The sequence below is a fragment of the Pseudomonas sp. GW822-FHT06B12 genome (assembly GCF_058799675.1).
In genome coordinates this window covers 225,986-339,132 of sequence record NZ_JBXALR010000001.1, presented here as the reverse complement: position 1 = coordinate 339,132, position 113,147 = coordinate 225,986, and the positions used below count along the sequence as shown (strand labels likewise).

Sequence of the window (113,147 nt, the reverse complement as noted above, 5' to 3'; positions counted from 1 at the left end):
GCGCATTGCCGTTGGAGAAAGGCGTGCTGCTGGTGATGGCACGCTTCAACCAGATTTTGCAGATCGACCCCGCTGCCCGCACGGCGCGGGTTCAGCCGGGGGTGCGCAATCTGGCGATTTCCCAGGCCGCAGCGCCGTTTGGCCTGTATTACGCACCAGACCCGTCCTCGCAGATCGCCTGCTCGATTGGCGGCAATGTCGCGGAAAACGCCGGTGGCGTGCACTGCCTGAAATACGGCCTGACCGTCCACAATGTGCTGAAACTGGAAGTGCTGACGATTGAAGGCGAACACCTGACCTTGGGCTCGGACGCGCTGGACTCAGCGGGTTTTGACCTGTTGGCGCTGTTCAACGGCTCCGAGGGATTGCTGGGCATCATCACCGAAGTCACGGTCAAACTGCTGCCCAAACCGCAGGTGGCCAAGGTGCTGCTGGCGAGTTTCGACTCCGTGGAAAAAGCCGGAGGCGCCGTGGCGGATATCATTGCCGCCGGGATCATCCCCGCAGGTCTGGAGATGATGGACAACCTGGCCTTGCGCGCCGCCGAAGACTTCGTTCACGCCGGTTACCCGGTGAATGCGGAGGCGATTCTGCTGTGCGAACTCGATGGTGTCGAAGCCGATGTGCGCGACGACTGCCTGCGGGTTCGCGCCGTGCTGGAACGGGCCGGCGCCAGTGAAGTTCGCCAGGCCCGCGACGAGGCGGAACGGGTGAAGTTCTGGGCCGGACGCAAAGCTGCGTTCCCGGCGATCGGGCGCTTGTCGCCGGACTATTACTGCATGGACGGCACCATCCCGCGCTGCGAGTTGCCAGCAGTGCTCAAAGGCATCGCTGAGCTCGCGAGTGAATACGGTTTGCGGGTGGCCAACGTGTTTCACGCCGGCGACGGCAACATGCACCCGCTGATCCTGTTCGACGCCAACCAGCCCGGCGAACTGGAACGCACCGAAGCCCTCGGCGGCAAAATCCTCGAACTCTGCGTCAAGGTTGGCGGCAGCATCACCGGCGAGCATGGTGTCGGCCGGGAGAAAATCAATCAGATGTGCGCGCAGTTCAATAGCGACGAGCTGACGGTTTTCCACGCGGTAAAAGTCGCCTTCGACGCCAAAGGCCTGCTCAATCCCGGCAAGAACATTCCCACCCTGCACCGCTGCGCCGAGTTCGGCGCCATGCATGTCCATAACGGGCAACTGCCCTTCCCCGATCTGGAGCGTTTCTGATGCGTGCCGAACAGGACCGGGACGCCAGTGCGGAGTTACTGGAACAGATCAACCAGGCCCGGGAGAATGCGACGCCGTTGCGCATTCAAGGCGCCAGCAGCAAAGCCTTCCTCGGTCGAGAAGTCGCTGGCGAAGTGCTCGATACCCGCATCCATCGCGGCATCGTCAGTTATGACCCGACCGAACTGGTCATCACTGCCCGCTGCGGTACACCGCTGAGGGAATTGCTGGCAGCGCTGGATGCGGCCGGGCAAATGCTCCCCTGTGAACCGCCCTCCTTCGGTGAAGACGCCACCGTCGGCGGCATGATCGCTTCGGGGTTATCAGGTCCGCGTCGCCCGTGGGCCGGCTCGGTGCGCGATTTCGTCCTCGGTACACGGCTGATCACCGGCAACGGCAAGCCGCTGCGTTTTGGCGGTGAGGTGATGAAAAACGTTGCTGGCTATGACCTTTCACGGTTGTTGACCGGCAGCTTCGGTTGCCTCGGCGTGATCACCGAAGTCTCGCTCAAGGTCCTGCCCAAACCGCGCCAATGCCTGAGCATCAGCCTGGAACTCGACAGCGCCCGGGCCTTGAGCAAACTCGCCGAGTGGGGCCAGCAACCGCTGCCCATCAGCGCGGCGAGCCATGACGGGGAGCAATTGCACCTGCGGCTGGAGGGTGGCGAAGGTTCGGTCAGCGCCGCCCATCAGCGCCTCGGTGGCGAGGTGCTGGACGCTCAATACTGGGAGGCGTTGAATGAACAACAACTGGCATTTTTCGATGAAGGCTTGCCGCTGTGGCGTCTGTCATTGCCCAACAACCTCGGCCCGCTGACGCTGCCCGGCGAACAACTGATTGATTGGGCCGGCGCGCAACGCTGGTTGAAATCCGAGGCGCCGAACATTCAGTCGCTGGCCGCTGATCTGGGCGGCCATGCGACGTGCTACAGCCACGGTGTCAGTGACAGCCCGTTCCAGCCGTTGGCGCCGGCGTTGCTGCGTTACCACCAGCAGCTCAAGGCTCAACTCGACCCTCAGGGGTTGTTCAACCCTGGCCGGATGTACGCGGAGTTCTGAAGCATGCAGACCACCCTCAGCGAACAGGCCAAACGCCTGCCCCGCGCGGCAGAGGCCGAAAGCATTCTGCGCACCTGCGTGCATTGCGGGTTCTGCAACGCCACCTGCCCGACCTATCAGTTGCTCGGCGATGAACTGGACGGCCCGCGTGGACGCATCTACCTGATCAAGCAAGTCCTCGAAGGCCACCCCGCCACCGCCCAGACCCAATTGCACCTGGATCGCTGCCTGTCGTGCCGCGCCTGCGAAACCACCTGCCCGTCCGGGGTCGACTATCACAACCTGCTGGACATCGGCCGCGCCGTCGTCGATCAGGCAGTGCCGCGCTCGGCGAGTCAGCGCGTGTTGCGCCAGGGCTTGCGGGCGATGGCACCGAATCCCGGACTGTTCAAAGCCTTGTTGCAAATCGGTGCAACCTTCCGGCCGCTGATGCCGCGCGATCTCGAAGCCAAACTGCCGCACGACGTGCCGCCAGCGGGAGAATGGCCAACCACGGTGCATGCGCGAAAAGTGCTGATGCTCGAAGGCTGTGTACAGCCGGGTTTATCGCCAAACACCAACGCCGCCGCAGCGCGGGTGCTGGATCGACTGGGGATCAGCGTCAGCACCGTTAGCCAGGTCGGATGCTGCGGGGCGTTGGACTATCACCTCGACGCTCAGGAACACGGCCTGAATCGCGCCCGCCAGAACATCGACGCCTGGTGGCCAGCGCTGGAAAACGGCGCCGAAGCCATCGTGCAAACCGCCAGCGGCTGCGGTGCGTTCATCAAGGATTACGGGCATTTGCTCAAGACCGATCCAGCCTACGCGACCAAGGCCGAACGGGTCAGCGAGATGAGCAAAGACCTGGTGGAGATCCTGCGCAACGAACCGTTGGAGCGAGTGTGTGCGGCCACCGAACGACGAATCGCCTTTCACTGCCCGTGCACCTTGCAGCACGCGCTAAAACTCGGCGGTGCAGTCGAAGAACTACTGACCCGACTGGGATTCAATCTCACCAGCGTGCCTGACAGCCATCTGTGTTGCGGCTCCGCCGGGACTTACTCATTGACCCAACCGGCGCTCGCCCGGCAACTGCGCGACAACAAGCTCAACGCTCTGGAAAGCGGCCGGCCGGAGCTGATCGTCACCGCCAATATCGGTTGTCAGAGCCACCTCGCCAGCGCTGGACGGACGCAGGTCAGGCACTGGATCGAGCTGGTGGATCAGATGTTGCGCTGAACGCAGCAGTCGTTTGCAGAATGAAGTTCAGAAGAAACTTCGTTTGTCAGCGTCGCCCGTGCCGAACAGAATCGGCCTACTCCACTGTCACTGCGCCGGGATTCGTGTTTATGAGCAACCAGAACTTCGTCAGCCCAGACCTGATCCGCCAACGCTTCTCGCGGGCGATGTCAGACATGTACCGCGAAGAAGTGCCGCTGTACGGCGCCTTGATGGAACTGGTGGCGCAGACCAACACCCAGGTGCTCGACAGCGATCCCGCCATTGCCCGGCAGTTACGCAGTACCGGCGAAATCGAGCGTCTGGACCTGGAACGCCACGGGGCGATCCGCGTCGGCACCGCGCAAGAGCTGGCGACCCTCTGCCGTTTGTTCGCGGTGATGGGCATGCGGCCGGTCGGCTATTACGACCTGACGCCGGCCGGGGTGCCGGTGCATTCCACGGCGTTCCGCGCCGTGCATGAAAGCTCATTGCAGGTCAGCCCGTTCCGGGTCTTCACCTCGCTGCTGCGCCTGGAGCTGATTGAAAACCCCGAGCTGCGCGCCTTTGCCGAATCGGTGCTGGCCAAGCGTTCGATTTTCACCGCACAGGCGCTGGCGCTGATCGAGCAGGCCGAACAACACGGCGGACTCGACGAGCAGCAAGCCGAGGACTTCGTCGAGCAAGCACTGGAAACCTTCCGCTGGCACCACCACGCCACCGTCACCGCCGCGCAGTACCAGCAACTCAGCGCCCAGCATCGGTTGATCGCCGACGTGGTCGCCTTCAAAGGCCCGCACATCAACCACCTGACCCCGCGCACCCTGGACATCGACATCGTGCAGGCGAAGATGCCCGAACACGGCATCACCCCAAAAGCGGTGGTCGAAGGCCCGCCGCGCCGCCAGTGCCCGATTCTGCTGCGCCAGACCAGTTTCAAAGCGCTGGATGAACCCATCGCCTTCACCAATCAACAGCAGGCTCTCGGCAGCCACAGCGCCCGCTTCGGTGAAATCGAACAGCGCGGCGCCGCGCTGACGCCTGAAGGTCGCGCGCTCTACGACCGCCTGCTCAACGCCGCCCGCGATGAACTCAAGGACTTCCCCAACGAAGCCAACGCGGCGCGCTACAACAGCCTGATGGAACAGCATTTCAAGGCATTCCCGGACAGCTACAGCGAGATGCGCGAACAAGGCCTGGCCTACTTCCGCTACTTCGTCACCGAGAAAGGCCTGGCGGCCGATAGCGACGAACTCGGGTCAGCGTCGTTGCAAGACCTGATCAACGCCGAGTACATCCGTGCAGTGCCGCTGGTGTACGAAGACTTTCTACCGGTCAGCGCGGCGGGGATCTTCCAGTCGAACCTGGGTGACGCCGCGCAGACCCACTACGGCGAGCATTCGAATCGGCAGGCGTTTGAACAAGCGCTGGGGCGATCGACTATTGATGAACTGGCGTTGTATGCCGATACGCAACGGAGGTCGATTGAGGAGTGCTGTGCAGCGCTTAATGTGCCGCCACTGAGCTGAGCGGCTGGCCCCACCGAACCCCGCACGCCGGCCCTAAGAGTTGCCTAGGGCAGCAGCACCTGCACAGTAAGAAAAGTCGTTGTCGCACTAGACGGCATGAAAACCGCTTGTGGTGCCACTCATATTGCCAGCCATCCAAAGGGCCCTGTGATTAGCCAGTTGAGACGCCCCTTCAAACATTTACTCAGGAAATACTCCGCACAGTGCATTTCCCTGATAACCATGAACGATAGGCCCTAATACCATAAGAGGGCCGCATGCATAAAATGGAGACTCCCAGGATTGTCCAGCGTGAAGCTTGCACACAGGCAACTTTAATGGAATGGGGAGAATGACAGCCCATAGCGTGATACCACACCACTCTCGCGTGGTCAGGTCGCTGTCTGTTTTCTGGTAGGTCAAGGGGATGCGCTCTTTTTCTTGCTCTGGCATTGATACCACTACCCCGACACAACCGGTGAGATAAATGGATATTGCGGTTACGGCCAGTAGGTTTTTTATAGAGCGCTTAGGGAGCATCAGTGGTTTCATCCGTAAATCCATCAGTAAACAAAGACGACAGTCGACAGGCCTTGTCGAATCACGTTGAGACCGCTCGCAAGGCCGTCAGGGCACAAACTAATCACTGAGATAGGCGGATCATCAGCAGAAACAGGGGCTTCGGACATTTCCTGCACGCTGTAGCGGTTTTGGTGAACTTGTGCCGAATGGGCCAGGCGAATAGCCTTCGTCTGTCGCAGCAAAATCAGTGGCAAGGGTGTGGAAGCCCTTCAAAACATCTAGGTGCACAAGCGCCTATAAATTCAAGCTGGCGCTATTCCTTGATTTAGTTTTAGGAACAAGCCAATGAAAAAGATCACCCCCAATCCCCCTGAATCCCCCTGAATCCCCCAGCCGTTTCCGATCCCATCAGCCACATCTTCACCATCGCCCCCGACATCGACACCGAAACCCTGCTGATCCACACCTCCGAAACCCTCGCCTCGCTCAATGCCATGGCCACTGACCTGGCCTTTGAACTCGAAGGCTCGCGCCGCAACGTGGCGTTGGCCATTCAACAGTTGACCGTGCTGGCCGAGTTGATGGTGAACCGAGCGCTGGAGCACCTCGATACGCCTGATTCGACATCTGGCGTTCGCCACTGAGTGTTCATGCTCGTTTATCCAATGGAGGTACAGCCATGGCTCGCTACATGCCCATCACCGGGATCGACAACAACTTTCACTCGCTGGTTATCGACACCGAAGCACCGCTCGACGTGCTGCACGACACTGCTGCCTACCGCATCAGCGCGGTGACGCAGTTGTTGGAGAACCTCGCCCTGCGTGAGGCGCCCCACAATGACAGCGTGGTTTTGCAGGACTTCGCACGGGTATTGGCGATTCCGCTGCGCGATGGTTGTGATTTGTTGGATGTCATCGGGCGACGATTGCAAGCGCAGGTGTCGGTGCCGTAATGAAGAATGGCGACCCTGGGTTTAATGACGATCAGCCAAGGAAATGCATTCTGTAAAACGAAGCAAGTCCAGTGTGGGAAGAGCCGGGCGACGTTCGTCTGCTCGCGATGACGGTTTTACATTCGGCATCAATGGTTACTGTCATACCGCTATCGCGAGCAGACGAACGTCGCCCGGCTCTTCCCACATTTGATCTTTGCTGTTTCGAACCTTGCGTTCGCTTAACTGACTGGCATTAACCTCCCCCTCACTTCGCCGCACTGACAATGATCTTCCCGATCATCTGCGGGTGCAGCGTGCAGTAGTATTCATAGGTCCCCGGCGTATTGAACTGGTAGGAAAACTGGTCGTTGGTGTCGAGCGCTGCCGAATGGAACACCTTGTGGGTTTCCATCAGCGTATGGACCGTTTGATCGTCGTTGACCCAGGTTACGGTGGTGCCCACCGCTATCGTCACTTCCTTGGGACCAAACATGAATTCCTTGATGTCGATTCTGGTCCCTTCCGCCCACGCCGGTATCGAAACCATCAGGCAACCCAAGGCCAGTACCCGCAGTAAATGCTTCATGTCAGCGCCTCCCCTAAACAAGTGTTGAATCGATCAGTGCCAACGGATGATTGCCCTGCGTCGCCTTGACCTCGGTGATTCCCAGGTAGTTGCGCAGTTGATCGGCCGCTACGGTCATCGGCCCCGGTGCTGGCCCGGCACCGGGTGCGGGTTGCGGGTAAGCCGTGCCGCGTGCGGTGTGGAAGGTGATGTTGCCCTCGACCTTCTGGATAACCTGGTGAATGTGGCCATTGAGCACCGTCACCGAACCGTATTTGCGCAGCATCGCGATGGCTTGATCACCGTCTTCGGTGCCCCAGCCCCACGGCTGATAGATTGTCCACAACGGAATGTGGGTGAACACCACAACTGGTGTGCTGGTGCTCACTGCCTTTAAATCATCCTGCAGCCAGGCCAGTTGCTCGGCACCGAGGGTTGCCTCGTGGCCCGCCTGGAAGTTGAAGACATTGACCAGCGCGATGAAATGCACGCCATGGTCATCGAAGCTGTACCAGCCGTTGCCTTTGGTGCCTTTGCCATAGCGTTCGAGGTAGAGCTTGCCGCCACCTTCATCGAGGGTGTCGTGCTCGCCCGGAATGTAGTGCACGGTTGAAGGCAGGCCTTTGAGCATAGACGCGGCAGTATCGAATTCCTCCGGTTTGGAGAGGTGGGTGATGTCCCCGGTGTGGAGGATCAACGAAGGCCTTTTCGGCAGCGCGATAACTTTGTCGATGGCGACCTGCAGGGTCTTCAGCGGTTCGGGATTGGCTTCCTTGTTGAAACCGATGTGCGAGTCGCTGATTTGTACGAAGTGAAAAGTGCTGTCCAGCGCTTTCGGGTCCGATACGGTGCCATCGTCACTCAGGGCAAACGCTCGCGGTATACCGCCACTCAACGCCCAGATAACGCCGGCGCCAGCCCATGCCGAGCATTTGAGCAGGTTCCTGCGGTCGGGGTCCAAGGGGCCGTCTGTACGCTTTTCATATGATGTCGAACGAATGTTCATGGGAACGCCCTCGTAGCGGTCTACATTGATGAACTGACACGATGTACAACCGAGCGGGTCGAGGATTTATTCCAGGCAAAAAAATATTTTTTGTTTCGGGAATAAAACGCAACGCATCCGGGTTATAGGGGGCAAAGGCTGGAGCCACTATGAAGCGATTTGAGGAGCTGTTTGCGCCACATATGGATGCGGCTTATAACCTCGCACGCTGGCTCACCGGCAGTGACAGCGCGGCACATGATGTGGTGCAGGAAAGTGCGCTCAAGGCGTTCAGGTTTCTGCATCGTTTCGCGGACGGCAACGCCAGGGCCTGGTTCCTGACGATCGTACGCAACGAGAGTTACAACTGGCTCAAGGGCTCGACCGGTCATCGTTGGGTCGCCATCGACGATGAGATCTCGCAAGACAATCTTGCCTTGAGCCACAGCCAGACACCGGAACTGCTCGCCATGCAGGCGGAGGACGCCACACGGATTCAGCAGGCACTGCGCGCCCTGCCCCCGGTCTTCCGTGAAATGATCGTCCTCAAGGAGTTGGAAGACATGCCCTACAAGGACATCGCGAAGGTGGTCGACATTCCTCTGGGAACCGTCATGTCCCGACTGGCCCGCGCCCGCGCCATGCTCAAGCTGGAACTACTGAAGTTGCAAGGCCATGAATGAGATCAATTGCACGGTCTGCCACGAATTGATTCATGGCTACCTGGACCATGAACTGGACGCTGCGAGCGCAACGAACGTTGCCGAGCACCTGTCGCAATGCGCCGACTGCCAACGCGTGCATGACGAAGCGCAACGGTTGATCGCCAGCGTCAAGACCTATGCGCCTTATTACGCGGCGCCCGACGCACTGATTCAACAGGTCTTCGCCAATCCCCCGTCACCTACTTCTCCCTGGCGAGCCCTGAGAGACGCCGCACAAAAGTGGCTGGCACCGGCGTTTTCCGCGGTCGCGCTGGCCATGGCACTGGTGTTGTATGTGGCCACGCCTTCGCCTGAGCAACCCTGGCTGGACGAAGCGGTGTCCAACCATGTGCGTTCGCTGATGGCCCAACACTTGAACGATGTCGTGTCCTCCGACCGGCACACGGTCAAGCCATGGTTTACCGGCAAGCTGGACTTTTCGCCGCCGGTGTTCGACTTCTCGGCACAGGGTTTCCCTTTACTCGGCGGGCGACTGGATTACCTGCAACACCAGACAACCGCGGCGCTGTCTTACGGGCGGGCGAAACACATCATCAACGTGTTCATTCTGCCAACGGCAGCAACCGATACGCCTAGGCTTAGTCAGTCCATCCGCGGCTACAACGTGGTCGCCTGGCAAGACCATCACATGCGTTTTATCGTGATATCCGATCTGGAAAAAACCGAGCTGGAAGTCTTCAGCCAGTTGCTTGAGCAGCGTGTTTTTTAACGAGGGGCGTAACTTGAAGGCCATCGGCCCTGAGACGCGCGGTGAAATGTTGTTTATCGCGCTTGGTGAAAGGTGTTCGCCCAGTGTATTGGCCTGGCAATCCATGCACCGGTAAAGAGCCCCGACACTGGGCGAACGGGGGGATTTTAATGCAACGAAAACGATCTGTCCGTTCAAAAATTCTGAATTAATCTGGACATACTGTTTCAGCGCAATGTTTTGAAATGAAAAAAAACGAACCAGTTCGGTCAAATTCACTTCCCCGCTGCACCGAGGGAGCTTAGACGCAGATCAGCACGTGGGCTGAAAACATTCGCACCTAAGGCTCAACACTGCGGCGCACGCCTCAATACCCGGTCATTTCCAGATACCCGTTGCCGGCATCACTGCCGCTCAACTGTACCGGCCCCTCCCAGTAGGGAATGCGCAAATCCATCCAGGCCTTGGGGTTCAATGCGCTGCTGGTGATGTCCAGGCCTTTGCCCGGCACCTTGATCGACCAGCGCGTCGGCAAACTCCGCCCGGCCACCTCGGAAGACGCCAACGGCGTGAGGCTGATCTCGTCCCGCGACAGTTGCACAGCGCTGCCGTCCGGGTTGATCCAGGTGCCGGTCAAGTACGCCGCCCCGTCCTTCTGCCGCACCCGAAACAGCATCAACTGCACGCCACTGTCCAGGTGCAGGGAAAACCAGTCCCAACCGGTCTGGTTGGCCCTCAATGGTTGGCTGCTCCACTCACGGTCGAGCCATGCCGGGCCGCTGACCTGATACGTCGCGCCATCGATTTCCAGGCTGCCGCTGGCCTGGAAGAACGGCTGGCTGTAGTAGTACGACGCCTGGCCCTGGCCCTGTTCGGATTTTTGACTGAAGCCCTGCTCGCCTTGCAGCACCACTGGCCGACTGGAGTTGAGTCGCAGTCGATAGTTGAAGCCTTTGCCACTGGCCTGCACGTGCATTTCTGCCAGCGGGTTCGCCGTATCGGTTTGAGTGCTCAGGCGCCAGTCATCGATCCACGCCGCAAACGGTACATTCTGAACCCCGGCCTGACCGATGCCACCGCGGGCATAACGTTCTGCGGCATGGTGAACGGTCGCCGAGGTCACCGCCGCGTGGCCAAGCCAGATGATCTGGCTGGCCCAGCCGGGCTGCTCGGGCCCGGCCTTCAGGGCATTGCGAAACAGTGTCCACTGCACGCCGAATTCCCGGCCCTGCGGGTCCTTGAGGTTGGCGGTGATGTACCACCATTCGACGCGGTAACCGTCATGCGCACCGTGATCCGCCGGGAAGCTGAATACCCGGCCCGGCGTTACCTGCTTGAACGCCGCCGCGTCGCTGCCCAGTCCGGCGAAGCTCTCGCTGGTTTTCGACGAGTCGTCACAACTGGTCAATGTCAGCAACAGCACGGCCAGCAACAGCGCGCCGACCGCCCGGTTAATCCTCATGGGCAAAGCTCCTCAGCAGATCCGCCGGTTGCGTGCGATAGAGCTTGAACAGCGGCCACGCCGATGCCAGCAACGTCGCCAGCATCGCCAGCCCCATCAGTTGCGCGAGTTGCAACGGGAACACCCGCAACGGCAGACGCCAGCCAAACGCCTGAACGTTGATCACCGTGTCCAGGCACCAGGCCAGCGCCAGCCCCAGAGGCAACGCCACCACCAGCGTGAGCAGCGCCAGCAACCAGGTCTGTCCGAGGTTGAGCAACATCAATTGCCGGCGCGTCACACCCAACGCCCACAAAGGCGCCAACTGCCCGAGACGGCTCTGACTCTGGGTCAGCAAGCTGATGAACAGCGCCACACCAGCCACGCCGAGGGTCAGGCTGTTGAGCGCCGCAGTCGCCGCGAAGGTCCGTTCGAACACCTGCGTCGACCAGCCCTTGAGTCGGGCCTGATCGACGATGCGACTGTCGTCCAGGGCAAAACGCGTCTGTAGCGCCGTCAGCAACAGTGGAATTTGTGCCGGTTCGATCCGCAGGTTGAAACGGCTCGGCGTCAGTTGCGGCCAATATCGCAGCAAATGTTCGGCGTTGACCAACAGATGCCCCTTGGGGTTGCCGTAGTCGGCATAGATCCCGATCAACTGCGGTGACCACGTGCCTTGAGGTGTGGGGATATCCAGGTGGTCACCAAGCCGCAGCTTGAGTCGACGGGCCAGTTGTTCGCTGAGCATCAGCGTGTCGTGCGCCGCCAACTGATCCCAGGGATGCTCGCCCAGCGCTTCAAGCAACGGCCAATGCTCGCGATAAGTCGCATGATCGATCACCCCGTAAAGGTCCGCCGGCCAGCCCTGCAACGACACTGCGACCTGCCAGCTTGGCAGCACCGCGCTGAGCTTTTGTTGCGCCAGCCACTGTTGCAACGCGGTGGCCTGCGCCGGATTCTGCGGATTGATGTAAAGCTCGGCGGTCAGCCGTTGCTCCAACCAGTCACTGAACGTCTGGCGAAAACCTGCGGTCATGCTGCCGGCACCAATGTTGGCCGCCAGCGCCAGGAGCAGCGCCATCAAGGCCAGACTCAGGGCGGGCAATTGCTGACGGCAATCGGCGAGAAACCATTGCCCCAGCACCGAACGACTGCGCCGCAGTACCAGGTTCAGCACAGCATTGAGCAGCACCGGCAAACTCAGCGCCGCACCGAGCAACAGCGCAGCCATCAGCACAAAACCGCTGGCCAGACTGTCTCCCCACGTTAACGCGATCAGGCCAATCACAGCGGCAACAGCCGCGACCCAGCCCTGACGCCGCAACCAGCGTGCGTGAGCCTGATGCCAGGCTTGCGGGTTGGCCAATGCCAGCAGCGGCAGTCGCGCCGCCCGCAGCAAACTATTGGCACCGGCCAGCAGTGCGCCGAGCAGACTCAAACCGAGCCCGCTGAACCACCACAGCGGGCTGAGGCTCAACTGCCCCGCCACTTCCGCGCCGTACAACCCGCGCAGGCTGGCGGCAACGTCCGGCAACAGCAGACTGGCCAACAGGTAACCGCTGGCCACCCCGACCATCCCGCCGAGCAGCGCCAACCCACCCAATTCCAGGCTCAGACAGAGGATCAGCATCCGCGCGCTGACCCCGCAAGCGCGCAGGGTTCTGAATAGCCCGCGGCGTTGCTCCAGCGCCAGGCCGATGGCGGCGTGGACGATGAACAGACCGACCACGAACGACAGAAACCCCAGCGCATCAAGGTTCAGATGAAAGCTTTCGGTAAGCCGCGCCAGATTGTTCTCCTCGCCGCTGCGCTTGAACTGCAACTGACCGGCTAACTCCGTGGGTAGCTGGGGCTCGGTGGCGGCGAAGTCCCTGGGCAACAACAGGCGCGACAGCTGTTCCGGCAAGCCCAACACCTGCTGGGCAAAGCCGATATCCACCAGCAATACACCGGGGGCCATATCGACCTGACTGTGCAACGGCGGCAAGGTCTGCCCGTTGAGGTTTTGCGGTTGATCGCCCTCGCGCAAACCGAGCGCCTGTAACGTTGCCGGGGCAATCCAGGTACGGCCCGGCGGGACGACAAACTCGACCCTCTGCGCCAGGTCCAGGCGTTGTCCGGCCAGCGCCGAGCCGGTCGGCAACGACAACGGCTCGATGCCCATCAGTTGCAAACGCTGGTCTTCATGGCCCTTGAGCTGGATTCGCGCCTGCAACAGCGGCGATACCGGCCAACCGGCCCGACGCAGGTTGACGAACAGCGCCTGTGAAAAGGTCGCGCCATTCGGTGCACTCAGACTGGCCTGGGGTTCGCCGCCAATCAGTTGACTGGCTCGGGCGTAACTTTCTCGCGCCTGACTGTTCAGCGCCTGCACCCCGGTCAACAGGCTGGTGGCCAGCCAGAGCCCGGTCAGCACACTGAAAAACTGCACCGGGTGCTGACGCCAATGGCTGAGCAGCGCTCGCAAGGTTTCACGCAGAACGCCCATCTCAGCGTTGGCCTGCGTCAACCAAACGTCCGCCGTGCAATATCACTTTTTCTGCCAGTCGTGCCGCGACCCGTTGACTGTGCGTGACCATCAACAGACTGGTGGGGCTGTCATCGAGCAGTTCCAGCAATAAGTCGAGCACCTCATCGCTGGTGTGTTCATCGAGACTGCCGGTCGGCTCATCGGCCAACAGCAGACGCGGGCGTGACGCCAACGCTCGCCCCAAGGCAACCCGTTGTTGCTGGCCGCCAGACAACTGCTCCGGATAACGCTGCAGCAAATCCCCCAGCCCCAGCCGCGCCACCAGTTGCGCCTGCCAACGCAGGTCATAGCGCCCGGCCAGACGTGCCTGAAATGCCAGATTGTCCTCGACCTGCAGGCTCCCGATCAGGTTGTACTGCTGAAACACGAGACCAATTTCAGTGCGCCGCCAATTCGCCAGCTGCCCTTCGCTCATCTGCTCGAGACGCTGATCGCCCATGCGGATGCTGCCGCGATCAACCTTGTCGAGCCCGGCAATCAAGTGCAGCAAGGTGCTCTTGCCACTGCCCGACTCACCCATCAGCGCCAGGCTGCTGCCTTGCGTCAGTTGCAAGTCGACACCTTGCAACACCGCCAACGGACCTTGCGGAGTGGCGTAGCTCTTGAACACGCCGTGCACTTCAAGCATGGGAACGCTCGTTCGACAGAAGGTCAGATCAAGGATAGCGGACAGGATGGAACTCCCATGCCTCCCCCTCGCGTAGGAGCTGCCGAAGACTGCGATCTTTCGATCTTCCGGCAATCCGAAAAAGATCGCAGCCTGCGGCAGCTCCTACGGATGCGCTGGTGTTGAGATGCGAGTTAGTGACTGGCCATTTTTTGGCAATAGCAGCACGCACTTAAAGCGCAGGAAATGCCATCTAACGTGCAAAAGCGTCAAAAAACAGATGACTCAAAAATGACACACCTACATCTGTCAACCCTTGTAACTCAAGCCTTACGACCGTTTATCGCTTTCTTTACAGCGTCTGAAACGCCTCAACCACAGGCAGAGCCGCTGTCTGACGGCACTTGATGGCGGATCGCCTAACTCCTGACCATTTTTCAACATGAGGAACATGTCAGTTTGCTGACATGGTTGGTCCACGCTGGGCTATACCCCGACATAGCAGAAAGCTTCTTTCAGCGCTGAAACGGGAACAGATAATGACTGATCGATCAGAGAGGATCTCCTGGATGAGTGGCGTGCTAGTGAGAGTCGATTGGACGTCCAGGCCGAAGTGAGTCTAGGGCTGGAGATTATGTGATCGCGGATTACCGTCGTGGCAAGACGGTTGTGGAGAGCCTGCGAAGCGCCTACTGCTGCAGATAAGCGCTTACAAGATTTTATGAGATTGGCTGTGTCACGGCTGGCGGCTCATATTCCGCATTGACCTCCAATGGGGTGAATTCGATGAAGATGTATTTGAGCAAAATTGGCAAAGACGCCTGGGGCGCGCTCCTTGCAGTCTGTTCTGTTGGCTTGGCGGCCTGCTCCTCGCCGGCTGAGAAGGCCAGCAAGTATTACGAGAAGGGGCTGGCGCTGATGGTTCAGGGCGACTTGCTCAAGGCTCTGGCACTAGGAGAGCTGCCAATGTGGTGCGAATCATCGAAGCTGCGGTGCACCGCTGATGGATCATTCAACGCTGATACGTTAATTAATAATTATATTTTCATTGCCTTTTTATTGTTTGATAGATAAGCGTTTTGGATTCTCAGTTTAATGAGGTCTAATGATGATATTCGAACCCAGCAGTAGCCGCTCCATACTCCAGCGACGAAGCAGTACCAGTAACGCTATTCAGGCCGGTCTCGATTTTGTTGCTGTGATCGGTGTCGCATGGTATTTGATCGATTATCATATCGGCGTTATAACGCAGGCTTATGTCATCATGCTCCTGTTGCTGCTTGGGGCGCTGGCCGTGGTGTACGACCATTATGCTATTTACCGAAGCAATGTTGGATTTACCGTCAAAGCATTTAAGCTTTTAAAGGCCTGGCTTGCCGCTTTTGGCTTTCTCGTTGTCATGGCCTTTCTGACCAGACAAAGTGAACAGTACTCGCGCCTATTGGTTGCGCAGTTATTTATTGTTGGATATTTCGCTCAGTTGCTTTTGCACCTGGCGACACTCGAAGTGCAGAAGAAACTCTTGACCCACCCGAATCAATTGGAAGCCGCTCTTATTATTGGCTCGGGGGAGCTGGCGAGCTTCCTTCACCAGAAAATAAGCAATAATCCCTGGCTGGGTGAACGGGTGGTCGGTTGTGTGTTGATTGAGGCGGGCGATGATCGGGGGAAGCAGGGCTCAGAAAGCACGCAACGTTTGTCGATACTGGGTAATATCTCCGACCTTGATGGGTTAATCGTGCGACATTCCATTCGTACCGTATATTTCGTTACACCTCTGGATGGCTCGGAGGTCATTAAGGATGTTTACTTAAAGCTACTTGATAAGCACATTGCTATTAATTGGGTGCCTGACATTTTTTCACTGCGTTTGATCAATCACAGCGTTCGTGAAATTGCCGGTATTCCCGTGCTGACTTTGTCTGAAACTCCGCTGATGGGGATGCGCCTGTTTCTGAAGAATTTCGAGGACAAAGTCTTGGCTTTTCTCATCTTGCTTCTTGCGGCTCCATTGCTGGTGGCTATAGCGATTGCCATCAAGGTCGATAGCCCTGGACCGGTGTTCTTTCGACAGGAGCGCATGGGGTGGAGTGGAGTTTTTCGTATCTGGAAGTTCAGAAGCATGGTCGTCCATCAACTGGAAGACGGCATCGTCAAGCAGGCAGAAAAGAATGATCCGCGCAAGACCAGGGTTGGAGCCTTTATTCGGCGAACTAGCCTGGATGAGCTACCACAGTTGTTCAACGTTTTGATGGGGGAAATGTCTCTGGTGGGGCCTCGCCCGCATGCTATTCAGCATGATGCACAGTACTCGCATGGCATCGCAGACTACTTTGCGCGTCACAATATCAAGCCAGGCATCACAGGCCTGGCTCAGGTGCGTGGTTTTCGCGGTGAAACGAGAGATATAGAGCAGATGATTCAGCGTGTTGAGTCTGACATTGAGTACATCAACAACTGGTCGCTCTGGCTCGATTTCGTCATTCTTCTGCGAACTCTGTTTGCCTTCACCGGCAAGCGAGCCTATTAGCCAGTCTTGCAAGCGACCCATAAACCACACAAGGCAAGTTAAAAAGAGTGCCGGAAATGAAAGCGTATTTAGCGGTGCCGATCCGAAAACTCATATCTCCCTCAATACGATTTGAGCTAAGAAAAACTGCAGCCTGGCTGCGAGACATACTTGGGCGAGCCTGTTTCTGGCGCTGGGAGATTGTCAGATTCAAGCTGCGCAAAGACAGTCCTTACGACATCCTCTATGTGGGAAGGAGAACACAGCGGGAGATGGCCAAGATTCTCATGGGGGTGGAGTCTCCTGTGGCCGACAGCAAATCGGAATCGGATAAATCGAACCGTACGGTTCTGGTCAGTGAAATGCCAACCTTGGGCGCATTGTATGTGCCTCACTTTCTGAGTGCTATCGTGCCGCTGGGTCGCCCCATTGACGATATCACGGCGGGATACGATAGTAAGTTACGTCGAAACATACGCAAGAACCAGTCGCGCTACCGAATGAAGCAGGCGCTGACGGATGACGAAATTGAAAGAGCCGACAGGGAAATGCTTCAACCCTATGCCATCGCAAGGCATGGCACCGCCGCCTCGCAACTTTCCCCACATGAAGTGTTAAGGATAGCAAAGACTTTCGGCCGGCTCGATCTAATACTGTTGGAAGACGAAATTGTTGCATGCCAACTTGCGTGCGTAATTACTCGGGCCGGAAAGCGCTACTGGAGCATGATACGTGCTGGCTATCCTGAGGCGGTTTTTTCAGATGCCAAAAGGCTGAATGAAGTCAACTCAATCACTACATTTATGGAGCTTGAGTGGGCCATAAACAATGGCTTTGACTATTATGACATCGGTACTTGCCTGGCCCGTCCAGACGACGGACTTCTCGAATGGAAAAGAAGACGTGGCGGTGATGTTGATACGCTGGGTAACCACGCTTATATGTTTGTCCGACTACCCAAGGTGGGTGCAGCCCAACTCCTTTGGCATACACCGTTATTTGCTGTCGAGGGGAAAAAACTGACACTTCATCTTGGCTTGCCGGACGGGCAAAACGATGAGGAAGTGGCGACTCGCTATATTAACATGGGGTTTGGCGGGCTATACAAAATTTATCTCTACTGCGCGAAGAGCCCAAGCGAACTTCTTCTCGACAGGTTACGTAGTCGTTATGCTCATTTGAAGTCCCCGCCCATTGTGGAGAGGATTATATCTACCTGAGCAGCTTTCTGATGTTAAAAATGCAGTTTAGGCGCTTGCGCCATTTACTGTTTTTTGTAGAGGCGGATGAGAGTGAACATGATATGTCGGAATTACGCGTATTAACGAGCAGCCACCGGACAAAATGGAGCCTTGCTGCATACCGGCATATTGTAAGAGCGCGGGTCATGCGAAAGCCGGCGGAAACCCCGCAAAGTGCAGCGGTGAAAACCTGGAATATTGCGCCTGGCGAAACATCAATTTCTCCACCAGCTTTTTTCCTGCCCAATCAACTCGAACGTGTGACAGGATGGGAGGAAGAACGCTTTTTTCCTTACGAACACCCCCGTCGTACAATGGAAGGAATAGGCAGCGTTGATCATGGTCCAACACGGGGCCACCTGCTTAAAGATGTCTGGCTGATAGATGGAACACTCTACAAGGGCAACGCAAAATCCTGCTTATCTCCTAGATCTGGTTGGCTTCCAAAAATCTCCGTGGAAACCGAGATGGAGCGTGGGGCGATTTACTGTACAGCAGGTGGAAACCAATGGTTTGGCTCCTGGCTGATGGAAGACTGTGCAACTTACCCATTAGCCTGCGACGAAGGAGTTCCGGTGACGACCGCGCCATCCACCAGGTTTCCTCTATTTCCCCAGGCCCCCGAATATGAGGACTGGCTTGGCATAACACCGATTCGTTTGCGCAATGCGTTTTTTCGTGAACTCGTGATATTCGATGACCTAAGTCAAAATCGAAATAGGCATTTACGCTTTCGCGCGATGGGTGAAAAATTACTGTCACACGTAAGGTACAGCTCTCACCCCGGAGTTTTCATTCTGCGAGGCGGCAACGGTGAATTGCGACTGTTACACAATGAAATGGAACTCGCTGAACGTCTGCATAACCGCAGAGGTTTTCGCATTCTCGACCCTTCGAAAACCGATGTTCCGACCATCGTAGCGACCTGCGCTGGAGCACAAACCGTGGTGGGGGTCGAGGGGAGTCATCTCGTACATGGTGTCAATGTACTTCAGCCTGGTGGCTCACTGCTGGCTCTGCAGCCCCCGAATCGTTTCATCTGTTATTACAAGTATCTAACGGATCGCGATCACCAGAATTTTGGCTTTGTGGTGGGAACGCCAGAGGGCGATGGCTTTACAATCGACCCCGATGAGGTTGAGCGCACTCTAGACCTATTCCCTTCATGAAGACTTGATCTGAACCACGCTCCTCGTGCCAAGGTCGAGCCCCCACTCCGAGTGATCAAACGCCAATTTGGGTATCAGCAACGCGCCTTGGGTCAAATTTCAATCGACAGGGAGGGTCAGTTTTCCGTAAGCGCTCCATGCATCCGCCCGCGACCGCCCCGTATCACGTTGAGCGGAAAGGCCAAAGGCGGTGCGGGGCGTGTGTTGCATTTGGTCTTTGAGACCGCCCTGTTGCGGGCGATGCTCAAGCCTGAAGCTATTTCATGCAGATAGAATCCGCTTGATTGATGACTGACGTGTTTTCTGTGACGTTATTTTGACGAAATCACACTGCTTTTCTATTTATATTTATCGTGATGACGCACTATTGGCGCGGCAGCGATGTGCCTACTATGCTCAATTTAACTTGATAAAGATTCCTTCGTCCGACAAAAGAATACTCCTCTGCTCAGGGAGGCGATGTTATGCACCCGACACTTTTTATTAATTCCGTTTTGTTATTAATGCTCCTGAGTGGTGCGACTTTTTCTAGTGCTCAGGCGGCCAGTTTGGCCTATGAATCTAGTTGCATGAGCAACTCTGGCGAGGATTTAGGGCCTCAACCAAGCATGCTGATCGAAGAGCGCGCGGGTGGCAACGCCATTGGCTTTCACACCGACTTCTCCGGTGATTCTCACACGCAGAGCATTGCTCCCAAGGGAGTGCTTAACAATGGGGTCAACGCTCTCGGCGAGTGGGTCAGCTTCCTTGGGCCGTGCGCCAATGCTTCTTCATTTAACAGTTTGATTGCGGCGCTTGCCAATGGCCAGTTCAGGGTTGGTCGGCACGTCCAGGGTATAGGTCTGGCTGGGACCGCTAATTCTTATATCAATCAACGGAGTGCGGTACCACTTCCTGCGGCAGCATGGTTATTTTCTTCCGCGTTGTTTGGATTTATCGTGTTTGCCAATCGACGGAAAGTGTAGGTAGTGCTTTCGTACAATGCCTCCCCATGGTCGGATCGCTGTAACCGAACCAGTTCTGCAACAGATGCACGCGCAGCATCGCCATCAACGCAGAGGCCGGACGAACCGCCCTCACCCTTCGGACAATGTATTTCAGGGTTTCCTTAATGTAGGCGCATCTCTGCAGATCAGCGTGCGCAACAAGAACATTGGATTACCAAGCACATAGCGACCGAATAACCGCTTTGGCTCAATCATCAGCCTGAATACCCACTCACAACCGAGACGACGCACCCATTGCGGAGCCCGAACAACCTTGCCACCGAGAAAATCCAGGATCGCTCCGCCGCACACTATCAGGCATGGCACGCCGCTGGCAGCTAGCCTGGCAGCAACGGCTTCTTGCCTGGGCATGCCCATGCCCAGCACAATCAATTCTGGCTGCAGTTGCTGGGCAAGGTTGATGTAGGCATCCACCTCAGCAAAACCATGGTGAGCAGAAACTACATTGATCGCAAATACCGCTTCGCTACGCTGCACCGCATTCGCTAGAAAGGGCTCTGTAGTGCCCCAAAAAGCCACGCGCCGGCCCTTGAACGCGGCCAGTAATTTGGGGATAAAATCCGTGCCATTCATATTTAGCCCTGGCACCAAGCCGAGCCGGCGAAACAGGATAGCCATGCCGGAGCCATCCCGTAGTAACACGTCAGCAGCGGACAGCGCCTTATAGTAATCGGTGTTGCCTGCCACCGAATTCATGGCAAAGGCATTGACGAATCCAAGTACTGTCGCCGCCTCAGGCTTGGATAAAGCATCAATCAATCCTTGCTCATCAACGAGATCACTGACCACCCTGAGTTTCTGGATAATCGTTTGCCAGTTGTGCTGCCAAGCAAAAGCGCGCATTAATTGTCATCTCGCTTCGAACGCACCCACTCAACTTGGCGCTTAAGTAAAAAGCCTAGATACAGGGGTATTTTTTTCACCGCGTAGAACGGCGCATACAACAAGGCTGAAAAAGATATAATCTCGCGACCAAATTGGCTCCATGCCAGCAAGACAGTCACATTCAATAGTGCCACCCCGGCAGAAGCGATTAATGCTGGAGCCAAAGCTCCACACAGCATAAACACCAACCATGACAGACTAAAAACAGCCCCCAACACTAACGTCAATAAGGCCAACGGAGGGACCATTAAATCCAGCGTCATAGCCAGGAGGTTCCAGTTACGCCGGCTGATCGACTCTACAATCAACTTTGGCGCATCACCAAGGATTACCCCGAGATGACCATGCTCCCAGCGCGTACGCTGGGTACTTAAGCCTTCATCACTGCGCGGAAAATAACTGGTCACCAGGGCATCGGGGCAAAACAAAGGCGGCTTGCCGTTGCGGCAGAAATCGAAGCCCATCTTCAAATCTTCGACGATGTGGCCACTGGCTAAATCGATCAAAGCCAGATCTCGCCAGACGAAAGCCATTCCCGTACCCATTAACTGACAGGGCAAACCAAGCCAAGCCCAACCTTGCGGCCGCACCAGATTCTTCACACGCCAGGCAAACTCGGCAAACCGTACTTTTAGCCCGGAACCTGCTGGAGCACGCATTAAATAAAGTGCCTGCGTTGGCCGCCCTGAGTCGATGCAACACATTGCCAAACGCTCAATAGAGCCCTCACCCACCTGGCAATCGGCATCGACAACGATCATGACGTCCGGCGCAACGCTCGCTAAATGACGCACCCCAAAGTCCAGCGCATAACCCTTGCCACACTGCTGATCATTGCTGCGCTCCACCACCTCGGCTCCCGCCGTGCGGGCCAGCGCGGCCGTGTCGTCAGAACAGTTGTCCGCCACCACCAATAAGCGATCGCCCTCTAGCAACTGCGGCCGAATGGTATTTAACGTCGCGACGATCATCGAGGATTCGTTGTGTGCCGGTACCAACACCGCCACCCGCAGCCGCGATCTTTGCGCCGACGAGAGCAACCGCACAGGCAGGCAGGCCAGCAGCACCTGCACAAACAGCACCAACACCGGCAGGACCATGAGCACCAGCAGTGTGTTGAACAGCCAATCAAGTAGGGTGATCATGCTTGCGCCCTAAACAAATTAGCCAACTTGGCCGCTTCGGTATCGATATCGTGTCGCTCCAGCACTCTCTGATAAGCCGCCTCGCCCATCCGCTGCAACACCTCGACGGGTTGCGCTAGGCAGTCCGCCAGCACCGCCACCAACTCATCCACAGCTCCAGCGGGAAACAACCAACCGTTCTCACCCTGGCGCACTAACTCGGGAATGCCCGCCACATAGGTCGTCAGTACTGGCCGGCGCAAGGCCATGGCCTCCATAATTACCACCGGCAAGCCCTCGGCGAAGCTCGGCAACACCAAGGCCCGCGCCGCAAGAATTTCCGCCCGCACCTGCTCACTGCTAATCCAGCCAGTGATTCGCACCTGCGCTTGCAAGCCATGCAGTGCAATCAGGGCTTCGATTTCCGCACGTATTTCCCCATCGCCGGCCAGTACTATCTCGAACACCACGGCTTGCGCTGCCAGGATACGGGCGGCCTCAAGCAACAACAGTTGGCCCTTCTGCTCACACAAGCGACCCACGCAGACCAACCGCGGTACGGACGGCACGGCAACTGCCGGTACATCGTGAAACGCCCGCTCCAGACCACAATGCACCACCTTTACCCTTGCCCAGTGCGCATGAGCTACCCAGCGAAACAGCTGGCTGCGCCCATAAGAGCTGATAGCCGCGACAAAAGCCGCGCGCCGGACTTTCTCGCCCAAATGAATAAACTGCGGTTTGTCGAACTCTTCCGGGCCGTGCACCGTAAAACTGTACGCTGGCCCGCCGAGTGCATTGGCCAGCATCACCACCTCGGTTGAGTTAGTGCCGAAATGCGCATGCACATGCTCGGCGCCGAACGCCTGCAACCAAAACAGCAGGCGGCATGCCTCGGACAAATAGACCAAATGGTACGGCCAGGGCCGATCGGCATGCCGGCCCATACGTAGCGCCAGCCACAACGCCGAAAAAAAGCGTCGCGGCTGGGCGCGCAGTACCTGCAGCACAGGCACTAACAGCTCTTTGACTCCGCCCTGCAGCACATAGAAAGTTTTACTGCGCTCGGACACGTCGTCGGCATCCACCAACTCGGCATCCCAACCACGCAGAGCAATGCGCTGCACCACAAAGCCCTGGCGCTCTAACGCCAAAATCTCGCGACGAATGAAGCTATGGCTGACTTTGGGGTACTGATTGATCAAATAAGCGATACGCATAGGAACCAGCTTAGATGTCGTTGCAGTGAATTATTACTACAGGTACTTTTACAGTAGTACAATTATCAAGAACGTCAACAAGCACCACGGCATTTGTTCCGACCCTTGCATTTTCTCCGAGCAATACCCCACCTGGAACTTTCGTTCCGGCACCTTATATACACGTCGAAACCAATAGTTGAAACAGTGCCGCCCGCCCACTGACCAAGCGTGACTACTGCCGTTTCATGCCGCCAGGCCCGACAGTCAAATATCGACCTAATTAGCGCTTGCGTTAGTTGCACAGCTGCCTATTAACACACTGTCTATCCTTGTAAAAATATCATCTAGAAGCTCATAACGCCTGCGGTACATGGCACGTTTTTTTGAAGGAATACAATCAAGCGCTTTTTTGGACAACACCATGGGGATTTCAAAAAAGTCTTCGCGCTCGGACGGAATCGCTCCATGCTCCAACCATATGACATCATAATTAGCCGCCAGGTCTTGAGCTTTTTCAGCCCCAAAATACGGATGACGATGATGACGATATCCATCCCCTATCGCATAAATTTTTTCAACACCAACACTTCTTGCAATATACTTAATGGCTTCGATCAGAAGACTTCTTGGGCGAAGTCCTTCAAAATCTTTTGTCAGTGCTCTATAAATTTCCAGAGACCTATCACTCTCTACGCCTTTGTGTATCCCTTGAACGGCACCGATAAAAATACACAACTCAACTTCCGTGCGACACAAGGTGAACGCTATTGATGCAATACGCAAATCACCCTGAAACAAATTCAGCACCAGCTCCCCTTCACGCATAAACCATACCGGACGATCTAGAACCAAGGAACAACCCACAGAGCACTCCGACAAGTCACTCAACATCAAGCTGTCATTTCGTCCCAGCAGTAATAGCTGCGGACAGCTTTTTGTGACGACTTCGTAATGCGAGGCCAACACACCAAGTCTATCCTGAGATCTCCAGCATCTACTGATGTACGGCCAATGAACAACACCCACACAATCATCTCCCAACTTCTCAAAACCGGTCTTGCCCAGGGCATTCGACATACGCCACAAAAACAACTTTAGCTCGGACCAGTTTTTTCCAACTAAAATCAGTAATACAAGCTTATTTTTCAATGCCCTAAAGGAATACCCTGCATGTAAAGAAAACACGCTTTTTAGTATCAGCCAATCATTCATAGCCGTCTCACTTGTATTCGATCAACGCCGTCTTGCCGGCGCCAAATCTGTGCAACAGAAACTTGACTTGCCCGAGCATCTCGGGAAATTTGCTCAGCACCAGAAAGAAGGCCTGCAGCCAGTTTTCGCGCGCTGATCTATCGCCCCGGCGAGCCAAGCGCACCACCTGCAGTGGATAGACCAGCAGCAGAAGCAGCCCAAACCATCCCAGCATCAAACTCGCGATCATAGTCGCCAGCGGGACACCCAAGCCCCAGAGCCAGGCCCGGCGCGACTCACGCTGCCAATGTTGCTCCGGTGCGGCCCCATGCAAAAATGCGCCCTCGGCAAAGGCATAGCCACCACGCAGGGTACGCCGCCACCATTGGCCGAAACGGGTCATGGCCGCATCGTGCAAGGTCATTTCGTCAGCCAGGCGCCAGACCTTCCATCCATTCGCACGCAGACGCACACACAACTCAGGCTCTTCACCGGCAATAAGATCCGCTCGAAAACCAGACACTGCGGCGAAGGCGTCAGCCCGTATCAGCGCATCGCCACCACAAGCCTTGGCCTCACCTATCGGGGTATCCCATTCAAGATCACACAATAAGTTGTAAATCGAACGCTGTGGAAAACGTTCACGGCGCCGTCCACAGACCACCGCAACCTCAGGCTGTGCATCAAGAAAGGCCTGCCCCCGGGGCAGCCAGCCACCGACAACCTCGCAATCACCATCGACAAACTGCACATAACGCATCGCCGGCAATAAACGTTGCACGCAGGCAAATCCTTCATTGCGCGCGCGCGCAGCCGTAAAGGGAATCGACATATCCAACTCAACCACCTCGACCCCAAGCCGCCGTGCCATCTGGACTGAACCATCCGTTGATCCAGAGTCGACATAAATAACCTTCTGCGCCGCACCGCCCAGCGAAGCCAGGCAACGCTCAAGCCGTAGGCCTTCATTGCGACCGATAACAACGACACCGATACCAGTAGCCATTGAGTTCACCCAGCGATGTAAAACTGCTCGATATCGTCCACCGGAGGGTTCATAAGCATTCCCTTGCTTCTGCGCGCTGCCTTTTCTTGATAGTCGCAGGCACGCCCACTGCCACCGAGTCGTCCGGTACATCTGTCAGCACCACGGCATTGGCACCAATCACGACGTTGTTACCAATGCGGATATTGCCCAGCACCTTGGCCCCGGCACCGATATCAACGTTGTTACCCATCACCGGGGCAATCGGCTCATCCACATTCTTGAGCCCCACGACCACGCCATTGCGGATGCGGCAATCATCGCCGAACTGAGCATAACCACTGATCACGATTCCGCCGAAATGATCGATGACGAAGTTGCGCCCGATCACCACCTCACACGGCAGCTCGACACCCGTCACGATCTGCACCAATTTGAAGAGCACTTTGTATATAAAGGAGAACAACTTTCGCAAGAATGCTGGGCGCACTCCGTAGCGCCAGCGCCCAAAGCGATAAACCAGCATCACCCAGAACCCCTGAGCAGCCCAATCACCAGCGTATGCACGCAAGTCCGCACGTATATTTTCGAACATAAGTTGACCTACCGTGTTGGTCGGCTAGCAAATTGGGTATCGCGCAGCAACGCCCAAGTATCACGAGCATGCTGCCAACACGCCCCTATGGCGGCCCGGCCGCGGCCTTTCAATAGAGCCTTGAGCGCCAGAATCAGATCCCCCAGGCTCACCAGCAACATATGTGAGGCCAAACCCAGTAGACCGTGGTGCTTGCGAAAGTACAAAAGCTCGCTTTCGATTTGTAACCTGGGTATCTGTCGACTGACCACATTGAGTTTGACAACCGATTTGGCACTTTCACCGCCGATATGCACCACCGAGGTATGCGGGTAATAAACCACCTTCCAACCGGCCTGTTTAACGCGTTTGCAGTGATCGACCTCCTCGTAGTAAAGAAAGTAGCGCGGGTCGAACAAGCCAACCTGATCGATGACTTCACGGCGGATCAAGTAATAGCAGCCGGGCACCCAGTCGCACTCACGGACCGAGGCATGATCCCAGTCCATGTCGTCGACCCTCTTCACCACAGGGAAAAAGCGTTCAAGCCCTGTACGCGAGAGGAAGACATTCAACGGCGTCGGGAAATAGCGACAGGAGGGTTGCAAATCACCCTCTCGCCCAACCAACCGAACGCCGAGGACTCCGCAATCAGGGTGAGCCTCCATGTAATCAAGGGTCTTGCTCAGGGTATCAGCAGCAACAAAGGCATCGGTATTGAGGAGCAACGCGTACTTGCCCTGCAGGTGCTCAACCAATTGATTGTTGGCACGACCAAAGCCAACATTATTTTCATTGGCCAGCAGCAATGCCTCTGGACAAATAGTTGCCAGGCACTCCAGTGAATTATCGGCAGAGGCATTGTCCACCACTAAATAGCGCGTTCGATCCGCACTATTTGACTCGCGCAACGCATTAAACATGGGCTGCAGCAGCGTCGCTGTATTGTAGTTAACCACTAACACATCAAGAGGGGCACTACTCATTAGATTGCCTCCCCAAAAAAGTGCTGAACTCTCATCGTCGGATTACAAAACCATTTATAAATCGACATCATTCAAGCTCCGTTTAAATCAACCGCTCCTCAGGAAAACTCCTCACACACGCGTTATTAAGTGCCGCTTCAAATAATTTTGCAGAGTGCTCCCAAGAACTTGAAGCCACCGTTTGACATGCCATTTCTGAAACCGCACGCCACCCCTGCTCGTCTAAAGTCAATAGCCATTCAACACCACGAGCCAAGGCAACCGTATCATCAATATCGGCCAGTACGCCGTTTTTGAAACAAGATATTGCCTCTAACGGCCAGCCAGTACGCGTTGAAACTACCGGCGTCCTACATGCCATCGCTTCCATCGCCGTCAGATTAAAGCCTTCTTCACTCCGGCTTGCTGCGAGCCAGACATCACATTGTGCATACAAATCACGAATACGATGTTGATCGGGAGAACGATAAAACTCAAGACTCTCTGGAAGCTTAAAAAGACCACTAGGAGGAGCACTTCCAAAGGCTATAACTCGAAGTGTTGAAAATTTTTTCTCGAGCAAAGCAACTACCTGAAGCGCAACATCAACCCCCTTAAATGGCGCTTCATGATACAAAAACCCGATGGTTGGGCAACGCTGTTTTTCCCTCGGCGCGGAAAAAAATTGCTGATGATCGACACTATTCCCGACCAAGCTAACATCAGAGTCGCCATACTCCATGCTCATGACATCAGCCAACCACTTCGAAATGGTTATCTTATGCAAAGGCATCTTATATGTCGCCACAACCCTATCCACCGGGCAATAAGGAAACACCTCATGCCCCTGCACAAAATACACTTTCACACCCTTGGCCTGACCTAGAGAATTCACCCACTCAGCCGTTTCCCACCACGTTGCAATTACAACATCTGCATCTGGAACATCCGAATCCACAATAGGCCGGTATTTTTCTATCACCCGGTGATCAAGACCAAGACCGTCTAAATGAGATGGACTTCTTTCGCTTATCGGCCACCCCTCACCCGTGATGAAACGCTTCATCTTCTTATCCAGCGGAACAGGAGGTGCAGGCGGGGAAACGAGCGTTACATCATGCCCCATTTCAAACAATGCCTTAGCGTAAATTGCAACGACGCGAATTCCACCCGACATGTTCACCACCGGCAACACAAAAGTCACTTTCATTAGATCACCTCCAAAACCGCTGAAAGCCTATTCAAACTCAATGCACTTCCAGCCAAGCAATTTTCCATCAATCAACACATCGTGACGGTCTGTCACCGCATTGGAATCAGCAAGAGACATGGATCGAATCAAAGCCATTTAGCAACGCCCAACACTAACTCTCCACACAAAGCCCCCACTGCCAGCATTGGCAGCACCACCAGTTCACGCTTGAGATCGAACAGCCCCACCTGACAATTGACATAAACAATCAGGATAAGCGTAGGGAACGTATGCAGGGCAACGCCCCAAATCGCATACTTTACCCCGCCAATCGCCAGCAGCAGCGGCAGTAGCACCCATAACGAGACAATGCGAATAATGTTATCCATGGCTTGGTACTTTGTGAGTCCCAAGGCAAGCCAAACTTGATGCGCCACCGTGTAGCGCAATGTGAAAAAAGAAAGTGAAAGAATGGCCATCATGGTGCCGGCAGCGGCATAACGCTCATCGTATAACCCACCAACGATGAGCGGACTGACGGTCAAGAACAGTCCACAGACAAACAGCAAAGCAAGATCGAAAATCAATCTGAAGCGGTAATACAAAACGCGGAGCCGCGCGGTGTCATTACTTCTTGAGGCTTCACTGAAGGCCGGCAGGGCCACGGCCCCGACCAACCTAAGCACTGCGGTTTGAAGAGTGCCCAAAATCAGCACCGCAATGGAGTAGACGCCCAGTTCAGTGGCCGACATGCTGCCGCCGAACCAGATCCGATCACCATACATGGCCAATACTCCCACTGCCGAAGACAACAGTATCCAACGGCCGAAGACGACTAACTCTTCAAGCGCAGAGCGGTCCCACTGTAGACGGTTAGGCGGGCCCTGAAACCATAGATGACCAATAACAGTGCCGACCATGGCCGAGACCAGACCTGCAATCACCAGCGACCAGACAGACCTGGTGAAGTAACCGATGCCCAGCATCACCAGCAGGCCCGCAAGCTGGGACGCAAAGTCGAGGAGCACCACTTTCTTTTGCTGGAAATCGCGAACGGCCAAGTCGAGTTTCGTCGACTGGAACCCAAAGATGATCGCGGTAAAACCGGTAAAGGCCAACACCAGCGGCAACTCCGGTGCGGCATAGGTGGAATTGGCCGACCACAGATTGATGACTTGCGCAAACCAGGTGAAGCCCGCGATTAGAAGTGTCGAAGCAAAAAGGACAACGCCACGCAGGATCTGCACTGTCCAGGCGGTATTGAGAAACACTGGATCGTCGCCACGCGGGCTCTGGATAATGTTCTGGCGCAAACCGACATCGGAAAGCAAGTGCAGAACCACCGAAACGGTGGTGGCGATGATCATTACGCCGAACATTTCCGGCATCAGCAGACGGGCCATTACCAGGTTGCCGCCCAAGCGAATTGCTTGAGAGGCAACAAGCGCACCCAGATTCCATGCCCCAGCAGATATCGCTCGCCTGCGAAGGCTCACCGATGGCGATAAATCAATTGGAGGCATGACATCAACCCCGAACTCAAATGGTACGCACGTTACTATAGCTACAATTGGTCATCTCACTAGCCGTTGCTCACCAATCCATGAGTTCAAGAATCCATGCCTGAGCACTTTCGCGCGTTGATCGTCATTCTAGTTTTAGCTGGCATCGTTTTCGCCCTGGCGCGTCGACCAGCAGTAGACCTGATCCCACACCACGACTTCACTCGTCGCCGCAATCTGTGGTTCGCATTGACGCTATTGGCCTTTGTCTCGCACAGTTTCTGGGTGTACGCGGGCATTGCCGCTGTCATTTTGACCGTCGCACGACAACGCGAACGCAATCCTCTGGCACTGTTTTTCCTTCTGCTGTTTCTCATCCCGCCGGCCCCGGCACAGATTCCCGGCTTCGGCCTGATCAACTATTTTTTTGCACTTAACCATATTCGTCTGCTCGCATTGTGTCTGTTGTTGCCGGCTTTTTTCATGCTACGCGGGCAAGCAAGCACACTGAGCTTCGGACGCAGCTGGCCTGAAAAACTGCTCGCATTGTGTCTGATGTTGCCGGCTTTTTTCATGCTACGCAGGCAAGCAAGCACACTGAGCTTCGGACGCATCTGGCCTGACAAACTGCTAGCGGCCTACCTCTTGCTGACGAGCCTGCTTTACCTGCGTGAGACCACGCTGACCGACACCTTGCGCCAGACGCTCTACCTGTTCATAGACGTTTTTTTGCCTTACTACGTTGCCAGCAGGGCACTGAAGGAACTCAGCGACTTCAAGGATGCCCTGTTGGGATTTGTACTCGCCGCCATGGTGCTGGCGCTTATTGGTCTCGTCGAATTTGCCCGCCATTGGCTGCTGTACAACGCGCTGATTGTTGCCCTGGACATACACTGGGAATTGTCCAGCTACTTGAGTCGTGGTGATTCATTACGCGCCAGCGCCTCCACCGGCCAGGCAATCGCACTGGGTTACGTCATTAGCGTGGCCGTCGGCTTTTACCTGTTCTTGCGCGAGAGCGTACGCAGCCGATTGCAGCAATGCCTCGGCGCGCTCTTGCTGGCTGGCGGTCTGTTTGCATCGCTGTCGCGTGGCCCCTGGATCGGTGCTGCCGTCATGATCACCGTGTTCATCGCCACCGGCCGTAAAGCTGTCAAACGCCTGATGCTTCTGGCAATCGCCGGAGTGCTCGCCCTTCCCCTGCTGACCATCGTGCCTGGCGGGCAAAAACTCCTGGATCTACTACCGTTCATTGGTACGGTAGACGTAGAGAACATCACGTACCGGCAGCGCTTGATTGATAACTCACTGATCGTCATCCAGCGCAACCCTTGGCTGGGCTCTTTCGATTACCGCAACACGCCTGAGATGCAGTCCATGATTCAGGGCGATGGCATCATTGATATTGTGAATACCTACATCGCCCTGGCGCTGGACATCGGCCTGATCGGATTGACGCTATTTGTGGCTTTTTTCGCCGCTGTGCTGCTCGGCATCCGCAGAGCAATGCGTTCGGTCCCCAACAAAGACGATGAGGCGCGCCGACTCGGACGTGCGCTGTTGGCGGTACTGGCCGGGATACTGGTGACCATCTTTACCGTTAGCAGTATCACGGTGATCCCCGTGGTGTATTGGTCGGTGGCCGGACTGGGTGTGGCCTATGCTCAGATGGTGCGCAGGCTCAAGCGCACTGAGACTGCAAGCATTGCGAGCGCCAACCTTCAACCCTGGTAACGCTCATGACCTCTTTTGTTCACCGCGCCCATATGTTGCTAGTGGTTCTCCTTGCTGTTTGCCCGTTTAGCACCTGGGCGTCGGACTGGGTCTCCAGCGTGGATGAGCGCAGCGGTCTGCCAATGCTGGCGCGCGGTGGCAACCCTGTAGTTTCTTCTTCATTCGCCTTCTGGGGGAGCAACTGGGAATGGACGGATTTGCCGACCGCGTTCAAGGTGAACACCCCTTATAGCTACTCCCTTGCAGGCAAGAACAAAAAACTGGATTTCGACGTGACTGCGCAGATTCAGAAGGAAGACGAGCAGAAGTTGACCTGGAACATTGCCCTGGATGCACACAGCATGATGCCGGACGTGATGGGCGGGGGCATCGTCTTCAAGTTCGATCCTGCCCTTTACGATGGAGAAATGGGTGAGCCGGCTTTGCTACCCGACAACCGCGGCTGGTCCTGGGGGAATACACAAAGCCGACGCATCGAGATGCGTTTTGAGCCTGCACTGGCGAGTGTGTACTTTGAACCGGGTGATAAATCTCAGGTGCGTGCTTTTTTTTACAAGAACACGATCAAACCCGGCCGCCAAAATTTCAAAGCCACCTTGAGCATATCTGGCGATGTGGTACTCGGCCCGACCACAACCGAGCGCTTCGGGCTGGCGGACACAAGGAGCTGGCCGAGTGACACGCTCGACTGGAAAACCTCGCCGGTCGATCTGTCCTTTCTTAACGCTCACGAAAAACCTGCAGGCAAGCGCGGCTTCGTCAAAGTATCCGGCGAGCAACTGTTATTCGCAGACAACACCCCAGCGCGCTTCTGGGGCACTAACCTGGCGGCCTATACGCTGTTTCGTACGCCAGACGATGCAATCAAGCTGCAGGCCAAACGTCTGTCGGCACTCGGTTTCAATCTGGTACGACTGCACCACCATGACTCCCCGTGGGTCAGCCCAAACATCTTTCGCGACAGCAACCTCACGCAGGACACTCAGCAACTAAGCCCGGACTCACTGAAAAAAATCGACTGGTGGATCAAGTGCCTCAAAGACGAGGGCATTTATGTATGGCTCGATATGCACGTCGAGCGAGCCTTGACTGCAAACGACAACATCTATGGCTTCGATGAAATGCCAAAGAATGGCAAGAACAACGCCGATCTCAAGGGCTATGCCTATGTAAACATCACCATTCAGCAGGCAATGAAGCGCTTTGCCCAAGCCTATTTGACCCATGTAAACACCTACACCGGACTCGCCTACAAAGACGATCCGGCGATCGCCGCCGTACTGATTACCAACGAAAACGATGTCACCCAGCACTTTGGCAACGCCCTGTTACCAGACAAACGAGTGCCAAAGCACAACCAGATCTACATGGCCGAGGCCAAGGCCTTTGCGAACCAGCACAATCTATCTGCAAGCCAGACCTGGCGCTCCTGGGAGCCAGGCCCCGGCAAGCTGTTCCTTAACGATTTGGAGCGACGTTTCAACGTAGACATGATTCAGCACCTACGTGAATCAGGAGTGAAGGTACCCATCGCCACGACCAGTAGCTGGGGCGGCGACAGCCTAAGCTCCCTACCGGCCCTTACTGCCGGCGACCTGATCGACGTCCATAGCTACGGTGGCCCTGGGCAGCTAGAGAAAAACCCCCTCACCAGCGACGGTTTACTGAACTGGATTGCCGCCGGCAAAGTCATAGGCAAACCCCTGACCGTCACCGAGTGGAACACTGAACCTTTCCCGGCACCTGACCGCCACTCGCTGCCACTCTATATGGCCGGCACCGCCAGCCACCAAGGCTGGGATGCGCTGATGCAATATGCCTACAGCCAGGAGCCGCTAACCGGCGAATGGATAACTGCCGACAACTGGCACGCCTATAACGACCCTGCAATGCTGGCCACCCTGCCCGCCGCCGCCTTGCTTTATCGCCGTGCAGACGTTCGCGAAGCCACAACGACCTATGTCTTCGCGCCGACGCCAAGCACCCTGTTCAACCAACGCATCACACCCGCCAACGCGGCTCTACTGCGCACAGCCATGGAGAAAGGCAAGCTGGAAATCGCCATGCCACAGACGCCGCAATTGCCCTGGTTGCAACAGAGTGCTATCCCCAGCAATGCACAGGTGTTTCATGACCCCAACCAGTCGCTGCTGGACGCCAATGCCAGCGAGTCCACGACAGACACTGGCGAGTTAAAGCGCAACTGGAAACTAGGCATCTACACCATCAATACGCCACGCACCCAAGCAGCAACCGGCTGGATCGGCGGCGAGTCGATCAGCCTTGGCAACATCCAGGTTCAAGTGAAGACCGCTAATGCCAGTGTGGTGGTGCAAAGCCTGGACGACGCGCCTGTCGGCCGATCGCAGGATTTACTGATTTCGCTGGGTACCCGTGCCATCCCCAAAGACAACAGCAAAACACCTTTTTATATCGAGCCCCTCGAGGGCACCCTGACAATCCAGGCGCCGCAAGGCTTGACACTGTTCACCCACGGCATCCCTGGAAAAATGAAGCAGCTACCCGCCACCTATCTTGATGGACGCTATACGATCAAGTTCGACGGCTTGCAGGCGTCGAACTGGTTGTTTTTGAAAAAAGCCGTCACGCCAGCTACAACCTCAGGCAACGCACAGCCAGGCCCTGTCAATACAGCATCATCCAGCGCGCCGGCGAATCAATAGCTAACCTGTCTTTTAACGTAATGATCAGATGGATCGAACTGGCGTACCAATCTGTGCTTGCACAGCAACAGTTTCCAGGAGATCAGGATGAAATTTTTGGTTGTTGGTGGCGCAGGCTATATCGGCTCGCATATGGTTAAGCAACTACTGCGTGCAGGTCACGAACCGGTGGTGGCAGACAATTTTTCAACAGGCCATCGCGGCGCGTTGATGGGCGGGAGATTGGTCGAACTGGACATCGCCGACGCACAAGCTCTGGACGTCTTGTTTGCGGGACAGCACTTTGATGCCGTGTTCCACTTCGCCTCATTTACACAGGTGGGCGAATCCGTCACTGAACCTGCCAAGTATTACCAAAATAACCTGGCTGGAACCCTTACGCTGCTACAAGCCGTGGTTCGTGCCGGGGTTAAAAACTTCATTTTTTCCTCGAGCGCAGCCATCTATGGCGACCCGGTGTATGTACCTATCGACGAAGAGCATCCCAAGGCCGCGATCAACCCTTATGGTCGCAGCAAGTGGATGGTGGAGCAGATGCTTGGAGATTTCGACCGTGCATACGGACTCAAATCAGTCTGCCTGCGCTACTTCAACGCCGCCGGAGCAGACCCTGAAGGACAGTTAGGTGAACGCCGAGAACCGGAAACCCACCTGCTGCCACTGATACTGCAAGCGGCCTCCGGTCGGCGCACAACCATCACCGTCTATGGCCGTGACTACGACACACCTGACGGCACTTGCATTCGCGACTACATCCACGTTGTCGACCTCGTTGCAGCTCATGCACTTGCCGTGAATTATTTACTGGCAGGTGGTGCAAGCACGGCTTTCAACCTCGGAAACGGTCAAGGTTTCTCAGTACAACAAGTAATAGACACTGCACGCGCCGTGACCGGCCAGGATATCTCCGTGAGCGAAGCGCCACGCCGCGTCGGCGATCCGCCACGCCTTGTGGCCGATCCCCGCATGGCCAACACATTACTTGGCTGGCAACCGCAATTTGCCTCACTTGAACAGATAGTGGCGCACGCCTGGAGCTGGGAGCAGAAGTACCCTTGGCACTGAAAGTCGGCGCTGGCGCATAACGCTGAACACCTAAGGGTGACGCTCTAGTAGTAAGAGCGGCTTGGGCGCTCGGCTTTGTTTAGTACCGTGCCAATCAGATTGGCTGTCCCCAGATGATAAAGGCTTTCCTCGATCTCTTTCTTGCTGTTCATGCCGTTGGCGACCACCAGCAGGACGCAGTCGAATTTAGGCAAGACGGTAATAACATCGTCCGAACTCAACAACGGCGGCAAGTCGAAAATCACGATACGCGAGTCGTAGCGCTCGCGCAGATCAGTAATCAAATGGCTCACTGTGGGCGATGACAGCACCTCGGTGGAGAGAGGGATCGGCTCTCGCGTCGGCAGGACTACAAAGCGCGGCAAGGTCGGGTTGACCAGAACCTCTTGCAGTTCCGCTTCATCGTCCAGCAATTCATTGAGCGTTTTCTCCATCGGCAGACCCAGGCAGGCACCCACCATCGGACGACGCAAGTCGAAATCCACCAGTAGCGCCGTCTTGGTGGTGTGATGGGCGATGCTCATTGCCAAGTTGATAGCCAATACAGTCTTGCCTGCCTCCGGAGTTGGCGAGGTGATAGCAAGCGTGCGCCAGCCATTTTCTTCCATGACTTTCAGAACTTGCGTACGCAGCAGATCGAAAGCCCCCCCCATATTCGAATTCTTGTTGTACGCCACAATGCGATTGCGCTCGAGATGATCTGGCCGCAGCGGTACAACTTTGGTTTGCACATAACTCAGCGCATTCAGACTTGCAGACTGCCCGGTCACTGTCATGGCTTTTGGTATTGTCGCGAGACTTGACGAAGGCTGTTGCTCGGAATTCTCGGTATCGGGCTTGATTATTTCCATGGCTATATTCCTTATGCAAACCGGCCCAGAGTTTTAAACATCAGGAGGTCCAGAGGCATGTAGAAGAAGTGCAGGAGCACCAAAAAGAGCACGATCATCACGACTCCACTGACGATCAATCGCGTTCGCCACTGCTTGCGGCGTGCCAATTCCGCTCTAGTGTATATGTAGGGAATCGCAACCAATATGCGTCTACCCAGCACACTGGCCAAGGCTTCAGCTCCGCGCACGCGCTGGTTCAGCATCTCAAGGAGCATCACCAATGCGCCAGCGCCCACCGGAGCGAGAACAAAGCCCATGGCAACCACTTTTTTACGGTTCGGCCGTATCGGCTTTTCAGGCATCAATGGCGATTCCAGAAGTACAAAACGCTCGGCTTTGTTTTCCTGCTCCAGGCTTTCGGAAATTTTCGCACTCATTTCCTTGGTGCGTATTTCCTCGTATTTTTTTTTGGCGTTTTCATAGTCACGCATCAGTGTGACCAAGCCGCGCTCGACTTGCGGCGTCTCAAGAATTTGCGCCTCGTAGTCGGCTATTTTTTTGAGTATTTCCTGCTTTTGATCGGCCAGCGACTTGATACGTGTTTCTGCGGCAGCGATCCGGGCCTGAGCCTTGGCAAGGTCCAGATTGACTGAAGCCGCTGCACCACCAGCACCTTTGGTAGCCTCAAGTGCAGCAATTTTGCGTTTGACGGCACGCACATCGGGGTGGGCTTCGGTATACAGCGACAGTAACCGGGTGTACTCCGCCTTCAGGCTTCCCAGATCTTGCTGTTTATCAACCCCCGCGCCGGGCGATACATGCTTGGTCGCTGCTGCGGAAAGCTCCAACTCATTGAAGCGCAACTCCTCACGGGCAGTTTTGTAGTCACGGTCGACCTCTTTGAGCTCGATTTCGGCGCGTGACAACATATTCATGCGCAACTCCTGATGCTCGGGAAGCGCGTTGCTGTGCGCTTGCTTGAAGTCTGCCAAGCGGTTTTCCAGGGCTTCCAGTTCGACCCTGAGCTTGTCCGCCTCCTGCGTCAGAAACTCTGTTGTTTCACTGGCGCGCTCGGTGCGCTGCTTGATGTTTTCATCCAGAAACAGCGTCACCAGCTCGTTGGCCACTTTGTTGGCAATCTCTGGCTGCCGGTGCTCAAAGGAAAGACGGAAAGCAATCGTCACTTCTCCACGCCCCTTAACGACAGCACTGACCAAGGAGACTGTAATCGCATTGCGCATTTCATCGATTTTCTCGGAAACGCTCAACTGCCTGCTTTGCGAAGCAAAAAGATTGTACTTGTCGATGATCGCTTCCAGATGCTCACGGGTCATCACGCGCTGGCGAATGACTTCGATGCGCTCATCGGCAAAGGTATTGTTGTTCCCCGCCACCAGGTCTGGCGAAATCTGCTGAGACTCGACCAGAATAGTGCCAGATGACTCGTAGATGGGCGGGATAGAGATCGCGACCACTACGCTCAGGCCGAGTATTACCGCGAAACTCAGGATCAACAGCAAGGCATGGTGCTTGATGACAGCAATGTAGTCGTTGACCGACATTTCGTATTCAGAGGTCATATTTATCACCCAGCTGAATTTCAGAAGTTGGGGTGACTATAGGTCAAGGTCAACCCGACGACGTTTGCGGTGGCATCCGGCAAGCCATTTTGCTGGCGTTCTTTGTACATGAAGGATAGGCGCGCCACCCAAAAAGGCGAGAGTTCCCGGCTAAACCAGACACCGACATTGCGCAGGGTATTAGGCGTTAGCCCTTTGGTTTTTTGCCATGAGGCATCAAAACCGGTACGGCTGGTGTCGTCGAGGGCATAACTCCATGTACCGTTCAGGTTATCAACCTCGACAAAACCGCCGTCGCCGCTGGCGACGGTACTACGACTGGCGCCGATACTTGTATCAACACGCTCACCGGTATAGTGCAACGAAAAACCGCCTTGGCCACGGGGGTGGCTGTTCGAGCCAGAGACTTGATTGACACCTGCGTAAAGCGACCCCTTGAAACGCTCGGAGATCTCAAAGTTCAAGCCGGCAGTGGGGGTGTAACTGTTTGAGGAAGACGCCGCAGATCCCTGCTGCGGCTCATAACGCTTCACGCCAAAACGCGTGAATAGCTCCACACGCTCGCTCCATGCGTAGTTCAAGCCTAGGCGGTTCGAAAGCTCGTTATAGTTGGTCAGTGTATTAATGTCGTAAGTGACATGTGTGTAGTCGGTTTCGTTAACCAAGGTAGTTCGCTCACTGAGAGCGGTACTCCAGTTGCCGCCGAACGAGGTTAGCTTTTGCGTACCATCGGTGGTAATCACACCGGTTTCTTGAACCGCCGTGGAGAGCGTTGAGCTCTCGACATACTTCGCCGTGAGTCCAAAACCACCCGTTTCGGTCTCGCGCTGCCACCCTAACTGCACGTTGGGGTCTTCGCGGTCCGAAACGATGGACGTATCAGACGAACGCACCAGATTCATACCAAGACCGAACCGCCACTGATCCCGGTCTGAAGTACCGACAAGCGTGTAATCGGGGGCGATGATCGTACGAGTCACACCCTTCTTGTTTTCCGTAACAAGCACCGGGTTGCTGTCGTACTCGACAGTCGAAGGCACAACGATTGCTGAATGCCAAGTGGCAGCATAGGCCACACCGGAGCACGGCAAGATCAAGATGGCCGTCGCAACTCCGGCCGTTCGCAGCACGGGCAAGATAATCCTTAGTGCTTCGCGCAAGGCTAAGGCACGACCAGCGTATCGCCGGCCTGGAGTTGAATATTGGTGGACATGTCACGCCCGGACATCAAATCGCTGTAATGGACGGGCAGGATCTCTTGTTTGGCCCCATTGCGCCGCACGACCTTGATGTCCTCCTTGTCGGCGAATTTGTCGAGCCCGCCCGACATGCTCAATACTTGCAGCACTGCAGTTGGACCTGACATCTGTACGGTGCCGGGCTTCAGCACCTTACCCTGCACATAGACGAGATTGCCTGCGGTGCTCGTGATGACAACGCTCACGTTCGGATCGGGGATGAACTTCTTAAGCCTGGCAGCGACTTTCTTTTCGACTGCAGTGGCATCAAGCCCCGCAACATCGATTTGTCCGGCCAGCGGGAAGGTAATGCTGCCATCAGGAAGTACGTGCACCTCCTGTTTCAGCTTCTCTTCGCCCCAAACGGAAATCGAAATGATGTCACCCGGACTTAGCAGATAAGCCGCGGCTCTTTCGTCGGCACTGGTAATGCTGGGCCAGACCACCAGCGCGCAAAGCACAGGTAATAACAAACGCAACATAAGGATCCCTCCGACCAAGTAGCATGCACAGAGATTCACATAAAAACGGGGCGAAAACACTCCCCTCCTTTAACGCCAAAGAAACGATCAAACAGCAATCGCCTCGAGCGTCTTGGCGGCCAATTTCCGCCGAAACCAAACATCAGACCGAATACCCCCCGGCAACCATCCCGACGTTGCCCGGTACTTGTTCTTGAGCGTAGACCACGATAGCCGAGAACGCCGAAGCCAGGATGAAGCCGATCACCACGCCGAGGATCGAGAACCAGATCACGGTCTTTCGGCCGACCTCGCCGCCCAAGGGAGGGTACGCGTGGTCGTGCTGGAACTTGACGGGCGTTGCATCAGCTATCGTCTAGGCTTGCTGGAACAGGGTCGGTTCTACGACTACAACCTGGCGTTCCTGCCGCAATATGCCGGTCTGGGCAGCGGCCGTGTGCTGCTTGATGAGTGGATCCGCTGGGGTCTGGACGAGGGCTGGCAGCACATCAAACCGAGGCTGCAACAGTGGTAAGCCAAACGTGCGGCAGCTGTCGCACGTTTGACCCGCTCCCCCGTCGTGACCGGCGTCGATAAAAAATCGCGCCCACTGCACATCTCATGGAGGACGAACATGCCTCGCCAAGTCATAGTCAACGCTGACGATTTCGGTCTCAGCCTGAACGAAAACGCAGTCATCCTGAGGGCCTTCCAGGCCGGGGTGATCAGCTCCGCTACCGTCATGGCCAACATGCCGGCCTTCGCAGCGGCCTGTGAGCTGGCGCAACAGCCACTGCTCAAGGGCCGCGTGGGACTGCACGTCAACCTCACGTACGGCCGGCCCCTCAGCCGGGCGATTCTCGAGTTACCAAACTTTTGCGACACGACTGGCGAGTTCGACCTGAACCTGCCCCGCCACCGCTTGTGGCTCGCCCGTCAGCAACGCGATGCGGTGCTGCAAGAGCTCGAAGCGCAATGGCAACACTGCCTGGACAACGGCCTGCGGCCCAGCCACCTCGACTCCCATCAGCATGTTCACACTATCTGGCCGATCGGTGAGATCGTCGCTCGCTTTGCCGCCCGCCAAGGCGTTCCGGTGCGTCTGGCGCGCAATCTGGGGCACAACCTCAGCCTTCCCAAGCGCGTGTTCAAACACCTGTTCAACCGGCGTTTACGCAGCCTTGCCGGTGCTACAGCGGACTACGTTTGTACCCCGGTGGATGTGCGCAACGCCGCGCCACCGACAGACGGGCTGCTGGAAATCGTCGCCCATCCGACGATGCTCGGTCGCGACTTTGGCGATGCCTATCTGTATCAGGGCGAGTCCTTGAGCAAGTTGCTCGATAACCGTCTGCCAGGCGTCCCGCGCGTGTCGTATAACGTGCTCGCACGCCCACAGCTGGTAGACGCCACGACAACCCTGGATTAAGCGCAACGCAGACAACACGATGCCCGCGACGGGTCACGGGCATTGTGCGAGGGGCTGATGTTTCAGGGTTTCAGAGGCCATTCCTGATCGAGATCCGAAAGGCTTTTGCCGTCGTCCGGATGCTTCCAGGTGGGATCCGGCGGATTCTCTTCCGGGGTCGCCTCGTCTGGCTTTTCATCTTCGGAATCTTCGTATTGCTCATACTTCTTTTCGTTTGCCATAGAGCCCTCCTCCTGAGGTTTGTCTTCAACTTTCAGGATAGAACAAAGCCGCTGCTTCGCTATTGGCCATGGGTAGCAACAGCCGGGAACGCTGTCCGGATCTTGTCGTTTCGACGGACGGTCATTACTCGACATTGATGAAATTTGATGCTTGATTATCGTCACGTTCGGCCAGGCGTCATATTTCAGCAACCTTACTGTCTTATTCTCCCGACACTTCCTTTGGCCTTAGAAGGTGCCGGCCTGATGCTGCGCGCTCTGTTACCGCTGCTGCTCTGCGGTTTGCTTCCTTTATCTGCCACCGCCACTGCGCTGCCAACACCCGAGCGCGGCCCTGCCCTGCGCATTCAAGGCTCCAACACTATCGGTGCGGACCTTGACCCGGCGCTGGCCAAAGGGTTGCTGCTGGAACAAGGGCTGCTGAAGGTCCATAGCGAAGCCTCGGATAAATACAATGAACAGCACATTGTCGGCCAGACGGCCCAAGGTCAGCGGGTGGTCGTGGACATCGCCGCCCATGGGTCCAGCACCGGTTTCGCCGCGCTGAAAAACGCCAGCGCCGATCTGGCAGCATCCTCGCGCCCGATCAAGGACAGCGAGTTGGTCGACCTCGAAGCCCTCGGCGACCTGAAAAGCCCAAACGCCGAACAAGTCATCGCTATCGACGGCCTGGCAATCATCCTGCACCCGCAAAACCCGCTGACTCAACTGAACACCGAACAGCTGGCGCGTGTTTTCAGTGGCGAAGTGAAAACCTGGGAAGAACTCGGCGGCCTCGGCGGGCCTATACATCTCTACGCCCGGGACGACCACTCAGGCACCTATGACACCTTCAAGGAGCTGGTTCTGAGTCATCGCGGAAAAGCGCTGGCCGAGTCGGCAAAACGCTTCGAGTCCAGCGAGCAGCTGTCCGATGCGGTCAGCCAGGACCCGCAAGGTATCGGCTTCATCGGCTTGCCTTACGTGCGCCAGGCCAGGGCAGTGGCGATTGTCGACGGCGACTCGCAGCCGATGCTGCCGCTCGCCAGCCTGATCGCCACCGAGGACTATCCACTGTCGCGTCGGTTGTATTTCTATGTGCCACCCAACGACCAGAATCCCTGGAGCGACGCGTTGGTGAAATTCGCCCAGAGCAGCAAGGGCCAGGAGATTGTCGCCGCCAATGGTTTCATCGCACAGACCGTGCAAGCCATGAACGTCGCACCGAATCCGCACATGCCTGACGGTTACCAGACAATCACCGCTCACGCACAACGACTCACGGTGAATTTTCGCTTCGAAGAAGGCAGCGCCAGCCTGGACAACAAGGCCCGGCAGGACTTGTCGCGCGTGCTCGACTATTTAAGGCAACACGACAAGCTGAACAAACAGGTGACACTGGTCGGCTTCGGCGATGCCAAGACCGATTCGCAGCGGGCCGCCCTGCTATCGAAACTTCGCGCCATGGCGGTACGCCGCGAGCTGGTGAAAAGCGGCGTGGTGTTTCGCGAGATTCGTGGCTTCGGCGCCGAAATGCCGGTAGCAGCTAACAGTGGCGATGAAGGACGGATCAAGAATCGCCGGGTGGAAGTCTGGGTTTATTGAGGCCTTTACAAGCCACTCACGCAGGCTACTCAGGCTTGCGCAACAAATACGTGTCCATGATCCAGCCGTTGGCCAACCGCGCAGCTTTTCTCACCCGTTCGATCTCGTCAGCGACGTCTTTGAGTTTGCCGCAAATGAGGATTTCATCGGGCGTGCCAAGGTAGGCGCCCCAGTAGATCTGCTGCTCCTGATCGGCAACCTGGTGGTAGGAATCTTCTGCGTCGAGCATCACCACCAGACTGTCCGCATCGCTGACCTGGCCTGCAGCCAGTCGGCGGCCGGTGGTGATTTCAATGGAACGCCCAATGCGGTTCAACGGCACCTTGTGCCGCGCCGCCAACGCCTGGACGCTGCTGATGCCGGGGATCACTTCGAAGTCGAAGGTGCAGCGACCCGAATCGAGGATCGCCTGCAAAATCCGCAGAGTGCTGTCGTACAACGCCGGATCGCCCCACACCAGAAACGCCGCACATTCGCCGTCCGCCATCTCCTCGTTGATCAGCCGTTCGAAGGTCTGTTGCTTGTCGCGATTAAGTGTAACGACGCTGGCGTTGTAGTCCACATCGCCGCGCTCCCGCTCGGGGCTGTGAGCCTCGACGAAACGGTAGGCAGGATCAGTGATATAGCGCTCGCAGATTTCCCGCCGCAAGTCGATCAGCTTGTCTTTGCTCTGACCCTTGTCCATCAGAAAGAACACATCGACCCGGTTCAACGCGTTGACCGCCTGCATCGTGATGTATTCGGGATTACCGGCGCCAATGCCGATGATCAGTAGCTGCTTCATGGGTGCTTCACCTCGCTGTGCGCAGTCGTGTCCAACAAACGCAGGCGCCAACGGCCATTGAAACGCAGTTCAGTGGCTGACAGCGGTTCGACGTCAATCAGGTTGAACGCCTCGGGGCCACACTGCATCACCTTCATCAGTGCTGCGCGGATCACAAAAGGATGGGTAATTGCCACGAAATGCCCGGGCGTTGTGCACAGTGCATCCAGCCAGTCGCCCACTCGCAGGCAGAGTTGTGTCACCGACTCGCCACCATGCGGGGCCGAGGCCGGGTCGCCGAGCCAGGTGTGCAACGCCTCTGGTTCGGTCTTTTGTAGATCGTCGATGCGCTGCCCGCGCCAACGCCCGACATCATAGTCGCCGAGCGCCGGCACGATCTGCAGGTCGCTACCAAACAGTTCGGCGGTCTGCCTGATCCGGGTTTCCGGCCCACCCAGCAACTGTGGCGCGCGCTTGAAGCACCCCGCACGACTGCCCTTCGCCGCTTGCCAATCCATTTCCAGCGGCTCATCCATAGGAAAACGCGCCAGTTTTTGTGCGACGGTTCGAGCATGGCAAATCAAGGTCAAGCGGGTTACCGGCACGTGGGATCACTCAGGTTTGCGGGTACGAAAGTGTACAACCGATCATGCAACAGACAAATTTTGCCGCAATAACAGACGTCTGCGTAATACCTGTCAGCTAAACGTTAGTGGCCCCAAAAAGATCGCAGCCTGCACGCGCCGAAAGCCAATCTCCTACATGAAATGAAGCACTGACGTACAACATCAGTCGAAACCCGCGCAGGCCCCGTCAGACAAGACTTTCGCCCCACTTTGGTGCCTTGGCGAGAGCAGAAAAAATTCACTAGACATGTAGCATAAATTACATAAATACTCATTTAACGGATTATGAAACAAAAGCAACATAACCCTCCAGCAGGAGCTCGGATGCCCTCACTCAGAGACCGGATCACTGATCCCGGCCTGGACCTCACGCCGTCGGAACGCAAAGTCATACGGGCTTTGCTGGACCAATACCCGCGTAACGGGCTGGGCCCGATGTCGCGCCTGGCAGAACATGCCGGGGTCAGCGATCCGACCATCGTGCGTCTGGTGAAAAAACTCGGCTTCGGTGGTTATGCCGAATTTCAGGACGCGCTCCTCAGCGACATGGATCACCGGCAGCGCTCGCCCAGTGCGCTGTTGCAACCGCGTTCGCACCTCAAGCAAGACGATGCCTGGACCCATTATCTGGCGGACAGTCACCGCGCCCTGCTGGAAACCCAGGCCCTGACCCAGCCCGAAGATGTGCGGATTCTGGCTTCGTTGCTGCTGGATGTACGGCATCAGGTGCATTGCTTCGGCGGACGCTTCAGCAGCTTCCTCGCCCAGTACCTGCTCAATCACTTGCGTCTTTTACGTGCGGGCTGCTTCGCCCTGGAAGACAACGCACAACTGCCCGATCGGCTGTTCGATGTGCAACGCCAGGACGTCGTGCTGGTGTTCGACTATCGACGCTATCAATCCCAGGCACTGCGCGTCGCCAGCGCAGCCAGGAACCGGCATGCGCGCGTCGTGTTGTTCACCGACATCTACGCCTCACCGCTGCGCGAGATGGCGGATCTGGTGATCACCGCAACCGTGGAGTCGGCGTCAGCCTTCGACACCCTGGTGCCGGCACTGGCCCAGGTCGAGGCATTGATTGCCTGCCTGTCGCTACGTTGCCCCGATCTTGCCGAGCGACTGGAAGGTATCGATGCACTACGCAGCGATTTCACCACTCACCTGCTGGAGGAAAAATAAGGATGTTTATGCTCCCCCATCGCTCGCCCCGCGACCTGCCGTTTGCCACCGACCACACCGCGCTGTTGCTGGTGGACATGCAACGCGCCTGGCTTGAGCCGCAGTTCGACCCGCACCTGCAAGGGCCTGACGCCGAGTACTTTCTCAACCGTACCCGCCAACAGGTGATTCCCAACCAGCGCAGACTGTTGGCCGCAACGCGTGCGGCCGGGCAGAACGTCCTGCACACGATCATCGAAAGCCTCACCGCCGACGGTCGCGATCGCTCGCTGGACCACAAGCTGTCAGACATGCACCTGCCAAAAGGCTGCCGGCAAGCTGCGATCATTGAAGAGCTGACACCGGTCGAGAACGAAATCGTCTTGCCCAAGACCTCCTCCGGGGTCTTCAACTCGACCAACATCGACTACGTGCTGCGCAACCTGCAAACCCGTCACCTGATCATCGCCGGCATCGTCACCGACCAGTGCGTCGACATGGCCGTGCGCGATGCGGCCGACCGCGGTTATCTGGTAACGCTGGTGGAAGACGCCTGCGCGACCTACACCGCACAACGCCATCTGGCGTGCTTGAACGCGATCAAGGGCTATTGCTGGATCACCGACACCCACACCGTGCTCGACCGTTTGCAGGCGTTGCAGGCATGAGTCGCACCAGCAGCGGTGAGCCCCTGACGCCCGTGGCAATGACCACCATCGTCACCACTGACCTGATCGGCGTGACGCGTGGCCGCTCGTTTCCCACCGATGAACTGGAACATTACCAAACCGCCGGTTGCGGCTGGGTCCCGGCCAACAGCGCGCTGACCCCGCAAGACATCATCGCCTCAAGCAACCCGTGGGGTGCCTACGGCGACTTGCGGCTGGTCCCGGATCTGGCCAGTCGCGTGACGGTCAGCAACGGCCCCGATGCCAGTGCGCCGGCCCTGGATTTTATCCATGGCGACATCTGCGAAACCGATGGTCGCCCGTGGGCTGCCTGCCCGCGGACGCTGTTGCGCAATGAAGTGCAGCGCTACCACGATGAACTGGGGCTGCACATCACCTCGGCCTTCGAGCACGAATTCAACCTCACCACCAACAGCGCACAGGCCGAGCATCTGGCGTTTTCGCTGGAGGCCCAGCGTCAGGGCGCGGCGTTCGGCGGCTGGCTGCTCAGCGCCTTGCGCGCCGGCGGGGTCGAGCCGGAAATGTTCCTGCCCGAATATGGCAAGCACCAATACGAAATTACCTGTCGGCCGACCCAGGGTGTCGCGGCGGCCGACCGAGCGGTCAACGTGCGCGAGATCACGCGCGAGATCGCCCGGCAAATGGGCCTGAACCTGAGTTTTGCGCCCAAGACTTCCGAGCACGCTGTGTGCAACGGCGTACACCTGCACCTGAGCCTGCATGACCTGTCCGGCCATCCGGTACTGTATGACGCCGGGACCGCCAATGGTCTGTCGACCCTCGGTCAGCACTGGGCTGCCGGGGTGCTGCACTACCTGCCGGCACTCTGCGCATTGACGGCGCCGACACCGATTTCCTATGAGCGCCTGCAACCGCATCATTGGAGCGCCTCGTACGCATGCCTGGGGCAACGTAACCGCGAAGCCTCGTTGCGGATCTGCCCGACCGTGAGCCTGGGCGGCAAATCCGAGGCCGCGCAATACAACCTTGAATTCCGCGCCATGGACGCCACGGCCTCACCTCATCTGGCGATGGCTGGCGTGCTGATTGCCGGCCGGATGGGCATCGAGCAACGTCTGGCGTTAAACGCAATCACCGATGAAGTCCCGGACTCACTGAACGAAGAACAACGCCAGCGCCGTGGCATCGTTGCCCTGCCCGCCTCACTCGAACAGGCCCTCAGTCACCTGCGGGACAGCGAAGCCCTGCTGGAAGCTTTGCCACGCGCCTTGCTCGATACCTATTTCGCCGTCAAAACCGAGGAACTGGCCTTGACCCAACACCTGTCGCCCGCCGAACTCTGTGAGCACTATGCGCGCCTCTACTGAGTCCGCCGAGTTTGGGCTCTACACCGAGCCGGCTTACAGCCTGAGCCGGGAAGCGTCCGAGCACCCGCTGATTCTGGTCTGTGAACATGCCAGCCGCTACATCCCGACAGCCTTGAACAATTTGGGTTTGAGCGGCGAGGCCGCGCGCGAGCACATTGCCTGGGACATCGGCGCCCTGGCGCTGGCCGAAAGCCTGTCGAAAACCCTCGGCGCGACTCTGCTGGCGGCCAATTACTCGCGCCTGCTGATCGACCTCAACCGTCCGTTGCAGGCCCCGGACAGCATCCCGGCCAAGAGCGAGATCTATCAGATCCCCGGCAATCAGCACCTCGACGAAGCGACTCGCGAATACCGTCGCCAGTGTCTGTTCCAGCCATTTCACAGGCGCCTTGGCGAACTGATCGATACACGTCTGGCCGAAGGCCGTGCGGTGCGTGTGGCGGGTATCCACAGTTTCACACCGATCTACTACGGCCAGCCCCGGGCGCTGGAAGCCGGCGTGCTGTATGCGCGGGCCGAGGTTTATGCAAAGCGCCTGATCGACGGGTTGGCCAGGCATCCACTGCGAGTCGCCGGCAATCAGCCCTACACAATCAATCCGGCGAGCGACATGACGGTGCCGTTTCACGGCGACGCCCGTGGTATCGATTCGGTGCTGATCGAGGTGCGCAACGACCTGTTGCGCAACCGGCTGGCGGTCCAGACCTGGAACGATTATCTGGCTCCGCTGCTGTAACGCGACGCGTCAGGCAAACAGTTTCAAGCTGCACAAAAACACGGAGGGTTGTAGTGATAAAACAACGATAACAAACGCTGTAGCGTGTTTTGACCTGCCAGGTTCAAACACATTGCCGTATTGGCTTACAAGGAGAACCGCTTCATGGAAATAGAAGAGTTCGGCTACAAGCAAGAGTTGAAACGTAGCCTGTCACTGACCGATCTGGTGGTTTACGGGATGATTTTCATGATCCCCATCGCGCCGTTCGGAGTGTATGGCTACGTGAATCAGGAGGCGCCTGGAATGGTGCCGCTGGCCTACATCATCGGCATGGTGGCGATGCTGTTCACGGCATTGAGTTACGGCAGCATGGCGCGAGCCTTTCCAATTGCCGGCTCGGTCTACTCCTATGCACAACGTGGGCTGAACCCGCATGTCGGCTTTATCGCCGGCTGGCTGATGCTGCTCGACTACTTGCTGATCCCGCCGTTGCTCTACGTGTATGCGGCGATGGCGTTGAATCACCTGTACCCGGACATCCCCAAGGTCGGTTTCATCCTCGCCTTCCTGGTCAGCGCAACCTTCGTCAACCTGAGGGGAATCACTTTTACCGCACGGATGAACATCATCTTTCTACTGGCACAACTGGTGGTGCTGGGGATCTTCCTGTTCTACGCCTGGACTGCCTTGCACGGTGGCGCCGGCAACGGTCAGCTGACCCTGGCGCCGTTGTACAACCCGGAAAATTTCAACTTCGCGCTGCTGATGCAGGCGGTGTCGATTGCCGTGTTGTCGTTCCTTGGCTTCGACGCCATTTCAACCCTGGCCGAAGAGATCAAGGGCGATCCCGGCCGCAGTGTTGGCAAAGCCGCGTTGATCACATTGCTGGTGATGGGGGTGATTTTCGTCGTGCAGACCTGGATCGCCACGGACCTGGCCGCCGGTATGGGCTTCAAGTCCGCCGATACCGCGTTCTATGAAATCGCCGAAATCGCCGCTGGCAGCTGGCTGGCGACCGTCACCGGTGTGGCCACGGCACTGGCCTGGGGCGTGGCGGTGGCGATCACCTCGCAAGCCGCCGTGTCGCGCCTGCTATTCGGCATGGCACGCGACGGCAAATTGCCCAAAGTGCTGGCCAAGGTACACCCCAAACACAACACCCCGTACGTCAGCATTTACCTGGTGGCAGTGCTGTCGCTGCTGATCTGCTACCTGTTCATCAACTCGGTGGACACGCTGACCTCATTGGTGAACTTCGGTGCCCTGAGCGGCTTCATGCTGCTGCACCTGACGGTGATCAATTATTATTGGCGGCGGCAGAAATCCGGCCAGGTGATTCGCCATCTGATCTGCCCGGTGATCGGCTTCATCATTGTCAGCGCCATCCTGTACAACATGGGCGTCGATGCGCAGAAGCTCGGCGGCATCTGGATTGCGGTCGGTCTGGTCTACCTGTTTTTCCTCAACAGAATCGGCGCCAGCACGGTGTTGCCAGACCCCTCCAATAGTTGAAAGAGGCCAGTGTCTGGAAAGTCGAGCGGTTGCTGACAGGGATTGGCCGACCGCCATTGTGACGCGTGGAAACCGACAGTGATTGTCAAGCCTGGTGCCCGGCATCAGGCCCTTTGATACAGGAGTACATCCATGCTGGCCTTACGCCCAGTTCAGTTATCCGACCTGCCTCAGTTGCAGCAACTTGCGCGCGACAGCCTGGTAGGCGTCACTTCGTTGCCGAACGACACCGAGTGCCTGCGCCAGAAGATTCTCGGCTCCTGCGCTTCGTTTGCCAGCGAGGCGCAGAGCAATGGCGCAGAGAATTATTTCTTCGTGCTCGAGGATCTGGCCAGCCAACAGCTGCTGGGCTGTTCGGAAGTCCTCGCGACCGCCGGTTTCAATGAGCCCTTCTACAGCCTGCGCAACCGCCCGTTTACCAGTGAGTCCCGTGAGCTGAACATCCAGCACGGAGTGCCAGCGCTGTCGTTATGCCAGGACCTCAGTGCCCACACCTTGCTGCGCGGTTTCCACATCAACACCGAGCTTGAGCGCACGCCGACCTCGGAATTGCTTTCACGGGCCCGGCTGATGTTCATCGCCGCCCACCCTCAACGCTTTTCCGACGCGGTGATTACCGAAATCGTCGGCTACAGCAGCGACGCGGGGGAGTCACCGTTCTGGGATGCCCTGGGCAAACATTTTTTCGACCTGCCCTACGTCGAGGCAGAGCGCCTCTGCGGCTTGCAGAACCGGAGCTTTCTCGCCGAGTTGATGCCGCACTACCCGATCTATGTGCCGATGCTGCCGCAAAGCGCGCAGGAGTGTATTGGCCGGATTCACCCGGATGGTCAGGAAGCCTTCGATATCCTTGAGCGCGAAGGCTTCGAGACCAATAGCTACATCAATCTGTTCGACGGTGGGCCAACGCTTTTTGCACGCACCCCGAGCATTCGCTCTATCGCCCGGACCAGCACCGCCGTTGCGCACTTGAGTGCACACAGCGGCGGCAAGACGCCGTACCTGCTGAGCAATGACGCATTGGAAAACTACCGGGCGATTGTCGCCGAACTGGACTGGAGCGCGGACGCGCCCGTCATGCTCAACGCCGCCCAACTCGACGCCTTGCAACTGGACAACGGCAGCCCGGTTCGGCTGATTGCGCTATGAAGCAGATCTTCCGCACTCAAGGAGCTCCATCATGATCGTGCGCCCGGTTCAAATGAGTGATCTGCCCGCGTTGCTGGCGTTGGCAGACCGCGCCGGTCCGGGATTCACCACGCTACCGGCCAACGAAGAACGCCTGACCCACCGCGTGCGCTGGGCACAGCGAACCTTCGCCGAACAGGTAGAACGGGCCGACGCCGACTACCTGTTCGTGCTCGAAGACGACGATCAGCAAGTGATCGGCGTCAGCGCCCTGGCAGGTGCCGTCGGGCTGCGTGAGCCCTGGTACAACTATCGCGTCGGGTTGACGGTCAATACATCCGCTGACCTGGGGATCCAGCGGCAGATCCCGACCTTGTTTCTTAACAACGAGATGACCGGCCAATCGGAAATTGGCTCGTTGTTCCTGAGCCCGGATCAACGCCAGGGCCATAACGGCCGATTGCTGTCGGTCGCGCGGTTACTGTTTGTCGCCGAGTTCCCGCAGCTGTTTGGCGAAAAACTCATCGCCGAACTACGCGGCAGCGCCGACGAGCACGGGTGCTCGCCGTTCTGGGACAGCCTCGGCCGGCACTTTTTCAAAATGGATTTCAGCCACGCCGATCACCTGTCCGGGCTCGGCAACAAATCGTTCGTCGCTGAGCTGATGCCTCGCCAACCGCTGTACACCTGCCTGCTCACCGAGCAGGCGCAGGCGGTGATCGGCAAGGCCCACCAGAACGCCGAACCGGCACGCAGAATCCTCTGCGCCGAAGGCTTTTCCCACAAGGGTTACATCGACATCTTCGACGGCGGTCCGGTAATCGAAGCCCAGATCCCGAAGATCCGTGCCGTGCGCGACAGCCAGTCGCTGGACCTGGAGATAGGTACGCCGGACGACAACGCGCCGATCTGGCTGATACACAACCGACGCCTGAGAAACTGCCGCATCACCACCGCCCGCGCCCGACAGGTCGGCAACAGCCTGCTGGTCAATCGTCTGACCGCCAAGCACCTGCAACTGCAACCGGGCAATTCAGTGCGCGCTGTACCGCTGCTCAAACAACAGCAGGCGGTTGCCGCATAATTTGCCAAACACCCGCTATCGATGTGTCTACACGGCCCTGGTAGCAAGCCATCTCGCCGCAAAACCAATCAACAGCAAAAAGCCCGCACGTGGCGGGCTCTCTGTCGATGGGGTCAAATCCTTTTGTCCGCTCAATCTGCGCTCCAGGATGTGAGCGATTCGTGAAAAGCATGTCGCAGGATTGAGAAGAAGACGGACCGCACCGAACACGCTATTTAACTGAATCCGAAACGGGCTCCGGCAACCGCCGCCCGAGCACATCCAGCAGATCACAGCCATCGCGCAACGGAATGGCGCACAGCAACGCGAAATCGTTGAGGATCACCGAGTCGCTGGCAATCTCCCCGCGCATGGCCAGGTTCTCCAACACCTGAGTCACCGCACGAATACGATAACCGGCAGCGCTGAGCAGAATATCGAGCGGCGCGTGGGTGTCGACGAACAAAGTGGGCATGTCAGAGCAGTTGCTGGTGAGGGCCATGTAGCGGTTGGAGGGGTGGGAGGTTGGCGGGATGTAGGGGGGATTGGGGGTGTAGGTGTTCATTTTTGAAGCCTCTAGTAGGTATGGAAGCTGCCATCGGCCTTCCTACAGGCTTGGGTGGCAGCTATACGCGGGGTAGGAATACCGAGTACCAGAGAAACTCGACCACGCCGAAGCATGCCCGCGCATAGCCGCCGCAGCTGATCTTACGGGCACACAGTAACGGCCGCAAATCAGGTGTCGACGCTTACGCGTCTCTCATGGTTTTGAAGGGTTCCTACACCCTGTCACTGAATGTGCAGTGACACCTGAAGCCTATCGATGAAGCCCAATTCACGCCAGTTCATGGACACCGCCAAAACGTGCGGGAAATCTCCGACGAGCTTGCCCAGAAACCTCACCGCTTGATTCGATCGTTCCCATGCTCCGCGTGGGAATGCATCCCCTGACGCTCCGCGTCAGCTCGTGAATCGGAACGCGGAGCGTCCCTGGCGGCATTCCCACGCGGAGCGTGGGAACGATCTCAAGTCCTACGCGCCCCAACCACTCAGGCCGGCTGTCAGGCCGCCGTGCTGTTGCCGTTGATCTTGATCCACCCGCCCCATCGGGAGGCCGAGTGGAGGTGTTCATCAGGGGGTTGGCGCGCAGCGCCGTACGGCGTAGCCGGACACATCGAGAGGAGGTCGTCGCGAAGCAGACCGTAGGCGATGCCCCCTGATGAATGCCGGAGCGAGGGAACGCCGAGCCTAAGCGAGGTGCCGTACGCTTGGGGCGAAGCGTTTTGGTTCCTTTTTGGCGTTTGAAAAAGGGACTCGCTGTAAGAGCGAAACCGTAAGTGGCCGTTACCGCAGGAATGGATATGTACACCTGCAAGAGATGGGTCGGCTATCAGGCCGCCATCGCGAGCAGGCTCGCTCCCACAGTTTTGATTGGTGTACATCCGCAAGAGATTGGTCGGCTGTCAGGTCGCCATCGCGAGCAAGCTCGCTCCCACAGTTGAACTGGGTGCGTCTGTGAAAGATTGGTCGGCTGTCAGGTCGCCATCGCGAGCAAGCTCGCTCCCACAGTTGAACTGGGTGCGTCTGTGAGAGATTGGTCGGCTGTCAGGTCGCCATCGCGAGCAGGCTCGCTCCCACAGTTGAACTGGGTGCGTCTGTGAAAGATTGGCCGGCTGTCAGGCCGCCATCGCGAGCAAGCCAGTTCCCACAGGTCAACGAACTTCACCTTTGAGGATGTCAAACAACGCCTGCGCCGCCGCCGACAACTCATGACCCGGCTTGGTCAACACCCCAATGGCCCGCTCAATCACCGGATCACTCAACGTAATGCAACAAGCCCCAAGCTCACGCATCTGCTCAACACACAACGCCGGCACCGCACTAACCCCAAGCCCACTGGCAACCATCCGCCCGACGGTTGCCAACTGATGACTTTCAAACTCCACCGGCAGCTTCATCTGCCGCGCCAGCAAGTGCTCCTCAAGCATCACCCGCACCGTCGACGGCCGCTGCAACGTGATAAACGGCTGCTCCAACAGGGTTTTCCAGTCAATCTCGGCACGCTCGGCCAACGGCGAGTCACTGGGCACAACCGCGACAAAACGGTCGATGTACAACGGGGTAAACGCCAGCGACGAACTCTGCGTCGGCTCAAATGCCACACCCAACTCAACTTGGCGATCACGGACCATTTCCAGCACCTGCTCGTTGATCACGTCGTTCACCGTGACGTTGACCTTGGGGTAACGCGCACGAAAGGTCTTGAGGATCGGCGGCAGCAGGTTGCCGGCAAACGATGGCATCGCCGCCAGCGTCACCCGGCCGCGCTGCAGGGTGAAACGCTGACGCATTTCATCCTCGGTATTGTCCCAGTCAGCGATCAACCGCCGGGCCAGTGGCAGCAAGGACTCGCCTTCCGGGGTCAGCGCGACGTTGCGTGTGGTGCGGCTGAACAACCGCCCACCCAGTCCGTCCTCCAGCGCCTTGATGGTCAAACTCAACGCCGACTGCGACAGGTGCAGCCGCTCACAGGCCACCGCAAAGCTCAAACTCTGCGCCACCGCCAAAAACGCCCTGATCTGCTTGACTGTCATCACCGTTCCTCAACATGCAACCGCAACCGATTACTGAGTTTTATCTATCAATCAACCTTAAAAATCAACTTATCAAATCAATCTGATAGAGCAACACTCCATCCATACGGCTAGCCAGCCGCCCACAAAGAATAAAAGAGGTGCATATGGCAGGTTTCGACAAGCGCGTGAGTTCCTATGAGGAAGCATTGGCCGGCCTCGAAGACGGCATGACCGTGATCTCTGGCGGCTTCGGTCTGTGTGGCATTCCGGAAAACCTGATCGCCGAGATCAAGCGCAAAGGCACCCGCGATCTGACCGTGGTTTCCAACAACTGCGGCGTCGACGGTTTTGGTTTGGGCGTGCTGCTGGAAGACCGGCAGATCCGCAAAGTAGTGGCCTCCTATGTCGGCGAAAACGCCCTGTTCGAGAAGCAACTGCTGAGCGGCGAGATTGAAGTCGTGCTGACGCCGCAAGGCACTCTGGCGGAAAAAATGCGTGCTGGCGGCGCTGGCATTCCGGCGTTCTTCACCGCCACCGGCGTCGGCACTCCAGTGGCCGAAGGCAAGGAAATCCGCGAGTTCAAGGGCCGTCCGTATCTGATGGAAGAATCCATCACCGGCGACTTCGCCATCGTCAAAGGCTGGAAAGCCGACCACTTCGGCAACGTGATCTACCGTCACACCGCGCAGAACTTCAACCCGCTGGCAGCCACTGCCGGCAAGATCACCGTGGTCGAAGTCGAAGAGATCGTCGAACCCGGCGAGCTGGACCCTTCGCAGATCCATACCCCTGGCATCTACGTCGACCGGGTCATCTGCGGCACGTTCGAAAAACGTATCGAACAACGCACCGTGCGTAAGTGATCCCCTGCCCCCAGCTCAACGGAGAATAACAATGGCTCTTACCCGCGAACAAATGGCTCAGCGCGTCGCCCGCGAAATGAAAGACGGCTACTACGTGAACCTCGGCATCGGCATTCCGACCCTGGTCGCCAACTACATTCCCGAAGGCATGGAAGTCATGCTGCAATCGGAAAACGGCCTGCTCGGCATGGGCGCCTTCCCGACTGATGACGAAGTCGACGCCGACATGATCAACGCCGGCAAACAGACCGTCACCGCACGCATTGGCGCCTCGATTTTTTCGTCCGCCGAATCCTTCGCGATGATCCGTGGCGGCCACATCGACCTCACCGTGCTCGGCGCTTTCGAAGTCGACGTACACGGCAACATTGCCTCCTGGATGATCCCCGGCAAACTGGTCAAGGGCATGGGCGGCGCGATGGACCTGGTGGCCGGCGCAGACAACATCATCGTGACCATGACCCACGCGTCCAAGGATGGAGAATCGAAACTGCTGCCGTATTGCAGTCTGCCGCTGACCGGCGCCAATTGCATCAAACGCGTGTTGACCGATCTGGCCTACCTGGAAATCGAGAACGGTGCATTCATTCTTAAGGAGCGTGCACCCGGAGTGAGCGTCGAGGAAATCGTCAGCAAGACTGCTGGTAAACTGATCGTTCCCGACCACGTTCCGGAAATGCAGTTCGCCTGAACCGCACCCTGAGGAGAAATTCGATGCAAGAAGTCGTGATTGTTGCCGCCACCCGTACCGCCATCGGCAGTTTTCAGGGGTCGCTCGCCAGCATTCCAGCGCCGGAACTCGGTGCCGCGGTCATTCGTCAATTGCTCGCGCAAACCGGTCTGGCGGCGGATCAGGTGGATGAAGTGATCCTCGGTCAGGTACTGACCGCAGGATCAGGTCAGAACCCGGCGCGTCAGGCGTCGATCCTCGCCGGCCTGCCCCACGCCGTACCGGCGCTGACCCTGAACAAGGTCTGCGGTTCGGGCCTCAAGGCGCTGCATCTGGGCGCGCAGGCGATTCGTTGCGGCGATGCCGAGGTGATCATCGCCGGCGGCATGGAAAACATGAGCCTGGCGCCGTACGTGTTGCCGGCCGCTCGCACCGGCCTGCGCATGGGCCACGCGAAAATGGTCGACAGCATGATCAGCGATGGCCTGTGGGATGCGTTCAACGACTACCACATGGGCATCACCGCCGAGAACCTGGTGGACAAGTACCAACTGACCCGTGAGGAGCAGGACGCTTTCGCCGCCGCCTCGCAACAAAAAGCCGTAGCCGCTATCGAGGCAGGGCGTTTTGTTGACGAGATCACGCCGATCCTGATCCCGCAGCGCAAAGGTGATCCGTTGTCCTTCGCGGTCGACGAACAACCTCGCGCCGAGACCACCGCAGCGTCCCTGGCCAAGCTCAAACCGGCGTTCAAGAAAGACGGCAGCGTCACCGCCGGCAATGCCTCTTCGCTCAACGACGGCGCCGCTGCGGTGTTGCTAATGAGCGCCGACAAGGCCAAGCAATTGGGCTTGCCGGTGCTGGCAAAAATTGCCGCCTACGCCAATGCCGGCGTTGACCCGGCGATCATGGGCATCGCTCCGGTGTCCGCGACCCGCCGCTGCCTCGACAAGGCCGGCTGGAGCCTTGATCAGCTGGACCTGATCGAAGCCAACGAAGCCTTCGCCGCGCAGTCACTGGCGGTCGGCAAAGAGCTGGAATGGGATGCAAGCAAGGTCAACGTCAACGGTGGCGCAATCGCATTGGGTCACCCGATTGGTGCATCAGGTTGCCGGGTGCTGGTGTCGCTGCTACACGAAATGATCAAGCGTGACGCCAAGAAAGGCCTCGCCACCTTGTGCATCGGTGGCGGTCAGGGCGTGGCTCTGGCGATCGAGCGGGCCTAAGCCCGCAGGCGTTCAACAGTCAGCGTGCGGACCCACGATATCCGTTCGCTGACTGGCAACACACCCGGCGCGACTTCGGTGGCGTCGGGTTTTTTTGCCTTGCGCAAAGGCCGTGCGCGATGATCAATCGTCCAGGGGTGTCGGTGGTGCTGCAGCTTTTGCAGCCTTGCCGCCCTTCCCTTTACCGCCCTTGACCGGCGTGGCCTCTACGGGCGGCGGCGCGGGTGGCGCCGCTTCTTTCTCGGCGGCTGGAAGCTGGTCAATCGTGGCGAACAGATCCTTGGCCTCTATCGGGCCGAGGTGGTCGAGTTTTTTCTCACCGTCCTTGCCCACCAGAATCACCTTGGTCTCACCACTGACGCCCAGTTTCAGTTCACGGATCAGCGCCATGGTGGTTTGTGCATCGAGGTCCTTGCCATCACGCTGGCCCATGAGGTTGACCACGGTGTACAGCACCATATTGCGTTCTTTGAAGGCTTGGCTGTTGGCCGGTTCCGCCAGGGACTTTTTCAGGCTGACCAGCGTCGGGTCGATGCTGCTGGGAGCGATGACGATCAGCGGCCGGTTCCTGCCGCGTTCCTGGGCCAGAGGGGTGTCGTTGTCGGCGGCGAACAAAGGGCCGGCGACGGCGAGCAGAGTAGCGAGGGTCAGTGACCGAATGAGCATGCGCATCTCCTTTTGATATCCACGCTTTATGATTGCGCATCAAAGCGAAAGATCCAGATCAGTTGCCTGAATTTTCTATCGCCATGTTGCGAAGCTTAGGTCAGCGGGCTTAATCCGCAACCGTATCCAGCGACGCCGGCTTAGACCACTCCGTTTGTCCAGGTTCGCGCCGCTCACTCCTTGGCACGCGGCACAGTGCTTGTTCGCGTACTACACTTAATTTGTCCCCCGTAGGGGGGACGTTGCCAAATCCGGGTCCGTAAGCAGCGAGTCTGTCGATAAACCTCGCTCTCGACGCTGGAGCCAATGGCCTATCGTAATTGTCCTGTGGGGCGCGACCCCACAGTGACATCATGCAGGACGACGTTTTCGCGTCCCACTCGCCCGGACATACCTCATGCCCGGGCATTCGCGTGGCAGACGATTTGGCTTCACAACGCGCCTGCACTGTCGCCCTGATCATCCGTCCGACCGCCGTCTGAAAGGTTGCTGCCTGCGCATGCGCCCTCCTTCATCGGTGGTCTTTTTTCAGGAGGAGCAGTTATGGACGAAGCCAAACTCAATGACTTCATGGGCAAGCTGATTTCCGACATGGGCGGCGCAGCGATGCTCGCGAACGTGATCCTGGGCGATGAACTCGGTTTGTACCGGGCCATGGCCGACAACCAACCCGTCACCCCCGAAGTACTGGCCAGCAAGACTGGCTGCAATGCGCGGCTGTTGCGTGAATGGTTGAGCGCCCACGCAGCCTCAGGCTACATGGAACACGCCAACGGGAAGTTCCGCCTGCCAGAAGAGCAAGCCTTGGCGCTGGCGGTCGAGGACTCACCGGTTTATGTCGCAGGCGGCGCCTCGGTGATTGCCTCGTTTTACCATGACAAAGACAAACTGATTGCGGCCATGCGCGGCGATGGCGCCCTCGCCTGGGGCGATCACCATAGCTGCATGTTCAGCGGCACCGAGCGGTTTTTCAGACCCGGTTACCGCGCGCACCTGGTCGGCGAATGGTTACCCGCGCTTGAAGGCGTAGTGGAAAAACTGCAAGCCGGTGCCAAGGTCGCGGATATCGGCTGCGGGCATGGAGCTTCAACAGTGGTCATGGCCAAAGCCTTTCCGGCCTCGAATTTTGTCGGCTTCGACTACCACGCTCCCTCCATCACCACCGCCACCCAGCGGGCAGAAGAAAGTGGCGTGGACGATCGAGTACGCTTCGTTCAGGGCACGGCCAAGAACTATCCGGGCAATGACTACGATTTGATCTGCTACTTCGATTGCCTGCACGACATGGGCGACCCGGTAGGCGCAGCCAAACACGCCTATGAAACCCTCAAGCCCGACGGAACGGTACTGTTGGTGGAACCCTACGCCAATGACCATCTCGACGAAAACGCGACCCCGGTAGGACGACTGTTCTACGCCGCCTCGACGTTCATCTGCACGCCTAACTCGTTGTCGCAGGAAGTGGGTTTGGGGCTCGGGGCTCAAGCGGGCGAAACACGGTTGCGGGATGTGTTCACCAAGGCCGGATTCAAGCATTTCCGCCGGGCAGCAGAGACACCGTTCAACTTGATACTGGAGGCGCGCAAGTAATCGCAGGGGCATCCCGCAAGCACGGCACTGCGAGGGGCAGCGCCGTGCCGGGAATCAAGATCAAAACGCCAACTTATAACCGATAAACACCAGCATGACGGCCAGACAAGGACGCAATACGCCATCGGAAATTTTTCCAGTCAGGTGACTGCCGATATAGATCCCCGGCAACGACCCCATCAGCAGAAAGCCCAGCAAGTGCCAATCCATATTACCCATGCTCGCGTGCCCCAATCCTGCGACCAGGGTCAGCGGTACGGCGTGGGCGATTTCTGTGCCGACCAGGCGTTTGGTCGCCAGGAACGGATACAGGATGAACAGCGCCACAGTCCCCAATGCACCGGCACCGATGGAGGTCAAAGCGACCATCGCGCCGAGTATCGCGCCCGTGATGATGGTCAGCAGGTTCAGGTTCCGGTTACTGAGGTGGTAATGGTCGCCCGCATGTTTTTGGGCAAACGCCAAGAGCTGGCGCTTGAAGAAAATAGCCAGCGCCGTCAGCAGCAATACAAAGCCCAACGCCTGCTTGATAACGGCATTGGTCGCTTGCGGATCCGTGTTGAGGTATTTCAGGAACAACAAGGTCATGGCAACGGCAGGCACACTGCCCAATGTCAGCCAGCCAGTAATTTTCCAGTCAATGTTCCGGTGCTTTTGATGAACCAGCACACCACCGGACTTGGTGATCGCCGCATACAGCAAATCGGTCCCGACGGCGGTGGCCGGATTGATGCCGAACCATAGAAGAATCGGCGTCATCAACGAGCCGCCCCCGACACCGGTCATTCCGACAACGAACCCGACAACCAAGCCTGCGACTACAAAACCCAAATTACCGAAGTCCATTGCCATACCTTACAAAACCAGCGCGACGACTTAAAAATCTGGCAGTCAGCATAGCGATTTTTCTTATAACCACTTATACCAATATGATCTGACTTTATAACCTCCCGCCATCAACCTTCGCCGCTCAAGTCTCCTTGTTGCGCCATGACCGTCTGGCTGACAAAACGACCTTCTTGATATTTTTATTTTCATACAATTGATTTATGAAATAAAACATGTCAATCATATGCACCATGGACACGTAACCCGCTGCACACCCCCGCCAGACCGGAAGGCATTCACCCCCGAAACACCCTATCCACGGAGTCAACAATATGAACAAGACAGGACTTCTGGCTGCTCTGGCGTTTTGCGCCGTCAGCACCCTGGCCCACGCTGACGAAGACAGTCTGCGTATCGGTATCGAAGCCGCGTACCCGCCGTTCTCCTTCAAGACCCCGGAAGGCAACATCAGCGGGTTCGACTACGACATCGGCAACGCCTTGTGCGAAGAAATGAAGATCAAATGCCAGTGGGTCATCCAGGAATTCGACGGGATGATCCCTTCGTTGAAAGTGCGCAAGATCGATGCGGTGCTGTCGTCGATGTCGATTACCGACGACCGCTTGAAGTCAGTCGACTTCAGCAAAAAGTACTACCACACCCCTGGCAAGTTCGCGATGAAGGCCGGCCAGGCCCTCAACGACCCGAAGGTCGATCTCAAAGGCAAGAAACTCGGTGTGCAACGCTCCTCGACCTACGACCGTTACGCCACCGAGCAACTGGCCCCCGCCGGCGTCGAGGTCGTGCGCTACTCATCGCAAAGCGAAGCTTCGCTGGACCTGGCGTCGGGCCGACTGGACGCCACCCTCGCCGACAGCGTCAACACCGATGAGAGCTTCATCAAGACCCCGGCCGGGAACGGCTTCGCCTTGGTGGGACCGGATATCAATGACCCGAAATACTTCGGCCGAGGCGCCGGGATTGCGCTGCGCAAAGGCGATACCGCGAACGCGGCACGCCTGAACACGGCGATTGATGCGATCCGTGCCAATGGCAAGTACCAGCAGGTCATGGCCAAGTACTTCGCGTTCGATATCTACGGCGAATAAGCCTTGTGGGAGCGAGCTTGCTCCGGGCAGCGTTCCGACGATAGCGGAATATCAGTCAACATTAATGTTGAATGTGCTGCCGTCATCGCGAGCCTGCTCGCTCCCACAGGTTTTGCACCTTGATTGATAGCAATTAACCCGTATGGTCCCGCGCGCCTGCCGGCGCTTCGGGTGAGGAACTTCATCATGCTTCACGGCTACGGATCGAGCATTCTCGATGGCGCCTGGCTGTCGATCAATCTGGCTCTGAGCTCCATGGCACTGGCCATTACCCTGGGTCTGATCGGCGCGGCGTTTCGCCTCTCGCCGCTCAAATGGTTGTCGACACTGGGCGAAGGCTACACAACGGTGATTCGCGGTATCCCCGACCTGGTACTGATTCTGCTGATTTTCTACGGCGGCCAGGACCTGGTGAACCGCATTGCCCTCGGGCTCGGTTACACCCACTACATCGACATCAACCCGTTTGTGGCGGGTGTCTGCACCATGGGTTTCATCTTCGGCGCCTACCTCTCGGAAACCTTTCGCGGTGCCTTCATGGCCATCCCGCAAGGTCAGGGTGAAGCCGGGGCAGCCTACGGCATGAGCAGCGCCCAGGTGTTCTGGCGGATTCTGGTGCCACAGATGATTCGCTTCGCGATTCCCGGGTTCACCAACAACTGGCTGGTGCTGACCAAATCCACTGCGTTGATATCGGTGATCGGCCTGCAGGACATGATGTTCAAGGCCAAGAACGCCGCCGACGCGACCCACGAACCCTTTACGTTTTTCCTCGCGGTGGCGGCGCTGTACCTGGTGCTGACCAGTGTCTCGTTGCTGGTGCTGCGGGCACTGGAAAAACACTACTCGGTCGGCATCAAAGCCGCCGTTCTGTGAGTGGGAGCGAACCGACCATGCTCGACTACAACCTGATCTGGGAAAACCTGCCGCTGTATTTCAGTGGCGCGTTATTGACCCTCAAAGTGCTGCTGATTTCCCTGGCCTTTGGCCTGATGCTGGCCATTCCGCTGGCGTTGATGCGCGTCTCCCGCTCGCCGCTGATCAACTTCCCGGCCTGGCTCTACACCTACGCCATCCGCGGCACGCCGATGCTGGTGCAGTTGTTTTTGATCTATTACGGCCTGGCGCAGTTCGAAGCGGTACGCCAAAGCGTGCTCTGGCCGTATCTGTCCAGCGCGACCTTTTGCGCCTGCCTGGCCTTTGCGATCAACACCAGTGCCTACAGCGCAGAGCTGCTGGCCGGCAGTCTTAAATCCACACCCAACGGCGAGATCGAAGCGGCCAAGGCGATGGGCATGTCGCGCCTGACCCTGTACCGCCGCATTCTGCTGCCGTCGGCCCTGCGCCGGGCGTTGCCGCAGTACAGCAATGAAGTGCTGATGATGCTGCAGACCACCAGCCTGGCGTCGATCGTCACCCTGGTCGACATCACCGGTGCGGCGCGTACGGTCAGTTCGCGGTTCTACCTGCCGTTCGAAGCGTTCATCACCGCCGGCCTGATCTACCTGGCCCTGACCTTCATTCTCGTGCGCCTGTTCAAACTCGCCGAACGTCACTGGCTGGCGTACCTGGCCCCACGCAAGCATTAAGGAAATCCCATGGAGCACATTCATTACGTCCTGCCCTGGAGCGCCTGCGGCACTGAACGCACGCTGTCGCTGTTTCGGTTCGGCAGTGGCTCACGCAAGGCCTACATTCAGGCGTCCCTGCACGCCGACGAACTGCCCGGCATGCGCGTTGCCGTCGAACTCAAGCGCCGTCTGCGCGAGCTGGAATCACAAGGCCGCTTGACCGGCGTGATCGAACTGGTGCCGATGGCCAATCCGATCGGCATCGGGCAAATGTTCCAGGCCACCCATCAGGGGCGCTTCGAGTTCAACAGCGGCAAGAACTTCAACCGGGACTTTCCGGAACTGGCCGAAGCCGTGGCCGTGCACCTGGAAGGCCAGTTGGGCGCGGATGCCGAGGCCAACGTGGCGCTGATCCGTCGCGCGATGGTCGAGGTCATCGCCGACATGCCGCTGGCCGAATCGGAACTCGACGGCCTGCGCCGCCTGCTGTTGCAGCACGCGTGCGATGCCGATGTGGTGCTGGACCTGCACTGCGATTTCGAGTCGATCATGCTGCTGTATGCCCTGCCACAAAACTGGCCGCGCCTGCGTTCACTGGCCGCACGCCTCGACGCCGGTGCCGTTCTGCTGGCCGAGGACGCCGGTGGCAATGCCTTTGATGAAGCCTGCGCGATTCCCTGGTTGCGCCTGGCCGAACTGTTCCCGCAGGCGAACATTCCGCTGGCCTGCGTGGCGACCACCATCGAACTGCGCGGCATGGCCGACACCGATCGCGAACCGTGCATGGCCAGTGCCGAGCAGATTCTCGGCTATCTGGCCGAACAGGGCCTGATCCGCGGCGACTGGCCAGACGCGCCGTCCACCTGCTGCGATGCAACGCCCTTCGCCGGCGCGCAATACGCCTATGCGCCACACCCCGGCGTGGTGAGTTTTCTGCAACCGCTGGGGGCTCGGGTCTCGGTCGGTGACCCGTTGTTTGAAGTGATGGATCCGTTGACCGATCGCCACAGCGTGGTCACGGCCAGCACCGACGGCATCCTTTATGCCCGCGAACGCCTGCGCTTTGCCCAACCCGGGCTGTGGCTGGCCAAGGTCGCAGGCTCTACCCCCATTCGCCAGGGTCGCTTGCTCAGCGACTGACTCCAGAGAATCGACATCATGAACACACTTGAAATTCAGGATCTGCACAAACGCTACGGCACCCACGAAGTGCTCAAAGGCGTGTCCCTGGAAGCCAAAGCCGGCGACGTGATCAGCATCATCGGCTCCAGTGGCTCAGGCAAAAGTACCTTCCTGCGCTGCATCAACCTGCTGGAGCAACCCAACTCAGGCAACATCCTGCTCAATGGCGAGCAGCTGAAACTGGTCGCCAACAAAACCGGTGGGCTCAAGGCGGCCGAGCCGAAACAGCTGCAACGCATGCGCTCACGGTTGGCGATGGTGTTTCAGCACTTCAACCTCTGGTCGCACATGAGCGCCCTTGAAAACGTCATGGAAGCGCCGGTGCATGTGCTGGGTATGGACAAGAAGCTCGCCCGGGAAAAAGCCGAACACTACCTGAACAAGGTTGGCGTGGCCCATCGCATGGGCGCCTATCCGGCGCACATGTCGGGTGGCGAGCAGCAGCGCGTGGCGATTGCTCGCGCGCTGGCGATGGAGCCGGAAGTGATGCTGTTCGATGAACCGACCTCGGCCCTCGACCCGGAGCTGGTCGGCGAAGTGCTTAAAGTCATGCAGGACCTGGCGCTCGAAGGCCGGACCATGGTGGTGGTGACCCACGAAATGGGCTTTGCCCGTGAAGTGTCGAACCAACTGGTGTTCCTGCACAAAGGTCAGGTCGAAGAGCGTGGCAACCCGCGTGAAGTGCTGGTCAACCCACAGTCCGAACGCCTCCAGCAGTTTCTGGCCGGCAGCTTGAAGTAAGCCGCTCGCCGACTGTTGGCGTGCTGCACGTCAACGGTCGGCTTCAGATACACTGGCGCCCATCGGTATCGACGCATCTCTGATAACCACCAAATCTCCTACGGGGAACCCTGTTTGGTCCCTTCCAATCTCCAGCGGATGTTGAGCCGGTTATGCCTACTCCTTCGAAAAACACCACGGTCTACGCTGCGCCGGTGATGCGCAAACTGGCAGAAATTCTTGCCGACTTGCAGCCGTCGCTGCGCAAGGTGGCGGACTTTATCCTGCGTCATCCGCTGAAGGCGGCGACTCTGACCATCGAAGAGATGGCCCATGAAACCTCCACCTCTGCGGCGGCGGTCAACCGACTGGCCAAGGCGTTGGACCTGGGGGGTTACAGCGGTATGAAAGCCGAGCTGGTGGCGACCTTGCAGCAGATGGTGTCCCCGGTGGACAAACTGCGCAACGAACTGGCGCACCGCCCCGGGGGTGCGTTCGGTCTGCATGAACAAATCCAGAGCGCTACCAGCAACCTCGGCACCGCCGGCACCAACAACCACCCTGACACCTTCGAAGCCGTGGTCACCTGCCTGATCGAGGCGCGCAAGATTTACATCCTCGGGTTTGGCAACAGCGTCTACATGGCCGGTCTCGCGGCCTCGACACTGATGCCGTTCTGCGCTGACGCTACGGCAATCAGCATGGAAGGCGGCAACGAAAACGCGGCCTATCGACTGGCTGCGATCACCGATCAAGACGTGCTGCTGGCGATCTCGCTGCCACGTTATTCCCTCGACACCCTGCAACTGTCGCGCTTTGCCTTTGAGCGTGGCGCGACCGTGCTGGCAATCACCGACTCACCCGCCTCGCCCCTGACCCATATTGCCCAGCATGTGCTGTTTGCACCCGCCGACCACCCGGTGCTGACCAGCTCCAACATCGCCGTGCTGGCCTTGATCGAAGGCTTGGTCGCCGGGGTGATGGCGCGTAACAAAGAGGCCGTGAAACTGGCGACCGAACTCACCGAAAGCGTGATGAATTACCTGCACATTCCCGGCAGCAGCAAAACCTCGAAAAAGTGAGGCTGCGCGTCACAGCCACCAGCGCAGCAGAAAAAAGAACCCCATGCTCAGCAGCATGCTGATCAAGGTACTGCGGGTGTAGAGCACCAGGCCGATGGCGACCAGTGAACTGATCAGGTACGGATTATCGTACTGCAAGTTCAATTGATGGTCGGGCATGAACACGATCGGCCCGCAGATTGCCGTGAGCATGCCCGGCACCGCAAACCCGAGAAATTGTCGCGCGTTGCTGCTCAAGCGCACCGGCAAGCGTGGTTCAAGGAACACGTAGCGGTTGAGGAACACCAGCAAGCCCATGCCGAAAATAACCGCCCAGACCATCATGTGCGCTCTCCATAAAACTTGTTGCAGATAAACCCGGCGCTCATCCCGAGCAAGCCGGCCAGCACCAGCGCCGAGCCCCAGTGCCAGTAGTTGAACAACACCGAGCAAAACAGCGACACCGCCACACAGACGACCGTTGGAACGTTGCGCACCACGGGGGTAATCAGCGCGATAAACGTGGCGGCGATGGAGAAGTCCAGGCCCAGATGCTCAAGACCCGGAATGCTGCTGCCCAGCACAATCCCGGCCAAAGTGAAGATATTCCACGCCACATAAAAGGTCAGGCCCACCCCGAGGGCGTACCAACGATTGAACTGCTGTTTGTCATATTGACTGGTCAGAGCGAACAGTTCATCGGTGAGCAGAAAGCCCAGCCCTACCCGCCAGCGACCCGGCAACGGCGAAACCACCGGGCGCATGCTCATGCCGTACAGCAAGTGCTGCGATGTCAGCAGCAAGGTGGTCAGCAGAATCGAGAAAATCCCCGCACCGCCCTTGAGCATCCCGATCGCCACCAGTTGCGCAGCGCCAGCAAAGACAATGCTCGACAGGCCCTGGCCTTGCAGTGGAGTGAGGTTGGCCTCAATGGCCATCGAACCCGCCAACAGCCCCCACGGCGCGGTCGCCAGGGACAAGGGTATTACGGCGGCGGCACCGCGCAGGAAAGCACTGCGCGGCAATAGATTGTCAGACATAGCTCTCTACAACGAAGGAAAGGTCTCTGACTGTGTCAGCCGATCTGCCTTCTGTCTTGAACAATCTTGCGCAATTGCAGTTCCAGGCGGGTGATTGAGCGCGGACAGGTAAAAAGTACTGCTCGATAGACAAGGCAGTGACGAGAGATGGTCTATTTTTAATGAGTGCCGACTTCGGGTCGTTTGAGTGCAGGTGAACCTTATCGCCGGATATCCGGTCGATAGGTGCAGCCTAGGGTCTGTACGAAAACTCGCCGAGCGGCGATCAGGCAAGGCAAAAACAGGCGAGGAAGCGGAGTTTAGGGGCCTAAATGAGCATTCCGAGCCTGTTTTTAACGCAGTCTGGTCGACGCGCAGGCAGTTTTCGTACAGAGCCTAGCCAGGTTTGCCGGTGACCCCGTCGGTGGTAGCAACTGGCCCGTTTCATTTGCTGGAGAACGCCCCTTGATAACGACCCGACGCATGGCCACGCTCAAAGCCTGGGGCGCCCACGGCTTTACCGCAACCGGCGTGGTGACCGCCTTCCTGGCGACCCTCGCCTTGTTCGATAACCAGCCCAGAGCCTGCCTGCTGTGGCTGGGCGTGGCGCTGATCGTCGATGGCGTGGACGGCTCGCTGGCGCGCAAGGTCAATGTCCAAACGGTACTGCCGCATCTCGACGGGTCGGTGCTGGATCTGGTCATCGACTACCTGACCTACGTGTTCATCCCGGCCCTGTTCATCTACCGTTACATCGACTTACCGGCCTACACCCCGCTACTGACCACCTCGGTGATCCTGGTCTCGTCGCTCTATTGCTTCTGCAACGTCAACATGAAGAGCAAGGACAACTACTTCCAGGGCTTCCCCGCCGCGTGGAACGTCGTCACCCTGTGCCTCTACATCATTGCGCCGACACCCTGGCTGACGCTGCTCACCATCATCGGCCTGGCACTGTTGACGGTGACCCGGATGAAGTTCCTTCACCCGTTTCGGGTGCGGCGGTTCATGCCGATCAACATTGCCGTGACGTCCATCTGGTTGCTGTGCAGCCTGTCGCTGGTCCTCAACCACCCGACCGTCAATCCTTTGGTCATGGGACTGTGGCTCGCGATGTCGGCTTACTTTCTGGGGATCTGCATCTGCCGCACCGCCGCGGACTGGCTCGAGCGCACCCATCACTAATGGAGGCATGAATGCCTATCCATATCGTGCAACTCGGCTCACCCCGAACACCCCATGAAGGCCTGCGCCTGGGCACGGTCCGCCGCCCACCTCGCGGCGTTCCGAAAGCCGAATTCGCCAGCCGCAACTTCTACGACACCTGGCTCCCCGTGCTCTCCCCCAGCCCAGAGCTGGTGGCCGAAGCGAAAGCTGCGGAAGACGAAAAAGACTGGGAAGCCTTTCGACGCAGATTCAAGGCCGAAATGCACCACCCGGCACCCAGCCAACTGCTGGATCTGTTGGCCGCCCTGTCCCATCAAACATCGCTGGCCATCGGCTGCTACTGCAAGGAAGAACGCCACTGCCATCGTTCGGTGTTGCGGGAGCTGTTGAAGGCTCGTGGGGCACAGGTTGTCGCGCCGATCGTGTAGGCGATGGTTGTCATTTTGCCTGGTTGTTCCCGGATTATAATGTCAAGGCATCCCAACCCGCCCCGGAGAGCCTTGCCATGAACTCGTCCAATCTCCACGAACGCCTGACCCGCGAAAATGCCATCCTGCTGCTGGTCGACCATCAGGTCGGCCTTTACACCGGCGTGCGCGACATCGACACACTCGCCCTCAAGCACAACGTCGTTGGCCTGGCCAAGGCAGCGCTGGCGCTGAAGTTGCCGATCATCGTCACCACGACGACCGAGAAGATGTGGGGGCCGCTGATCCCCGAACTCGCCGAAGCGCTACCGGGCATGAAGCGCATCGAGCGCACCAGCGTCAATGCCTGGGACGAGCCTCGCGTCGTCGATGCGGTCAAGGCGATCGGCCGCAAGAACCTGATCGTGACGGGTATCTCGACCGACGTTTGCCTCGCCTTCCCGGCGATCTCGGCCATTGCCGACGGCTTCAACAGCTATGCCGTGATCGATGCTTCCGGCGGCTTCACCCAGACGCAAGTCGACATGGGCGTAGCGCGCATGCAGCAGGCCGGCGTGATCCCCGTCGGTTATTCGAGCGTCGCCGTCGAGATCCTGGCCGACAACGCCGCCCCCGAAGCCGAGGCCGTCTACGCTGCGCTCGACATGCCCTTCGCCGGCTTGGTGTATGGCCTGAAGCAGTACTTCTCGCACAGTTGAGCTCCTACCGATTCAGCACGTTGGCAAAGCTGGGCCAACAACCGTCTCTTACCCTTGAGTATCTTTCGCAGGGGGTGATCATGAAACGATTCATTGACGGTGACGGGACCTGCAAATCGAAACGCCCCCCTTAAAAAGGGGGGCGTTTCGATTAGTACCGATAGGTTGCCTGCACTGAAAATACATTCGCACTATTTTCGTAATGGGCGCTGTATTCAGGTTGAAGGCCGGAGGTGTTCGGCTGGTTTACCGAGACTTTGGAATCCCAGAGATAACCATAAGCAAAGTCTATCGTCAGATCGGGAGTCGGCAAATAAGCGCCGCCCAAGGTCACGACTTGGCGGTTGCCCACCGGAACGCGCACGCTGCGATCGGCATTTCCAATTGGCGACGGATCATAGGCGTAGCCTGCGCGCATCAGCCATTGCGGGGTCAATTGATAGGATGTGCCCACTGCGGTGGACCACGTGTCGTGCCAGTTCAATGGTTCGCCCACACGCTCCAGACCCGCACTCTGGCCAAGGGCGGAAACATCGCTGTTGTTTGCCTCGAACTTTTCGAGCCGGCTCCAACGTTTCCAGGTGGTCCCCAGGTATCCCGTCCAGCGACTATTGAAATGATGGGTGATGGACGTATCCACCGATTCGGGCATAGTAAGATCTATCTTGGCGGGGTATTTTCCGTCCAGCGGGATAACGCTCGGGGAGCCGGAAACCGTAGTATGCCCTTTGAGTTGATAGCTCACCTTCGAGTGATAGTTAATCCCCCAACTCGTTGCCTCACTCAAGTCAACCAAGAGGCCGAGGTTGTAGCCCAATGCCGTGTCATCGCCCTTGATGGTGACCCGTGTGTCCTGACCGTTGTTAAGAGCGCCGGTGGCCAAGTAATTCTGAAGGTTTGCATCGAAATGGTTTATGGTCGGTCCGCCACCAATGGACACGTAATCATTGATCCGATAGGCAATGGTGGGCTGCAGGGTTACCTCCTTGGTCGAGCTATAGGAACCATGGTAGCGGCCCTGAAAACTGCTCTCGTAGTCATTGATCAGACCACTCGGAGCATAGAGGCCCAGACCAATCGAAAGACGATCATCAAGCGGCGTCGACATGTAGGCGAAGGGCACGACCGCCAAAGGTACCGAGTCCCCCTTATTCGTTCCTGCGACACTGCTTTGCGCATCACTAATGTCGTCGCTCCCCGAGATGATCGCGGCCCCGCCGGAAATCTCACTGCGCTGTAACTTGGTCAAACCTGCAGGGTTTCCGTAGATGGTGCTGGCGTCCAACGCGGATGACGACCTTCCCGCATATGCAGTTCCCGCACTGCTGGCACTTTGTTCGTTAAGCGCAATACCATTGGCGCCTGCAATTGTAGAGGCGCTGAGCAGTGCCATGGCACTGGTGAACTTGATCCACGCAGCACACGTTCGCTGAGCAGAGAGACACGGGACCGCACGGCTATTCAGTTGCATATTCCACCTCTTATTTATTGTTTTTGTTGATTGCACGCAGGCAAGGCTTCGCCTTCCTGTGCACTTGTCAGTGCCGGTTGGAGTGGGTAGAAGTTGTGTAAAAAACCCTGGCGGATTAGTACCAGGGCATGTGTGCTGGACTTACGGAAGCGAACTCGGGCTCATTTAAGCCACTCGACTTGAAAGCTATAGTGTCCCAGGAGAGGAGCCAGAACTTCTCGACCCGTTCCGGCCCTGATACAGGCAACATGCCCACGGCGATTATCCTGCACGACCTCCACTGCAATACCCGAAAGCCCCAGGCGTTCCACTTCCTTATGGACCACTCTGGCAATCTCCCGCTGCTGCAAGGCGGGCTTGAATATCTTGCCCACGGCAGTCAGTGGCAGCGCTTCGAGGATTTCAATGCGCTTGGGAACTGCTGCCCGCTCGCTGATGTTGAGATGAGCGAACGCCTCAAGTTCTTCGGCGCTGCAGGCTTGCCCGGGTCGCAGTTGAACGTAGGCGACCGGCACCTCGCCCGAGTAGACGTCAGGGCTGCCGATTGCAGCGGCCAGGGCCACGGCGGGATGCGCCTGCAACGCCTCTTCAATTTGCTTGGGATCGATGTTGTGGCCGCCGCGGATGATCAACTCCTTCTTGCGTCCGGTCAGCCAGAAGTAACCCTGCGCATCCTGGCGACCCAAATCGCCGGTATTCAGCCAGCGCTGACCGTCGATATCGATCCAAAGGCCCCGGTTATGACTCTCCTCCAGATAGCCACCAAAGAGGTTCGGGCCACTGATCGTGATCAGGCCGATCTCATCCACGTTGGCGTCACGCAGGTACTCTCCGGCGTCATTGAGCAAGACCGCGCGCATATTCTGATAGGCGATCCGTATCCCGATGGAGCCCATACGGCGCTCGCCATGGGGAGGATTGACCGAGGAGACACAGGCGCCCTCCGTGAGGCCATAGCCTTCGAGGATCTTCACCCCGGTCCGGCTCTCGAATTCACGGAAAAGCTCAGCCGGCATTGGTGCGGCGCCACACATTGCATAACGAAGACTGGATAGGTCGCGGCCCTGCCATTCATTTTGCAAAAGTGCCGCATAGACAGTGGGTACGCCGGAAAAGAAGTTGATACCGAAGTGCTCGACCATCTCCCAGAATCGTCGGATCACCCCCTCGCCACGATACCCATGAGGCGTCCCAAGGATCACATGGTCGCCTTGCGTCCAAGGCATCAGTCCAGTCACCAGTTGTCCATTGACATGAAATAGTGGCAGACCACAAAAGATAACCTGGCCACCATTGCGCGGCTGCAAGTGAGCGGCCACGGCCCATGCATTGAATACTTCAGAACCATGGGTGCGCGCGGCGATCTTGGGAAGCCCGGTGGTGCCACCGGTACAGATGTAGGAGGAGCATTCATCCGGGCGGATTTGCCGACCGCTCTTCAGGTGTGTGTGCGGTTGAGTATTCATCAGCGATAGCCAATCGTGGATCGCGATACCCCTGTGTAATTCTCGCTCCTTGAGTGCCACGGCTTTCAGGGCCCCACGCACAGGTTCGGTGACATAGGGTTCCATGCTGACCCAAACGACACTCCTGATCGCGGGTAACTGATCCAGCTGCGAAGCCAGTTTGGGCCACAGGTCGCTGCCCGGAGTCGGCGCGAGCGTCACCACCACAGATGCCTTCGCGGCATTCAGCAAGCCAGCCATCTGCTTGGCTTCGAGCAGAGGATTGATCGCCATGACGATGCCTGCCGCCTCCCCTCCCCATATCGTGAAATGGGTTTCCGGCAGATTGGGCAGGATGAAGGCAAGTACCTCGCCCGGTTTTATGCCCAGGTCATGGAAGGCATTCGCCGCGCGGGTGATATCCGCGAAAAGCTGGGAGTAGTTCCACTCATAGGTGTGCTTGAAATCGGCGGCATCGGCGAAGAAGCTTAGCGCCGGCGCCCGAGGGGTGCACTTGGCCGCCTGTCGCAGCGCTTCATAAGTGCTGGAAGCCAGGCCGCGCTCCGACAAGGGGACTCGTTCGATATTTTCGATGTCGCTCAGGGTCTGTACCGTCATCAGGCTTCCCCCACGACTCGGTTGCGTTGCACGCCAAGGTCGATCACGCCATCGGCGCTGCGAATGCGCGCCTCGACCACATCACCCGGCTTGAGATACTGCGTCCGGCCTTCCTGCGCCTTGAGGAAAAGCTTCCACTTGGTGGCTTCTGGCATCAGGGCCGCAATGCGCTGTTTGGCAGGCGAAGGTACCGTTAGCGCACAGCCGGCAGGAGTGCCGGTGGCGATCAGGTCTCCGGGGGCGAGATCTTGCACGGAGGAGAGCTCGGTCAGGGTTTCAGCGGGGCCGTAAACCAGGTTCGCCGTGCTGTCGTTCTGTCGCACCTGATCGTTGACCGTCAGGCGCAGCTGCAATGCTTTCAGGTAATGCATGTCCTTGGCATCCAGAAGGCAGAGGTAGGGGCCGACCGGGCCAAAAGTGCGGAAGCTCTTGCCCTTGTAGAACTGCATCTGGGGAATCTGAATGTCACGAGCCGAGTAGTCGTTGACGATGACTATGCCTGCGATGAACTCATGCAGATTGGCGTCGGTGACAGCAACAGCGCCGGTGATCGCGCGTTTCATCACCAGCCCCAGTTCGATCTCGTAGTCAAGAAAGCGCACGCTGCGCGGCTTGATCAGGTCACTGTCAGCCGCCACCAGGCAACTCGTCGCCTTGGTGAAGATCATGTTGAATTTCTTTGCATCCGGGTCCATGCCCGACTCGATCATGTGCTGACGGTAGTTGGCGCCCTGGCAGACGAACTGCTGGTTACGGGTCACCGGCGACAGCAGTTTCACTTCGCCCTCCTCCAACTCCGTACCGTTCATTCGAGCGAGGTCGTCGATACTGTTCTGGCGAATGAAGTCTCCGGTGGTTTCAAAAACACCGGGGACGACAGTGATACGGCCTTGGCGTAGCACGCCCCAGTGAATACCGTTCTGAAACTCAAAGCGGACTACGTGTACAGCAGACATTGAAGGTACTCCTGGAGCAGTGTTTGTCCCGCGCGCGGCGGCGCGAGAACTGTGGTTGTTGTTCTTAGGAAGGGCTGGCGGAATTACCCGAACATCCGCATAAGCGTTATCAACTTGCGAATGGTCAGGTCCGGGCTGCGTCGCAGGTTGCGGATCAGCGCACGCAGATTGGTCAAGTTCATCTTGGGTTTTGTAAAGCTCTTGGGCATGCGCTGCCCCCACTGCGCCATTGCTTCGGGGCTCACGGGATGAATGCCCGTAGGCTGCATGGCCGTGAAGATATCCCCGTCGCAGTAATGCTCGTGCTTATCGCCCCAAGGGTCTTGCCAGTAGTCGAAGATCTGACTGCCCAGAATATGCCGGCCAATTCCCCATGAGTGCTCCCAACCCCGCTCCCGCAGGACGCGTTGCCCCATGCCCACCGCGTCTGCATCAACGACCTCATAGGCGCTATGGCTATAGGTCGCCATGAACCCTTGCGCTATCGCGAGCGTATGGTGAGCCGTGGGTATCTCACCGAGGTCAAGGCGCATGAAAGCGACGATAGGTGTGCCGTCGGGGAGTACCTGCACATCGCTGGGAATAAACCCGAAATGCTGCGTATACCAGGCACAGGTCGCCTGGTAGTCAGCCACTTCAATCACGATGTGGCCAAGTTTGAGTACTTCAGGCGGAGCAATTGGCGAGCGCTGCGTGGAGTTGATGCGCGGCTGCTCTTGCGCCAGATTCCAGGGAAGTGGGGCTCTGTGTACCAGCGTTTTACCTGGAGCCTGGTCGCATACAGCTTCCACAATGAACCCGCAAGGATCAGTCAGTCTGACGTAATGCCCGCCGCCGGGATGTGCCGATTTCTCGACCGGTGACGCGCCTGGGATTCGAGCCAGCTTTTGCAGATCCTTGAGAGACCGGACTGCCAGTCCGAACCCGACAAAGCGTGCATGTTCTGCACGATGGACACGGTAACAATAGGCAGCCGGTCCAGTGGCGCGCAGATAGAGCGTATCGGCGTTCTGATGACTGACCGTCAAGCCGAAGTCAGTCAGGAAACGCGCCGCCTCGTTCAAGTCCGGCCTTTGAAAGATCAGGTGAGTCAGATCCTGGGCCTTCACCGTCGGCTGCGGATGCCGGGCAGGATGTTGTGTCGCCAACTGGGGCATTTGGTTTTTGTTGTTCATTGTTCTTGTTTTCCGGTTTTTCAGGGCAAAGCGATCCCCGACCCCCTGAAAATGCCAGAGGTGTTTTTTTGTTGAGTCGGTTACCGCGCTCAGTCGAGAGGGGGAAGTGCCGGCAACTCTTTGGTCGCCAGCGCTCGAGCCTCCTCGTGAGGCACACCCAATGCCCGCAGCACTAGCTCGGCCGTGTCAGAACCCGATTCGCGCCACGTTCTATGCCCTTCCAGCACCAGGAAAATCGAGCCGAGGACGCTGCTCGATATCAGCGTCAGCACTGAGAGCAATTGATCCTGCGCAAACGTGTACCGCCCACTGGATATCCCGCTCAGAAGATCAGTCGTCGCTTGGCTGCTAAACATTTCGCGCAACGAAGAGTTGCTCATGGCGAATTTATGTATGAACGCTCCCCACTGGGGGTCCTCATGAGCTCGACGAATGAAGAATCGAATGCCATTGGCAAGACGCTGAGCCGGATCGGAGAGGGAATTGAAGCTCTTGTTGACGCGCTCATGCATCTCCCTCGCGAGATAGCCCGCGACCTCCTCGAACAGGTTTCCCATGCTGTCGATATTGCTATAGATCGTTCCGCGCGCTACTCCTGCCTCTTGCGCAAGGTCGAGGATGTTCACCTGAGAGGTGCCTTTTTCAGCGAACAGGCGAAAGGCGGCTTGATGTATGCGGCGCTGTATCGGATTTAGGGATTTCACGCTCTCTCTCCAGAATTACCTTATGGCTGAATTGAACACTCGTGTTCAGCAATCGTCAACAAGGATTTTTGAATCAAGAGCGCCCATCACAAAAAAAACCGTTCTATGCCTCATGAATCCGAATGTTATGAGCGATGTGGCGAGGTCCATGAAGGGTCTTTAGATTTCTACACATTGACCAAAATGAACACACGTGTTCAGATTCGTTGTGCTTCTGCCTCATCTTCTCGGTAGAGCCATCAAACCGGCCAATCGATGTAAACCAGGACCTCAACAAACCTGAGGAGCACCGTGCCTACGTTGCCCGAAGGTATTGGCCCTTCCCGACGGCTGGCCGATTTTTCATTAACTGAAGGACAGAACATGACCGGCTCAAAGCTCTTCGAACCACTTCGATTGCCTAACGGCACGGTGATTCCAAACCGAATCGCCAAGGCTGCCATGGAGGAGAACCTTGCCAATGAGGATCACGCGCCAGGGGAAGCGCTGGCCAGACTCTATCGGCGTTGGGCGGACGGTGGGGCCGGTCTGATCATCACTGGCAACGTCATGGTTGATCGCCACGCCTTGACCGGACCGGCTGGCGTGGTGCTTGAGGACGATCGGAACCTGGGCAAATTCACGCTATGGGCCGATGCTTGCCGCAGTCGCGGAGCCCAGGCCTGGATGCAAATCAATCATCCCGGACGGCAGCTATTGGCTTCAATGGGGCAATCAGCACGGGGGCCCTCCGCGGTTGCCGTCGACATTCCCGGTCTATCAAAGGCTTTTGTGCCACCCAGGGCCTTGAGTGAGCAAGAGATCGAAGAGCTGATTGAGCGCTATACCCATGCTGCAGTGCTGGCCGAGCGTGCCGGATTCACCGGCGTGGAGATTCATGCAGCGCATGGCTACCTGTTCAGCCAATTCCTGTCGCCCTTGACCAACAGGCGTAGCGACCGCTGGGGTGGCAGCCTGGAAAATCGCGCGCACATTCTCCTGCAAACCATCGACGCCATACGTCAGCGAGTGGCACCGACCTTTTGCGTCGCTGTGAAGCTCAATTCCGCGGACTTTCAGCGAGGCGGTTTCGATGCCGAGGATGCGGCTCGCGTGGTGACAATGCTCAACGCCAAAGCGGTCGACCTGGTCGAGTTGTCAGGTGGCAGCTACGAAAGCCCGGCGATGCAGGGACAGACCCGCGATGGCAGCCGCTTGGCTCGAGAAGCCTATTTTCTCGAGTGCGCGGAGAAAATAGGAGAAATTGCGCGCATGCCGCTGATGGTCACCGGCGGCGTGCGTAGAAAGGAGGTCGCGGAGCGAGTGGTGAGCGGCTCGGTGTCGATGGTGGGACTTGCCACTGCACTGGCAATCGAACCGGCCCTGCCAAGCCAGTGGATGGCAGGTCAGAACACTGAAGTGGAGCCCATCGTCGTCGGCTGGAAGAACAAGGCACTGGCATCGCTGGCATTGGCGTCGGTCGTCAAGAAGCAGCTCGGCTTGTTGAGCCAAGGGAAGCGGACAAAACCCACGACGTCGCCACTCATGGCATTGATAGGCAATCAGCTGAAATCTCGTCGCCAGGCAAAGAACTATCGGCAATGGATTGGCCGGGTCTAGCGGGCCAAAGTTTTCGTACAGCCCCTAGGGTAGCGGCTTACTGGCGATTCGCTTGGCTCTGGCAGGTGTTACGCCCAGAGCCTTGAGAATCATCTCGGCGACCCGCTGATCGTGCTCCGCCACCGCACGCCCCTCGACAACCGAGCGCATGGCTCCGGTTGTGCACGATACGACCATGTCCAGGGCGATCCCTTCGTCCTCGTAAGCGCAAATGCCCGTGCGCAGACCTTCACGCAGGTCGCCAAGCACATGGGCAGCCAAGCGCGAGCGCATGGTCTGATCGGAATGGATGATGCGCAGCAGTGCGTTGGCCCATTGATGGTCATACGCGGCCCGGCATACGAACATGCGCACGCCAATCGAAAGCCGCTGTGCGCCGCAGTGCACGTCCGCGCTCAGGGCGGAAATGGCATCGGAGAACTCGGTCGCCATGGCGATGCCAACCGCCTCGAGCACTTCATCGCGCGTTCGAAAGTAGTTGTAGATGGTGCCATTGGACACCTCGGCCTCTGCCGCGACCTCGAGCAGTGCGATCTCCCCCACCTCCTTACGCGCGACAAGACGCAATGCCGCGTCCACCAGGCCGCGACGGGTGCGTTCACGCTTCTTGTGGCCTCGAGTGAGAGGCTCTTGCGCAGTGGCTACTGAAGGAGAAATGGGGGACGGCATCTTCAGGCTCTTAGTCGAGGTGGTTCGTTGATGGTAATGGAAACGCTATCGGCAGTGACATCTTCGCTGGCCAAAAGACCTCGGCAGTCTCTGAGGAAACTGGCCACTTCTGCGCCAGGGGCGTGGTGCATGATGATACGGTCGGGGCGAATCGCGACGAGCGTGCCTTTAGCCGCCAGCGGCAGGATGTCATGGTTCATGTCTTCGATGAAGTCACAACGGCCGCCGGAGCGTTGGCCGCGTGTTCTGATTTCCAGGAAATGGCCGCCCATTTTTTCCCATGAAACGACTTGAGCAGTGGTCAGCAGTGACAATGGGTCTACGCCGAATCCAACCAGGGTCAGGTTGTCCCCAAGAGCATCGTCGCTCAGTTGGATCTGCTTTTGCATGTTGCGAACCCAGGCCTGGGGAAACAGGCTGCCACGTACCAGCTTGTCGCCCCGACAGTGCTTCACGAACAGACCGTGTTTGAAGATGTTCTTCGGCTTGATGTCCAACTGTTCAAAGTACCTCCGAGTAGCAGGAGTCAACGTCAGCATGCGCATCAGGCCGTGGATGAAGAACGCTGCGATCTTGTTCTTGGGCATCACCAGGCGGCCCATGAGTTTCGCCAGATTGATCATCGCCTGAGCATGGGGACGGCGCTCTACGTCATAGGTCTCGAGCACCGCAGGCGCGGCATGGCCGCGAAGGACCCAGGCCAGTTTCCAGGCCAGGTTGGCGCCATCTCGAAGTCCCGCTACAAGACCTTGCCCGACAAAAGGCGGGGTAATGTGTGCTGCGTCGCCGGCGAGGAAGACGCGTCCCTTGCTGAATCTGTTGCAGCAGCGCGCGTGGAATCGATACACAGCCTTGCGCTCGATTTCCAGCTCCTGCGGTTTGATCCATGGCGCAATCAGCCGGGCTATGCTTTCCGGGCTTTCCAGCTCTTCGCGCGATTCGCCGGGTTGTAGCATGAACTCCCAACGCTCCCTGCCGCCGGGTGCGGGCATGTGCGGCGTTGGGCGCCGTGGATCACAGAGAAACTCGATGTGATCAATCGCTGACTTATGCCGGTTCTTGACATCGACAATCAGCCAATCCTCCGCATAGGTCTGCCCTTCGAACTCCTGGCCAATCAGTGTTCTGACCCTGGAGCTTGCGCCATCCGCACCGACCACGTACTGGGCGCGAACGGAATGCGAGTGACCCTCCTGATCCCGTACGGAGGCGACGACGCAGTCCGACTCCTCGACCAGGCTCTCGAGCTCGAAGCCGCCCAGACTGGTCACTGACTTCAGCCGGGAAACCTGGCTGCGCATCGCTCGTTCGAGGTCGGGTTGATAGAAGGTCACAAGCTTGGGATGGCCGTCGATACACCCGGCAGTGTTGGCGCGACCGAATTGCCCGAGAACCGGGGAGTGCATCCTTACTTCAGGGATAGCGATCTTCTCGAAAGCATCCTCCGACAATCCGGCAAGTTGCAGGATACGCAGCGCCTCGTTGTCCAGGGCAATGGCGCGAGGCATCAGTACGATTTCATGGAGCTTGTCCAGTACCAGTGTCGTTACCCCGTAGCGGCCGAGCAGCGCCGCGATTGTCGCACCTACCGGACCGTTACCGACGACCAGCACATCGACGGCGTTGGGAGGCAGTTCGGATACTTTCTTGTTGTTGTTCATATCGAGCCCTTGTTGTGATTGAAGTCGTGGGACGCGCAGGTCTCATCGTCAGGCCATGTGAAGATATGAAAAATTGAGACACATTTCAATATTGATATTTTTGTCATTATTTTTTTGAGATCATTACCACACCAAAATGAGACCACATGGGCTGTTCTCAGGGGGTCAGGAGTGTGGCGAATCGAGTCCGCTCCGAAGAGATGAATCCAGATGCCTGAGGAGTGAAGTCACGCTTGCGTCAGTTTCCGACCGGCGAGGCTTGGCTTCCGGGCCGATCAGCGTTGTCATTGGAGCCATGCTTCACAGCGCACAACTTTGTTTTAGTCTTCAGGAATCGATCGTGGCGCGTCCGCAGTCCCATCCGAACCCGGTCCAGCTCTGCTTCGTCGAGTTCGAGCTCGACGAGGCCAACGCCTGCTTGTTACGTAACGGACAAGCCGTGGCGTTGGCGCCGACTCCCTTCACTCTGCTGTGCGTACTTGCACGCCAGCCGGGATCGCTGGTGACCAAGGATGCCTTGCTTGATGCAGTGTGGGGGCATCGGTTTGTCAGCGATTCGGTGCTGAAGACGGCCATCAGCGATCTGCGCAAGGTGTTGGGCGACGACCCCAGGCAGCCCCGCTTCATCGAGACTGTGTCGCGGCGCGGTTATCGGTTCATCGCCGCGCCGTCCCCTGCACCTTCGATGCCGCCTCCATCCGCGACGTTACCCGCGGCTGGCGCGCATCCGTCGCCGCCATTCATTGGTCGCACCGACGAGGTTTCAAGGCTGCAACGGGCGTGGGAGCGGGCTTACGGCGGCCAGCGTGCGGTGGTCTGGCTCGCCGGAGAACCAGGGATTGGCAAGACCACATTAATCGAACATTTCCTCGCCAGCCTTGGCGGCATCGCCTGCGCACGCGGCCATTGCGTGGAACACTACGGCACCGGCGAGCCGTACTTGCCGGTGCTGGAGGCGCTGGCCGATCTGTGCCGCAGCGACCCTACCCTCCCGGCGCTGATGCGCGCCGTGGCGCCGACCTGGCTGTTGCAACTGCCGTGGCTGAGCACTACGGAGGAGCGAGATGCATTGCGGCGCGAGCTTGCCGGCATCGGTCCGGATCGCATGCTGCGGGAAATGGGCGAACTGCTGGACCGCTACACAGAGCAGCGCCCGCTGTTGCTGGTCACTGAAGACCTGCATTGGAGCGATCGGGCGACGGTCCAGCTCATAGACTATCTGGCGCGGCGACGTAGCCCCATGCGGCTTATGTGGCTGTCGAGCTTTCGCCTCGCCGAGGTGGTAGCGCTCGATCATCCGCTCAGTTCGTTGCGCCACGAACTGCGCCTGCAACGTCTGTGCGAGGAAGTGGTGCTCGATCCATTCTCGGAAACCGAGGTCGCTGACTATGTCGCGCTACATTCGGCCTCGTTGGCGCGAGATGAAACTTTCGTGCGTGCCCTGCACGAGCGCACTGACGGTGTGCCGTTGTTCGTATCGTCAGTCATCAGTGACGTGATGGACCCAACGGACGACGACGCCACCATCGAGGCTCGGCTGACGGGATTGGCGGTCCCCGAGAACCTCGCGGCCATCATCGATCACTACATCACCAAGCTCGGACAGGAGCAGTGTGCGCTGCTCTCGGCGGCAGCGGTGTGCGGAGTCGAATTCCGGGTCGAGACAGTTTCTCTGGCCCTCGAGCGCGACCTCGATTCTGTGACCGACACCTGCGAGGAACTGGTGCGCGAACAGGTATGGCTCACACGGTCGCGGGCCACCGACGTTGAAGAGTCGGTAGAGCCACCCTACTCGTTCCGGCATGCCCTCTTCCGCCAGGTGCTGTACGACCGCACACCGCGCTCATTGCGCACCCACCTCCATCGCCAGGTTGGCGCGGCCCTCGAACACGAGCGCACGGCCGGCGTGCCGGTTGCTGCCTCGGAACTGGCAATGCACTTCGACCGGGCTCGGCAGCCGATGATCGCGCTGCGTTACTACGCCGAGGCCGCAGAAGCCGCGCTGCTGCACTTCAGTCCGGCCTTGTGTATCGGCCTGACTGAGCGCGCATTGGTTCTGCTGACGCAGGCACCAGAAGGGACCGAGCGCGATGCGCTCGAAATTACCTTGGCCACGCTGCAGGGGGTGTCGGCTTTCCACACGTTCGGTGTCGGCAGCGAAGCCAGGAACGCGTTCGAACGCGCGTATACGCTGCTAGCGGATGTACCCGAGCATCCAATGCGCGGTCGCCTGCTGCACGGATTCGGCTATCTGCTCGGTCTGCGCGGTGACTATGCGCTGGCGCTGGAGGTGGCGGAACGTGCCGAAACTCTTTCGTCCGAGACGAACGATCCAGCGCTCATGCTGGCGGCGTGCATCGTGCAGGGCGAGGTGCATCACCTTCAGGGTCGCACACAGACGACCCGCCGTTGGCTAGAGCGCGCCCTCGCGATTGCCGAGCCGCTGGACCTCGGGGCGAACGAGATTTTTGCGGCCGATCCTCAGGTCATGCTGCACGGAATGCTGGCCATAGAACTCGTGCGTTCTGGCCTGATTGAGCAAGGCCGAGCCCACATGCAGCGAGCGCGGACCCGCGCGCAGGTGCTTCGCCAACCTATGACCTGGTTGGTCGCCACCTGGCAGGAAGTGTTGATCGAGGTGCGGATGGGCAACCCTGTGCGCGTGGCAGCACTGGCTGACGACATGCAGAAGCTGGTCGATGAGTATTCACTGGCACTGGGGCGGACGGCTTGCCGCTGGTGGCGAGGCTGGGCCGACGCGCGTAGCGGTGCGCCGCGCGACGGCTACCGACGCATCCGCGAGGCCTACGAAGAACACACCGGGCTCGGCATGCGCTCCGGTGCCAGCGAGGTGCTCGGCTACGCCGCCGAGGCGTTGCTGCTGGCGGGTGATTGCGACGCCGCGCGAGTCGAGCTGGAGCAAGCACTACGGGTCGGGGAAGAACTGGGCGAGCGCGTATACCTGCCGCAACTGTTGCTGCTGGAGGCAGCGATTGCGCGGATGCAGGGCCGGCTCGACGCCGGCAGCACTGCGGTGCGGCGTGCGGTTGAGGAGGCTCGCGCCCAGGAAGCACCGTGGCTGGAGCTGCTCGCGCTGGTCGAGTTGTGCGAGCACCACGACGCCACGGCCGAGGACCACCAGGCATTGGCGACGCTGGTTGAGCAGTTGCCCGAAACCGACGGAACCGAGCTGGTGAAACGTGCACGCTCGCTGCTTCAGGCTGCCAAGCCAGCTTGAAGGGTTAAGGACACAAACCTGTGGGAGCGAGCTTGCTCGCGATGACGGCGGTACATTCAGCATCAATATTGGCTGACCCGCCGCTATCGTCGGAACGCCGCCCGGAGCAAGCTCGCTCCCACAGGGTTGTGGTGCTCAACTCCTTAACTTACCGGCATTAATTTCTGCGGGAGCGGCGTTGTCCCGACCGAAGTCTGACCTTTCGCTTACGACTCCACCCAGGGGACGACCTACGCTGTCGTCGAACTTTCTTGAGCCCCTGGTCTGCGATGATCCTGAACCCTGAATCCAAGTACCCGAGCCGCCGCTCGTACGTAGTGAAGCTGCGTGGCGATGCCGCGCCGGGGGCCCTGGTGGGCCGCCTCGAAAACCTGGTCACCGGACGTCAGCGCGAGTTCTCGTCCGCCGAAGAGCTGCTGGAGTCGATTGCCTCAGACCTTGTGTCGGCGGCCGGCGAGCACATGGCAGATGCCGACGGCGAGTGACGCCTCCAACATGAATCAGCGCTCGATATGGCGACCGAACGGCGACGCTTCGCTGACGACTTCGCGCACACCGGGCCCTACGCTGATGCCATCTCGAATCCACACGAGTCCAATGCGATGCCGCGACTTCCAGTTTCCTTTCCACTGCCCCTCCACACCGGCCGGACGACCTTGCAACAGACCGGGCTCGCCGTTGCGGCCGCCCTTGCCACTTCGATCGCCCTCGCCCTGGCCGGTTGCTCCACGCCGGTCGTCAAGCCGTCGGTCGACCTGCCGAGCAACTTCGCCGCGAGCACGGCCTCCGAGATGGAACCCGAGGCGGCGTGGTGGGAGGTCTACCACGACCCAGTGCTGACGGATCTGGTGCGCCGAGCAGCGCGCGAGAACCGCGACGTGAAGATTGCCGCCGAGCGTCTGCGCGCTGCACGTGCCGGAGAAACGGTCAGCCGTTCCTGGCTGCTCCCGAGCATCGGCGCATCCGCCTCCGGCAGCGATCGCAGCAGCGGCTACAACTCAGCCACGAAACAGGGTTATCCGGATACCAAGACCACCAGTGTGGGCCTGGACGTCTCGTGGGAGCTCGACCTGAGCGGCCGCCTGCGCGCCGGCGCAGCAGCGGCCAACGCCGATGCGCTGGCCGCAGAGGACAGCATGCGCGGCGTACGCCTGCTAGTGATGAGCGACGTCGTCAGCAACTACTTCTCACTGGTCGGCGCGCAGCGCCAGGTCGCGACGCTGCGCGCCATCTCGGCGATGCAGGACGAGACGCTGCGTCTGGTCACCGCGCGCCAGCAGGTGGGGCTGGCATCCGCCTTCGACGTCGAGCGTGCGCAGACCGACGCCTTGTCGGCGCGGGCGCAGATTCCGCCGCTGGAAACGCTGGCGGCCGTGTCGCGCCATCGTATCGCGGTGCTGATCGCCGACCAGTCCTTCAATACCGCGAACATCCAACCCACGGGTGGCGATGTGGCGGCGGTGCCCGAGGCCAAGCCGGGGCAGCCCGCCGCGCTGCTGCAACGCCGACCTGACGTGCTGGCGCTGATGGCGCAGCTCGACGCAGCCAATGCGCGCCGCCAGCAGGCCGCCGCCGAGTGGTTCCCGCAACTTTTCCTCGGCGCGTCCTTCGGCCGCCAGGGCCTGAACCTGAACGGCGCCGATCTCGGCGTTGCACGCTTCACCAACGTGGCGGGCCTGCTGGCGATGCCGATCTTCAACGCCGGGCGCACACAAGCGATTAACGAGGCTGCCAAAAGTGCTCAACAAGAGGCTCTGCTGCGCGCCGAAGACGGCATCGTACGGGCGCTCGAGGATGTGGAGAACGCCCTCGTCACGCTGTCGCAGGAACGCCGCCGCGCCGGGTCGCTGCAATTGGCCGCCGCGTCCGCGGAATCTGCGCAGAACCGCGCCCAGTCACTCTATAACCGCGGGCAGATCGACCTGTTGCCACTGCTGGATTCGCAGCGGGCGCGCCTGGCGGCACGCCTGAACGCCAACGAAAGCAGCACCCGACTGCTGCTCGATAGCGTGCAGCTCTACAAAGCACTGGGCGGGGGTTGGCAGGTATTCGAGCAACCCGCCACCCCCACTGCTGCCACCAAAGCCGACCAGCCACCACTTTCCTGAGAACCTGTCGTTTTTCAAAGAGGAACCCCCTTGAAGAATTCCCTTACTGCGGCCGGCGCCCTGGCCGTCGCCGTCATACTGTCCGCGTGTAGCCCGAACCAGCCCACCGTGCAGGCACCACGGCCGGTACGCACCGTTGAAATCAACTACGACAATGCCCGCGAAGTCAGTCGCTACGTGGGCACCGTACAGTCGCGACATGAAGTCGACCAGGCCTTCCGCGTAGGCGGCAAGGTCGCCCAGCGCAAAGTCGATGTAGGCCAGATGGTGCGCGAAGGCGACATACTGGCTGTGCTGGAGGACAGCGACTACCGCCTCGCTGAGGAAGCGTCGCAACAGCAGTGGGCGGTTGCCGTCGAACAAACGCACCAGGCCGACTCGGAGCGCCAGCGCCTGACCGCGCTGAAGGCTGACGGCTCGGTCAGTGCGGCCGACGACGAGCGTGCACATACAAATGCCCAGACCGCGCATGCGACCGCCGAGGTCGAGGCACGAAAGCTTGAACTCGCGCGCAACCGGCTCAAGTACACCGTGCTGCGCGCCTCGCATAACGGTGTCGTCACGGCTGTGCGCTTTGAGGCGGGGCAAGTCGTGGCGGAGGGCCAACCGGTAGTCTCGGTGGCGAATCCGGATGAATCCGAGATCGTCGTCGATGTGCCCGAGGATCAGCTGTCCGTCTTCAAGGGGGCGCACTTCAAGGCATCACTGGCCAGTGCGCCGAACGAGACCTTCGATGTCACGCTGCGCGAGCTGTCGCCGCAGGCTGCGGCGCAAACGCGCACCTATCGCGCACGGCTTAAGCCGGTGAAGGCGCTGCCGCTGGGCGCCACCGCCACGGTAAAGGCCGAGCGCATGATGACCAGTGTCTCAGTGGCGGCCGTACCGGCGACAGCACTGACGCAAAGCGCCGGCCAGCCAGCGCTGTGGGTAGTCACGCCCGCGGGCAAGGATCCGGTCGGCACCGTCGAGCTGGAGCGTGTGGCCGTTTGGGGCTACCGCAACGACGAGGTGCTCGTCTCCGGGCCACAGGCCGGTGTATTGGTCGTCACCGCTGGGGTCCAGAAGATGACGTCCGGAATGAAGGTCGCGCTCCCCGGCGCGGCGATCGTTGACGCGAACACCACGCAGCAGGCTGCCCGATGAACAACTTCAACCTCACCGACTGGGCGCTGCGCCATCGCGCCATCGTCCTGTTCATGCTCCTCATTGTCGCGGTGGCCGGTGCCTTCAGCTTCACCAGGCTCGGTCAGCTCGAGGATCCGAACTTTTCCGTGCCCTCCATGACCGCCATTGTCATCTGGCCAGGCGCCACCGCCCAGCAGTTGCAGGACCAGGTCCTCAATCGCATGGAGAAGAAATTCGAGCAGCTCGACAACTTCGAGAAGGTGGTCACCTACGCGCGGCAAGGCTACGCAGGCATGACGCTTACCGTGCGCGGCGGCACCTCCAAGGCCGACCAGCGCGAGGCCTGGTACCAGGCGCGCAAGAAACTCAACGACCTGAACCGTGAGCTGCCTGACGGCGTGATCGGCCCAATCGTAAACGACGAGTACGGCGACGTGTATGGCCTGATGTACGCGGTCAAGGGCGACGGCGTTGGCCACGCCGACCTGTCGGACGCGGCCGAGGACATCAAGCGCAGCCTGCTGAAGGTGCCGATGGTCAAGAAGATCGATGTCATCGGCAAGCAGGCCAAGCGTGTCTACGTCGAGTTCTCGCACGAGCGCCTGGCAGCGCTGGGCATTACACCGCTGGCCATCGCCGAAAGCCTCAAGAGTCAGAACGCCCTGTTGCCCGCAGGCCAGATCGACACCCATGGCGACCGCGTCATGGTGCGCGTGAGCGGTCAGTTCGCCAGCGAAGACGCTATCCGCAACGTGCCCATCGCCGCGAGCGGCCGGCTGATCAAGCTCGGCGACATCGCAACCGTCACGCGCGGTTTTGAGGATCCACCAACCTACACGGTCCGCCATAATGGCCAGCCGGTGCTGATGCTTGGCATCACGATGACCAGCGACGGCAATATCGTAGACCTCGGCAAGGCGATGGGGGTGGCGGTCGACAAGATCCAGTCCGAGCTGCCGCACGGCGTGGAACTGGAACGCGTGGCCGACCAGCCCTCCACGGTGAAGGACGCGATCTGGGACTTCGAGCGGTCACTGATGGAAGCGCTGATCATTGTGATCGCGGTGAGCCTGGCCAGTCTGGGCTGGCGCACAGGCCTTGTTGTCGCGACCTCGGTGCCGCTGGTGTTGGGTGGCGTGGCATTGGTGATGCTGGCGATGGGCTGGAATCTCGAGCGCATCTCGCTCGGTTCACTGATCATTGCGCTCGGCCTGCTGGTCGATGACGCGATCATCGCGATCGAAATGATGGTGGTGAAAATGGAAGCCGGCATGGACCGCGTGAAGGCGGCCGCCTTCTCCTATCAGTCCACCGCCATGCCGCGACTGACCGGCGCACTGATCACCGTCGTGGGCTTCTTGCCTATCGGCCTCTCGAAGTCCACCACCGGTGAGTACGCGGGTGGCATTTTCTGGATCGTCGGCGCCGCGGTGCTGTTCTCGTGGATCTGCTCGGGTATCTTCACACCCTACCTGGCGGTCAAGATGCTGCCCAATGACTTCGGCAAGCACCAGCATGCCGGCGATCCGTATGACACGAAGGTCTACCGCAAGCTGCGTGGCCTGATCGACACCGCCATCGAGCGCCGCTGGGTGGTCATCGGCGCAACGTTTGGCGCCCTGGCGCTGGCGCTGGCCGGTATGAAGTTTGTGCCGCAGCAGTTCTTCCCCAACAGTTCGCGCCCTGAGTTGGTCATCGACCTGCGCCTGAAAGAAGGTTCGTCCTTCGCGGCAACCACCGAGCAGGTGAAGCGGATGGAGGCGCAGCTGTCGAAGGACGACGAGGTCAAGTACTTCACCGCCTACACCGGCGCCGGCGCACCGCGCTTCTATCTCTCGCTCAACCCCGAGCTGCCGAATCCGGGCTTTGCCCAGTTCGTCGTGATGACCAAGGATCTGGACGCGCGCGAGCGGGTGCGTGCGCGGCTGATGACCGCAGCCGAGCAACAGTTTCCGCAGGCATGGGTGCGCGTAACCCGGCTTGAACTGGGTCCGCCCGTCGGCTACCCGGTGCAGTTCCGCGTCGTGGGGCCCGATACCCAGGTGGTGCGCCAAATCGCCCGCGATGTGGAGAAGGTGGTCGCGTCCAACTCGAAGGTGCGCGATCTCCAGCTCGACTGGAACGATCCGGTTCGCACACTGAAAGTGCAGCTTGATCAGGACAAGGCAAGCGCGCTGGGCCTCACACCGGCCGACGTGTCGCTGGCGACCCAGACCGTGATGAACGGCGCAACCCTGTCACAGCTGCGTGAACACGAGGACCTGATCGACATCGTGGCGCGTGCCGTGCCTGAGGAACGCTTGAACCTCGACACACTGAAAGACATCAACCTCTACACGCGTCAGGGCACGGTGGTGCCGCTGTCGCAAATCGCACAGGTGCACTCTGAACTGGAAGAACCGGTGCTGTGGCGCCGCAACCGCGACATGGCGATCACAGTGCGTGCCGACGTGAAGGATGGCGAGCAAGGTGTATCGGTGACACAGGAAATCCAGCCGTTGCTCAAGGACATCGAAGCCAAACTGCCGACGGGCTATCGCATAGACGTGGGTGGCGCGGTGGAGGAAAGTGACAAGGCCAACAAGGCGCTGCTCGCCGTGGCCCCACTGATGCTGATCACTATCCTGCTGCTACTGATGCTGCAACTGCAGAACTTTTCCCGCATGTGGATGGTGATGCTGACTGCACCGCTGGGCCTGATCGGTGTGGTGCCCGCGCTGTTGGTGTTCCAGTCACCGCTGGGCTTCGTCGCGATCCTGGGCATCATCGCGCTGGGTGGCATGATCATGCGCAACTCAGTGATCCTGATCGACCAGGTGCAAACCGAAATCGCTGAAGGACGCGACCCGTGGAATGCTGTGCTGGATGCCGCCATTCACCGGGCCCGTCCGGTGATGCTGACGGCGCTGGCCACCGTGCTCGCAATGATTCCGCTAACGCGCAGTGTGTTCTGGGGGCCGATGGCCATTGCGATCATGGGCGGCCTTACCGTGGCGACGCTACTGACGATTTTCTTCGTCCCGGCGCTGTACGCCGCATGGTTCAAGGTTCGCCGTCAGACGGTCGCTGACACCCAACAGGTAAGCGGGGACGCCGTACTCGCTTCTGAGTGATGACCACAGACAGACATCTGCCAAAAGCAGCCAGCCAATGAAACTGTAGCCTGCGACCGAGATCAATCACCGGTTAATACGGCTTGGACAACTCAAACGCTGGCTCAAAGCGCACCAAAGCGGGAAAGCGCAGCATCGATAAATCGTCGGAGTTTGGCTGTTCTCTGACGATTTGCCGTGTAGAGCAAATGCATTGGTCGGCTCGGCGCTTCGAAATCAGCTAACAGTCGCACCAACTCACCGCTTTGCAGCGCTGGCTCAAGAAAGTCTTCAGGTCCAAGGACAACTCCAAACCCGTCGAGCGCTGCTGACAGCAGTGCTTTGCTCTCATTGACCTGCAAACGGCTGGTGACTTGTACCTTATGAACTGTGGAGCCTTTGCAGAACTGCCATTCGCGGTCGGCCGGGCGGGACCAATAGGCATATCCTAAACACTCGTGGTTCTCGAGATCACCCGGCGTTTGTGGCGTTCCGCGCTCAACCAGATAGTTCGGTGCTGCAAGACTCCCGCCCGAAAGCTGCGCCCGACCGACGCGCACTCCCGATCGCGGCTGATTATTCGGTCGCGAAAGCCTTGGTTATCACGCTGCTGGACGAGATTGGATTCGATGCTGTCGATGCTGGCAGCCTTGATGAAAGCTGGCGATTCGAACGGGCTAAACCTGCCTACTGCATACCATTGGATAAACAGGGGTTGAAGGCTGCCTTGGCTGCGGCCCATCGACAGGTCGAATTGCCCGAGGGATCGCGGCGCCGCTGAACAGCCCGCAACCCACTGGGTCGGTCGCTCAAAAAGCGGTTGTACTTCACTGTTTCGGGGCAAGCAGTACGTCTTTCCCCGTATTGCATGCTTCTAAGCTGATCCGCGGGAGCGACGCGCCATTTTATAAATTACAAAACGGGGCCACTACATACACGGACCCGTCACGCTCAACTACCAGCCTTGAGGTAAAATAAAGCTATGCATTAGCAGATTCCACAGCACTCTTGAACGGGCACATGATTAATGCCGATGCAAAACCTCATAGTTCAGCAAGTCACAGGCGGCAATGACAGTCGCTATTACTTTCAAGTCGATCAAACCTGGTTTCTACAACCTGCCCTTTGAGCCATTTCTCAAAATCAAAAAGAGCCTCGCCTTGATCTATAGGCGCGTAATAGACAAGGCGCAAGTGCCTGTCGACGTCAATCGTTAATGTCGTATGCTCCAATGTAACATCGCCGAATGACTCGATCGAAAGATGTCGAATGCCTTGGCAAGGTCCGTGAATGTCCTGCCTTGACCACCAGCCTTTAAACTCCGAACTCATTTTCTCAAGTTCACGTACCAATGACGCGACATCGCTTTCTTTCGAAGCGTGTACGTAATCCCTACGAAAACTGGAAAGCATCTGGATCGCCTGGTCGTCCCACGGGCAGAAAAGTGATCTCATGCGCTCATCGGTAAACAGCATCCATAATATATTCCTTTGCTCAGACGGCTTATCTGAAAAGTTGAAAACCTTGTCTGCTGCGGGATTCCAGGCAAGAACATCCCAACGAAGATTTAGAACATAGGCGGGCCGCAAAGGGAGATCCGCCAGCAGGCGGTGAACAATTTGGGGGACTACGCACCATGTTTCGCCTTGCTCGGCCGGTGGACGCTGATGGGTGAGAAGGTAAAGATGCCTGCGCTCCATTGCGTCAAGCTTAAGAACCCGACACAGATTGTCCAGGAACGCTGGCGACACACCAATATCTCGCCCCTGTTCGAGCCATGTATACCAAGACAGCCCTACGCCCGCCAATGCGGCTACTTCTTCGCGACGCAGCCCAGGTGTTCTGCGTCGACCAGTGGCCGGTAAACCAGCCTCTGCGGGTGATATACGCTCGCGGCGGCTGCGCAAAAACTCAGCCAGATCCTGTCGAGTACGCTCTAAATTCCTTTCCATTACCCAGTTACTCCTAGTAACACCATAAACAGTGGCCATTGTACTGACTATTAGCTTGCTAAAGAATCCGCTTGGCCCGTAAACGAGAGGCCAGTTCTCACCCGCAAAGGATTATCGCGGGATTCGCTGCCAAGGAGTAGAAAGAATGTATCAAGCACTTTTGCAGGATAAGCTCGAGGCGCTGCATACCTCAGGGCAATATCGGCACTTCACAACGCTAAACAGAATTTGTGGCCGCTATCCTATGGCTCATCTCACTGATAACGATGACAGCGAAGTTGTAGTTTGGTGCAGTAACGATTATCTCGGCATGTCCCAACATCAAGACGTCAGAACGGCAATGCACCATGCAGTCGATAGCTATGGCGCTGGTGCAGGCGGATCGCGCAACATAGGTGGTACGCATTATCTCTTCAGCCGCCTTGAGACGAGTATTGCTGACTGGCATGGCAAAGAGGCAGCGCTGGTATTCCCAACTGGTTTTGGCTCGAATGATGCCACCCTTCAGTGCCTGCTTCGGCAACTCCCAGACTGCGTAGTCTTCAGTGACGAACTGAATCACGCCTCTATCGTCAATGGTATCAGGGCAGTCACAACCGAGCGGCAGGTGTTCCGTCATAACGATGTAACTCATCTTGAGCAGTTGCTGAGCAAGTACCCGATTGATCGCCCAAAAATTGTAGTGTTCGAGTCCATCTATTCAATGGACGGAGACCGTGCACCCATCGCGGAAATTGTGCATCTCGCGAAAAAATACAACGCACTGACCTACCTTGATGAAGTCCATGCAGTCGGTATGTATGGCCCCCGTGGAGCAGGTTTGGCTGCCGAATTGGGTGTCGAGGACCAGTTGGACATCATTCAGGGCACCATGGCCAAGGCTATCGGCATCATCGGCGGCTACGTAGCGTCCAGTCGGACTGTCATCGATGCAATTCGATCACTCTGCACTGGCTTCATTTTTACCACCGCTCTGCCACCCGCCGTGGTCGCGGGCTGTCTCGCGAGTATTGAGCACCTTAAAACGAGCAACAGCGAGAGAGCCTCGCTGCACTCCAAAACCCAGTACCTTCGCTCTCTGCTCCAGATGCGCGGCATTCCAGTGATGCAATGCTCAACCACTCATGTGCTGCCTGTACTTATTGGTGATGGCCCTTTGTGCAAGGCTGCTGCCGAACGTCTGCTTTACTCACACTCCGTGTACTTGCAGCCCATCAACTCGCCTTCTGTGCCGATTGGTACTGAGCGGTTCCGAGTGAACGTGACGCCTAATCATTCGGAAGCCCAGATCGAGCATCTTGCCGACGCGTTGCGGGAGACGTTCCTCTATTTCAATATTCCTCTCGCCCCAGGCTCCGAGATTAGAGGTGTCGCATGACACGGTGCGACGAAATAGTCGTGCGGCAGGCGACAAGCGAACATTTCGGCGCAGTCATCGAGCTAAGAGCACTTTTACTTGAAGGTTCCGAGGCGAGTTATGCCTGCACATCCGTCGAAGAAAAGAAGCTCTGGCGGGATGCCTACAGTGCCTGGCTCCACGAGGTACTGAGCATTTCGCAAACAACCCATTTGTTGGTCGCGGTCAGCGATAGCCAGGTAGTGGGATGTGTGACTGGTTTTGTGGATCGTCGGGCGCCTGGACCTGACTGCCTCAACGGCTTGTGCGGCTGGGTCCAGTCACTGGTCGTCTTGCCAGCGTTCCGGTCTCGCGGCCTGTCACGGGCTTTGATGCAGTCACTCACGAGTTGGTTTGAGGCCATGCGAGTCGGCAAAGTTGTGCTTCAGTCTACCCCCGCCGCGGAACCCCTTTACGAACGACTAGGCTACCGCCGCAGCTCGGAAAACATATGGACTTGGCAAGCGCGGGAGCAAATTGCATGAACATCCTGATTATTGGGTTGGGCTACGCGGGCAAACGCTTCCAGCGCGCATTTGAGCAGTTGAGCCAGAACTACGATATCCAACTCTCATATTGCTCTCGGCGGCCGAAGAACAGCCTTATTCCCTACTATGCCAATCTCAAAGATGCACTGAGTGAACTGCAGCCCGCCATCGTCGTGGTGAGTGCCAACGATATCAACCATGCGGAAGTCCTCACCGATCTGGCCGGCTACACCGGATTCGTGATCTGTGAAAAGCCGATGCTGACCTCTTCTGACGACCTCTTGGTCATCAGCGAAGGGTTACGTGATGTCAGTGGTTTTGCTTTGGATCTGGTTGAACGTTATTCAGACGCAACCGCACGACTCAAGCTGCTGGCTGAAGCCAATGACTGGCAACTTTTAAGGTCGAGTTTCCATTGGGGTAAAGATCGCCTCAACGATTACCGCCCTACCTGCGGAGTTGTCAGTGAGGTCATCCACGCACTGGATCTGGTGAGCTGGATCTGTCCTTCACCTGCCCCGCTGAAACTGCAGCATGCGATTGGCGTTAAATCAGATTTCTCTATTTCTGGCACCGACGTGTTGGACACAGTGATGTTCACTGCCGATCTCGGGGGGGCCGCGGTAGCTGGCTACGCGAGCTTCGTAAACATCCACCGACAACGCACCGTTGACTTCACATTTGCCGATCCGGCGGGCCGGATTATTCACTCTCGCCTGGAATTTGATGAACCAAATTGGGACAGCGACCATCTTCGAATCTGGACCCGCAATGAGCATGGGGCAATCGTGGATTTGGAGCACCGCAGCTATCAAGCTGCCTCTGGTTCGTCGACCTCGACGATCCTCAAACTAAGTCGGCTATGCCTTGATGTCTTGCGTTTCGTTGTCGATGGTGAGCACCCCCTCCAACCCTTCGCGGGCTTGGAAACAACGATTCAGCTGCAGGAGCTACTCAATGAAATCGACACTCAGTCATTGACAGGTACTTCTGTCCAGTATGTGCAGTCAGGCACGCGAACCCTCATACCGGAAGACGCTGATCTAGAAAGTCTCGGCTAAGAAATTTAACAAGGAGTTTAATTATGTGCGGTATTGCTGGATGGCTTTCTTTTGGCCAAGACCTGATTCATCAACGTCCCACGCTTGAACGCATGACCATGACTATGGCCAACCGCGGACCGGATGCCGGTGGCGTATGGATTGATGGCCCAGTGGGGCTGGGCCATCGTCGCTTGTCTATCATCGACCTGGAAGGTGGCCGCCAACCCATGCTCGCGCGGAACGCGGGCACCGTTGCGGCGAGTATCACCTACAGTGGCGAGGTTTATAACTTCCGCGAGTTGCGTAACGAACTGCTGAGTCGGGGTCATCAGTTCGAAACCCAGAGCGATACAGAAGTGGTGCTGCGCGCCTACATTGAATGGGGAGTGGCATTTACCGAACACCTCAACGGCATGTACGCGTTTGCAATTTGGGATATGCACACCCAAACGCTACATCTAATCCGTGACCGGATGGGCGTCAAACCTCTTTACTACTTCGAAACCAAAGACGGCGTCATTTTCGGATCTGAGCCCAAGGCTCTGCTCGCCAATCCTTTGGTACCCCGTAACGTGGGTGCAGACGGCCTCCGTGAAATTTTCGAGATGGTCAAGACACCCGGGCAAGCGATCTTTGAAGGGATGCGAGAGGTACTGCCTGGCGAGTTTGTCTCAATCAATCGTAACGGCCTCACGCGTCATTGCTATTGGAAATTGGAGGCGAAAGAGCACACCGACAGCCTGGAACAGACCATCAAGCACACGCGGGATTTGCTCGAGGATATTGTCGATCGCCAAATCGTCGCGGACGTACCGTTGTGCAGTCTGCTCTCAGGTGGCCTGGATTCCTCGATCATCACAGCACTGGCGTCCAAAAAGCTTCTGGCCGCTGGCAAGGAGAACATCCGCTCGTTCTCACTTGACTTCATGGATCACGGCGGCGGCTTCACCAGCGATGCGGTGCGGGGAACCCCGGACGCGCCATTCGTGAAAGACCTGGTGCAGAAGATCCGTTCAACTCACGGTGAAATTCTACTCGACAGCCGAGAGATGGCAGATCCAGAGCTTCGTTCGAAAGTCATTCGAGCGCTGGACTTGCCGCCCGCATTCTGGGGCGATATGTGGCCTTCACTCTATCGCCTCTTCGAAGAAGTGCGTCGGCACTCGACAGTCGCGCTTTCCGGTGAGTCCGCCGACGAAGTCTTCGGTGGTTACCGCTGGTTCCACGATCCAGATGCCATCCAGGCGGATACATTCCCTTGGCTCACGTCGGTGACCGGTAAGTATTTCGACGGCAAACCGCTGTTCGCGAAAGGACTGATGGAGAAGCTGTCCATGGACCAGTTCGTGGGTGACTCCTATCAGCAAGCGCTTCGTGATGTACCCGAGTTACCGGGTGAAAGCGCAACGGATCGTCGCATGCGGCAGATGACATACGTGAACCTGACGCGCTTTGTGCAGACCTTACTGGACCGTAAGGATCGCATGAGCATGGCTGTCGGCCTTGAGGTTCGGGTTCCGTTCTGCGATCACCGTCTGGTCGAATATGCATTCAACATCCCTTGGGAAATCAAGGCTTTTGACGGCAGAGAGAAAAGTATTTTGCGCGCGGCGACCCGGGACCTGCTTCCGACTTCCATCTCGGACCGTGTGAAGAGCCCGTATCCGTCCACCCAGGATCCTGCCTATGAGGCCGTTCTGAGGGCGGATCTCGCCGCAATCATGGCTGATCCACATGCGCCAGTTCGCGCACTGCTTGATGGCAAGCAAGTCAGCGACACCCTTACCCGCCAACTCGGCAATAACTCCCCTATGTACGACCGCATGGGCATGGAGTTAGCGGTTGGACTAAACGCGTGGCTCACTGAGTACGACGTGAATCTGGTGATCTGATGAAGCCTGGGGGGCGACAGTGCTAATGCCCCCTGCGCTTCGCACAAGGAGTAACTAACTAATGTCAAAAACAATACCGGGATCGGTTTACCTGATCGCTGTTGGCGCCTTTGCCTTAGGGATGGCGTCCTACGTGACCGCGGGCCTGATCCCTATGATCGAGCTTGCCTTTGATGTGCAAGTGGCCGTGGCTGCGCAACTGGTCACCGCATTTACACTGGCTTATGGCATTGGCTCGCCTGTCTTCGTCGCCCTGCTGCCAGCTCAACGACAGCGGTTCGGCCTGCTGGTTGCGCTAGCGCTGTTCGTTATCGCCAATGGGGCAAGTGCGTTGGTCGATAACTTTGCCGCGCTGCTGATTTGTCGCGCCCTGGCCGGCATCGGCGCGGGCGTCTACCTCGCAACAGGCATCGCTGCATCCGCAGCAGTCTCGGCACCCGAGCTGAGAGGCAAGGCCATTGCGATCATCATGGGCGGCATGGCCAGCGGAACGGTTCTTGGGGTGCCTGTCAGCCTGCTGCTCGCCGAGCAATTTGGCTGGCAGATGGCCCTGTGGCTGGTGGCCTTTCTCGGGCTGGTTTCCTGGTTAGGACTGATCCTCAAGCTACCCGCGATTCCCGCAGGCCCGGCGATGCCCATGGGCCGAAAACTTGCCCTGCTGGGAGACAGGAACGTACTGACCATTCTGGTGGTTTCGCTGCTGGCAGCAGTGGCCAGTCTTGGCATGTACACCTTCATGGTTCCGCTGATGGCAGAACCGGCCTATGGCGGAGTAGGCAACATAACTCCCTATCTTTGGGTCTGGGGTCTGGGTGGCGTGGCGGGCAGTTTCCTCGTAGGGCCTCTGGTGGATCGCATCAAGGGGCCGACGCTCACATTTCTGATCCTGATAATCCTCAGCGTTTCATTGTTCGCGCTACCGGCAGCCGCTGCAGTAACGCCTTGGCTTGCAATGCTCCCGATTGCCTTGTGGGGTGCCGTGGGCTGGGCGCTGCAGGTGCCTCAGAACAATGAATTGATCGCTGCGCGTGATCATAAAGGTGATGGAAATCTTGCCGTGGCTCTGAATGAGTCGGCGCTCTACCTGGGTAGCGCCTTGGGTGCCGCAGCGGGGGGCTTCATATTGCTCCTGCAAATGCCGGGCTGGACATTGGCCGTCAGCGCAGGAGCGGTATCCGTTGTCGCCGCTATCGTGCAAATCCTGCATTTACGCAACAGGAAAATGCACGCTGTTAACGGCGTGACAAGCGTTTCTGCTCAGTAAAAAGAGACCGCGACTTGATAGTGAAGTCAGGTGCCGAGTGATCGGCACCTTGACACCGTGGCAGCAGGAAAAACTATCCATGTTAGACCCTGGCACGGCATCACCTGGCTAATAACTATAGCCATAACTATTTATACAAAATTCTATCGTGATGGTGAGTGCATGGACGAATCATGTAGGGATACTCACGTTTTTCGGCTGACGGACGCTGAAAAAGAGGGGATTCGCGACGCGTTGGTGGATATCTGCTACGAGCCAACAGGGGGCCGCAATTACATCCAGAAGATCCGCACGACTGCGTATCGGATATTTCCGGAGCGTTTGATTGAAAAGCTCGAGTCACTGAAAAATGACGACGCGTCTTATTGTCTGTTTGAAAATCTCCCCGTGGATGATGCGTTTGGCAGTCCACAACGAGACGCAGACAGTTTGGGCTTCAAAAACGGGTACCTCTCAGAAAACGTATTGGTGGCGTTCGGCAGTTTGATTGCAGAGCCCTACTCCATCAGGCACGAGGGACCGAAACTGGTCAATGACTTGGTTCCGCACCCTGAGGCGGCAACCGAATACACCGGTAACGGGTCGGAAGTTGAATTGGACTTGCACACTGAAAACGCTTTCCAGACTTATGACAGCCGTGGCGACACATCGCCATTGGCACTCATGCTGCTTGGGGTTCGGAGCGACCCACACACCTCAGGCCCGAAAACCCGGGTTGCCGATGCCAGGGAAGCGCTGAAAGCACTGAGTGAAAGTGACATTCAACTGTTATATGGCAAGCATTTTATAATTCGGCAACCTTATCGCTGGAGGAACAGTGGCGCTCACTCCAGTGAAACCTTCTTATACCCCATATTGACCGGACCGATATCTCATCCCCGGGTCACCGCAGCATTTTATCCAGACATGGTTGTCGCCGTTGATGAAGCCGCAAAAAACGCCTATTCGAAATTCTACGACACCCTGAAACAAGTCACACACGCTATAGATATACAACCGGGAAAGTTAGTGTACGTAAATAATCGATTTACGCTGCATTCCCGTGACAAGTTCACACCCACTTTTGACCCGAATGGTCACGCCTATCGCTGGGTCCAGCGCTTGTTTCTCACGAACAATTTGTGGAACTTTCGATCATTCAAAAAGAGCGGCACCCGAATTTTTGAACCCACTGCCCACTGATTTCAAGAGGTCAAGTACATGTCGGCTGCAAAAAGCTACACATCCGTTATTCATAATATAGGCACGTTCCTGACGGGCGATCTCGAAACTCCACTCATTGATGCAGACACGCTGGTCAGCGTTGACGGCATGATTACGTACATCGGGCAGGCTGCAGATGTAGACTTTTCAAATGCAGACCTGCTGATCGACGCGAAACAGAGCACTGTCATGCCGGGCTTGATCGACAACCACACTCACCCGACCCTTGGTGAATACAGCCCGCGCTCCGGCAACCATAATTGGATCTGGCACTCATTGCAGGGCGGCGTCACGACCATGATTTCTGCCGGGGAGGTGCATGTTCCAGGGCTACCCACTGACAGAGTCGGCACAATCGCAATGGCAATTGCCGCCCAACGCTCTTTCTCCAACACGCGCCCTTCCGGGGTAAAAATGGAAGCAGGTGCACCACTGCTCAATGATGAGTTTTCGGATCAGGACTTCGCCGAAATGGTTGCCCAAGGCATAAACCAACTGGGTGAGGTCGGCATAGGCCCCGTCAAATCCGTAAGCCGGGCAGCTGAGTTGGTCAAGATGGCTCGTAAGCACGGCATGACCTCTATTACCCACACCGGTGGCCCTTCGATCTCCGCCTCCCAGAGAATGGGTGCAGAAGAGATCCTTGAAATTGCGCCCGATATTATCGGACATATCAATGGCGGCTATACCGCACTGGCCCCAAGCCAGATCAGGTGTCTGTGTGAAGGTTGTCTGGGTGCCTTGGAAATCGTTCATAACGGGAATGAGTTCGCGGCGGTGACCACCTTGAACTATGCACGAGAACTGAACCAACTCGACCGCATAGTGATTGGAACGGACTCTCCCGCTGGCTGCGGCGTTCCCGCGCTCGGCATGCTCAGAGCAATTGCCCTGCTCAGTAGTTTCGGCGACGTACCACCGGAAAAGGCCGTCTGCTTTGCAACGGGCAACACTGCAAAGGTGCGAAAGTTGAACCGCGGGATTCTGAATGTCGGAAGAGAAGCCGACATTCTGATCGCCTGCGGCCCACTCGGTGGAGCAGAGCCCAGCGTACTGGGCAGTTTCAGCAGTGGTGACCTTCCGAGCATCACCTCGGTTCTGATTGATGGGCGGCTGATAGTGAGACAGTCCAAAAACTCACCACCGCCATCAGTCACGCCTGAAATAACACTCCGCACCTAATAGAAGCGTCCCCGAGAGGGACGCCGTCTTGAGAACACATGCATGCATAGAATCCTGCCCGAAATCACCCGCAGAGGGCCTTCCGTCCTCGCCTCCGGTTGCGCGATTGGATTGGCTATCCCTTATCTTGCAGACTTGGCGAGACCGTTGCTGCCCGTCATGGTGTTTATATTTGTCCTGGGCACTCTCCTGCGCATCAACAACGCTGAAGTGATCAAAGCGGCAAGAAACCTGAAAATATCGCTGATATTTCCAACCCTGATGGTAGTTGCTTGCCCTTACCTTTTCGGAATGGTTTCGCTCTACCTCAGTGGTAATCAGGAACTGTCCCTTGCTATAGCAATCGCCGTTGCCGCTCCGCCGGCAAGCGGAAATGCGGCAGTGGCGAGAATGCTCGGACTTGACCCTTCCATGTCGCTGGTCACCGCGCTCTGCTCAATGGCAATTATCCCGATTACCGCCCCGCTCATACTCTATGTGTTCGCAGACGGCCTTTCACTTTCCATAGACCCTATCGATCTGGCCATCAGATTGGCAGTGTTGATTGGAGGGGCCGAAGGGGCCGCAATATTGATACGACGCTTTTCGCAAACATTCGTCGCCACACACGGCCTCGCTATCGACGGTATTGTAGTGATTGCACTTTTCCTCTTTGCCGTAGGGACGATGGCGGGCATGCAACAGATTATTCTGGATAAACCCTCGCTGGCCATTTCAATGATAGCCATCGCCTACGGCATCAATACTTGCATGCAACTGCTCATGGGCTGGTTATATCCTGGTTCGCTGATATCGAAATTCACCATGGCACTCAACGGCGGCAATAGAAATGTTGGACTGTTATGGTCTGCCCTTGGCGTCAGCCTTTCCCCGACCATGACGTTGTACTTCGCATGCTGCCAGCTGCCTATCCACACCATGCCAAAAATACTTCAGTTTGCTTTGCCAAAAATCGAGAGCTTTTTGGAAAAACCAGCTGTAACCAAAATCTGAACTTGACCTATTACCGTCTGGAAACCCATAAAAAATGATTCTCACACCAGAGAATATTCAGCAGATTGCCGCGTGCTCTTCATCGGAATCCAAGGCCTGCTCGTGTATTCGAGGCTTGTCGCAGGGCTGGGAGACTTTGCCCAACGCACTAGAGGCGAGTAGCCTCTTGCGCTTCATAGGCGAGGTGACGATTAATAAAGAAGACCTCACCCTTGAAGAGTATCACCCGAACGGTACCCACTTCTGGTCTGAAGACGCCCCCATCTACTTTGAGTTCTACCCCTATAACATTTCAAGCGTTTGGGGCTGCACGCAGTGCTCGCGAGCGTTTCTGAGATTTTCGGAAGCGGGTGCATATCATTCAGAGCAACGCATCCGCATTCTGCGCACGGCGCTTATTAGAAACATTGCTCAAGAAAAACACCTTGAGCGGTAGCAGATTTATCGGCAACCGAGACGACGGCAAGCGATACGCTACACTTCCTTGGCTCTGCCGCGGCACCTGAGGTGCCAAAACCCTGTCTCCTGATCTGGAGGTATCCAATGAGCGATAGCACCGAACTCACTTCCTTCACCGGCTGGGCCGCAACGGCGGCCGGCGCTCCACTGGAGCGCTATAGCTACGATCCCGGTCCTTTGGGGGACGAGGAGGTCGAAGTCGCCGTGGAGTATTGCGGCGTCTGCCACTCCGACCAGTCGCTGATCGATAACGAATGGGGCATTAGCCACTACCCCTTTATTCCCGGCCACGAGGTGGTCGGCAGCATCGTGCGAGTGGGCACACAGGTACGTGGTCTCGAAGTGGGACAACGGGTGGGCATTGGTTGGTACAAGGGCAGTTGCATGCATTGCTCCTCGTGTATTGGAGGCTCCCACCATCTGTGCAGCACAGCCCAACCCACAATAGTCGGCAGCAACGGAGGCTTCGCCGACCGCCTGCGTTCGCACTGGGCCTGGGCTCTTCCAATACCGAACGGACTCGACCCGGCCATGGCAGGACCACTGTTCTGCGCCGGTTCGACGGTGTTCAACCCGCTGGTGGAATTCGACGTCAAGCCCACTGACCGGGTCGGCGTGGTGGGAATCGGTGGCCTCGGTCATCTGGCACTACGCTTCCTCAATGCCTGGGGCTGCGAAGTCACGGCCTTCACCTCGTCGTTGAGCAAGCAGGACGAAGCCAGGCGCCTGGGCGCGCACAACGTAGTCGCGTCGACCGACAGCAATGCGCTGAAGTCCATTGCCGGCACCCTGGATTTTCTCCTGGTCACCGCCAACGCCGACCTCGACTGGCCAGCCATGCTCGGAACCCTGCGCGGCAAGGGCCGCCTGCATTTTGTTGGCGCAGTGCCCGGCGCTATTCCAGTGCACGTGTTCGATCTGCTTCCCCAACAAAAGAGCTTGTCCGCCTCGCCGGTCGGCTCGCCCGGTACCACGGCGACCATGCTGGAATTCTGCGTACGTCATCAGATCCTGCCGCAGGTTGAGCACTTTCCCATGAGCCGGGTCAACGAAGCCATCGATCACCTACGCAGTGGCAAGGCGCGCTACCGCATCGTGCTGGACGCCAGCAAATGACCGACTGGCGCGTCGGGTAACGCCGCACGCGCCTTCAACTGCGGCTATTACAGCTGCCCCCTTCACTCGCTCAAAAAGCATGCTTTCGGTCCAGGCTGTCACCAAAGCCACGGATCACCTCCAGCAGCGACTTCACCCGCAGCGGCAGATTCCCGACCGGGTATACCGCGTGCATTTGAGGGCTATCGCCGGCGCTGGAGGTGAGCGTGTACTCGGGACAGACCCGAAGCAGGCGCCCCGCTTCCACTTCGGGCTCCGCCAGCCAGTCCGCCAGGCGGGCGATCCCGACGCCCGCCAGGGCCGCCTGGAACACCGCCACGCCGGAGCTGAAACGAAACTTCGGATGAACCCGAAAGCTGATGGCCTGCTGCTCACTGCGAAAATTCCACTCCTTGAGAATCCGCGGCGCCGTATGCAGGATCAGCGAGTGCGCTTCCAGCGCCTCGATGGAATCGGGCATCCCGCGCCGCTCCAGATACCCGGGGCTGGCATACAGGTAACGTGAATAACTCCAGAGCGGGAAGCCGATCAGGTCACTGGATTGCGGAAACGCGCCGCGAATCGAGAAGTCCAGCTTGCTCTTGGCCGGGTCGATGCTCTCATCGGTGAAAATCACATCGACGTTCACGTCTGGATAACGCTCGCAGTATTGCGCGATCAATCGGGGCAATACCCCGTGTCCGAGAAGCTCGGGGGCGGAAAAGCGGATCCAGCCGTAAGCCAGGCCACTGAGACCGGCCAGGTCTTCATCCGCCTCGCGTTGCAGATCCAGCATTTTGTAAGCGTGGGGCAACAAGTGCTCACCCGCCTCGGTCAAGCTCACGGCATTCGACGAGCGATTGAACAACTTGACCCCGACACTTTCCTCCAGGGCCTGAACGGCACGGGTCAACGAGCTGGGGGAACGCCCCAGAGTACGTGCCGCTGCGACGAAGCTGCGCTTGCGAGCCACCGTCGCAAAGGCTTCCAGCTCCCCCAACATATTCAGTGCCACTGCCCACCTCATTGCACTTTTCACAACGTGGCATTGCAACACAAAAAAGGCCCTTCCGTTAACCTTCCCGTTCAACCCACACCGCTGGACCTTCACCAACCCTTCATCGTCAGAGCCTGATTTCATGATCGATATTGTCATCCTTTGCGTATTCGCCTTCGCCGCCGGCCTGATCGATGCGGCGGTGGGCGGCGGCGGACTGATCCAGATACCCGCGCTGTTCAACGTGCTGCCCACGGCACAACCGGCGGCGCTACTGGGTACCAACAAGGTCGCGGCAGCCTGCGGCACCGCATTCGCGGCCCGGTCCTTCGTACGCAAGGTGGTGATCGATTGGGGGCTGGTGATCCCCGCCGCCTGTGCGGCCTTTGTCATGGCCTTCTTCGGAGCGGCCACGGTGTCGTCGGTCCCCCAGTCGATGATCCGGCCGGCGGTGTTGGTGTTGATCGTGCTGATGGCGATCTACACCTTCTGGAAAAAGGACTTCGGCGCCCTGCACAAACCCATGCGCATCGGTACCAGGGAAAAACTGCTGGCGGTCATCATCGGCGGTGCCATCGGCTTCTACGACGGACTGTTCGGTCCCGGCACCGGCAGCTTCCTGATTTTCCTGTTTATCCGCTGCTTCGCCTTCGACTTCCTGCATGCCTCGGCGTCGGCCAAGCTGGTGAACATCGCGACCAACGTCGCGGCGCTGATTTTCTTCATTCCGACGGGCAACGTGCTCTACCTGATCGCCCTCCCCATGGCGGCATTCAACATCCTGGGTGCGTTGACCGGTACCTGGCTGGCGGTTCGTAAAGGCGTGCCTTTTGTCCGGGCGCTGTTCCTGGTGTTGCTGGCGATCCTGATCAGCAAACTGTCTTACGACCTGTTCGTGTAAACCTGATCCGTGGCACCCCGAACACACCGGTACTGACTGTCCCCGAAGTGCTCCATTCATGCGAAATCTGTCAACAGTGTTTGTCCAATAGGCCGCTGTCTGGGAAAGGGGTAAACATCTAGCATCGTTTCTACCCGGTGAGCAAATTGAATAAACATCAACTAGCTCACGAGGTAAAACGACGCAGACCAAACCTTGAACCATACGGTGAATATGATGAATATTTCAAAAGTTGCGATCTTCCTTGCGTTTGGCAGTTTAGGCGCACAGGCATTTGCAGACGAGAGCCATTCAACAGTCGCGACCAGTAAAGCGCCGATTGAAAGTTACACTTACGAAACAAAGCTGGACATTAAAAAAGTCATTGCAATTACAGACGCCGCGGACCAGTGCGGACCGGTCCCTGTTCAAATGACGTATGAAGACTCTCACGGTCAACACCATGTCCTTCAGTATCAAGTAATGGGAACGGGCTGTTCAAACGGTTGAGTACTGTGCGGACGATGGAGGGTTGACACTCCATACCTGCAGCGCTAGCGAGCTCGAAAGCTGTTATCTTTTCTGGCTGAGCCCACGATTTCTTCATCGGATGCCAACAAGCCCGGAATGTAATCTTTAAGAAACTCTACCCATGTCTTTATTTTTGCATCCACGAACTTTCGCGATGGGTATATTGCAAATAAATTAAACTCTTCAAAATGATACTCAGGCAATACGCGCACTAACGTGCCGGCCCTGAGGCCGTCGACTGCAGAAGCAATAGGCTGAATACCGATACCCATCCCATTGGTTATGGCGACCGTCATGGCATCGGCGGTGTTGACGTGAAAGGGAGACAATGGAATGTTGACAGTCTCCACGCCTTCGGGCCCATCAAATGCCCAGTTTTCAACCGGCATTACGGTATTAACAATTCTCAAACAATCATGTGAGCAAAGAGCACTCGGAGAATCGGGGCGCCCGCGTTTTTTCAGGTACGCCGGCGAGGCGCAGAGAATACTGTAAGTGATGCCGAGCCGCTGAGCGACAAATCCTGAATCGGGTAGATCCCGCGCTAAAACAATCGACATGTCATAGCCCTCCTCCAGCAAGTCAGGTAGCCGATTAGTCAGTGTCAAATCAAACATTACCAAGGGGTGAGTCTCTCTATACCTGGCAATGGCTTTGATCACGTAATGATTGCCGATGGCTCCCATCGCGTGAATCTTGAGCCTGCCAACAGGCATGACCTGGGCGGTACCCGCTTCCTCTTCGGCCTCACGTACCTCCTCAAGAATTTTCTCGCATCGCTGCAAATAGCGCGCACCTGCTTCGGTCAACGCCAAGCGTCGGGTCGTGCGGTTAATCAGACGTGTTTGAAGCCTGGCCTCCAGACTGGAGACCGCTTTGGAAACGTTAGTTGTAGTGGTGTCCAATAGCTCAGCCGCCGCCGTAAAGCTGCCGCTCTGAGCGACAGCAACGAAAAAGCGCATGGTCTGGAAAACGTCCATCGTTTTCACCTCAGGGGGATATGGATGATTCGTAAGGCATATCTTTACTCCACTGTCCGGGGCCGCAGCCTCTATTGGTACGAATGGTTTTGTTCTTCGCGACTGGCAACTCGTTGCTCAAACACTCCGACGGAATTACCGCCGAGTGCCACATACAGCCGCACCGTATCGAGATACTGCGCCGTCTTCACTCTGAGTTGACCGAGTAGCGCCTGCTCATAGGCACGTTCAGCTTCCAGCACTTGGAGAATGCTGTTCTCACCTTGCGCGTAGGCTTGTTGGTTCAACCGAAAACTCGTTTCGGCAGCGCGTAACGCGTCCTCCTGCGCCAGGCTCTCCTCTGAGTCATGGTTTATTGCCTGCAGCGTGTCTGCGACCTGACCGAACGAATTGATGACGGTTTGCTGGTAACCGGCGAGGGTCGCCTTGTAGCCGTCGACTGCAGCCTGACGTTCAGCCTTGAGCGTTCCGCCATCGAAGATCGGCCCCGCCAGGCCCGCCGCGAAGCCCCAGAGTGCGGCGCCGCCATTGCCTGAAGCGGCCTGTGCCAGAGACGCGGACAACGTTACATGCGGATAGAGGTTCGCTGTCGCGACTCCAACGGCGGCATTGGCCATGTGCAGTTCAGCCTCTGCTTGCAGTACATCGGGCCGGTCGTGGGCCATCTCGGAGGGCAAGCTGACGGGCACGTTTGACGGCAATACAAACTCGGCAAGATTAAAGTCAGGCGCAATCCAGTCAGCAGGGCCTTTGCCCGTCAGAATCGAGAGCGCGTGGCGTGCCGAATCACGTTGCTGAGCGAGGGGTGGCAACAGCGTGCGGTCCTGAGCGAGCCGCGTCTCGGCCAGTGAAACATCGATCTGTGTAGTGGAGCCATTGATGTGCGCCATGCGCACAAGTTCGAGGTTCTTTGTGTCATTGGCGAGCAGCTTCTCGACGGCTTCCATCTGCGCGTTTGCAGAGGCAACCAACAACGCCTGGCTCGCGACATTGCCCGTCAGGGTCAGGTACGCCGCTTCGTATCGATGCTTCTGAAGATCCGTGAACGCTTCCTTCTGTTCGACCAGCCGCTTGGTTCCGCCGAAAGCGTCAAGGTCGAAGCCGACCCGCGGCCCAATCGAATAGAAATTGGAAACGGATGGCTCGGGCGCGTTATGTACCCGTTGGCGCCCAGCCTGAGCGCCAAAATCGACCTGCGGATACAGTGCCCCCTCCGCCGCGGCAACAGAAGACGCCGCTTGCCGGATCGTCGCATCTGCCGCCACGAGTTCAAGATTGCCGGCGATTGCCCGACGTACAACCTTGTCGAGTTTCTGCGAATGGAAGGCAGACCACCAGTCGCCGCTGGCCTTCTTGCCAAGCTCAATGTGCTGTTCGGCAACCTTGTTGCCACCCTCGCCAAGACGCTGCTCTGCCTGTTGATCATAGTGCTGCGACAGGCTCGCCGAGGGCGCTTTATAGTCAGGGCCGACGGTACAGGCGGACAGGAACATCAGAGCCGACACCGTACCGACCGTCGTTTGGAACAGCTGTCTGTTGAGTACGAACGTATTGGATTTCATTGGGCAGACTCCACGAAAACTAGTTGGTCGGAACGGGTTTGCGAAGAAAGACAACCAGCGGGCTCACCACCAGCATCGCCAGCATCAAAATCTTGAACTGGCCGATAACCGCGATAAAAGCCGCCTGGCCGGTGATCATTTCGTTGAGCCCCCCGAGTGCTTGCAAGGAGGTCGACGCCGTCATGGAATGTGCAGCGGCGCGATAAGGCGTCAGATGGCTTGCCAGCGCCACGTGCATCGTTTGCGTGTTGTTGAAGAAGAAGATTTGCACGACCGCAACGCCGAGGGTGCTTCCGTAAACACGGGCCAGATTGAAAAAACCGGTACCTTCCGGACGGAACCTGGGATCGAGCGTGCTGAAGGCCACCTTACTGATCGCCGGCATCAAGACACCGAGGCCGATTCCCTGGAGTGCACCGGCCACCGCCACGGGCCACCAGTCCATCAACGGCGAATAGCCGAGCATCAGCCAGTTGGCATAAGCCACCAGCGCCACGCCCACGGCAACAAAGAGTCGCGAGTCGATACGAGCAGAAACACGGCCCATCAGCAGAAATGCACCTACCAGCCCGACACCTCGCGGTATCGTCAGGTAGCCGGTCGTGTCAGGTGGGTATCCGAGAATTTCATCCAGCATCGGCGATGTCAGGGCCATCGTCGGCAACAGCACAAAACCGAGTGCGAAAAAGATGATCGTCGACAGCACGAAATTGCGGTCTTTGAACAAACTTTTGTTGAGAAAATGCACCTTCGCGGTCAGTACATGAACAACGAACAGGTAGAGCCCCACTGCACCTGCCACCGCTTCCAGCCAGATCTCGGGCGAAGAAAACCAGTCCAGGCGCTCACCGCGGTCGAGCAGCATTTGCAACCCGATCATTCCCAGCGTGAAGGTGCCAACGCCGAAAAAATCAAAAGGCGGGCTTTTCTCGGCCTTTTTCTCGGCAAGCAACAACGTCGCCACCAGGAAGATAAACGCCGATAGCGGAAGGCTGATGTAGAAAATCGAGCGCCATTCGTAATGTTCGCAGACCCAACCACCGATACTCGGGCCGCTGACGATCCCCAAAAGCACAATGGCCGTGAACACCGAACCAAATTTCGCGCGCTTGGCAGGTGGCAGTGTCTCCATTGCAATGGCCATCGAAAGCGGTGCCAGCAGGCCACTCGCGGCGCCTTGAATAATGCGCGCACCGACGAACTCCAGCGGGGTCGTTGCCTGCATAGCGAGCAATAAGCCAAGGACGAAGAAGGCTATCGCGGCTTGATACACGATCTTCAAGCCATAGCGTCCGGCGAGCCACTGCGCAATCGGCAGGGTGATGGCGCTCGCAGCGAGGTATGAAGTGAATACCCAGCCAGCCTCGTCGTCGGTCATCGACAAGGCGCCCTGAATAAACCTCAGTGCCGCATTTGGCAGAGGCAGGTTCGCAGACTGCATATAGGTCGCCAGCAGAGCAGCAAACCTGAGCGTGCGCGCGCCCTCTCCTCCCGGGGTTCCAGCAAGGTTGGCGTTCATCGGTCGGTACCTGCGGTCAACAGCGCTTTGAGCGGGTGCCACCAGGGAGTGCGATACCCGGTATCGACCTTGACCGTGGCGCTGGTACCCGAGAAAAGCGGCTGAGCAGGATCCACCTCATCGAGTTCGAGTCGCACCGGTACCCGCTGGACAACCTTGACCCAGTTGCCGGTCGCATTTTCGGGCGGCAGCAATGCGAAGTCCGATCCGGCACCAGGGCTCATGCTGGTCACGTGGGCTTTGAATACGTGATCAGGGTAAGTATCGATACTGATCGTTGCTTCCTGGCCTGGACGCATGTGGGTCACCTGCGTTTCGCGGAAGTTGGCCTCAACCCAAATCTGCCGATCCGATAGCAGGGCAAATACGGGCGCACCGTTGTTTACATAGTTGCCAACCTGTAAATCGTCGACCTTGGCCACGATGCCATCGTCCGGCGCATACACCGTCGCATACGAGAGGTAGAGCTGCGCCTCGTCGAGCTGAGCCTTGGCCTCCCGAACCGCCGGGTGGTTATCGGCTTCGATGTCTGGATTGCCGTTCAACGCAACGACCGTACTGGCGACCTGCTGTTCGATAGACGCTATTCGTTGCCGTGCAACTTTAAGGTCTGTGTCTGCGCGCTCATAAATTGCGCGCGAGACGAACTCGGTAGCGACCAGCGCCTTCTTCCGGACGAACTCCCTTTGGTCGAAATCGGCCGACTCTTTGGCCGATTGCAATTCAGCCTGCTGCTGCCGGTAGCTTGCCTTGAGTCCAGCTATGCGAAGCCGCGCGACGCTCAACTGTGCGTCTGCACGGTTAACCGCGATCTGGAACGGCTCCGGGTTGATCCGAAACAGAACCTGCCCCTTGCGAACAGGCTGATTGTCCTCGACCGCGATTTCGACGACTTGTCCGGAAATGCGCGCGTTGATCGATGCCTTGGCCACCCGAGCGTAGGCGTTATCGGTCGAAACAAAGGGCTCGCCTGCCACATAGTGTGCGTACCCCACCGCAGCGAAGAGGACAGGGAAACCCACCATAAGGAGTGGTCGTAATTTCTCTTTGAGCGGTTTCTTGATGGGCGTGTAAGTCTGGTTCGGCCCTGGGTGCTCGAAGGTCTGCGAAGCTGGGATGTCGAACTGTTTGGTCATGATCGAATACACCTTTAACCGGGAAATCGGGCTAACACCTGCAAGAATCGCCTGCGGCCCTGATGTCAATAATTGCTGTGAGAAAGCAAGCCCATGCGCGGCCAGGAGGATCGCTCTGCCGCACCTGTTTCATCGTCGCAACACCCAGTTCGAGCCCCGCTACAACAAACCTGAAATTCAGGAACTTCTGGCTCCTTAATTTTGTGCAATGATGTAAGAATATGCCCTGACCGACCTTCACTCAAGGATTTTGTACAACATGGCACAAAAAAATATTACAGAAGGGAAAGGCCGGGGCCGCCCCCGCGCGTATGACCCGCAGACAGCGCTGCAACAGGCACTTGGGGTTTTTTGGAGCACCGGATATTCCGGCGCTTCTCTGGATAGCATCGCTACTGCGGCCGGCATGAATCGCCCAAGCCTCTATGCGGCATTCGGTGACAAGCACGCTCTCTATATCAAGGCGCTTGAGCAGTATTGGGAGATTGCCGCGGCGGCCATGCACGAGGCGCTGACGGACAACGATCTGACATTGGAGCAGGCGTTGATGCGCTTCTACGAGGGGCAGTTGTCGATCTACTTCTCGGGTGAGGGCCAACCGCGTGGCTGCTTTGCGATCGGCACGGCGACTACCGAAGCCGTCGAGGACGCTGAAATACGAGAGGTACTTTCGGATCGACTCAGCAGGCTCGATGCCGATCTCGAAACGCGCCTGCGAGCGGCAATCGATGCCGGCGAGTTGAAAAGCGATGTCGACCCAGCGGCCCTCGCCGTACTTGCGTCATCCCTGCTGCACAGCATTTCGATACGTGCGCGGGCGGGCAAATCCCGCGCTGAATTGACGAAGCTTGCACGCGATGCGGTAAGCGTGATCTGCAGTTGAGAGGTTTTACGGTGGGCGAAAGACTCGAAGATATTCTTACAGAGCATCTTGCAGTGATTTTTTGTGGCATTAATCCAGGAGTGACTGCTGCCGCCCAAGGGCATCATTTTGCGGGCAGAGGCAATCGCTTCTGGCGCACGCTCCATCTCGCCGGCTTTACGCCGGAGGAAATACGCCCGGAAAACGATCGGACACTCTTGCAGTATCTGTGTGGATTAACGGCTGTGGTCGAACGGCCTACGGCGCGAGCGGATCAGCTGTCTTTACATGAATTCATCGCTGCCGCTGCGGATTTTGAACAAAAGATCGCGCGCTATGCGCCACGCTTTGTGGCTTTTCTCGGTAAAGCGGCATATTGCGCATTATCTGGCCAACGAGAAATTACCTGGGGGCTTCAGTCAAAAACCTTTGGTAATGCCTCGGTATGGGTCCTGCCCAATCCCAGTGGGCGAAATCGCGCGTTCACGCAGGATCAACTGGTTGGCGCGTACCGCCAACTCTGTTTAGCAGTCGTACAAAACACTCCTCGATGACCGCCCGTAACCCCGAATGGGCGTTAGCTCATACTTCACTATTCTTAATCTCACACCGCTGGAACGGTTGAATGCAGGCTTGGCGACATGAGCGCCAGGCGCAAAGGTAGGGAGACGAGGCAGCCACTTGAATAGAGAATCGAATGATGAAAATGCTACTGATGGTCGAGTGCCCGAATGAACCCTTCAACTCTCTCGTCAGAGCCGGGAAGGTAGGCGAAATCATTGGGCGTATCCTGGAGAGCATCAAACCGGAGGCTGCCTACTTTACCGAGCAGGATGGAAAGCGCGGCGGGATTTTCCTGATCAACGTACAAGACTCATCTGAAATCCCCGGTTTTGCAGAACCGTTCTTTCTCAACTTCGATGCCAACTGCAAGTTCCGTCTTGTCATGAGCCCGCAGGACCTGCAAAAGTCCGGTCTGGAAGCGCTGGGAAAAACATGGGGATGAGGAGCGATCGGTCCGGGGGCGATTATCTCCGCCCCCAAACCATCCTCCACCAGTCGCGACGACCCCGCTGGGCAAAGGTGATTGCGGGTAGCTATGATTGGAGACCATGACAGCCACCTTGCAGATTCGACAATCCTGCCCGCCCGGCGCCTGCGACTGCGGGCGTGAACAGCTGCTGGACATACCCAGCAGTGATTTGCGCATCCTGTACCTGACTCGCCAGGAGGAAAAGCGCCTGCTCGATCGACTGGAAAATCTTCAGAGCATGACCGACCTCGAGCATATGCAGCGCCGGATGTACGAGCAGTTAGGCATTCGCCTGCAAATCACCCCAAGCTTCCACGAAGTGCGAAGCATGCGCGGCATCGGTATTCACCTCTTGGATCAACCCGGCCTGTGTCGCAAAACCCGCCAATCGATCCCGGCAGCCATTCGCCGCGGTTTGGAGATGCATCCGGAGATTGCCTACGAGTTGCTCAACGCTCATGACCTTTTGCGCGATGCCTGAGTGTTCAGAGCCACGGCAGCGCGAATGAGCGCCTTCAACGCTTCTTCATCAATCCTGTCGCCCTCATGCAAATCAATGGCACGCCTGGTGTTGCCTTCGAGGCTGGAGTTGAAGAGACCTGAAGGATCTTCCAACGAGGCGCCCTTGGCGAAGGTCATCTTCACGACACGCTTGTACGTCTCACCGGTGCAGATGATTCCGGCGTGCGACCACACTGGAACACCTCTCCACTTCCATTCCTCGACCACCTCGGGGTCGGTCTGCCGGATGAGCGTTCGGACCCGAGCGAGCGTCTCGCCCCGCCAATCGCTCAGCTCCTTGATTCGCGCATCTATCAGCTGAGAGGCAGAGCCTGCCCCCTCTCCTTCCTTAGAGCCAATCTGCTCGTTTTTCATAATGGTTTCACCCTCCTCATGGTGGTTGTCGCTCGACCGCCACGTGAGTATTGCTGACTGACGGCTTTCCTCCAGGCAATCAATGACCGTTATGATTCGAAAGCTGCCGGTCGCGACCCGTCGTGCGTTAAATCAGTGACCATTTTGAGGTCGTGCCTGGCAGTCGTTCCAGACATCGCGTATCAAGTCCTTGAGCATTAGCGCCTCGGCCCAGCGATCGGTGATGTCGCCTCCGTCAGCCCCCGTGATGGCATAGGGTGGTGGGCCGAGTTCACAGGTGAAGGACAGGCTGGCGGGCGTGTTCGGGCGGGCCAGCCAATCCTCGATCCCATAACGCCACCAGCCGAGGAAACGCTCCAGCCAGGGTCGATGCTGAGCGAAGCTCAAGGGCACCTGGACCTGTTCGCAGTTGGCGACACGACCATGAAACCCCCAACTGTGGCGCAGGATGGTATGGATCTGTTCGTCGTCTTCGGCAGCGGCCGGCTCTGGCAGTTCGCGGCCCACGACATAGTGGGACAAGTCGGCTAAAAGCTTGAGATCGGGCATTTCAGCGAGAATGTCGAGCGTGAACAACAGGTCACTGGTGAGGCGATAACGGTGGGTTTCAAGAAGAACGGGAAAGTCCACCTGCTCGGCCAGTCGCTGCCAGCCTTCGATCAGCTCGATAGCCTGCGCCAGCGTGCGCGGCCTGATGTCTGCTTGCAGCGTGAGATGGTGGCACCCGTAACGGCAAGCGACGTCAATCGCTGCCGCCAGATCATCCACGGTCCGGGGGAACACCTGACCTTCGATTTGCAGGCCTTGCGCCTTGGCGGCGGCATTCAGGCGTGCAGCATGTTGCGCGACCCAGAAATGGTCGGTGATCCCGTCGAAGCCGGCGGTAGCGATTTTTTCCAGCTGCGCTTCAATGGATAGGTCGCATTGGCCACGGTGATCGTGCATGGCCCAAAGGGACTGGAAGACCAGGAATTCACGCATGTCAGCTCCTCAGCAATTGTTTGAGCGGCACATCGGCGTCGGCCAGAGCGTCCACCGAGAGGTGGTTCTGGTTAGCGATCAGCCGTTCGCACAGCTTGATGTCCTTGGCGACGTTATTGCCCTGGCCCCAGCCGCAGGCGCCCTGCAAACGTTGCTCGGCATCGAGGTAGAACAACAGAAAACCGCCACCCGGGGTTGTCCGGCTCGCCGTGGGCTCTGTGTTTGAGATCACGCCCACGATC

Annotated in this window: 105 protein-coding genes and 5 pseudogenes (2 of these 110 running past the window's edge); 63 read left to right on the top strand and 47 right to left on the bottom strand. The window is 57.9% G+C overall.

The genetic code is table 11. The annotated features are described in order from the left end of the window. The 4 genes from glcD to hglS all read left to right on the top strand — a co-directional run. A protein-coding gene (gene glcD / locus AC1RKH_RS01650) for a glycolate oxidase subunit GlcD (protein ID WP_493060830.1) crosses the window boundary here: on the top strand, positions 1 to 1,220 show its 3' portion. The gene continues 280 nt to the left of window position 1, outside the view; 1,220 of the gene's 1,500 nt are visible here — the last part of the coding sequence; its start codon lies off the left edge, out of view; its stop codon occupies positions 1,218 to 1,220. After that, positions 1,220 to 2,278, top strand: coding sequence for a glycolate oxidase subunit GlcE (gene glcE / locus AC1RKH_RS01645; protein ID WP_493060829.1), 1,059 nt, complete (start codon positions 1,220 to 1,222; stop codon positions 2,276 to 2,278). Before glcD ends, glcE begins: the two co-directional genes overlap by 1 nt. A gap of 3 nt (positions 2,279 to 2,281) precedes the next feature. Further along, entirely contained in the window at positions 2,282 to 3,499 is a 1,218-nt protein-coding gene (gene glcF, locus AC1RKH_RS01640) for a glycolate oxidase subunit GlcF (RefSeq protein WP_493060828.1), read from the top strand. 110 nt (positions 3,500 to 3,609) lie between these two features. Beyond that, on the top strand, positions 3,610 to 5,007 hold the full coding sequence (gene hglS / locus AC1RKH_RS01635; RefSeq protein ID WP_493060827.1) for a 2-oxoadipate dioxygenase/decarboxylase HglS: 1,398 nt from the start codon (positions 3,610 to 3,612) through the stop codon (positions 5,005 to 5,007). A 180-nt stretch (positions 5,008 to 5,187) separates the two neighbouring features. On the opposite strand, the gene AC1RKH_RS01630 is transcribed toward hglS, so the two are convergent. Continuing rightward, the gene (locus AC1RKH_RS01630; RefSeq protein WP_493060826.1) at positions 5,188 to 5,538 is read right to left on the bottom strand and encodes a hypothetical protein; all 351 of its coding nucleotides are present in this window, start codon (positions 5,536 to 5,538) and stop codon (positions 5,188 to 5,190) included. 344 nt (positions 5,539 to 5,882) lie between these two features. Here AC1RKH_RS01630 and AC1RKH_RS01625 point away from each other — a divergent pair, with 344 nt between their 5' ends. Together AC1RKH_RS01625 and AC1RKH_RS01620 are read left to right on the top strand one after the other, a co-directional pair. Beyond that, entirely contained in the window at positions 5,883 to 6,152 is a 270-nt protein-coding gene (locus tag AC1RKH_RS01625; RefSeq protein WP_493061365.1) for a DUF6124 family protein, read from the top strand. A gap of 35 nt (positions 6,153 to 6,187) precedes the next feature. Beyond that, on the top strand, positions 6,188 to 6,463 hold the full coding sequence (locus tag AC1RKH_RS01620; RefSeq protein ID WP_493060825.1) for a hypothetical protein: 276 nt from the start codon (positions 6,188 to 6,190) through the stop codon (positions 6,461 to 6,463). A 247-nt stretch (positions 6,464 to 6,710) separates the two neighbouring features. Here AC1RKH_RS01620 and AC1RKH_RS01615 read toward each other — a convergent pair whose 3' ends face one another. Further along, positions 6,711 to 7,031, bottom strand: coding sequence for a cupredoxin domain-containing protein (locus AC1RKH_RS01615; RefSeq protein ID WP_123425424.1), 321 nt, complete (start codon positions 7,029 to 7,031; stop codon positions 6,711 to 6,713). Positions 7,032 to 7,044: 13 nt separating this feature from the next. Beyond that, positions 7,045 to 8,016 (bottom strand): metallophosphoesterase family protein, encoded by a 972-nt coding sequence (locus tag AC1RKH_RS01610; RefSeq protein WP_493060824.1) that lies wholly within the window; start codon positions 8,014 to 8,016, stop codon positions 7,045 to 7,047. Between the two features lie 149 nt (positions 8,017 to 8,165). Between AC1RKH_RS01610 and AC1RKH_RS01605 the strand changes: the two genes are divergently transcribed. Both AC1RKH_RS01605 and AC1RKH_RS01600 read left to right on the top strand, forming a co-directional pair. Beyond that, positions 8,166 to 8,678: a sigma-70 family RNA polymerase sigma factor gene (locus AC1RKH_RS01605; protein ID WP_123425426.1), complete on the top strand. Its 513-nt coding sequence runs from the start codon at positions 8,166 to 8,168 to the stop codon at positions 8,676 to 8,678. Further along, on the top strand, positions 8,671 to 9,429 hold the full coding sequence (locus tag AC1RKH_RS01600) for an anti-sigma factor family protein (RefSeq protein ID WP_493060823.1): 759 nt from the start codon (positions 8,671 to 8,673) through the stop codon (positions 9,427 to 9,429). Before AC1RKH_RS01605 ends, AC1RKH_RS01600 begins: the two co-directional genes overlap by 8 nt. 346 nt (positions 9,430 to 9,775) lie before the next feature. Here the strand turns inward: AC1RKH_RS01600 and AC1RKH_RS01595 are convergent, their stop codons facing one another. From AC1RKH_RS01595 to AC1RKH_RS01585, 3 genes are read right to left on the bottom strand one after another with little or no spacing between them, the layout of a single operon-like run. Further along, entirely contained in the window at positions 9,776 to 10,870 is a 1,095-nt protein-coding gene (locus tag AC1RKH_RS01595; RefSeq protein WP_493060822.1) for a lipocalin-like domain-containing protein, read from the bottom strand. Next, positions 10,860 to 13,337, bottom strand: a complete 2,478-nt coding sequence (locus AC1RKH_RS01590; RefSeq protein ID WP_493061364.1) for an ABC transporter permease — start codon at positions 13,335 to 13,337, stop codon at positions 10,860 to 10,862. The genes AC1RKH_RS01595 and AC1RKH_RS01590 overlap by 11 nt, the downstream gene beginning before the upstream one ends. Position 13,338: 1 nt before the next feature. Beyond that, positions 13,339 to 14,007 carry an ABC transporter ATP-binding protein gene (locus AC1RKH_RS01585; protein ID WP_493060821.1) on the bottom strand — a complete coding sequence of 223 codons (669 nt, stop codon included), beginning with the start codon at positions 14,005 to 14,007 and terminating at the stop codon, positions 13,339 to 13,341. Positions 14,008 to 14,772: 765 nt separating this feature from the next. Here AC1RKH_RS01585 and AC1RKH_RS01580 point away from each other — a divergent pair. The 5 genes from AC1RKH_RS01580 (at position 14,773) to AC1RKH_RS01560 (ending at position 19,870) form a co-directional block, all read left to right on the top strand. Next, positions 14,773 to 15,060 (top strand): hypothetical protein, encoded by a 288-nt coding sequence (locus AC1RKH_RS01580; protein WP_493060820.1) that lies wholly within the window; start codon positions 14,773 to 14,775, stop codon positions 15,058 to 15,060. A 34-nt stretch (positions 15,061 to 15,094) separates the two neighbouring features. Next, positions 15,095 to 16,516: an undecaprenyl-phosphate glucose phosphotransferase gene (locus tag AC1RKH_RS01575; RefSeq protein ID WP_493061363.1), complete on the top strand. Its 1,422-nt coding sequence runs from the start codon at positions 15,095 to 15,097 to the stop codon at positions 16,514 to 16,516. A 56-nt stretch (positions 16,517 to 16,572) separates the two neighbouring features. Further along, on the top strand, positions 16,573 to 17,715 hold the full coding sequence (locus AC1RKH_RS01570) for a GNAT family N-acetyltransferase (RefSeq protein ID WP_493060819.1): 1,143 nt from the start codon (positions 16,573 to 16,575) through the stop codon (positions 17,713 to 17,715). 83 nt (positions 17,716 to 17,798) lie between these two features. Further along, the gene (locus AC1RKH_RS01565) at positions 17,799 to 18,905 is read left to right on the top strand and encodes a glycosyltransferase 61 family protein (RefSeq protein WP_493061362.1); all 1,107 of its coding nucleotides are present in this window, start codon (positions 17,799 to 17,801) and stop codon (positions 18,903 to 18,905) included. A gap of 464 nt (positions 18,906 to 19,369) precedes the next feature. Further along, positions 19,370 to 19,870 (top strand): hypothetical protein, encoded by a 501-nt coding sequence (locus tag AC1RKH_RS01560; protein ID WP_493060818.1) that lies wholly within the window; start codon positions 19,370 to 19,372, stop codon positions 19,868 to 19,870. 2 nt (positions 19,871 to 19,872) lie between these two features. On the opposite strand, the pseudogene AC1RKH_RS01555 reads toward AC1RKH_RS01560, so the two are convergent. The 10 genes and pseudogenes from AC1RKH_RS01555 to AC1RKH_RS01510 all read right to left on the bottom strand — a co-directional run. Further along, positions 19,873 to 20,004 (bottom strand): annotated as a pseudogene (locus AC1RKH_RS01555) (transposase); the annotation flags it as partial. After that, positions 20,003 to 20,755 (bottom strand): WecB/TagA/CpsF family glycosyltransferase, encoded by a 753-nt coding sequence (locus tag AC1RKH_RS01550; protein ID WP_493060817.1) that lies wholly within the window; start codon positions 20,753 to 20,755, stop codon positions 20,003 to 20,005. The pseudogene AC1RKH_RS01555 and the gene AC1RKH_RS01550, both read right to left, overlap by 2 nt. Continuing rightward, positions 20,755 to 21,942, bottom strand: coding sequence for a glycosyltransferase family 2 protein (locus AC1RKH_RS01545; protein WP_493060816.1), 1,188 nt, complete (start codon positions 21,940 to 21,942; stop codon positions 20,755 to 20,757). Before AC1RKH_RS01545 ends, AC1RKH_RS01550 begins: the two co-directional genes overlap by 1 nt. Beyond that, positions 21,939 to 23,141 carry a glycosyltransferase family 4 protein gene (locus AC1RKH_RS01540; protein ID WP_493060815.1) on the bottom strand — a complete coding sequence of 401 codons (1,203 nt, stop codon included), beginning with the start codon at positions 23,139 to 23,141 and terminating at the stop codon, positions 21,939 to 21,941. The genes AC1RKH_RS01545 and AC1RKH_RS01540 overlap by 4 nt, the downstream gene beginning before the upstream one ends. A gap of 258 nt (positions 23,142 to 23,399) precedes the next feature. Beyond that, positions 23,400 to 24,335: a DUF535 family protein gene (locus AC1RKH_RS01535; protein WP_493060814.1), complete on the bottom strand. Its 936-nt coding sequence runs from the start codon at positions 24,333 to 24,335 to the stop codon at positions 23,400 to 23,402. 7 nt (positions 24,336 to 24,342) lie between these two features. After that, positions 24,343 to 25,320, bottom strand: coding sequence for a glycosyltransferase family 2 protein (locus AC1RKH_RS01530; protein WP_493061361.1), 978 nt, complete (start codon positions 25,318 to 25,320; stop codon positions 24,343 to 24,345). Positions 25,321 to 25,369: 49 nt separating this feature from the next. After that, positions 25,370 to 25,894: a serine O-acetyltransferase gene (locus tag AC1RKH_RS01525; protein ID WP_123425439.1), complete on the bottom strand. Its 525-nt coding sequence runs from the start codon at positions 25,892 to 25,894 to the stop codon at positions 25,370 to 25,372. 8 nt (positions 25,895 to 25,902) lie between these two features. After that, positions 25,903 to 26,859 (bottom strand): glycosyltransferase family 2 protein, encoded by a 957-nt coding sequence (locus AC1RKH_RS01520; protein ID WP_493060813.1) that lies wholly within the window; start codon positions 26,857 to 26,859, stop codon positions 25,903 to 25,905. An 82-nt stretch (positions 26,860 to 26,941) separates the two neighbouring features. Beyond that, positions 26,942 to 28,048, bottom strand: a complete 1,107-nt coding sequence (locus AC1RKH_RS01515; protein ID WP_493060812.1) for a glycosyltransferase family 4 protein — start codon at positions 28,046 to 28,048, stop codon at positions 26,942 to 26,944. Between the two features lie 128 nt (positions 28,049 to 28,176). Further along, positions 28,177 to 29,553: an oligosaccharide flippase family protein gene (locus AC1RKH_RS01510; protein WP_493060811.1), complete on the bottom strand. Its 1,377-nt coding sequence runs from the start codon at positions 29,551 to 29,553 to the stop codon at positions 28,177 to 28,179. 96 nt (positions 29,554 to 29,649) lie between these two features. Here AC1RKH_RS01510 and AC1RKH_RS01505 point away from each other — a divergent pair, with 96 nt between their 5' ends. From AC1RKH_RS01505 to galE, 3 genes are all read left to right on the top strand, one after another. Then, positions 29,650 to 31,266, top strand: a complete 1,617-nt coding sequence (locus AC1RKH_RS01505; RefSeq protein ID WP_493060810.1) for an O-antigen ligase family protein — start codon at positions 29,650 to 29,652, stop codon at positions 31,264 to 31,266. 5 nt (positions 31,267 to 31,271) lie between these two features. Then, positions 31,272 to 33,950: a glycoside hydrolase 5 family protein gene (locus tag AC1RKH_RS01500; RefSeq protein ID WP_493060809.1), complete on the top strand. Its 2,679-nt coding sequence runs from the start codon at positions 31,272 to 31,274 to the stop codon at positions 33,948 to 33,950. Positions 33,951 to 34,037: 87 nt separating this feature from the next. Beyond that, a complete protein-coding gene (gene galE / locus AC1RKH_RS01495; protein ID WP_493060808.1) occupies positions 34,038 to 35,015 on the top strand; it encodes a UDP-glucose 4-epimerase GalE in 978 nt (325 codons plus the stop codon). Positions 35,016 to 35,059: 44 nt separating this feature from the next. Here the strand turns inward: galE and AC1RKH_RS01490 are convergent, their stop codons facing one another. The 5 genes and pseudogenes from AC1RKH_RS01490 to AC1RKH_RS01470 form a co-directional block, all read right to left on the bottom strand. Then, positions 35,060 to 35,791, bottom strand: a complete 732-nt coding sequence (locus tag AC1RKH_RS01490; RefSeq protein WP_493061360.1) for a CpsD/CapB family tyrosine-protein kinase — start codon at positions 35,789 to 35,791, stop codon at positions 35,060 to 35,062. An 86-nt stretch (positions 35,792 to 35,877) separates the two neighbouring features. Beyond that, positions 35,878 to 37,428 carry a GumC family protein gene (locus tag AC1RKH_RS01485; protein WP_493060807.1) on the bottom strand — a complete coding sequence of 517 codons (1,551 nt, stop codon included), beginning with the start codon at positions 37,426 to 37,428 and terminating at the stop codon, positions 35,878 to 35,880. 20 nt (positions 37,429 to 37,448) lie between these two features. Beyond that, complete coding sequence (locus tag AC1RKH_RS01480; protein ID WP_493060806.1) at positions 37,449 to 38,564, bottom strand: hypothetical protein; 1,116 nt, start codon at positions 38,562 to 38,564, stop codon at positions 37,449 to 37,451. Between the two features lie 26 nt (positions 38,565 to 38,590). Beyond that, the gene (locus tag AC1RKH_RS01475) at positions 38,591 to 39,148 is read right to left on the bottom strand and encodes a polysaccharide biosynthesis/export family protein (protein WP_493060805.1); all 558 of its coding nucleotides are present in this window, start codon (positions 39,146 to 39,148) and stop codon (positions 38,591 to 38,593) included. Positions 39,149 to 39,273: 125 nt separating this feature from the next. After that, positions 39,274 to 39,452, bottom strand: a pseudogene (locus AC1RKH_RS01470) (MFS transporter); the annotation flags it as partial. On the opposite strand from AC1RKH_RS01470, the pseudogene AC1RKH_RS01465 reads away from it, so the two are divergent. Both AC1RKH_RS01465 and AC1RKH_RS01460 read left to right on the top strand, forming a co-directional pair. After that, a pseudogene (locus AC1RKH_RS01465) lies at positions 39,438 to 39,790 on the top strand (GNAT family N-acetyltransferase); the annotation flags it as partial. The pseudogenes AC1RKH_RS01470 and AC1RKH_RS01465 sit on opposite strands and share 15 nt — an antisense overlap. Continuing rightward, positions 39,762 to 40,556, top strand: a complete 795-nt coding sequence (locus AC1RKH_RS01460) for a ChbG/HpnK family deacetylase (RefSeq protein WP_493060804.1) — start codon at positions 39,762 to 39,764, stop codon at positions 40,554 to 40,556. The pseudogene AC1RKH_RS01465 and the gene AC1RKH_RS01460, both read left to right, overlap by 29 nt. A 62-nt stretch (positions 40,557 to 40,618) precedes the next feature. Here the strand turns inward: AC1RKH_RS01460 and AC1RKH_RS01455 are convergent, their stop codons facing one another. Next, positions 40,619 to 40,777, bottom strand: a complete 159-nt coding sequence (locus AC1RKH_RS01455) for a hypothetical protein (protein WP_493060803.1) — start codon at positions 40,775 to 40,777, stop codon at positions 40,619 to 40,621. A gap of 243 nt (positions 40,778 to 41,020) precedes the next feature. Here AC1RKH_RS01455 and AC1RKH_RS01450 point away from each other — a divergent pair, with 243 nt between their 5' ends. Further along, on the top strand, positions 41,021 to 42,361 hold the full coding sequence (locus AC1RKH_RS01450) for a substrate-binding domain-containing protein (protein ID WP_493061359.1): 1,341 nt from the start codon (positions 41,021 to 41,023) through the stop codon (positions 42,359 to 42,361). 25 nt (positions 42,362 to 42,386) lie between these two features. Here the strand turns inward: AC1RKH_RS01450 and cobF are convergent, their stop codons facing one another. Then, on the bottom strand, positions 42,387 to 43,145 hold the full coding sequence (gene cobF / locus AC1RKH_RS01445) for a precorrin-6A synthase (deacetylating) (protein ID WP_493060802.1): 759 nt from the start codon (positions 43,143 to 43,145) through the stop codon (positions 42,387 to 42,389). Beyond that, entirely contained in the window at positions 43,142 to 43,729 is a 588-nt protein-coding gene (locus tag AC1RKH_RS01440) for a histidine phosphatase family protein (RefSeq protein ID WP_493060801.1), read from the bottom strand. Before AC1RKH_RS01440 ends, cobF begins: the two co-directional genes overlap by 4 nt. A 345-nt stretch (positions 43,730 to 44,074) precedes the next feature. Here AC1RKH_RS01440 and AC1RKH_RS01435 point away from each other — a divergent pair, with 345 nt between their 5' ends. From AC1RKH_RS01435 to astA, 7 genes are all read left to right on the top strand, one after another. Continuing rightward, positions 44,075 to 44,929 carry a MurR/RpiR family transcriptional regulator gene (locus AC1RKH_RS01435; RefSeq protein ID WP_493060800.1) on the top strand — a complete coding sequence of 285 codons (855 nt, stop codon included), beginning with the start codon at positions 44,075 to 44,077 and terminating at the stop codon, positions 44,927 to 44,929. A gap of 2 nt (positions 44,930 to 44,931) precedes the next feature. Beyond that, a complete protein-coding gene (locus AC1RKH_RS01430; RefSeq protein WP_493060799.1) occupies positions 44,932 to 45,576 on the top strand; it encodes a cysteine hydrolase family protein in 645 nt (214 codons plus the stop codon). Then, positions 45,573 to 46,925, top strand: coding sequence for a type I glutamate--ammonia ligase (locus tag AC1RKH_RS01425; RefSeq protein WP_493060798.1), 1,353 nt, complete (start codon positions 45,573 to 45,575; stop codon positions 46,923 to 46,925). The genes AC1RKH_RS01430 and AC1RKH_RS01425 overlap by 4 nt, the downstream gene beginning before the upstream one ends. Beyond that, a complete protein-coding gene (locus tag AC1RKH_RS01420; RefSeq protein ID WP_493060797.1) occupies positions 46,909 to 47,661 on the top strand; it encodes an N-formylglutamate amidohydrolase in 753 nt (250 codons plus the stop codon). Before AC1RKH_RS01425 ends, AC1RKH_RS01420 begins: the two co-directional genes overlap by 17 nt. A gap of 144 nt (positions 47,662 to 47,805) precedes the next feature. Continuing rightward, on the top strand, positions 47,806 to 49,155 hold the full coding sequence (locus AC1RKH_RS01415; RefSeq protein ID WP_493060796.1) for an APC family permease: 1,350 nt from the start codon (positions 47,806 to 47,808) through the stop codon (positions 49,153 to 49,155). Between the two features lie 132 nt (positions 49,156 to 49,287). Further along, positions 49,288 to 50,304: an arginine N-succinyltransferase gene (locus AC1RKH_RS01410; RefSeq protein ID WP_493060795.1), complete on the top strand. Its 1,017-nt coding sequence runs from the start codon at positions 49,288 to 49,290 to the stop codon at positions 50,302 to 50,304. Positions 50,305 to 50,335: 31 nt separating this feature from the next. Beyond that, positions 50,336 to 51,367: an arginine N-succinyltransferase gene (gene astA, locus AC1RKH_RS01405; protein WP_493060794.1), complete on the top strand. Its 1,032-nt coding sequence runs from the start codon at positions 50,336 to 50,338 to the stop codon at positions 51,365 to 51,367. Between the two features lie 211 nt (positions 51,368 to 51,578). Here astA and AC1RKH_RS01400 read toward each other — a convergent pair whose 3' ends face one another. Both AC1RKH_RS01400 and AC1RKH_RS01395 read right to left on the bottom strand, forming a co-directional pair. After that, positions 51,579 to 51,911, bottom strand: a complete 333-nt coding sequence (locus AC1RKH_RS01400; RefSeq protein WP_493060793.1) for a hypothetical protein — start codon at positions 51,909 to 51,911, stop codon at positions 51,579 to 51,581. Between the two features lie 1,147 nt (positions 51,912 to 53,058). Next, positions 53,059 to 53,940: a LysR family transcriptional regulator gene (locus AC1RKH_RS01395; protein WP_493060792.1), complete on the bottom strand. Its 882-nt coding sequence runs from the start codon at positions 53,938 to 53,940 to the stop codon at positions 53,059 to 53,061. A 146-nt stretch (positions 53,941 to 54,086) separates the two neighbouring features. On the opposite strand from AC1RKH_RS01395, the gene AC1RKH_RS01390 reads away from it, so the two are divergent. From AC1RKH_RS01390 to AC1RKH_RS01380, 3 genes are read left to right on the top strand one after another with little or no spacing between them, the layout of a single operon-like run. Then, a complete protein-coding gene (locus tag AC1RKH_RS01390; protein ID WP_019689787.1) occupies positions 54,087 to 54,785 on the top strand; it encodes a CoA transferase subunit A in 699 nt (232 codons plus the stop codon). Between the two features lie 31 nt (positions 54,786 to 54,816). Beyond that, positions 54,817 to 55,476 carry a CoA transferase subunit B gene (locus AC1RKH_RS01385; RefSeq protein ID WP_493060791.1) on the top strand — a complete coding sequence of 220 codons (660 nt, stop codon included), beginning with the start codon at positions 54,817 to 54,819 and terminating at the stop codon, positions 55,474 to 55,476. Positions 55,477 to 55,499: 23 nt separating this feature from the next. After that, positions 55,500 to 56,681, top strand: coding sequence for an acetyl-CoA C-acetyltransferase (locus tag AC1RKH_RS01380; RefSeq protein ID WP_493060790.1), 1,182 nt, complete (start codon positions 55,500 to 55,502; stop codon positions 56,679 to 56,681). A 123-nt stretch (positions 56,682 to 56,804) separates the two neighbouring features. On the opposite strand, the gene AC1RKH_RS01375 is transcribed toward AC1RKH_RS01380, so the two are convergent. Then, positions 56,805 to 57,347 (bottom strand): DUF4174 domain-containing protein, encoded by a 543-nt coding sequence (locus tag AC1RKH_RS01375; protein WP_493060789.1) that lies wholly within the window; start codon positions 57,345 to 57,347, stop codon positions 56,805 to 56,807. 543 nt (positions 57,348 to 57,890) lie between these two features. On the opposite strand from AC1RKH_RS01375, the gene AC1RKH_RS01370 reads away from it, so the two are divergent. Further along, positions 57,891 to 58,937, top strand: a complete 1,047-nt coding sequence (locus tag AC1RKH_RS01370) for a class I SAM-dependent methyltransferase (protein WP_123425464.1) — start codon at positions 57,891 to 57,893, stop codon at positions 58,935 to 58,937. Between the two features lie 60 nt (positions 58,938 to 58,997). Here AC1RKH_RS01370 and AC1RKH_RS01365 read toward each other — a convergent pair whose 3' ends face one another. Beyond that, positions 58,998 to 59,783 carry a sulfite exporter TauE/SafE family protein gene (locus tag AC1RKH_RS01365; RefSeq protein WP_493060788.1) on the bottom strand — a complete coding sequence of 262 codons (786 nt, stop codon included), beginning with the start codon at positions 59,781 to 59,783 and terminating at the stop codon, positions 58,998 to 59,000. A gap of 314 nt (positions 59,784 to 60,097) precedes the next feature. Between AC1RKH_RS01365 and AC1RKH_RS01360 the strand changes: the two genes are divergently transcribed. The 6 genes from AC1RKH_RS01360 to AC1RKH_RS01335 all read left to right on the top strand — a co-directional run bounded on the left by AC1RKH_RS01360 (position 60,098) and on the right by AC1RKH_RS01335 (position 65,429). After that, positions 60,098 to 60,874, top strand: coding sequence for an ABC transporter substrate-binding protein (locus tag AC1RKH_RS01360; RefSeq protein ID WP_493060787.1), 777 nt, complete (start codon positions 60,098 to 60,100; stop codon positions 60,872 to 60,874). 186 nt (positions 60,875 to 61,060) lie between these two features. Next, positions 61,061 to 61,750, top strand: a complete 690-nt coding sequence (locus AC1RKH_RS01355) for an ABC transporter permease (RefSeq protein WP_123425467.1) — start codon at positions 61,061 to 61,063, stop codon at positions 61,748 to 61,750. Positions 61,751 to 61,767: 17 nt separating this feature from the next. Then, positions 61,768 to 62,463 (top strand): ABC transporter permease, encoded by a 696-nt coding sequence (locus tag AC1RKH_RS01350; protein ID WP_054597892.1) that lies wholly within the window; start codon positions 61,768 to 61,770, stop codon positions 62,461 to 62,463. Between the two features lie 9 nt (positions 62,464 to 62,472). After that, the gene (locus tag AC1RKH_RS01345; protein WP_123425468.1) at positions 62,473 to 63,585 is read left to right on the top strand and encodes a succinylglutamate desuccinylase/aspartoacylase family protein; all 1,113 of its coding nucleotides are present in this window, start codon (positions 62,473 to 62,475) and stop codon (positions 63,583 to 63,585) included. 18 nt (positions 63,586 to 63,603) lie between these two features. After that, entirely contained in the window at positions 63,604 to 64,368 is a 765-nt protein-coding gene (locus AC1RKH_RS01340) for an ABC transporter ATP-binding protein (RefSeq protein WP_123425469.1), read from the top strand. 152 nt (positions 64,369 to 64,520) lie between these two features. Continuing rightward, positions 64,521 to 65,429 carry a MurR/RpiR family transcriptional regulator gene (locus AC1RKH_RS01335; RefSeq protein WP_493060786.1) on the top strand — a complete coding sequence of 303 codons (909 nt, stop codon included), beginning with the start codon at positions 64,521 to 64,523 and terminating at the stop codon, positions 65,427 to 65,429. A 9-nt stretch (positions 65,430 to 65,438) separates the two neighbouring features. Here AC1RKH_RS01335 and AC1RKH_RS01330 read toward each other — a convergent pair whose 3' ends face one another. Next, entirely contained in the window at positions 65,439 to 65,750 is a 312-nt protein-coding gene (locus AC1RKH_RS01330; RefSeq protein ID WP_185015364.1) for an AzlD domain-containing protein, read from the bottom strand. Beyond that, the gene (locus AC1RKH_RS01325; protein WP_493060785.1) at positions 65,750 to 66,448 is read right to left on the bottom strand and encodes an AzlC family ABC transporter permease; all 699 of its coding nucleotides are present in this window, start codon (positions 66,446 to 66,448) and stop codon (positions 65,750 to 65,752) included. Before AC1RKH_RS01325 ends, AC1RKH_RS01330 begins: the two co-directional genes overlap by 1 nt. Before the next feature lie 462 nt (positions 66,449 to 66,910). On the opposite strand from AC1RKH_RS01325, the gene pcsA reads away from it, so the two are divergent. The 3 genes from pcsA to AC1RKH_RS01310 all read left to right on the top strand — a co-directional run bounded on the left by pcsA (position 66,911) and on the right by AC1RKH_RS01310 (position 68,720). Next, positions 66,911 to 67,612, top strand: a complete 702-nt coding sequence (gene pcsA / locus AC1RKH_RS01320; RefSeq protein ID WP_401116623.1) for a phosphatidylcholine synthase — start codon at positions 66,911 to 66,913, stop codon at positions 67,610 to 67,612. An 11-nt stretch (positions 67,613 to 67,623) separates the two neighbouring features. After that, complete coding sequence (locus AC1RKH_RS01315; protein WP_493060784.1) at positions 67,624 to 68,022, top strand: DUF488 domain-containing protein; 399 nt, start codon at positions 67,624 to 67,626, stop codon at positions 68,020 to 68,022. Between the two features lie 77 nt (positions 68,023 to 68,099). Beyond that, positions 68,100 to 68,720, top strand: coding sequence for an isochorismatase family protein (locus AC1RKH_RS01310; protein WP_493060783.1), 621 nt, complete (start codon positions 68,100 to 68,102; stop codon positions 68,718 to 68,720). Between the two features lie 151 nt (positions 68,721 to 68,871). Here the strand turns inward: AC1RKH_RS01310 and AC1RKH_RS01305 are convergent, their stop codons facing one another. The 5 genes from AC1RKH_RS01305 to AC1RKH_RS01285 all read right to left on the bottom strand — a co-directional run bounded on the left by AC1RKH_RS01305 (position 68,872) and on the right by AC1RKH_RS01285 (position 75,089). Next, positions 68,872 to 70,191 (bottom strand): outer membrane protein transport protein, encoded by a 1,320-nt coding sequence (locus tag AC1RKH_RS01305; RefSeq protein WP_493060782.1) that lies wholly within the window; start codon positions 70,189 to 70,191, stop codon positions 68,872 to 68,874. A 161-nt stretch (positions 70,192 to 70,352) separates the two neighbouring features. Further along, entirely contained in the window at positions 70,353 to 72,254 is a 1,902-nt protein-coding gene (locus AC1RKH_RS01300; RefSeq protein ID WP_493060781.1) for an acyl-CoA synthetase, read from the bottom strand. Further along, positions 72,254 to 73,210: a fumarylacetoacetate hydrolase family protein gene (locus AC1RKH_RS01295; protein WP_493060780.1), complete on the bottom strand. Its 957-nt coding sequence runs from the start codon at positions 73,208 to 73,210 to the stop codon at positions 72,254 to 72,256. The genes AC1RKH_RS01300 and AC1RKH_RS01295 overlap by 1 nt, the downstream gene beginning before the upstream one ends. An 83-nt stretch (positions 73,211 to 73,293) precedes the next feature. Beyond that, positions 73,294 to 74,385: a VOC family protein gene (locus AC1RKH_RS01290; protein ID WP_493060779.1), complete on the bottom strand. Its 1,092-nt coding sequence runs from the start codon at positions 74,383 to 74,385 to the stop codon at positions 73,294 to 73,296. 89 nt (positions 74,386 to 74,474) lie between these two features. Next, positions 74,475 to 75,089: a TetR/AcrR family transcriptional regulator gene (locus tag AC1RKH_RS01285; protein ID WP_493060778.1), complete on the bottom strand. Its 615-nt coding sequence runs from the start codon at positions 75,087 to 75,089 to the stop codon at positions 74,475 to 74,477. Between the two features lie 363 nt (positions 75,090 to 75,452). On the opposite strand from AC1RKH_RS01285, the gene AC1RKH_RS01280 reads away from it, so the two are divergent. Further along, on the top strand, positions 75,453 to 76,688 hold the full coding sequence (locus tag AC1RKH_RS01280) for an NADH:flavin oxidoreductase/NADH oxidase family protein (RefSeq protein ID WP_493061358.1): 1,236 nt from the start codon (positions 75,453 to 75,455) through the stop codon (positions 76,686 to 76,688). A gap of 24 nt (positions 76,689 to 76,712) precedes the next feature. Here the strand turns inward: AC1RKH_RS01280 and AC1RKH_RS01275 are convergent, their stop codons facing one another. Further along, positions 76,713 to 77,357 carry a TetR/AcrR family transcriptional regulator gene (locus AC1RKH_RS01275; RefSeq protein ID WP_493060777.1) on the bottom strand — a complete coding sequence of 215 codons (645 nt, stop codon included), beginning with the start codon at positions 77,355 to 77,357 and terminating at the stop codon, positions 76,713 to 76,715. Between the two features lie 2 nt (positions 77,358 to 77,359). Beyond that, complete coding sequence (gene mhpA / locus AC1RKH_RS01270; RefSeq protein ID WP_493060776.1) at positions 77,360 to 79,018, bottom strand: bifunctional 3-(3-hydroxy-phenyl)propionate/3-hydroxycinnamic acid hydroxylase MhpA; 1,659 nt, start codon at positions 79,016 to 79,018, stop codon at positions 77,360 to 77,362. A 340-nt stretch (positions 79,019 to 79,358) separates the two neighbouring features. On the opposite strand from mhpA, the gene AC1RKH_RS01265 reads away from it, so the two are divergent. The 5 genes from AC1RKH_RS01265 (at position 79,359) to AC1RKH_RS01245 (ending at position 88,602) form a co-directional block, all read left to right on the top strand. Continuing rightward, positions 79,359 to 82,256 (top strand): ATP-binding protein, encoded by a 2,898-nt coding sequence (locus AC1RKH_RS01265; RefSeq protein ID WP_493060775.1) that lies wholly within the window; start codon positions 79,359 to 79,361, stop codon positions 82,254 to 82,256. 269 nt (positions 82,257 to 82,525) lie between these two features. Next, positions 82,526 to 82,741, top strand: a complete 216-nt coding sequence (locus tag AC1RKH_RS01260; RefSeq protein ID WP_123425485.1) for a hypothetical protein — start codon at positions 82,526 to 82,528, stop codon at positions 82,739 to 82,741. 117 nt (positions 82,742 to 82,858) lie between these two features. Beyond that, positions 82,859 to 84,364, top strand: coding sequence for an efflux transporter outer membrane subunit (locus AC1RKH_RS01255; RefSeq protein ID WP_493061357.1), 1,506 nt, complete (start codon positions 82,859 to 82,861; stop codon positions 84,362 to 84,364). A 30-nt stretch (positions 84,365 to 84,394) separates the two neighbouring features. Further along, complete coding sequence (locus AC1RKH_RS01250; RefSeq protein ID WP_493060774.1) at positions 84,395 to 85,507, top strand: efflux RND transporter periplasmic adaptor subunit; 1,113 nt, start codon at positions 84,395 to 84,397, stop codon at positions 85,505 to 85,507. Next, entirely contained in the window at positions 85,504 to 88,602 is a 3,099-nt protein-coding gene (locus tag AC1RKH_RS01245) for an efflux RND transporter permease subunit (RefSeq protein ID WP_493060773.1), read from the top strand. Before AC1RKH_RS01250 ends, AC1RKH_RS01245 begins: the two co-directional genes overlap by 4 nt. A 104-nt stretch (positions 88,603 to 88,706) precedes the next feature. Here AC1RKH_RS01245 and AC1RKH_RS01240 read toward each other — a convergent pair. Continuing rightward, positions 88,707 to 89,102: pseudogene (locus AC1RKH_RS01240) on the bottom strand (LysR substrate-binding domain-containing protein); the annotation flags it as partial. On the opposite strand from AC1RKH_RS01240, the pseudogene AC1RKH_RS01235 reads away from it, so the two are divergent. Further along, positions 89,099 to 89,362, top strand: a pseudogene (locus AC1RKH_RS01235) (NADP oxidoreductase); the annotation flags it as partial. The pseudogenes AC1RKH_RS01240 and AC1RKH_RS01235 overlap by 4 nt on opposite strands. A gap of 277 nt (positions 89,363 to 89,639) precedes the next feature. Here the strand turns inward: AC1RKH_RS01235 and AC1RKH_RS01230 are convergent. Continuing rightward, positions 89,640 to 90,533, bottom strand: coding sequence for a helix-turn-helix transcriptional regulator (locus AC1RKH_RS01230; RefSeq protein WP_493060772.1), 894 nt, complete (start codon positions 90,531 to 90,533; stop codon positions 89,640 to 89,642). 145 nt (positions 90,534 to 90,678) lie between these two features. On the opposite strand from AC1RKH_RS01230, the gene hemA reads away from it, so the two are divergent. The 10 genes from hemA (at position 90,679) to ahr (ending at position 101,569) form a co-directional block, all read left to right on the top strand. Beyond that, complete coding sequence (hemA, locus tag AC1RKH_RS01225; RefSeq protein ID WP_493060771.1) at positions 90,679 to 91,911, top strand: 5-aminolevulinate synthase; 1,233 nt, start codon at positions 90,679 to 90,681, stop codon at positions 91,909 to 91,911. After that, a complete protein-coding gene (locus AC1RKH_RS01220) occupies positions 91,908 to 92,414 on the top strand; it encodes a GNAT family N-acetyltransferase (protein ID WP_493060770.1) in 507 nt (168 codons plus the stop codon). Before hemA ends, AC1RKH_RS01220 begins: the two co-directional genes overlap by 4 nt. Next, complete coding sequence (locus AC1RKH_RS01215; RefSeq protein WP_493060769.1) at positions 92,411 to 93,478, top strand: Gfo/Idh/MocA family oxidoreductase; 1,068 nt, start codon at positions 92,411 to 92,413, stop codon at positions 93,476 to 93,478. The genes AC1RKH_RS01220 and AC1RKH_RS01215 overlap by 4 nt, the downstream gene beginning before the upstream one ends. Before the next feature lie 23 nt (positions 93,479 to 93,501). Continuing rightward, entirely contained in the window at positions 93,502 to 95,352 is a 1,851-nt protein-coding gene (gene asnB, locus AC1RKH_RS01210) for an asparagine synthase (glutamine-hydrolyzing) (RefSeq protein WP_493060768.1), read from the top strand. A gap of 61 nt (positions 95,353 to 95,413) precedes the next feature. Next, positions 95,414 to 96,616, top strand: a complete 1,203-nt coding sequence (locus AC1RKH_RS01205) for an MFS transporter (RefSeq protein WP_493060767.1) — start codon at positions 95,414 to 95,416, stop codon at positions 96,614 to 96,616. Positions 96,617 to 96,778: 162 nt separating this feature from the next. After that, positions 96,779 to 97,798, top strand: coding sequence for a TauD/TfdA family dioxygenase (locus AC1RKH_RS01200; protein ID WP_493060766.1), 1,020 nt, complete (start codon positions 96,779 to 96,781; stop codon positions 97,796 to 97,798). Between the two features lie 18 nt (positions 97,799 to 97,816). After that, the gene (locus AC1RKH_RS01195; RefSeq protein WP_493060765.1) at positions 97,817 to 99,001 is read left to right on the top strand and encodes an amidohydrolase family protein; all 1,185 of its coding nucleotides are present in this window, start codon (positions 97,817 to 97,819) and stop codon (positions 98,999 to 99,001) included. Positions 99,002 to 99,043: 42 nt separating this feature from the next. Continuing rightward, a complete protein-coding gene (locus AC1RKH_RS01190) occupies positions 99,044 to 99,994 on the top strand; it encodes a hypothetical protein (RefSeq protein ID WP_493060764.1) in 951 nt (316 codons plus the stop codon). Between the two features lie 34 nt (positions 99,995 to 100,028). Then, entirely contained in the window at positions 100,029 to 100,430 is a 402-nt protein-coding gene (locus AC1RKH_RS01185) for a hypothetical protein (protein ID WP_493060763.1), read from the top strand. 107 nt (positions 100,431 to 100,537) lie between these two features. Next, complete coding sequence (ahr, locus tag AC1RKH_RS01180; RefSeq protein ID WP_493060762.1) at positions 100,538 to 101,569, top strand: NADPH-dependent aldehyde reductase Ahr; 1,032 nt, start codon at positions 100,538 to 100,540, stop codon at positions 101,567 to 101,569. A 70-nt stretch (positions 101,570 to 101,639) separates the two neighbouring features. Here ahr and AC1RKH_RS01175 read toward each other — a convergent pair whose 3' ends face one another. Next, positions 101,640 to 102,563: a LysR family transcriptional regulator gene (locus AC1RKH_RS01175; RefSeq protein ID WP_493060761.1), complete on the bottom strand. Its 924-nt coding sequence runs from the start codon at positions 102,561 to 102,563 to the stop codon at positions 101,640 to 101,642. A 124-nt stretch (positions 102,564 to 102,687) separates the two neighbouring features. Here AC1RKH_RS01175 and AC1RKH_RS01170 point away from each other — a divergent pair, with 124 nt between their 5' ends. Both AC1RKH_RS01170 and AC1RKH_RS01165 read left to right on the top strand, forming a co-directional pair. Continuing rightward, positions 102,688 to 103,446, top strand: coding sequence for a sulfite exporter TauE/SafE family protein (locus AC1RKH_RS01170; protein ID WP_493060760.1), 759 nt, complete (start codon positions 102,688 to 102,690; stop codon positions 103,444 to 103,446). 216 nt (positions 103,447 to 103,662) lie between these two features. Beyond that, positions 103,663 to 103,935, top strand: coding sequence for a DUF2790 domain-containing protein (locus AC1RKH_RS01165; RefSeq protein WP_493060759.1), 273 nt, complete (start codon positions 103,663 to 103,665; stop codon positions 103,933 to 103,935). A 44-nt stretch (positions 103,936 to 103,979) separates the two neighbouring features. On the opposite strand, the gene AC1RKH_RS01160 is transcribed toward AC1RKH_RS01165, so the two are convergent. From AC1RKH_RS01160 to AC1RKH_RS01145, 4 genes are all read right to left on the bottom strand, one after another. Further along, positions 103,980 to 104,936 (bottom strand): LysR family transcriptional regulator, encoded by a 957-nt coding sequence (locus AC1RKH_RS01160; protein WP_493060758.1) that lies wholly within the window; start codon positions 104,934 to 104,936, stop codon positions 103,980 to 103,982. A gap of 71 nt (positions 104,937 to 105,007) precedes the next feature. Beyond that, positions 105,008 to 106,498, bottom strand: a complete 1,491-nt coding sequence (locus AC1RKH_RS01155) for an efflux transporter outer membrane subunit (protein WP_493060757.1) — start codon at positions 106,496 to 106,498, stop codon at positions 105,008 to 105,010. 19 nt (positions 106,499 to 106,517) lie between these two features. Further along, entirely contained in the window at positions 106,518 to 108,017 is a 1,500-nt protein-coding gene (locus AC1RKH_RS01150; RefSeq protein WP_493060756.1) for an MDR family MFS transporter, read from the bottom strand. Beyond that, a complete protein-coding gene (locus AC1RKH_RS01145; protein WP_493060755.1) occupies positions 108,014 to 109,153 on the bottom strand; it encodes an HlyD family secretion protein in 1,140 nt (379 codons plus the stop codon). Before AC1RKH_RS01145 ends, AC1RKH_RS01150 begins: the two co-directional genes overlap by 4 nt. Here AC1RKH_RS01145 and AC1RKH_RS01140 point away from each other — a divergent pair. The 5 genes from AC1RKH_RS01140 to AC1RKH_RS01120 all read left to right on the top strand — a co-directional run bounded on the left by AC1RKH_RS01140 (position 109,152) and on the right by AC1RKH_RS01120 (position 111,529). Continuing rightward, positions 109,152 to 109,352 carry a hypothetical protein gene (locus tag AC1RKH_RS01140; RefSeq protein ID WP_493060754.1) on the top strand — a complete coding sequence of 67 codons (201 nt, stop codon included), beginning with the start codon at positions 109,152 to 109,154 and terminating at the stop codon, positions 109,350 to 109,352. The two genes, AC1RKH_RS01145 and AC1RKH_RS01140, sit on opposite strands and share 2 nt — an antisense overlap. A 60-nt stretch (positions 109,353 to 109,412) precedes the next feature. Continuing rightward, positions 109,413 to 110,036 (top strand): TetR/AcrR family transcriptional regulator, encoded by a 624-nt coding sequence (locus AC1RKH_RS01135; RefSeq protein ID WP_493060753.1) that lies wholly within the window; start codon positions 109,413 to 109,415, stop codon positions 110,034 to 110,036. An 11-nt stretch (positions 110,037 to 110,047) separates the two neighbouring features. Then, a complete protein-coding gene (gene mug / locus AC1RKH_RS01130) occupies positions 110,048 to 110,569 on the top strand; it encodes a G/U mismatch-specific DNA glycosylase (protein WP_493060752.1) in 522 nt (173 codons plus the stop codon). 146 nt (positions 110,570 to 110,715) lie between these two features. Continuing rightward, complete coding sequence (locus tag AC1RKH_RS01125) at positions 110,716 to 111,021, top strand: panthothenate synthetase (RefSeq protein ID WP_493060751.1); 306 nt, start codon at positions 110,716 to 110,718, stop codon at positions 111,019 to 111,021. Between the two features lie 106 nt (positions 111,022 to 111,127). Continuing rightward, complete coding sequence (locus AC1RKH_RS01120) at positions 111,128 to 111,529, top strand: hypothetical protein (protein ID WP_493060750.1); 402 nt, start codon at positions 111,128 to 111,130, stop codon at positions 111,527 to 111,529. Here the strand turns inward: AC1RKH_RS01120 and AC1RKH_RS01115 are convergent. The 3 genes from AC1RKH_RS01115 to AC1RKH_RS01105 form a co-directional block, all read right to left on the bottom strand. Further along, complete coding sequence (locus tag AC1RKH_RS01115; protein WP_493060749.1) at positions 111,505 to 111,924, bottom strand: DUF1801 domain-containing protein; 420 nt, start codon at positions 111,922 to 111,924, stop codon at positions 111,505 to 111,507. The two genes, AC1RKH_RS01120 and AC1RKH_RS01115, sit on opposite strands and share 25 nt — an antisense overlap. 132 nt (positions 111,925 to 112,056) lie before the next feature. Beyond that, complete coding sequence (locus AC1RKH_RS01110; protein WP_493060748.1) at positions 112,057 to 112,905, bottom strand: sugar phosphate isomerase/epimerase; 849 nt, start codon at positions 112,903 to 112,905, stop codon at positions 112,057 to 112,059. 1 nt (position 112,906) lies between these two features. Beyond that, positions 112,907 to 113,147, bottom strand: the 3' portion of a protein-coding gene (locus tag AC1RKH_RS01105) for an NAD(P)/FAD-dependent oxidoreductase (RefSeq protein WP_493060747.1). The gene runs 1,001 nt beyond the window's last position; only the last 241 of its 1,242 coding nucleotides appear in the window; its start codon lies off the right edge, out of view; its stop codon occupies positions 112,907 to 112,909.

What these genes read in the sequence shown, in the direction of transcription:
- AC1RKH_RS01585 (WP_493060821.1), bottom strand. Translation starts at nt 14,007, where the DNA reads ATGCTTGAAGTGCACGGCGTGTTCAAGAGCTACGCCACTCCGCAAGGT.
- AC1RKH_RS01350 (WP_054597892.1), top strand. Translation starts at nt 61,768, where the DNA reads ATGCTCGACTACAACCTGATCTGGGAAAACCTGCCGCTGTATTTCAGT.
- AC1RKH_RS01525 (WP_123425439.1), bottom strand. Translation starts at nt 25,894, where the DNA reads ATGTTCGAAAATATACGTGCGGACTTGCGTGCATACGCTGGTGATTGG.
- AC1RKH_RS01550 (WP_493060817.1), bottom strand. Translation starts at nt 20,755, where the DNA reads ATGCGCGCTTTTGCTTGGCAGCACAACTGGCAAACGATTATCCAGAAA.
- AC1RKH_RS01345 (WP_123425468.1), top strand. Translation starts at nt 62,473, where the DNA reads ATGGAGCACATTCATTACGTCCTGCCCTGGAGCGCCTGCGGCACTGAA.
- AC1RKH_RS01570 (WP_493060819.1), top strand. Translation starts at nt 16,573, where the DNA reads ATGAAAGCGTATTTAGCGGTGCCGATCCGAAAACTCATATCTCCCTCA.
- AC1RKH_RS01425 (WP_493060798.1), top strand. Translation starts at nt 45,573, where the DNA reads ATGAGTCGCACCAGCAGCGGTGAGCCCCTGACGCCCGTGGCAATGACC.
- AC1RKH_RS01205 (WP_493060767.1), top strand. Translation starts at nt 95,414, where the DNA reads ATGTCAAAAACAATACCGGGATCGGTTTACCTGATCGCTGTTGGCGCC.
- astA (WP_493060794.1), top strand. Translation starts at nt 50,336, where the DNA reads ATGATCGTGCGCCCGGTTCAAATGAGTGATCTGCCCGCGTTGCTGGCG.
- AC1RKH_RS01185 (WP_493060763.1), top strand. Translation starts at nt 100,029, where the DNA reads ATGATTCTCACACCAGAGAATATTCAGCAGATTGCCGCGTGCTCTTCA.
- AC1RKH_RS01120 (WP_493060750.1), top strand. Translation starts at nt 111,128, where the DNA reads ATGACAGCCACCTTGCAGATTCGACAATCCTGCCCGCCCGGCGCCTGC.
- AC1RKH_RS01500 (WP_493060809.1), top strand. Translation starts at nt 31,272, where the DNA reads ATGACCTCTTTTGTTCACCGCGCCCATATGTTGCTAGTGGTTCTCCTT.
- AC1RKH_RS01455 (WP_493060803.1), bottom strand. Translation starts at nt 40,777, where the DNA reads ATGGCAAACGAAAAGAAGTATGAGCAATACGAAGATTCCGAAGATGAA.
- AC1RKH_RS01190 (WP_493060764.1), top strand. Translation starts at nt 99,044, where the DNA reads ATGCATAGAATCCTGCCCGAAATCACCCGCAGAGGGCCTTCCGTCCTC.
- AC1RKH_RS01595 (WP_493060822.1), bottom strand. Translation starts at nt 10,870, where the DNA reads ATGAGGATTAACCGGGCGGTCGGCGCGCTGTTGCTGGCCGTGCTGTTG.
- AC1RKH_RS01490 (WP_493061360.1), bottom strand. Translation starts at nt 35,791, where the DNA reads ATGACAGTGACCGGGCAGTCTGCAAGTCTGAATGCGCTGAGTTATGTG.
- AC1RKH_RS01510 (WP_493060811.1), bottom strand. Translation starts at nt 29,553, where the DNA reads ATGCCTCCAATTGATTTATCGCCATCGGTGAGCCTTCGCAGGCGAGCG.
- AC1RKH_RS01545 (WP_493060816.1), bottom strand. Translation starts at nt 21,942, where the DNA reads ATGATCACCCTACTTGATTGGCTGTTCAACACACTGCTGGTGCTCATG.
- AC1RKH_RS01580 (WP_493060820.1), top strand. Translation starts at nt 14,773, where the DNA reads ATGAAGATGTATTTGAGCAAAATTGGCAAAGACGCCTGGGGCGCGCTC.
- AC1RKH_RS01505 (WP_493060810.1), top strand. Translation starts at nt 29,650, where the DNA reads ATGCCTGAGCACTTTCGCGCGTTGATCGTCATTCTAGTTTTAGCTGGC.
- AC1RKH_RS01245 (WP_493060773.1), top strand. Translation starts at nt 85,504, where the DNA reads ATGAACAACTTCAACCTCACCGACTGGGCGCTGCGCCATCGCGCCATC.
- AC1RKH_RS01110 (WP_493060748.1), bottom strand. Translation starts at nt 112,905, where the DNA reads ATGCGTGAATTCCTGGTCTTCCAGTCCCTTTGGGCCATGCACGATCAC.
- AC1RKH_RS01560 (WP_493060818.1), top strand. Translation starts at nt 19,370, where the DNA reads ATGCACCCGACACTTTTTATTAATTCCGTTTTGTTATTAATGCTCCTG.
- AC1RKH_RS01315 (WP_493060784.1), top strand. Translation starts at nt 67,624, where the DNA reads ATGCCTATCCATATCGTGCAACTCGGCTCACCCCGAACACCCCATGAA.
- AC1RKH_RS01340 (WP_123425469.1), top strand. Translation starts at nt 63,604, where the DNA reads ATGAACACACTTGAAATTCAGGATCTGCACAAACGCTACGGCACCCAC.
- hglS (WP_493060827.1), top strand. Translation starts at nt 3,610, where the DNA reads ATGAGCAACCAGAACTTCGTCAGCCCAGACCTGATCCGCCAACGCTTC.
- galE (WP_493060808.1), top strand. Translation starts at nt 34,038, where the DNA reads ATGAAATTTTTGGTTGTTGGTGGCGCAGGCTATATCGGCTCGCATATG.
- AC1RKH_RS01515 (WP_493060812.1), bottom strand. Translation starts at nt 28,048, where the DNA reads ATGAAAGTGACTTTTGTGTTGCCGGTGGTGAACATGTCGGGTGGAATT.
- AC1RKH_RS01610 (WP_493060824.1), bottom strand. Translation starts at nt 8,016, where the DNA reads ATGAACATTCGTTCGACATCATATGAAAAGCGTACAGACGGCCCCTTG.
- mhpA (WP_493060776.1), bottom strand. Translation starts at nt 79,018, where the DNA reads ATGAACAACAACAAGAAAGTATCCGAACTGCCTCCCAACGCCGTCGAT.
- AC1RKH_RS01520 (WP_493060813.1), bottom strand. Translation starts at nt 26,859, where the DNA reads ATGAGTAGTGCCCCTCTTGATGTGTTAGTGGTTAACTACAATACAGCG.
- AC1RKH_RS01385 (WP_493060791.1), top strand. Translation starts at nt 54,817, where the DNA reads ATGGCTCTTACCCGCGAACAAATGGCTCAGCGCGTCGCCCGCGAAATG.
- AC1RKH_RS01220 (WP_493060770.1), top strand. Translation starts at nt 91,908, where the DNA reads ATGACACGGTGCGACGAAATAGTCGTGCGGCAGGCGACAAGCGAACAT.
- AC1RKH_RS01380 (WP_493060790.1), top strand. Translation starts at nt 55,500, where the DNA reads ATGCAAGAAGTCGTGATTGTTGCCGCCACCCGTACCGCCATCGGCAGT.
- AC1RKH_RS01575 (WP_493061363.1), top strand. Translation starts at nt 15,095, where the DNA reads ATGATATTCGAACCCAGCAGTAGCCGCTCCATACTCCAGCGACGAAGC.
- AC1RKH_RS01230 (WP_493060772.1), bottom strand. Translation starts at nt 90,533, where the DNA reads ATGGAAAGGAATTTAGAGCGTACTCGACAGGATCTGGCTGAGTTTTTG.
- AC1RKH_RS01275 (WP_493060777.1), bottom strand. Translation starts at nt 77,357, where the DNA reads ATGCCGTCCCCCATTTCTCCTTCAGTAGCCACTGCGCAAGAGCCTCTC.
- AC1RKH_RS01460 (WP_493060804.1), top strand. Translation starts at nt 39,762, where the DNA reads ATGCCTCGCCAAGTCATAGTCAACGCTGACGATTTCGGTCTCAGCCTG.
- cobF (WP_493060802.1), bottom strand. Translation starts at nt 43,145, where the DNA reads ATGAAGCAGCTACTGATCATCGGCATTGGCGCCGGTAATCCCGAATAC.
- ahr (WP_493060762.1), top strand. Translation starts at nt 100,538, where the DNA reads ATGAGCGATAGCACCGAACTCACTTCCTTCACCGGCTGGGCCGCAACG.
- AC1RKH_RS01335 (WP_493060786.1), top strand. Translation starts at nt 64,521, where the DNA reads ATGCCTACTCCTTCGAAAAACACCACGGTCTACGCTGCGCCGGTGATG.
- AC1RKH_RS01150 (WP_493060756.1), bottom strand. Translation starts at nt 108,017, where the DNA reads ATGAACGCCAACCTTGCTGGAACCCCGGGAGGAGAGGGCGCGCGCACG.
- AC1RKH_RS01330 (WP_185015364.1), bottom strand. Translation starts at nt 65,750, where the DNA reads ATGGTCTGGGCGGTTATTTTCGGCATGGGCTTGCTGGTGTTCCTCAAC.
- AC1RKH_RS01290 (WP_493060779.1), bottom strand. Translation starts at nt 74,385, where the DNA reads ATGAACAACAAAAACCAAATGCCCCAGTTGGCGACACAACATCCTGCC.
- AC1RKH_RS01430 (WP_493060799.1), top strand. Translation starts at nt 44,932, where the DNA reads ATGTTTATGCTCCCCCATCGCTCGCCCCGCGACCTGCCGTTTGCCACC.
- AC1RKH_RS01400 (WP_493060793.1), bottom strand. Translation starts at nt 51,911, where the DNA reads ATGAACACCTACACCCCCAATCCCCCCTACATCCCGCCAACCTCCCAC.
- AC1RKH_RS01145 (WP_493060755.1), bottom strand. Translation starts at nt 109,153, where the DNA reads ATGACCAAACAGTTCGACATCCCAGCTTCGCAGACCTTCGAGCACCCA.
- AC1RKH_RS01485 (WP_493060807.1), bottom strand. Translation starts at nt 37,428, where the DNA reads ATGACCTCTGAATACGAAATGTCGGTCAACGACTACATTGCTGTCATC.
- AC1RKH_RS01195 (WP_493060765.1), top strand. Translation starts at nt 97,817, where the DNA reads ATGTCGGCTGCAAAAAGCTACACATCCGTTATTCATAATATAGGCACG.
- AC1RKH_RS01215 (WP_493060769.1), top strand. Translation starts at nt 92,411, where the DNA reads ATGAACATCCTGATTATTGGGTTGGGCTACGCGGGCAAACGCTTCCAG.
- AC1RKH_RS01565 (WP_493061362.1), top strand. Translation starts at nt 17,799, where the DNA reads ATGTCGGAATTACGCGTATTAACGAGCAGCCACCGGACAAAATGGAGC.
- AC1RKH_RS01255 (WP_493061357.1), top strand. Translation starts at nt 82,859, where the DNA reads ATGCCGCGACTTCCAGTTTCCTTTCCACTGCCCCTCCACACCGGCCGG.
- AC1RKH_RS01600 (WP_493060823.1), top strand. Translation starts at nt 8,671, where the DNA reads ATGAATGAGATCAATTGCACGGTCTGCCACGAATTGATTCATGGCTAC.
- hemA (WP_493060771.1), top strand. Translation starts at nt 90,679, where the DNA reads ATGTATCAAGCACTTTTGCAGGATAAGCTCGAGGCGCTGCATACCTCA.
- AC1RKH_RS01260 (WP_123425485.1), top strand. Translation starts at nt 82,526, where the DNA reads ATGATCCTGAACCCTGAATCCAAGTACCCGAGCCGCCGCTCGTACGTA.
- AC1RKH_RS01475 (WP_493060805.1), bottom strand. Translation starts at nt 39,148, where the DNA reads ATGTTGCGTTTGTTATTACCTGTGCTTTGCGCGCTGGTGGTCTGGCCC.
- AC1RKH_RS01590 (WP_493061364.1), bottom strand. Translation starts at nt 13,337, where the DNA reads ATGGGCGTTCTGCGTGAAACCTTGCGAGCGCTGCTCAGCCATTGGCGT.
- AC1RKH_RS01165 (WP_493060759.1), top strand. Translation starts at nt 103,663, where the DNA reads ATGAATATTTCAAAAGTTGCGATCTTCCTTGCGTTTGGCAGTTTAGGC.
- glcE (WP_493060829.1), top strand. Translation starts at nt 1,220, where the DNA reads ATGCGTGCCGAACAGGACCGGGACGCCAGTGCGGAGTTACTGGAACAG.
- AC1RKH_RS01115 (WP_493060749.1), bottom strand. Translation starts at nt 111,924, where the DNA reads ATGAAAAACGAGCAGATTGGCTCTAAGGAAGGAGAGGGGGCAGGCTCT.
- AC1RKH_RS01135 (WP_493060753.1), top strand. Translation starts at nt 109,413, where the DNA reads ATGGCACAAAAAAATATTACAGAAGGGAAAGGCCGGGGCCGCCCCCGC.
- AC1RKH_RS01325 (WP_493060785.1), bottom strand. Translation starts at nt 66,448, where the DNA reads ATGTCTGACAATCTATTGCCGCGCAGTGCTTTCCTGCGCGGTGCCGCC.
- AC1RKH_RS01140 (WP_493060754.1), top strand. Translation starts at nt 109,152, where the DNA reads ATGATCGAATACACCTTTAACCGGGAAATCGGGCTAACACCTGCAAGA.
- AC1RKH_RS01375 (WP_493060789.1), bottom strand. Translation starts at nt 57,347, where the DNA reads ATGCTCATTCGGTCACTGACCCTCGCTACTCTGCTCGCCGTCGCCGGC.
- AC1RKH_RS01435 (WP_493060800.1), top strand. Translation starts at nt 44,075, where the DNA reads ATGCCCTCACTCAGAGACCGGATCACTGATCCCGGCCTGGACCTCACG.
- AC1RKH_RS01420 (WP_493060797.1), top strand. Translation starts at nt 46,909, where the DNA reads ATGCGCGCCTCTACTGAGTCCGCCGAGTTTGGGCTCTACACCGAGCCG.
- AC1RKH_RS01310 (WP_493060783.1), top strand. Translation starts at nt 68,100, where the DNA reads ATGAACTCGTCCAATCTCCACGAACGCCTGACCCGCGAAAATGCCATC.
- AC1RKH_RS01365 (WP_493060788.1), bottom strand. Translation starts at nt 59,783, where the DNA reads ATGGACTTCGGTAATTTGGGTTTTGTAGTCGCAGGCTTGGTTGTCGGG.
- AC1RKH_RS01415 (WP_493060796.1), top strand. Translation starts at nt 47,806, where the DNA reads ATGGAAATAGAAGAGTTCGGCTACAAGCAAGAGTTGAAACGTAGCCTG.
- AC1RKH_RS01540 (WP_493060815.1), bottom strand. Translation starts at nt 23,141, where the DNA reads ATGCGTATCGCTTATTTGATCAATCAGTACCCCAAAGTCAGCCATAGC.
- AC1RKH_RS01280 (WP_493061358.1), top strand. Translation starts at nt 75,453, where the DNA reads ATGACCGGCTCAAAGCTCTTCGAACCACTTCGATTGCCTAACGGCACG.
- AC1RKH_RS01370 (WP_123425464.1), top strand. Translation starts at nt 57,891, where the DNA reads ATGGACGAAGCCAAACTCAATGACTTCATGGGCAAGCTGATTTCCGAC.
- AC1RKH_RS01170 (WP_493060760.1), top strand. Translation starts at nt 102,688, where the DNA reads ATGATCGATATTGTCATCCTTTGCGTATTCGCCTTCGCCGCCGGCCTG.
- AC1RKH_RS01295 (WP_493060780.1), bottom strand. Translation starts at nt 73,210, where the DNA reads ATGTCTGCTGTACACGTAGTCCGCTTTGAGTTTCAGAACGGTATTCAC.
- AC1RKH_RS01630 (WP_493060826.1), bottom strand. Translation starts at nt 5,538, where the DNA reads ATGAAACCACTGATGCTCCCTAAGCGCTCTATAAAAAACCTACTGGCC.
- AC1RKH_RS01160 (WP_493060758.1), bottom strand. Translation starts at nt 104,936, where the DNA reads ATGGACGTTTTCCAGACCATGCGCTTTTTCGTTGCTGTCGCTCAGAGC.
- asnB (WP_493060768.1), top strand. Translation starts at nt 93,502, where the DNA reads ATGTGCGGTATTGCTGGATGGCTTTCTTTTGGCCAAGACCTGATTCAT.
- AC1RKH_RS01620 (WP_493060825.1), top strand. Translation starts at nt 6,188, where the DNA reads ATGGCTCGCTACATGCCCATCACCGGGATCGACAACAACTTTCACTCG.
- AC1RKH_RS01200 (WP_493060766.1), top strand. Translation starts at nt 96,779, where the DNA reads ATGGACGAATCATGTAGGGATACTCACGTTTTTCGGCTGACGGACGCT.
- AC1RKH_RS01355 (WP_123425467.1), top strand. Translation starts at nt 61,061, where the DNA reads ATGCTTCACGGCTACGGATCGAGCATTCTCGATGGCGCCTGGCTGTCG.
- AC1RKH_RS01155 (WP_493060757.1), bottom strand. Translation starts at nt 106,498, where the DNA reads ATGAAATCCAATACGTTCGTACTCAACAGACAGCTGTTCCAAACGACG.
- AC1RKH_RS01605 (WP_123425426.1), top strand. Translation starts at nt 8,166, where the DNA reads ATGAAGCGATTTGAGGAGCTGTTTGCGCCACATATGGATGCGGCTTAT.
- AC1RKH_RS01535 (WP_493060814.1), bottom strand. Translation starts at nt 24,335, where the DNA reads ATGAATGATTGGCTGATACTAAAAAGCGTGTTTTCTTTACATGCAGGG.
- AC1RKH_RS01125 (WP_493060751.1), top strand. Translation starts at nt 110,716, where the DNA reads ATGAAAATGCTACTGATGGTCGAGTGCCCGAATGAACCCTTCAACTCT.
- AC1RKH_RS01305 (WP_493060782.1), bottom strand. Translation starts at nt 70,191, where the DNA reads ATGCAACTGAATAGCCGTGCGGTCCCGTGTCTCTCTGCTCAGCGAACG.
- AC1RKH_RS01390 (WP_019689787.1), top strand. Translation starts at nt 54,087, where the DNA reads ATGGCAGGTTTCGACAAGCGCGTGAGTTCCTATGAGGAAGCATTGGCC.
- glcF (WP_493060828.1), top strand. Translation starts at nt 2,282, where the DNA reads ATGCAGACCACCCTCAGCGAACAGGCCAAACGCCTGCCCCGCGCGGCA.
- AC1RKH_RS01410 (WP_493060795.1), top strand. Translation starts at nt 49,288, where the DNA reads ATGCTGGCCTTACGCCCAGTTCAGTTATCCGACCTGCCTCAGTTGCAG.
- AC1RKH_RS01395 (WP_493060792.1), bottom strand. Translation starts at nt 53,940, where the DNA reads ATGACAGTCAAGCAGATCAGGGCGTTTTTGGCGGTGGCGCAGAGTTTG.
- AC1RKH_RS01615 (WP_123425424.1), bottom strand. Translation starts at nt 7,031, where the DNA reads ATGAAGCATTTACTGCGGGTACTGGCCTTGGGTTGCCTGATGGTTTCG.
- AC1RKH_RS01530 (WP_493061361.1), bottom strand. Translation starts at nt 25,320, where the DNA reads ATGGCTACTGGTATCGGTGTCGTTGTTATCGGTCGCAATGAAGGCCTA.
- pcsA (WP_401116623.1), top strand. Translation starts at nt 66,911, where the DNA reads ATGGCCACGCTCAAAGCCTGGGGCGCCCACGGCTTTACCGCAACCGGC.
- AC1RKH_RS01300 (WP_493060781.1), bottom strand. Translation starts at nt 72,254, where the DNA reads ATGACGGTACAGACCCTGAGCGACATCGAAAATATCGAACGAGTCCCC.
- AC1RKH_RS01360 (WP_493060787.1), top strand. Translation starts at nt 60,098, where the DNA reads ATGAACAAGACAGGACTTCTGGCTGCTCTGGCGTTTTGCGCCGTCAGC.